This is a genomic window from Candidatus Polarisedimenticolia bacterium (genome assembly GCA_036001465.1).
In the GTDB taxonomy this organism is placed as follows: domain Bacteria; phylum Acidobacteriota; class Polarisedimenticolia; order Gp22-AA2; family Gp22-AA2; genus Gp22-AA3.
Window position 1 is genome coordinate 1 of the sequence record DASYUH010000022.1, and the last position, 115,343, is coordinate 115,343.

101 protein-coding genes and 5 tRNA genes (1 of these 106 running past the window's edge) are annotated in these 115,343 nt (G+C 68.8%); 62 read left to right on the forward strand and 44 right to left on the reverse strand.

What is annotated here, in order from left to right; translation table 11 throughout:
• Positions 1-213, forward strand: a 213-nt coding sequence (locus tag VGV60_04640) for a hypothetical protein (GenBank protein HEV8700545.1), incomplete at its 5' end; no start/stop codon positions are given.
• Positions 214-233: 20 nt separating this feature from the next.
• Here VGV60_04640 and VGV60_04645 read toward each other — a convergent pair.
• The 7 genes from VGV60_04645 to VGV60_04675 all read right to left on the reverse strand — a co-directional run bounded on the left by VGV60_04645 (position 234) and on the right by VGV60_04675 (position 2,617).
• Positions 234-1,367, reverse strand: coding sequence for a hypothetical protein (locus tag VGV60_04645; GenBank protein HEV8700546.1), 1,134 nt, complete (start codon positions 1,365-1,367; stop codon positions 234-236).
• Between the two features lie 89 nt (positions 1,368-1,456).
• A tRNA-Lys gene (locus VGV60_04650) sits at positions 1,457-1,529 on the reverse strand.
• Between the two features lie 19 nt (positions 1,530-1,548).
• Positions 1,549-1,624, reverse strand: a tRNA-His gene (locus VGV60_04655).
• A 47-nt stretch (positions 1,625-1,671) separates the two neighbouring features.
• Positions 1,672-1,747 (reverse strand) — tRNA-Arg (locus VGV60_04660).
• Between the two features lie 101 nt (positions 1,748-1,848).
• Entirely contained in the window at positions 1,849-2,331 is a 483-nt protein-coding gene (locus VGV60_04665) for a hypothetical protein (protein HEV8700547.1), read from the reverse strand.
• A gap of 80 nt (positions 2,332-2,411) precedes the next feature.
• Positions 2,412-2,488, reverse strand: a tRNA-Arg gene (locus VGV60_04670).
• A gap of 52 nt (positions 2,489-2,540) precedes the next feature.
• Positions 2,541-2,617, reverse strand: a tRNA-Pro gene (locus VGV60_04675).
• A gap of 130 nt (positions 2,618-2,747) precedes the next feature.
• Between VGV60_04675 and VGV60_04680 the strand changes: the two genes are divergently transcribed.
• On the forward strand, positions 2,748-6,356 hold the full coding sequence (locus tag VGV60_04680) for a carboxypeptidase regulatory-like domain-containing protein (protein HEV8700548.1): 3,609 nt from the start codon (positions 2,748-2,750) through the stop codon (positions 6,354-6,356).
• Positions 6,357-6,409: 53 nt separating this feature from the next.
• Positions 6,410-7,492 (forward strand): redox-regulated ATPase YchF, encoded by a 1,083-nt coding sequence (ychF, locus tag VGV60_04685; protein ID HEV8700549.1) that lies wholly within the window; start codon positions 6,410-6,412, stop codon positions 7,490-7,492.
• 18 nt (positions 7,493-7,510) lie between these two features.
• On the opposite strand, the gene selA is transcribed toward ychF, so the two are convergent.
• Positions 7,511-8,992 (reverse strand): L-seryl-tRNA(Sec) selenium transferase, encoded by a 1,482-nt coding sequence (gene selA, locus VGV60_04690; GenBank protein ID HEV8700550.1) that lies wholly within the window; start codon positions 8,990-8,992, stop codon positions 7,511-7,513.
• Positions 8,993-9,183: 191 nt separating this feature from the next.
• Here selA and VGV60_04695 point away from each other — a divergent pair, with 191 nt between their 5' ends.
• Together VGV60_04695 and VGV60_04700 are read left to right on the forward strand one after the other, a co-directional pair.
• On the forward strand, positions 9,184-9,816 hold the full coding sequence (locus VGV60_04695; GenBank protein HEV8700551.1) for an MXAN_5187 C-terminal domain-containing protein: 633 nt from the start codon (positions 9,184-9,186) through the stop codon (positions 9,814-9,816).
• An 8-nt stretch (positions 9,817-9,824) separates the two neighbouring features.
• A complete protein-coding gene (locus VGV60_04700; protein ID HEV8700552.1) occupies positions 9,825-10,526 on the forward strand; it encodes a tetratricopeptide repeat protein in 702 nt (233 codons plus the stop codon).
• A 20-nt stretch (positions 10,527-10,546) separates the two neighbouring features.
• On the opposite strand, the gene VGV60_04705 is transcribed toward VGV60_04700, so the two are convergent.
• Positions 10,547-12,688, reverse strand: coding sequence for a bifunctional aldolase/short-chain dehydrogenase (locus VGV60_04705; GenBank protein HEV8700553.1), 2,142 nt, complete (start codon positions 12,686-12,688; stop codon positions 10,547-10,549).
• 63 nt (positions 12,689-12,751) lie between these two features.
• On the opposite strand from VGV60_04705, the gene VGV60_04710 reads away from it, so the two are divergent.
• The 3 genes from VGV60_04710 (at position 12,752) to purH (ending at position 15,738) form a co-directional block, all read left to right on the forward strand.
• On the forward strand, positions 12,752-13,102 hold the full coding sequence (locus VGV60_04710; GenBank protein HEV8700554.1) for a hypothetical protein: 351 nt from the start codon (positions 12,752-12,754) through the stop codon (positions 13,100-13,102).
• 78 nt (positions 13,103-13,180) lie between these two features.
• Positions 13,181-14,146 (forward strand): hypothetical protein, encoded by a 966-nt coding sequence (locus tag VGV60_04715; GenBank protein HEV8700555.1) that lies wholly within the window; start codon positions 13,181-13,183, stop codon positions 14,144-14,146.
• Entirely contained in the window at positions 14,143-15,738 is a 1,596-nt protein-coding gene (gene purH / locus VGV60_04720) for a bifunctional phosphoribosylaminoimidazolecarboxamide formyltransferase/IMP cyclohydrolase (GenBank protein HEV8700556.1), read from the forward strand. Before VGV60_04715 ends, purH begins: the two co-directional genes overlap by 4 nt.
• 10 nt (positions 15,739-15,748) lie before the next feature.
• Here the strand turns inward: purH and VGV60_04725 are convergent, their stop codons facing one another.
• Both VGV60_04725 and VGV60_04730 read right to left on the reverse strand, forming a co-directional pair.
• On the reverse strand, positions 15,749-18,265 hold the full coding sequence (locus VGV60_04725; GenBank protein HEV8700557.1) for a hypothetical protein: 2,517 nt from the start codon (positions 18,263-18,265) through the stop codon (positions 15,749-15,751).
• Between the two features lie 90 nt (positions 18,266-18,355).
• On the reverse strand, positions 18,356-19,021 hold the full coding sequence (locus VGV60_04730; protein HEV8700558.1) for a tetratricopeptide repeat protein: 666 nt from the start codon (positions 19,019-19,021) through the stop codon (positions 18,356-18,358).
• A 111-nt stretch (positions 19,022-19,132) separates the two neighbouring features.
• On the opposite strand from VGV60_04730, the gene VGV60_04735 reads away from it, so the two are divergent.
• From VGV60_04735 to VGV60_04755, 5 genes are all read left to right on the forward strand, one after another.
• Positions 19,133-20,050 carry an ABC transporter permease gene (locus tag VGV60_04735; GenBank protein HEV8700559.1) on the forward strand — a complete coding sequence of 306 codons (918 nt, stop codon included), beginning with the start codon at positions 19,133-19,135 and terminating at the stop codon, positions 20,048-20,050.
• 14 nt (positions 20,051-20,064) lie between these two features.
• The gene (locus VGV60_04740; protein HEV8700560.1) at positions 20,065-21,690 is read left to right on the forward strand and encodes an ABC transporter substrate-binding protein; all 1,626 of its coding nucleotides are present in this window, start codon (positions 20,065-20,067) and stop codon (positions 21,688-21,690) included.
• Positions 21,691-21,701: 11 nt separating this feature from the next.
• The gene (locus tag VGV60_04745; GenBank protein ID HEV8700561.1) at positions 21,702-22,649 is read left to right on the forward strand and encodes an ABC transporter permease; all 948 of its coding nucleotides are present in this window, start codon (positions 21,702-21,704) and stop codon (positions 22,647-22,649) included.
• Between the two features lie 57 nt (positions 22,650-22,706).
• Positions 22,707-23,774, forward strand: a complete 1,068-nt coding sequence (gene rlmN / locus VGV60_04750) for a 23S rRNA (adenine(2503)-C(2))-methyltransferase RlmN (GenBank protein ID HEV8700562.1) — start codon at positions 22,707-22,709, stop codon at positions 23,772-23,774.
• A gap of 137 nt (positions 23,775-23,911) precedes the next feature.
• Positions 23,912-24,670, forward strand: coding sequence for an SDR family oxidoreductase (locus VGV60_04755; GenBank protein HEV8700563.1), 759 nt, complete (start codon positions 23,912-23,914; stop codon positions 24,668-24,670).
• Between the two features lie 24 nt (positions 24,671-24,694).
• Here the strand turns inward: VGV60_04755 and thiE are convergent, their stop codons facing one another.
• On the reverse strand, positions 24,695-25,333 hold the full coding sequence (thiE, locus tag VGV60_04760; protein ID HEV8700564.1) for a thiamine phosphate synthase: 639 nt from the start codon (positions 25,331-25,333) through the stop codon (positions 24,695-24,697).
• Positions 25,323-25,595, reverse strand: a complete 273-nt coding sequence (locus tag VGV60_04765) for a hypothetical protein (protein ID HEV8700565.1) — start codon at positions 25,593-25,595, stop codon at positions 25,323-25,325. Before VGV60_04765 ends, thiE begins: the two co-directional genes overlap by 11 nt.
• A 111-nt stretch (positions 25,596-25,706) precedes the next feature.
• Between VGV60_04765 and VGV60_04770 the strand changes: the two genes are divergently transcribed.
• The 3 genes from VGV60_04770 to VGV60_04780 are packed head-to-tail and all read left to right on the forward strand — an operon-like array spanning position 25,707 to position 28,099.
• A complete protein-coding gene (locus tag VGV60_04770) occupies positions 25,707-26,555 on the forward strand; it encodes a menaquinone biosynthesis protein (protein HEV8700566.1) in 849 nt (282 codons plus the stop codon).
• Positions 26,552-27,700 carry a cyclic dehypoxanthinyl futalosine synthase gene (gene mqnC, locus VGV60_04775; GenBank protein HEV8700567.1) on the forward strand — a complete coding sequence of 383 codons (1,149 nt, stop codon included), beginning with the start codon at positions 26,552-26,554 and terminating at the stop codon, positions 27,698-27,700. The genes VGV60_04770 and mqnC overlap by 4 nt, the downstream gene beginning before the upstream one ends.
• A 15-nt stretch (positions 27,701-27,715) precedes the next feature.
• On the forward strand, positions 27,716-28,099 hold the full coding sequence (locus tag VGV60_04780; protein HEV8700568.1) for a hypothetical protein: 384 nt from the start codon (positions 27,716-27,718) through the stop codon (positions 28,097-28,099).
• Here VGV60_04780 and amrS read toward each other — a convergent pair.
• Positions 28,096-29,196: an AmmeMemoRadiSam system radical SAM enzyme gene (gene amrS / locus VGV60_04785; protein ID HEV8700569.1), complete on the reverse strand. Its 1,101-nt coding sequence runs from the start codon at positions 29,194-29,196 to the stop codon at positions 28,096-28,098. The genes VGV60_04780 and amrS overlap by 4 nt on opposite strands.
• Positions 29,197-29,373: 177 nt before the next feature.
• Here amrS and VGV60_04790 point away from each other — a divergent pair, with 177 nt between their 5' ends.
• The gene (locus VGV60_04790) at positions 29,374-30,063 is read left to right on the forward strand and encodes an SRPBCC family protein (protein HEV8700570.1); all 690 of its coding nucleotides are present in this window, start codon (positions 29,374-29,376) and stop codon (positions 30,061-30,063) included.
• On the opposite strand, the gene VGV60_04795 is transcribed toward VGV60_04790, so the two are convergent.
• Complete coding sequence (locus VGV60_04795; GenBank protein HEV8700571.1) at positions 30,060-31,985, reverse strand: DUF885 domain-containing protein; 1,926 nt, start codon at positions 31,983-31,985, stop codon at positions 30,060-30,062. The two genes, VGV60_04790 and VGV60_04795, sit on opposite strands and share 4 nt — an antisense overlap.
• A 69-nt stretch (positions 31,986-32,054) precedes the next feature.
• Between VGV60_04795 and VGV60_04800 the strand changes: the two genes are divergently transcribed.
• Positions 32,055-32,924, forward strand: coding sequence for a redoxin family protein (locus VGV60_04800; GenBank protein ID HEV8700572.1), 870 nt, complete (start codon positions 32,055-32,057; stop codon positions 32,922-32,924).
• Positions 32,925-32,930: 6 nt separating this feature from the next.
• On the opposite strand, the gene VGV60_04805 is transcribed toward VGV60_04800, so the two are convergent.
• The gene (locus VGV60_04805) at positions 32,931-34,241 is read right to left on the reverse strand and encodes a cation:proton antiporter (GenBank protein ID HEV8700573.1); all 1,311 of its coding nucleotides are present in this window, start codon (positions 34,239-34,241) and stop codon (positions 32,931-32,933) included.
• Between the two features lie 93 nt (positions 34,242-34,334).
• On the opposite strand from VGV60_04805, the gene VGV60_04810 reads away from it, so the two are divergent.
• The 3 genes from VGV60_04810 (at position 34,335) to VGV60_04820 (ending at position 37,744) form a co-directional block, all read left to right on the forward strand.
• The gene (locus VGV60_04810; protein HEV8700574.1) at positions 34,335-35,462 is read left to right on the forward strand and encodes a DUF3187 family protein; all 1,128 of its coding nucleotides are present in this window, start codon (positions 34,335-34,337) and stop codon (positions 35,460-35,462) included.
• Between the two features lie 194 nt (positions 35,463-35,656).
• Positions 35,657-36,253: a helix-turn-helix transcriptional regulator gene (locus tag VGV60_04815; protein ID HEV8700575.1), complete on the forward strand. Its 597-nt coding sequence runs from the start codon at positions 35,657-35,659 to the stop codon at positions 36,251-36,253.
• A 195-nt stretch (positions 36,254-36,448) separates the two neighbouring features.
• The gene (locus tag VGV60_04820) at positions 36,449-37,744 is read left to right on the forward strand and encodes a replication-associated recombination protein A (GenBank protein HEV8700576.1); all 1,296 of its coding nucleotides are present in this window, start codon (positions 36,449-36,451) and stop codon (positions 37,742-37,744) included.
• On the opposite strand, the gene VGV60_04825 is transcribed toward VGV60_04820, so the two are convergent.
• The 3 genes from VGV60_04825 to VGV60_04835 form a co-directional block, all read right to left on the reverse strand.
• Positions 37,728-37,934, reverse strand: a complete 207-nt coding sequence (locus VGV60_04825; protein HEV8700577.1) for a hypothetical protein — start codon at positions 37,932-37,934, stop codon at positions 37,728-37,730. The genes VGV60_04820 and VGV60_04825 overlap by 17 nt on opposite strands.
• 244 nt (positions 37,935-38,178) lie before the next feature.
• The gene (locus VGV60_04830; protein HEV8700578.1) at positions 38,179-39,048 is read right to left on the reverse strand and encodes a metallophosphoesterase; all 870 of its coding nucleotides are present in this window, start codon (positions 39,046-39,048) and stop codon (positions 38,179-38,181) included.
• 224 nt (positions 39,049-39,272) lie between these two features.
• Positions 39,273-39,611, reverse strand: coding sequence for a hypothetical protein (locus tag VGV60_04835; GenBank protein ID HEV8700579.1), 339 nt, complete (start codon positions 39,609-39,611; stop codon positions 39,273-39,275).
• 51 nt (positions 39,612-39,662) lie between these two features.
• Between VGV60_04835 and rho the strand changes: the two genes are divergently transcribed.
• Positions 39,663-40,883, forward strand: a complete 1,221-nt coding sequence (gene rho, locus VGV60_04840) for a transcription termination factor Rho (GenBank protein ID HEV8700580.1) — start codon at positions 39,663-39,665, stop codon at positions 40,881-40,883.
• A gap of 229 nt (positions 40,884-41,112) precedes the next feature.
• Positions 41,113-41,313 (forward strand): cold-shock protein, encoded by a 201-nt coding sequence (locus VGV60_04845; protein HEV8700581.1) that lies wholly within the window; start codon positions 41,113-41,115, stop codon positions 41,311-41,313.
• 100 nt (positions 41,314-41,413) lie between these two features.
• Here the strand turns inward: VGV60_04845 and VGV60_04850 are convergent, their stop codons facing one another.
• The 4 genes from VGV60_04850 to VGV60_04865 all read right to left on the reverse strand — a co-directional run bounded on the left by VGV60_04850 (position 41,414) and on the right by VGV60_04865 (position 45,713).
• Positions 41,414-41,770, reverse strand: a complete 357-nt coding sequence (locus VGV60_04850; GenBank protein ID HEV8700582.1) for a PilZ domain-containing protein — start codon at positions 41,768-41,770, stop codon at positions 41,414-41,416.
• A 108-nt stretch (positions 41,771-41,878) separates the two neighbouring features.
• A complete protein-coding gene (locus tag VGV60_04855; protein HEV8700583.1) occupies positions 41,879-43,696 on the reverse strand; it encodes an APC family permease in 1,818 nt (605 codons plus the stop codon).
• A gap of 1 nt (position 43,697) precedes the next feature.
• Positions 43,698-44,492, reverse strand: coding sequence for an undecaprenyl-diphosphate phosphatase (locus VGV60_04860; protein HEV8700584.1), 795 nt, complete (start codon positions 44,490-44,492; stop codon positions 43,698-43,700).
• A 291-nt stretch (positions 44,493-44,783) separates the two neighbouring features.
• On the reverse strand, positions 44,784-45,713 hold the full coding sequence (locus VGV60_04865; GenBank protein ID HEV8700585.1) for a PAS domain-containing protein: 930 nt from the start codon (positions 45,711-45,713) through the stop codon (positions 44,784-44,786).
• Positions 45,714-45,889: 176 nt separating this feature from the next.
• Here VGV60_04865 and VGV60_04870 point away from each other — a divergent pair, with 176 nt between their 5' ends.
• Positions 45,890-48,121, forward strand: a complete 2,232-nt coding sequence (locus VGV60_04870) for a DPP IV N-terminal domain-containing protein (protein HEV8700586.1) — start codon at positions 45,890-45,892, stop codon at positions 48,119-48,121.
• 69 nt (positions 48,122-48,190) lie between these two features.
• Here the strand turns inward: VGV60_04870 and VGV60_04875 are convergent, their stop codons facing one another.
• The 5 genes from VGV60_04875 to VGV60_04895 all read right to left on the reverse strand — a co-directional run bounded on the left by VGV60_04875 (position 48,191) and on the right by VGV60_04895 (position 54,042).
• Positions 48,191-48,394: a cold shock domain-containing protein gene (locus tag VGV60_04875; protein HEV8700587.1), complete on the reverse strand. Its 204-nt coding sequence runs from the start codon at positions 48,392-48,394 to the stop codon at positions 48,191-48,193.
• A gap of 149 nt (positions 48,395-48,543) precedes the next feature.
• Complete coding sequence (locus VGV60_04880; GenBank protein ID HEV8700588.1) at positions 48,544-49,905, reverse strand: APC family permease; 1,362 nt, start codon at positions 49,903-49,905, stop codon at positions 48,544-48,546.
• A gap of 117 nt (positions 49,906-50,022) precedes the next feature.
• Positions 50,023-51,012 (reverse strand): FAD binding domain-containing protein, encoded by a 990-nt coding sequence (locus VGV60_04885; GenBank protein HEV8700589.1) that lies wholly within the window; start codon positions 51,010-51,012, stop codon positions 50,023-50,025.
• Positions 51,009-53,468, reverse strand: coding sequence for a molybdopterin cofactor-binding domain-containing protein (locus tag VGV60_04890; GenBank protein ID HEV8700590.1), 2,460 nt, complete (start codon positions 53,466-53,468; stop codon positions 51,009-51,011). Before VGV60_04890 ends, VGV60_04885 begins: the two co-directional genes overlap by 4 nt.
• Positions 53,452-54,042, reverse strand: coding sequence for a (2Fe-2S)-binding protein (locus VGV60_04895; GenBank protein ID HEV8700591.1), 591 nt, complete (start codon positions 54,040-54,042; stop codon positions 53,452-53,454). The genes VGV60_04890 and VGV60_04895 overlap by 17 nt, the downstream gene beginning before the upstream one ends.
• Positions 54,043-54,117: 75 nt before the next feature.
• Between VGV60_04895 and VGV60_04900 the strand changes: the two genes are divergently transcribed.
• The 3 genes from VGV60_04900 (at position 54,118) to VGV60_04910 (ending at position 60,308) form a co-directional block, all read left to right on the forward strand.
• Positions 54,118-54,708: a cob(I)yrinic acid a,c-diamide adenosyltransferase gene (locus tag VGV60_04900; GenBank protein HEV8700592.1), complete on the forward strand. Its 591-nt coding sequence runs from the start codon at positions 54,118-54,120 to the stop codon at positions 54,706-54,708.
• 168 nt (positions 54,709-54,876) lie between these two features.
• Entirely contained in the window at positions 54,877-57,090 is a 2,214-nt protein-coding gene (locus tag VGV60_04905; protein ID HEV8700593.1) for an ATPase, T2SS/T4P/T4SS family, read from the forward strand.
• A 14-nt stretch (positions 57,091-57,104) separates the two neighbouring features.
• A complete protein-coding gene (locus tag VGV60_04910; protein ID HEV8700594.1) occupies positions 57,105-60,308 on the forward strand; it encodes a response regulator in 3,204 nt (1,067 codons plus the stop codon).
• Between the two features lie 25 nt (positions 60,309-60,333).
• Here the strand turns inward: VGV60_04910 and mutM are convergent, their stop codons facing one another.
• From mutM to VGV60_04925, 3 genes are read right to left on the reverse strand one after another with little or no spacing between them, the layout of a single operon-like run.
• Positions 60,334-61,155, reverse strand: a complete 822-nt coding sequence (gene mutM / locus VGV60_04915; protein ID HEV8700595.1) for a bifunctional DNA-formamidopyrimidine glycosylase/DNA-(apurinic or apyrimidinic site) lyase — start codon at positions 61,153-61,155, stop codon at positions 60,334-60,336.
• Positions 61,156-61,187: 32 nt separating this feature from the next.
• A complete protein-coding gene (locus VGV60_04920) occupies positions 61,188-63,494 on the reverse strand; it encodes an aconitate hydratase (protein ID HEV8700596.1) in 2,307 nt (768 codons plus the stop codon).
• A gap of 25 nt (positions 63,495-63,519) precedes the next feature.
• Positions 63,520-66,057 carry a DNA polymerase II gene (locus tag VGV60_04925; GenBank protein ID HEV8700597.1) on the reverse strand — a complete coding sequence of 846 codons (2,538 nt, stop codon included), beginning with the start codon at positions 66,055-66,057 and terminating at the stop codon, positions 63,520-63,522.
• A gap of 71 nt (positions 66,058-66,128) precedes the next feature.
• Here VGV60_04925 and VGV60_04930 point away from each other — a divergent pair, with 71 nt between their 5' ends.
• Positions 66,129-66,428, forward strand: coding sequence for a hypothetical protein (locus VGV60_04930; protein ID HEV8700598.1), 300 nt, complete (start codon positions 66,129-66,131; stop codon positions 66,426-66,428).
• A 48-nt stretch (positions 66,429-66,476) separates the two neighbouring features.
• Positions 66,477-67,307, forward strand: coding sequence for a hydrogen peroxide-dependent heme synthase (hemQ, locus tag VGV60_04935; protein HEV8700599.1), 831 nt, complete (start codon positions 66,477-66,479; stop codon positions 67,305-67,307).
• 87 nt (positions 67,308-67,394) lie between these two features.
• On the opposite strand, the gene VGV60_04940 is transcribed toward hemQ, so the two are convergent.
• Positions 67,395-68,024 carry an MBL fold metallo-hydrolase gene (locus VGV60_04940; GenBank protein ID HEV8700600.1) on the reverse strand — a complete coding sequence of 210 codons (630 nt, stop codon included), beginning with the start codon at positions 68,022-68,024 and terminating at the stop codon, positions 67,395-67,397.
• Positions 68,025-68,133: 109 nt separating this feature from the next.
• Between VGV60_04940 and VGV60_04945 the strand changes: the two genes are divergently transcribed.
• The 3 genes from VGV60_04945 to VGV60_04955 are packed head-to-tail and all read left to right on the forward strand — an operon-like array spanning position 68,134 to position 71,619.
• A complete protein-coding gene (locus VGV60_04945) occupies positions 68,134-69,000 on the forward strand; it encodes a carboxypeptidase regulatory-like domain-containing protein (GenBank protein ID HEV8700601.1) in 867 nt (288 codons plus the stop codon).
• A 22-nt stretch (positions 69,001-69,022) separates the two neighbouring features.
• On the forward strand, positions 69,023-70,786 hold the full coding sequence (locus VGV60_04950) for a radical SAM protein (GenBank protein HEV8700602.1): 1,764 nt from the start codon (positions 69,023-69,025) through the stop codon (positions 70,784-70,786).
• A gap of 53 nt (positions 70,787-70,839) precedes the next feature.
• Positions 70,840-71,619: a urate hydroxylase PuuD gene (locus tag VGV60_04955; GenBank protein HEV8700603.1), complete on the forward strand. Its 780-nt coding sequence runs from the start codon at positions 70,840-70,842 to the stop codon at positions 71,617-71,619.
• 66 nt (positions 71,620-71,685) lie between these two features.
• On the opposite strand, the gene VGV60_04960 is transcribed toward VGV60_04955, so the two are convergent.
• A complete protein-coding gene (locus VGV60_04960) occupies positions 71,686-73,167 on the reverse strand; it encodes an aminobutyraldehyde dehydrogenase (protein HEV8700604.1) in 1,482 nt (493 codons plus the stop codon).
• 149 nt (positions 73,168-73,316) lie between these two features.
• Here VGV60_04960 and VGV60_04965 point away from each other — a divergent pair, with 149 nt between their 5' ends.
• Complete coding sequence (locus VGV60_04965) at positions 73,317-75,380, forward strand: ATP-binding protein (protein HEV8700605.1); 2,064 nt, start codon at positions 73,317-73,319, stop codon at positions 75,378-75,380.
• Here VGV60_04965 and VGV60_04970 read toward each other — a convergent pair.
• Both VGV60_04970 and VGV60_04975 read right to left on the reverse strand, forming a co-directional pair.
• Positions 75,377-76,573, reverse strand: a complete 1,197-nt coding sequence (locus tag VGV60_04970) for an aminomethyltransferase family protein (GenBank protein HEV8700606.1) — start codon at positions 76,571-76,573, stop codon at positions 75,377-75,379. The genes VGV60_04965 and VGV60_04970 overlap by 4 nt on opposite strands.
• A gap of 142 nt (positions 76,574-76,715) precedes the next feature.
• Positions 76,716-77,495, reverse strand: a complete 780-nt coding sequence (locus tag VGV60_04975; protein HEV8700607.1) for a hypothetical protein — start codon at positions 77,493-77,495, stop codon at positions 76,716-76,718.
• Positions 77,496-77,800: 305 nt separating this feature from the next.
• Between VGV60_04975 and VGV60_04980 the strand changes: the two genes are divergently transcribed.
• From VGV60_04980 to VGV60_05075, 20 genes are all read left to right on the forward strand, one after another.
• Positions 77,801-79,396, forward strand: coding sequence for an NAD(P)/FAD-dependent oxidoreductase (locus VGV60_04980; GenBank protein ID HEV8700608.1), 1,596 nt, complete (start codon positions 77,801-77,803; stop codon positions 79,394-79,396).
• Positions 79,397-79,399: 3 nt separating this feature from the next.
• On the forward strand, positions 79,400-81,001 hold the full coding sequence (locus VGV60_04985; GenBank protein ID HEV8700609.1) for an NAD(P)/FAD-dependent oxidoreductase: 1,602 nt from the start codon (positions 79,400-79,402) through the stop codon (positions 80,999-81,001).
• A 327-nt stretch (positions 81,002-81,328) separates the two neighbouring features.
• Complete coding sequence (locus tag VGV60_04990) at positions 81,329-81,994, forward strand: carboxypeptidase-like regulatory domain-containing protein (GenBank protein ID HEV8700610.1); 666 nt, start codon at positions 81,329-81,331, stop codon at positions 81,992-81,994.
• A gap of 193 nt (positions 81,995-82,187) precedes the next feature.
• Positions 82,188-82,556 (forward strand): hypothetical protein, encoded by a 369-nt coding sequence (locus tag VGV60_04995; GenBank protein ID HEV8700611.1) that lies wholly within the window; start codon positions 82,188-82,190, stop codon positions 82,554-82,556.
• 693 nt (positions 82,557-83,249) lie between these two features.
• Positions 83,250-83,588 (forward strand): hypothetical protein, encoded by a 339-nt coding sequence (locus VGV60_05000; protein HEV8700612.1) that lies wholly within the window; start codon positions 83,250-83,252, stop codon positions 83,586-83,588.
• 116 nt (positions 83,589-83,704) lie between these two features.
• Positions 83,705-84,988, forward strand: coding sequence for a tetratricopeptide repeat protein (locus VGV60_05005; GenBank protein HEV8700613.1), 1,284 nt, complete (start codon positions 83,705-83,707; stop codon positions 84,986-84,988).
• A 160-nt stretch (positions 84,989-85,148) separates the two neighbouring features.
• On the forward strand, positions 85,149-85,775 hold the full coding sequence (locus tag VGV60_05010) for a DUF1287 domain-containing protein (GenBank protein HEV8700614.1): 627 nt from the start codon (positions 85,149-85,151) through the stop codon (positions 85,773-85,775).
• A gap of 197 nt (positions 85,776-85,972) precedes the next feature.
• Positions 85,973-86,470 carry a hypothetical protein gene (locus VGV60_05015; GenBank protein ID HEV8700615.1) on the forward strand — a complete coding sequence of 166 codons (498 nt, stop codon included), beginning with the start codon at positions 85,973-85,975 and terminating at the stop codon, positions 86,468-86,470.
• 104 nt (positions 86,471-86,574) lie between these two features.
• Positions 86,575-87,159 carry an isoprenylcysteine carboxylmethyltransferase family protein gene (locus tag VGV60_05020; protein ID HEV8700616.1) on the forward strand — a complete coding sequence of 195 codons (585 nt, stop codon included), beginning with the start codon at positions 86,575-86,577 and terminating at the stop codon, positions 87,157-87,159.
• Between the two features lie 95 nt (positions 87,160-87,254).
• Positions 87,255-87,953 (forward strand): tetratricopeptide repeat protein, encoded by a 699-nt coding sequence (locus tag VGV60_05025; GenBank protein HEV8700617.1) that lies wholly within the window; start codon positions 87,255-87,257, stop codon positions 87,951-87,953.
• Positions 87,947-89,053, forward strand: a complete 1,107-nt coding sequence (locus tag VGV60_05030) for an MbnH family di-heme enzyme (protein ID HEV8700618.1) — start codon at positions 87,947-87,949, stop codon at positions 89,051-89,053. Before VGV60_05025 ends, VGV60_05030 begins: the two co-directional genes overlap by 7 nt.
• A 125-nt stretch (positions 89,054-89,178) precedes the next feature.
• Positions 89,179-90,117 (forward strand): amidohydrolase family protein, encoded by a 939-nt coding sequence (locus VGV60_05035; protein HEV8700619.1) that lies wholly within the window; start codon positions 89,179-89,181, stop codon positions 90,115-90,117.
• A 148-nt stretch (positions 90,118-90,265) separates the two neighbouring features.
• Positions 90,266-90,757 carry a phage tail protein gene (locus VGV60_05040; GenBank protein HEV8700620.1) on the forward strand — a complete coding sequence of 164 codons (492 nt, stop codon included), beginning with the start codon at positions 90,266-90,268 and terminating at the stop codon, positions 90,755-90,757.
• Between the two features lie 182 nt (positions 90,758-90,939).
• Positions 90,940-91,215: a MoaD/ThiS family protein gene (locus VGV60_05045; protein HEV8700621.1), complete on the forward strand. Its 276-nt coding sequence runs from the start codon at positions 90,940-90,942 to the stop codon at positions 91,213-91,215.
• A gap of 2 nt (positions 91,216-91,217) precedes the next feature.
• Complete coding sequence (locus VGV60_05050; protein HEV8700622.1) at positions 91,218-92,330, forward strand: exo-alpha-sialidase; 1,113 nt, start codon at positions 91,218-91,220, stop codon at positions 92,328-92,330.
• A 263-nt stretch (positions 92,331-92,593) separates the two neighbouring features.
• Complete coding sequence (locus tag VGV60_05055) at positions 92,594-93,304, forward strand: DUF169 domain-containing protein (GenBank protein HEV8700623.1); 711 nt, start codon at positions 92,594-92,596, stop codon at positions 93,302-93,304.
• Positions 93,305-93,641: 337 nt separating this feature from the next.
• Positions 93,642-94,475: a hypothetical protein gene (locus VGV60_05060; GenBank protein HEV8700624.1), complete on the forward strand. Its 834-nt coding sequence runs from the start codon at positions 93,642-93,644 to the stop codon at positions 94,473-94,475.
• Between the two features lie 55 nt (positions 94,476-94,530).
• A complete protein-coding gene (locus VGV60_05065; protein HEV8700625.1) occupies positions 94,531-95,868 on the forward strand; it encodes an aminotransferase class III-fold pyridoxal phosphate-dependent enzyme in 1,338 nt (445 codons plus the stop codon).
• A gap of 26 nt (positions 95,869-95,894) precedes the next feature.
• On the forward strand, positions 95,895-96,857 hold the full coding sequence (locus VGV60_05070; GenBank protein ID HEV8700626.1) for an energy transducer TonB: 963 nt from the start codon (positions 95,895-95,897) through the stop codon (positions 96,855-96,857).
• A gap of 17 nt (positions 96,858-96,874) precedes the next feature.
• Entirely contained in the window at positions 96,875-97,498 is a 624-nt protein-coding gene (locus VGV60_05075) for a hypothetical protein (protein ID HEV8700627.1), read from the forward strand.
• Here the strand turns inward: VGV60_05075 and VGV60_05080 are convergent.
• On the reverse strand, positions 97,438-99,858 hold the full coding sequence (locus VGV60_05080) for an ABC transporter permease (protein ID HEV8700628.1): 2,421 nt from the start codon (positions 99,856-99,858) through the stop codon (positions 97,438-97,440). The two genes, VGV60_05075 and VGV60_05080, sit on opposite strands and share 61 nt — an antisense overlap.
• 200 nt (positions 99,859-100,058) lie before the next feature.
• On the opposite strand from VGV60_05080, the gene VGV60_05085 reads away from it, so the two are divergent.
• The 3 genes from VGV60_05085 to VGV60_05095 are packed head-to-tail and all read left to right on the forward strand — an operon-like array spanning position 100,059 to position 101,841.
• A complete protein-coding gene (locus VGV60_05085) occupies positions 100,059-100,607 on the forward strand; it encodes a YiiX family permuted papain-like enzyme (protein HEV8700629.1) in 549 nt (182 codons plus the stop codon).
• Complete coding sequence (locus tag VGV60_05090; GenBank protein ID HEV8700630.1) at positions 100,604-101,035, forward strand: MoaF N-terminal domain-containing protein; 432 nt, start codon at positions 100,604-100,606, stop codon at positions 101,033-101,035. Before VGV60_05085 ends, VGV60_05090 begins: the two co-directional genes overlap by 4 nt.
• Positions 101,032-101,841 (forward strand): polyphosphate kinase 2 family protein, encoded by an 810-nt coding sequence (locus tag VGV60_05095; protein HEV8700631.1) that lies wholly within the window; start codon positions 101,032-101,034, stop codon positions 101,839-101,841. The genes VGV60_05090 and VGV60_05095 overlap by 4 nt, the downstream gene beginning before the upstream one ends.
• A gap of 6 nt (positions 101,842-101,847) precedes the next feature.
• On the opposite strand, the gene VGV60_05100 is transcribed toward VGV60_05095, so the two are convergent.
• Entirely contained in the window at positions 101,848-102,216 is a 369-nt protein-coding gene (locus tag VGV60_05100) for a hypothetical protein (GenBank protein HEV8700632.1), read from the reverse strand.
• A 76-nt stretch (positions 102,217-102,292) separates the two neighbouring features.
• The gene (locus VGV60_05105) at positions 102,293-102,646 is read right to left on the reverse strand and encodes a BON domain-containing protein (GenBank protein HEV8700633.1); all 354 of its coding nucleotides are present in this window, start codon (positions 102,644-102,646) and stop codon (positions 102,293-102,295) included.
• Between the two features lie 274 nt (positions 102,647-102,920).
• On the opposite strand from VGV60_05105, the gene VGV60_05110 reads away from it, so the two are divergent.
• Genes VGV60_05110 through VGV60_05125 form a run of 4 tightly spaced genes read left to right on the forward strand, consistent with a single transcriptional unit; the run spans position 102,921 to position 106,827 of the window.
• The gene (locus tag VGV60_05110; protein ID HEV8700634.1) at positions 102,921-103,739 is read left to right on the forward strand and encodes a TPM domain-containing protein; all 819 of its coding nucleotides are present in this window, start codon (positions 102,921-102,923) and stop codon (positions 103,737-103,739) included.
• Positions 103,740-103,771: 32 nt separating this feature from the next.
• The gene (locus tag VGV60_05115) at positions 103,772-104,512 is read left to right on the forward strand and encodes a hypothetical protein (protein HEV8700635.1); all 741 of its coding nucleotides are present in this window, start codon (positions 103,772-103,774) and stop codon (positions 104,510-104,512) included.
• Positions 104,509-105,084 (forward strand): LemA family protein, encoded by a 576-nt coding sequence (locus tag VGV60_05120; GenBank protein HEV8700636.1) that lies wholly within the window; start codon positions 104,509-104,511, stop codon positions 105,082-105,084. The genes VGV60_05115 and VGV60_05120 overlap by 4 nt, the downstream gene beginning before the upstream one ends.
• Positions 105,085-105,117: 33 nt before the next feature.
• Positions 105,118-106,827: an FAD-dependent oxidoreductase gene (locus tag VGV60_05125; protein ID HEV8700637.1), complete on the forward strand. Its 1,710-nt coding sequence runs from the start codon at positions 105,118-105,120 to the stop codon at positions 106,825-106,827.
• Positions 106,828-106,830: 3 nt separating this feature from the next.
• On the opposite strand, the gene VGV60_05130 is transcribed toward VGV60_05125, so the two are convergent.
• The 5 genes from VGV60_05130 to VGV60_05150 form a co-directional block, all read right to left on the reverse strand.
• Positions 106,831-108,441: a glycosyltransferase family 39 protein gene (locus tag VGV60_05130; protein HEV8700638.1), complete on the reverse strand. Its 1,611-nt coding sequence runs from the start codon at positions 108,439-108,441 to the stop codon at positions 106,831-106,833.
• Positions 108,442-108,520: 79 nt separating this feature from the next.
• Positions 108,521-109,441: a class I SAM-dependent methyltransferase gene (locus tag VGV60_05135; protein ID HEV8700639.1), complete on the reverse strand. Its 921-nt coding sequence runs from the start codon at positions 109,439-109,441 to the stop codon at positions 108,521-108,523.
• Positions 109,438-110,547 carry a zinc-binding dehydrogenase gene (locus VGV60_05140; protein ID HEV8700640.1) on the reverse strand — a complete coding sequence of 370 codons (1,110 nt, stop codon included), beginning with the start codon at positions 110,545-110,547 and terminating at the stop codon, positions 109,438-109,440. Before VGV60_05140 ends, VGV60_05135 begins: the two co-directional genes overlap by 4 nt.
• Complete coding sequence (locus VGV60_05145) at positions 110,544-111,149, reverse strand: hypothetical protein (GenBank protein HEV8700641.1); 606 nt, start codon at positions 111,147-111,149, stop codon at positions 110,544-110,546. The genes VGV60_05140 and VGV60_05145 overlap by 4 nt, the downstream gene beginning before the upstream one ends.
• A gap of 49 nt (positions 111,150-111,198) precedes the next feature.
• On the reverse strand, positions 111,199-112,548 hold the full coding sequence (locus VGV60_05150; protein HEV8700642.1) for a M48 family metallopeptidase: 1,350 nt from the start codon (positions 112,546-112,548) through the stop codon (positions 111,199-111,201).
• A gap of 116 nt (positions 112,549-112,664) precedes the next feature.
• Here VGV60_05150 and VGV60_05155 point away from each other — a divergent pair, with 116 nt between their 5' ends.
• The gene (locus VGV60_05155; protein HEV8700643.1) at positions 112,665-114,071 is read left to right on the forward strand and encodes an MBL fold metallo-hydrolase; all 1,407 of its coding nucleotides are present in this window, start codon (positions 112,665-112,667) and stop codon (positions 114,069-114,071) included.
• Between the two features lies 1 nt (position 114,072).
• Positions 114,073-114,987: a DNA-formamidopyrimidine glycosylase family protein gene (locus VGV60_05160; protein ID HEV8700644.1), complete on the forward strand. Its 915-nt coding sequence runs from the start codon at positions 114,073-114,075 to the stop codon at positions 114,985-114,987.
• Between the two features lie 14 nt (positions 114,988-115,001).
• Here VGV60_05160 and VGV60_05165 read toward each other — a convergent pair whose 3' ends face one another.
• Positions 115,002-115,343, reverse strand: the 3' portion of a protein-coding gene (locus VGV60_05165; GenBank protein HEV8700645.1) for a long-chain fatty acid--CoA ligase. Its footprint extends 1,473 nt past the window's final position; only the last 342 of its 1,815 coding nucleotides appear in the window; the start codon falls outside the window, past its right edge — the gene reads right to left on this strand; its stop codon occupies positions 115,002-115,004.

The window sequence follows — 115,343 nt, forward strand, 5'->3', positions numbered from 1 at the left end:
GCGCACGACAATCGCATCTGCGCGTGCCACTTCCACCACGACCTGGGAGAGCACGGCTTGCTGGCGTCCTGCCGCGGCAAGGCGCCCCTCGGCATCCTGTGGAGGCTCGGGAAGAAGGACCTCGGGGTCTGGTACCGCAACGAGCGGAGGGTTGTCGCGCCAACAAGTGGATCAGCGGACGGATCGCACTCGCGCGCAATGCGATCCGAATGAACCCCGGCGAGAAGTCCCGGCTAGCGCCGCTCCGCGGGACCGTACGTTTCGATTCTCCCGTCCACGCGCACCGTCTCGATGAAGAGGTTCTTGCTGCTGCGGTGCTTGGGGATGAAGAACTCGTAGGTGTGCGACGCGCCGGTGATGCACTCTTCGCACGGCACCGGCACGACGGTCATCCGGGTGCGCGCCCCCAGATCGTCGATGCTCACGACGTTGAACCCCTCGATGTCGGTCTCCCCGACGGTCGTCCAGCGGATGACCGCCGATCCCCGTCCGATCGAGCCGGTGTGATCGACCACGATGTCCGTCACGCGCTGCCGGCACGCGTCGATCGGCACGCCGCAGGCGGGAGCGTACGCGACGCTTTGCGGAATGGATCGCGAGCGCCAGACCAGTGTCGCGTCGCCCGAGCCGGGATCCACCCTGAAGACGTGCATCTGTTCCACTTCGAAATTGCGCAGGACGATGAGGTACAGCGTCCCGTCCGGCGAGAAGAAGAGATCCTGCGGCCCGTCGGTCTCGGGGAGGGTGAGCCTCGAGACGAAGGTGAACGTGCCGGTGTAGGGGTCGAGCAGCCCGAGATCGATCGGAACGAGTTCGACGTTGGAGTGCGCCACGGCGAAGAGCCGGCCGTCGGGGGCGTAGGCCGAGGCCGAGACGAGATTGATCTGCCGCCCGTCCTGATCGCGGAATCCACCCATGCCGTGCACCTGGCCGGTCTCCGGATCGAGCTCGTACGGGGCATTCCCCAGGCCGAAGAGGCGACCCTCGGGCGTGAACACCAGGTCGTACAAGATGATGTTGGCCGAGCTGGGATCGCGCAGCTCCGTGCCGCGACCGGTGCAGGTGTCCACCGTCATCAACGAGGAGATGGCGTTGTCCCACACGAAGACCTGCCCGTCGGACGGCCGGGTCGCGATGGCGATCGGGTTGATGTTGCCGACGGGACCCACGATCGTGACGGTGCGACCGTCGAGATCGACGACGCTCAGGCTGTCGGAGCCCGAATCGACCCCATAGAGGACCCGGCACGCATCTCCCGATTGGGCCCGGGCAGGCCGCGGCAGCGAGCCGAGGGCGGCGGCCACGATCAGCGCGGGGACGACGGCGCGCACGAGTGGGCGGATGCGGACCAGCGAATCGTTCGGCATCGACGACCTCCCTGGGTGGCGGAATTCCTGCCGGGAACGTACGCGGAGGAGGCCCGGGACGCAACGTCAATCGTCGAGGGGCGGCGCGGTGAGCCGTGGAGGATTCGAACCTCCGACCCGCTGATTAAGAGTCAGCTGCTCTACCAGCTGAGCTAACGGCCCACGTCCCTGCGCAACACTTTGGGGTGAGTGATGGGACTCGAACCCACGACAACCGGGGCCACAACCCGGGGCTCTACCACCTGAGCTACACTCACCGCATGTCGTCTCGGACCGCGCGTCCCGGGAAAATCATGAGGACGGGTGGCGCGCCTGAGGGGATTCGAACCCCTGACCCACGGCTTAGAAGGCCGTTGCTCTGTCCCCTGAGCTACAGGCGCGTCTCTCCGTGGCCGGCCGCGCCCGTCGATCGCCACCCGGGAGCCGGTCATATTACCATAGCGCCCCGCGGACCGATCGAGGAGCCTGTCGCAGGGGCATCCTAGGGCACGAGGAACGGGAAACTTCTCACCCGCCCGACGGAATCGGTCGCGACCAGCGCGTGCGGGCCGCTCGAGAGTCCCTCGGCGGGGAGGACCACCTCGACCCGGCCGTCCCCCGCCCCGGTCCACGAGCCCTGCCAGATCTCCTTGCCTCCGGGCCCCAGGATCTTGAGCCGATACGGAGGACTGGCCGTCCGATCCCCCCCTCCGGGGGAAAAATCCAGACGGTACGCCCCGCCCGGTCCCGGGAGCGCCGTCAGGTGCGCCGGGTTCGGCCCGGCCATCAGTCCCTCGGCGCCGCGCTGCAGGACCACGATGGGCCCCGAGGCGTCCAGAGCGAGCGGCGCGGGCCGCGCCGGCGGGACCGTCCTCCTGCCGACGAGCCACGCGACCGGCACGAGCGCCGCGAGAATCAACGCCACGACCTGGAGCCCCAACCCTTGCGGGCGATCCGGCGGCCGCGCGTCCTCTGGAGCCTGCATCCGTGCACCCGGGCCCGTCATGCGGGGACAAGCGAAAGCCCCGCCGCCCCTCGGAGGACGGCGGGGCCCCGCGTCATGGATGGCGCGCCTGAGAGGATTCGAACCTCCGACTCCCAGCTCCGGAGGCTGGTGCTCTGATCCGCTGAGCTACAGGCGCGTGATTCGCGATCCCGGCCGGGGCGAAGGCGCCCTGGCGCCGGCCACGGCGTTGGTCGGGGCGAGTGGATTCGAACCACCGACCCTCTGCTCCCAAAGCAGATGCGCTACCAGGCTGCGCTACGCCCCGAGGGACGGCATTCTATAACAACCGGCGGCGGAATGGGATTCGCCGGGCCTGAAACGGGCGCTGGAATGTCTGGCACGCGCCCCGTTTTGGTGGTATGAAATCACCAGGAGTCAACCCTTTGAAGAGGATCATGCCCCTGCGCCGCCTTCCTGTCGCGGCATTCGTGTGCGCCCTCGCGGGCCTGGCTGCTCCAGTGGCGTTCGGCCAGACGAGCGGGGGTGTGCGGGGGACCGTCATCGACGACAACGGGCACCCCCTCCCGGGGGCCGTGGTCACCCTCAAGAACGAGCACCAGGCGTCGCCGGGCCGCGGCGCCGTGACCGGCTCCGCTGGGGAGTTCCAGATCGCGTCCCTGCCGCCGGCCGGGGACTATGCGCTGAGCGTGCGTCTTGCCGGCTTCGCCACCGTCACGCTCCACGACATCGAGGTGCCGCCCGGGCGATTCGTCAGCCTGCAAGTCGTCCTGCAGCCCGAGTCACGCCTGAGGGAGCGGGTCGAGGTGCGGGCCAAGCCGCACGTCGTCGACCTGGACGACACGACGATCGAATCGCGCTTCAGCTCGGAGTTCATCGAGGCCCTGCCGATCCTGGGGCGGGACTACCAGGACATCCTGTCCCTGGCCCCGGGAGTCAGCGACGTGGACGGCGACGGCAATCCCAACATCCACGGGGCGCGGGACACCGACGTCGTCACCCTGGTCGACGGCGTGTCGACCACCGACCCGCTCACCGGGAAGATCGGGGCGCAGCTCAACATCGAGTCGATCCAGGAGATCGAGATCAAGACCTCGGGCGCGACCGCCGAGTTCGGCCGGGCGCAGGGGGGTTTCGTCAACATCATCACCAAGTCGGGCGGGAACGAATTCAAGGGGACCTTCAAGTTCTTCTGGCGCGGATCGCTCCTCGACGGGGACGGAGCGGGATCGGACAGCCCGCGGCTGCACGCCGGAGTCGGCGAGGTCGGGATCCGGGACCTGCATTTCAACGACTACCTGCCGTTCCTGTCCTTCGAAGGGCCGATCGTCCGCGACCGGGCCTGGTTCTTCATGGCGCACGAGTATGTGCACCTGGATGAGCCGGTGAACGCGCTCAACACCGCCTTCGTCGCCGGGACCCGCGAGTTCCGGGAGTTCGCCAAGCTCACCTGGCAGGTGGCCGCGAACCAGCGGTTGTCGTTGTCGCTCAACTACGACCCTCAGGAATATTTGAACCGGGGGCTGAACAGCTTCTCCCGGGTCGAGAGCGGCTTCACCGACAAGGTCGGCGGCCCCATCCTGACCCTGAAGGCCGTGTCGATCCTGAATCCCTACGTGTCGCTGGAGACCTCGGTGTCGCATTTCGACGAGAGACCGGCGCGCACCCCGACGCTCGATCCCGACACGAACCACAACGGCATCATGGCGATCGACTTCGACCGCGACGGGGAGCTCCAGGCCCGGGAGCGCGATCCGGGGGAGGACTTCGATCTCGACGGCGCGTTCGACGTGCTTGAATTCACCGACGATCTCGACGGGGACGGCCGGATCGTACGACATGGGTGCGAGGGGGCGATGCGCGAGGACAAGGACTGCGACGGTCGCCTGGACGTGGTCCCGGAGGACGTGAACCGCAACGGAATCCTGGACTCCGGCGAGGACAGGGACTACGACGGGAATCTCGACGCCGGCGACGAAGACCGGAACAGGGACGGTAACCTGAACGACACTCCGTTCCCCGCGACGCTCTACCCTTATGGCCGCCTCGCGCCGGTGGCGCCGGACCGCGACTACAGCCTCAACCAGAAGACCGGCATCGTGAGCGGCCCGTTCTACCAGGACCTCTTCGACCGGCGCCGGCGCTTCACCTTCCGCCAGGACCTCTCCGCCTACCTGCCCGACGCGCGCGGCAGCCACGACGTGAAGGTCGGCCTGATCGCGGAGCGGGAAATGTTCGACCGTCGCGTCTCGTCGCGCGCCCTGCGCGCCCCCTACATGGTCGGCAAGAAGGGCTGCCCGCCCGTTCAGCAGGGGAACTTCGAGAAGCCCTGCGTGAGCACCGTGCGCGTTCTGATGGCCGCCGACAGCCCGGTCGACAACGGCGCGCTCGGCGTCACGGCGGGGATGTACGCCCAGGACAACTACAAGCCGGTCCCCAACCTGAGTCTCGGGCTGGGGCTCCGGTTCGAGCGCGAATCGGCCGACACATTCGGCTTCTCCTACTTCGATCCGGCCCCGGAGCGTCTGCTCTTCAACCGCCTCAGGTCGATCGCCGGCCGGACGCCTGGAAGCTCCGGCCTCCAGGTCGAGGCGGACGAGATCCAGAGGTACGGAATGCTCGCGGATCCTCTCTACAACGGGATCGGAGGGCTCTCGACGATGCTCCTCCCCCTGCGGCGCTCGGTGGAGAGGGTGGCCCTGGGCCGGCTGACCCGGCCCCACACCTCGGTCGCCTTCACCTCGGCGGAGCTCCTCGGCCTCCTGCCCGAGATCTTCAGCGGCCAGGAGGTGGATCCGAGAAAGGCCCTGGAGTACGGCTTCCTGCCCCAGCAGCGCCAGAGTTTCCAGCTGACGAACCACAACCTCGCCCCGCGGCTCTCCGTCTCCTGGGACCCTCCGGCGGACGGGCGCACCAAGGTGTTCGCCTCCTGGGGGCGCTACTTCGACAAGCTCTTCCTGGGGACGATCGTCGGCGAGGAGGGGCCCGACTTCCTGACCCGCTATTACCTGTATGACGCGTCCGGCCTCAACGGATCGATCCCGGACGCGAACCTGGGCAACGTGATCTCGAAGTCCCCTCCGTCGATCACCCAGGTGGACCGCTCGCTGCAGACCCCCTTCAGCGACGAGCTGACCCTCGGGTTCGAGCGGGAGGTCGCCCCGGAGGTGGCCCTGTCCGTCACCTTCGTCGATCGGCGCTTCCGCAATCAGCTGCAGGACGTCGACGTGAATCATTCCCTGAGGCCCGACCCGGTGACCGGCGGGCCTGCCGACCGGCTCGGCCTCCCGCAATTCGCGCCGGGAACGTCCGGTCAGGACAACGCCCTGCCGCTCCCGGATGGCTTCCCCGATCTGTACGTCCACAACATCTTTTTCAATCAAGTCCTGCGGGTGGGGAATTACAACGAGGCGCGCTACCGCGCCATCGCGGTCGAGCTGCGCAGGCGTCTGGCCCGCCGCTGGGAGATGCAGGGGTCCTACACCTATTCGCGGGCGGTGGGGTCGGCCGAGGACTTCCAGTCGCGCCTCGGGAACGACCCGTCCACCGTCGAGACGGAGTTCGGATACCTGGACTACGATCAGCGCCACGTCGTCAAGCTGAACGCCGCGATCCTGCTTCCACGCGACTGGCAGATCGGCGCCTCCGCGAGCTGGGCTTCCGGGCTCCCCTACTCCATCATCTCGCGCTTCTTCGCGCTCGACGACGCCAACTACCTCCAGTTCCGCACGCGCTACGGCTTCACCACCAAGGTCGACGGCAACTGGAGGTTCGTGCCGGTGCGCCGCAACAGCCTGCGCAACCATGCGGTCCGCGACCTCAACTTCAGGGTCCGCAAGACCCTGCCCGTCGGCCGGAACGCCGGGGCCCTCTTCCTCGAGGTCTTCAACGTCCTGAACACCGACGACCTGCGCATCTTCAATTACCTTCCCACCGAGGCCGACTCCTTCAATCCGAACGACCCGACCCCCCTGACGCGCCTGCAGCTGGACGGCGTGCGCCGTTTCGGGCGCAGGATCCAGATGGGGTTTCAGTTCGAGTTCTAAGGCTCCTGGAGCCGTCTCCTGATAGAATCCCGCCCCTCCGAGGGAGACCCTCAGTGAAGATCGGCATGCTTGGCTTCGCCAAGGTCGGAAAGACCACCCTGTTCAACATCCTGACCGGGGCGCACGTCACCGTCGACCGGTTCGCGTCCGGCAAGGTCGAGCCGAACGTCGGCGTCGCCAGGGTTCCCGAGCCGCGGCTCGACCGCCTGTCGGCCATGTTCAAGCCGAAGAAGACCACCTACGCGCACGTCGACTTCCTCGACATCCAGGGGCTTTCGAAGGGCGAGGCCGAGGCGGTCGACCTGAAGGAGATGCGCAACGTGGACGCCATCGCCCACGTGGTGCGCGCCTTCCGGGACGATGCCATCCCGCACAGCGAGGGCGCGATCGATCCGCGGCGCGACGTCGCCACGATGGAGACCGAGCTGATCCTGGCCGACCTCGACGTGGCGCAGCGCCGCCTGGAACGCCTGGAGCTGAACATCAAGAAGGCGAAGAACAAGGACGACGAGCTGGAGCTGCCGGTCGTCAAGCGCTGCCTCGAGGGGCTGGAGCGCGAGAAGCCTATCCGCGAGCTCGACCTGTCCGAGGACGATCTCAAGAAAATCCGCGGGTTCGCCTTCCTGACCGCCAAGCCGATCCTGATCGTCGTCAACCTGGACGAAGCGGACGTGCCCAAGATGGCCGGCTACGTCGAGGCCTTCGGGCTGGGGGACCTCGCCGCCCGTCCCCGCATGGCGCTGTGCGCCATCTCCGCCAGGCTGGAGGAGGAGATCGCCTCGCTCGAGGCCGCCGACGCGCGGGCCTTCCTGGACGATCTCGGCCTCCAGGAGCCGGCCCGGGACCGGCTGATCTGGGCGGCGTTCGGCCTGCTCGGGCTCGTCCAGTTCTTCACCGTCGGCGAGGACGAGTGCCGCGCCTGGCCGGTGCGGCGCGGCGCCGCCGCCCCGCGCGCCGCCGGCACCATCCATTCCGACTTCGAGAAGGGGTTCATCCGCGCCGAGGTCGTGGCGTACGACGACCTCATCGCCACCGGCAGCATCGCGGCGGCGCGCGAGAAGGCGAAGCTGCGATCCGAGGGAAAGAGCTACGTCGTCCAGGACGGTGACGTCATCAACTTCCGCTTCAACGTCTGAGGGAGGGAGTCGCGCGCCTCAGGCGCCCCGGGCAAGCCCGATCACGGCCTCCGCCAGGACGTCCTCCTGTTCCTCGAGCACGGTGCGCAGGTCCAGGAGGACCCGGCCCCCCTCGATCCGCGCGATCACGGGGGTCGAGTGCGCTCGCAGGCGCTCCTCGACGGCGCGGGCCGACAGGCCGCGGGCGACGACCGAAACCAGGGTCGTCGGCAGCCCCTCTTCGGGCGCCGAGCCACCGCCCGGAACGGACATCCCCGGCACCACTTCGAGCGCCAGCGCCTCGCCGGCGCGCGCCGCGATCGTCTCCGCCAGCCGGCGCGCCCGCGTCCCCACCTCCTCGTACGTGGCGGTCACCATCCGCGCGACCGGCAGGTTCGTGGGGGCCGTGCCGCGGGCGTATTCCAGGAGGACCGCCTCGAGCGCCGCGTAGGTCGTCTTGTCCAGCCGCAGGGCCCGGCTGAGGGAGTTCTCCTTCATCCTCTTCACCAGACCGGGCCGGCCGACGAGGAGGCCCGCCTGCGGGCCGCCGAGCAGCTTGTCGCCGCTGAAACAGACGACGTCCGCGCCGTCCGCGAGGGCGTCGAAGACCGACGGCTCGTTCCGGATGCCGTGACGCGCCAGGTCGAGCAGGTTGCCGCTTCCCTGGTCCATGACCACCGGGATCCCGCGGCGCCGGCCGAGGGCCGCGACCTCCTTCAGCCCCGCCTGGGCGGTGAAGCCGACGATCCGGTAGTTGCTCGGGTGAACCTTGAGGATCAGTCCCGTCCGCGGACCCAGCGCCTTTTCGTAGTCCAGAAGGCGGGTCTTGTTGGTCGTGCCGACCTCCTTCATGATGGCGCCGCTCTTGCGCATCACGTCGGGGATGCGGAACGACCCGCCGATTTCCACCAGCTCGCCGCGCGACACGACGACCTCCTTCCCCTCCGCGAGCGTGTTGAGGGCCAGGAGGACCGCCGCCGCGTTGTTGTTGACGACGTGGAACCCCCGCCCCGGGAAGAGCAGGGAGGCGACGCGGTCGAGGTGCGACGAGCGCGAGCCGCGCGAGCCCCGCGCCAGGTCGTACTCGAGCGTGGTGTAGGCGCGGGCCACCTCGACCATGCGGCGGGCGGCCGCCTCGGGCAGGATCGCCCGGCCCAGGTTGGTGTGCAGGACGACGCCCGTGGCGTTGATCACCGGGCGCATGCTCGAGGTCGTCCGCGCCCGCGCCTCGCGCTCGACCCAGCCCGGGAGAGCGTCCACCTCGGCCGCGAGCCCCGCGCCGTCGAGCTTCCGGCCCACGGTCCGGCGGCGCAGGTCCAGAAGGCGTTCCCGCACGAGGGAGGCGATCAAGGCCCGGCCGTGACGGGCCGCCGCCTCTTTCAGGTCCTCGCGCTCCATGACCGCATGGACCTGGGGGATGGACCGCGGCGCCGCCCGGACGGCCGTGCGTGCGCCTCCCCGGGAGCGCCCCCGGCCGGGCCCGGGAGCGGGCCTGCCGGACAAGGACCTGGACGACGGCATCGGGATGACTCGCCTCCGCGGCCCGGCGAGCACATTGTTGCAATCGCCCGGGGAGCGGCATTTCACCACACGTCTTCGCGGGCTGTCAAAGTTCCGCCTTTTGAATTCGCGGCCCGCGCGACCCTATATTCAGTCGGGTCCGAAGCGTCCGGGCATCGCGCCCGGGCCCCCACAGACGAGGGCGCCCGACCTTGACCGTCGACGAGGAAATCCGCCGGCTCGACCTCGAAATCACCAAGCTGAAGATCCAGTTCGACCTCTATTTCACCGGATCGGTCCCGCGGCCGCCCACCAGCCAGCGCGACGCCCTGGAGAAGCAGGTCAAGCAGATGCAGTTCAACATCAAGTCGGTCGGCGAGAGGTTCCTCTACAACTCGGTGCTGAACAAGTTCAACGCCTATTCCGAGCTGTGGCTGAAGGGCCTGAGGACCAAGGAGGAGGGGGCGCACCTGCACCCGCTGGCCCGGCGCGCCGCGCATCACTCCGGCGCCTCCGGGGGGCTCACGGGAGGATCGAACGGCGGCGCGGCGCCGCGGCCGGCCCCCGGCCGGCGGGGCGCCGCGAAGGGGCCCGGCAAGCCCCCCGAGTCCTGGCGCATCCCGACCTCCGGGAAGGACGAGAAGACCCTGCGGAATCTCTACGAGACCTTCATCGCCGCCAAGGACCAGGTCGGGGACCGGAAGAAGCCCTCGTTCGACTCCTTCGCGCGCGAGATCGCCCGTCACACCGCCACCATCAAGGGCCGGGTCGATTGTGAGCAGATCGACTTTAAGATATACTCCAACGACAACAAGGTCAGCATCAAGGCCAAGCCCTTGAAGTAGGAGGTCGCATGACGGCACGCCCGGCGGCTCGAAACTCCGTTTTGACGGTCGCCCTGGCGGTCCTCGGCGCCCTGTTCCTCCTCTCCGGATCGACCGCCGCGCTGGCGCAGCCGCCCGAGGCCGAGACGGCCCCGGCCCAGGACGAGCCGGCCCGTGCTCCGGCGCCGGCCCCCGTCGCGGGGCTCACGCCGATCGACCAGGCGGTCCCCCTCGACTACAAGTCGATCGTCGAGAGGCTCTCCGTCACGCCGAACAACCCGGCCCTCCTCAACGAGCTGGGAAATGTCCTGGTGCAGCACGGACGCCTGCAGCAGGCGGTCGTGCAGTACGAGAAGGCGCTGAAGATTCAGCCGGACCTGTCGATCGCCTGGAACAACCTCGGCGTCGCCCGGACGGCCCAGGGAAAGTTTGCGGACGGGGAGAACGCCTACCGCAGGGCCATCAAGCTGAATCCGGCCTACGCCCTGGCCTACTACAACCTGGGAGCGAACCTCGACCAGAGGAAAAACTTCGACCAGGCGCTCGTCTACTACCAGAGGGCCATCGAGATCGACCCGGGCCTGCTCGACGTGCGCAACAATCCGCAGATCGCCACCAACCGCCACATCCCGGAGATCCTGATCCAGTCCTACCTCGACAAGGGGGGCTCGGTCGTCCTGGCGGTCCAGTCGATGTACCCGCCCAAGCCGAAGAAGAAGCCGAAGCCCTAGGAGCCTGTCAGGACGGACTCCTAGCGGGGAAACGCCTCCCGCACGCCGCCGTCGACCGGCAGGATGCAACCGGTCGTCTTGCCGGAGCGATCGGATGCCAGCCACAGCGCCGCCTGCGCCACGTCCTCCGCCAGGACGCGGACCTTGAGCAGGTTCCGCCTGCGGTAGAAGTCCTCCAGCTGGTCCGCCGGCACGCCGTGGGCCCGGGCCCGCTCCTCGCGCACCGCGTCCGACCACAGGCGCGAATCCTGGAAGACGGCGTCGGGGTTGACGATGTTGACGCGGATGCCGTGCTCCCCCGCCTCGATCGCCAGGACGCGGGCGAGCTGCGTCTCGGCCGCCTTGGCGGCGCTGTACGCGCCGAAGTCCTTGCCGGGCGCCAGGACGTTCTTGGACGCGACGAACACGAGCCCGCCGCCGATCCCCTGGTCCTTCAGAACTCGCAGGGCGGCCCGGGCGACGAGAAAGTGGCCCGTGGCGTTCACGTCCAGGGACCGCTGCCAGTCCTTCAGGTCCATCCGGTCGATCGGGGCGGAGTGCGCCATGCCGGCGTTGGACACGACGACGTCCACGCCGCCGTAGGCCAGAACCGTGTCCCGAAACGCCGTCTCGACGCTCGACTCCTCCGCGACGTCCATGCGGAGCCCGATGGCGCGATCGATCCCCTGCGCCTCGCAGATCTCGCGCGCCACGGCGGCCGCCCTCTCCCCGTCGAGGTCGGTGACCGCGACGTGGCACCCCTCCGCCGCGAACAGGCGGGCGATGGCGCGGCCGATGCCGTGGGCCGCGCCGGTCACCAGGGCCACACGACGCGCCAGCTCCTTCTCCGGCGGCGCCAGGCTCAGCTTGTACAGCTCCATCGGCCAGTACTCGACGTCGAAGGTGTCCTTGATGTCGAGCGAACGGTACTCGCCGATCCCCTGCGCGGCCCTCATGACGCCGACGGTGTGGTGGTAGATGTCGGCGACGATCCGCGTGTGCTTCGCGTCCTTCCAGGCCGTCAGCATGCCGACGCCGGGGATCAGGACGACGCGCGGCAGCGGGTCGAGCCGGGGCTCCTTGCCCGTGGCGTGTTGGCGCACGTACTCCTCGTACCAGGCGGCGTACTGCCGCAGCCCGTCGGAAAGCGCCGCCTTGAGCCCCTCGCTGCCGCCGGGCGTCTCGAGATCGGCCGGGGGCTCGACGAACAGCGGCCGCGGTTTCGTGTACAGGAGGTGGTCCGGCGTGGCCGGCCCGACCTGGCAGAGATCGCGGGCGCTCCGGGACGACACGAACTCCAGGACGTCCTCGCCGTCGTCGAAGCGCAGGATCACGCGCCCGCCGTGTCCCGGGGAGGCCCCCGCGGGCGGCGCCGCGGTCCCGCCCTTTCCCGACCCCGCATCCGGCGGACGGCCGCTCAGGAGCCCCCGCAGGAACGGCGCGATGCGGGCCACGACGGCCCGGCGCGCCTCGCGCGGCAGGGGCGTCCGCGCCGCCGGCCCGAAGACCGCCTTCCCCGCGCCGCGCTGCCGGGCGTGCTCCTCGGCGCGCGTGTTCATCTCGATGGTGGCGTCGTACGACTCCTTCGCGGTCTTCCCCCAGGTGATGAGCCCGTGCTTCTCCAGCATGACGCAGCGGGCCTTCGGGTGCGTCCGGACCGCCTCGGCGACCTCGCGCGACAGCGCGAAGCCGGGGCGCCGGTACGGCACCCACACGGCGTCCTGGCCGAACACCGCATCCACCTGCCGCCGGCCGTCCGCGGTGTTCGTCAGGGCCAGGATGGCGTCGGCGTGCGTGTGGTCGATGTGCGGGTGCGCCACGAACCCGTGCAGGAGCGTCTCGATCGACGGTCGCGGCGACTGCGGTTCCATGAGGGCGTGGACGAGGTAGGCCACCATCTCCTCGTCGGACATGGCCCCGCGCTTCTCGAGGGGCTCGAGATCGTCGAGCCGGATCCCTGGAAAGTGCTTCGGCTCGATGCTCTTGAGGTCGGACCCGCTCCCCTTGATCCGCATGACGCGGACGCGGCGGCCGCGGAAGTCGGTCTCCTCGTGCTTGATGGAGGTGTTCCCCCCTCCCCAGACGACCAGGTTCGGGTCCCGGCCGATCAGGCGGGAGCGGTAGACGAGCAGGTCGAGGCCGGACAGGCCGCCGGCTTCCTCATCGCGCCACAGATTCTGCATGGGCGGCGATTATACCCGCTCTTTCCGTGGCCCCCGGCGGAGGGTCAGCGTATATTCGGGGCGATGCCCCTCACCCCCGATCGCAAAAAGGTGATCCGCCTCGCGGGTCTTGCCGTGTCGGTCGCGGGCCTCGCCCTGACGCTTCGCGCCTTCATGGGCTTCGTGCGCGCGATGGCCGGCAACACGATCGAGGGCGGACCCGCGCTCATGCGTTTTCCGGAGTACTACCGGCAGGTGGGCGCCTACTACTCGCGCGGATTCATCACCGGCTTCTTCGCCTGCTACTTTCTCATGATGGTCGCCATCATCATCGGCACGTGGGTGGACGAGATCCGGCGCACCCGCCGCGCGGCCCGCTCCGCCGAAGCGCCCGCCATCCCGCGCCTCGCCGCGGAGTCCGCGATTCAGAAGTAGCCCCCCCGGGAGCCTGCGCCCGTCCGCCCGGTCCCGACCGGCGTTGTCACAGCCGGCCCCCGCTGCTAGAATCCGCGCATGTCGCGTCGCGCGCGGGCCACGGCCCTCCTGATCCTGGCGCACTGCCCCGTGGCCCTGGCGCAGTCGTGGACCGACGCCACGCGATCCCGCATGATCCAGGACGCGCTCAAGATCTCGCCGCCGGCGCTGCGCGAGATCCTCCTGCGCTACGAGAAGGACCTGGTGCGCGGCATGCTCGACCCGTCGCGCCGCGAAGGGGAGGAGGTCCACTTCCAGCACGCCGACGGCCGGAGCGGCCTGGCGGCGGCCGGGACGGACCGCAAGGTGGAGGAGATCCGGGGACTCCTGAAGCAGCGCGCCTCGTTCGCGCGCGTCACCTACGAGATGGGGATCCTCGCGCACCTGGTGAGCGACGCGGAATTCCCGCTGAACGCCTCCGACGCCGACCCGCGCGAGCCCCTGTACCGGGACGCCTACCGGCGCTACGTCGAGCGCATGCTCGACCGCATCCCGTTCGTCGTCGATCGCGACGAGCCCGCGGCCCTGCGCAAGGGCGACGTCCGCGGGTTCGTCCAGGGGATCGCCCGTCGCGCCGGAAAGAACTACGCGCTGATCGGGCGGGCGTTCAAGGACGACGGCTCGCCGGTGTCGCCATCCGCCCTGGACGAGCGTTCGGTGCCGTTCGGCATCACCTCCCTGTCGTATTCCCACGCCACCAGCGACGTCGCCTGGATCTGGAAGCACGTCTGGACGTCGATCCACGGCGACATGAAGGGGACGCCGTTCCTCGACGGGCCCCCGCCGGAGAAGGTGCGCGTCCCGCCGCGCCCGCCCAAGACCCGCCGCAAGGCGGCATCCGGGTCCGGCGCGCCGAAGGCCGGCCCGACGCCGCCCGCGACCGTCGCCGCTCCGTCTGCAAAGTCGTCCCCGTCGCCAGGCCCGGCGCCGTCGCCGGGCCCGACGCCCGCGCGTCCCGCGCCCAGACCCTCGCCGTCGCCGGCCCCGTCCGGGGGTGGGCGGTGAGCCGACCCGGGGGCCGGAAACGCGCGCTCATCAGCGTGTACGACAAGACGGGCGTCGTGGACCTGGCGCGCGAGCTGGCGGAGCTCGGCCACACCCTCCTGTCCTCGGGAGGAACGGCGGCCGCCCTGAAGAAGGCCGGCGTGGCCGTGGTCGAGATCGCCCACTACACCGGGCAGCCCGAGATCCTCGAGGGGCGCGTCAAGACGCTCCATCCGAAAGTGCACGGAGGGATCCTCGCCGATCTGACGAAGGAGTCGCACCGGAACGACCTGGCGCGCTCGGGAATCGAGCCGATCGGGCTCGTGATCGTGAACCTCTATCCATTCCGGGACGTCGCGGCGCGCCCCGGGTCGCGGCTGGACGAGGTGATCGAGATGATCGACGTCGGCGGCCCGGCCATGGTGCGCGCCGCCGCCAAGAACCACCGCCACGTCGGCGTCGTCGTCGATCCATCCGACTACCCGGAGCTGCTGCGCGAGCTGCGGGCGGACGGCGCGCTGAGCGACGCGACCCGCCTTCGGCTCGCGGTCAAGGCGTTCGCCCACACCGCCTCCTACGATGCGGCGATCCAGGCGGAGCTCGCCGGCCGGCTGGCCGCAGGATCGGACCGGCCCTCCGGCGCGCCCCCCTCGGCGGGATCGCGGCCGGGCTTCCCGGAGCGGCTCGTGCTCGAGGGGCGCCTTCTTCAGGAGCTGCGCTACGGCGAGAATCCCCACCAGCGCGGGGCGCTCTACGCCGGCACCGAGGTCGCCCCCGGCTCCGTGGCCGCCGCCCGGCAGCTCCAGGGCAAGGAGCTGTCGTTCAACAACATCATCGACCTGGACTCCGCCTGGCGGGCCGTCAACGAGTTCGACGCTCCGGCGGCGGTGATCGTCAAGCACAACAATCCGTGCGGCGCGGCGGTCGGCGCGACTCTCAAGGAGGCGTTCATCAAGGCGCGGCAGTGCGACCCGACCTCGGCGTTCGGAGGGATCACGGCATTCAATCGCCCCCTCGACGGGTCCGCCGCCACGGAGGCGGCCGCCACCTTCTTGGAGTGCCTGATCGCGCCCGGATTCGAGGCCGCGGCGCTCGACGCCCTCGCCGAGAAGAAGGGACTGCGGGTGATGGAGGCCGGCTCCGGCGACCGGTTCAGCGGGCTGGACGTGCGCCGCGTGACGGGAGGCTATCTGGTGCAGGACTGGGACGACGCCGCGACCGACATGACCGCGGCGCGGGTCGTCACGAAACGCGCACCGACCGCCTCCGAGCTGCAGGCGCTGGATTTCGCCTGGCGGGTGGCGCGGCACGTCAAGTCCAACGCCATCGTCCTGGCGCGCGCCGACCGCACCATCGGGATCGGCGCCGGGCAGATGAGCCGCGTCGACTCGGTCCGCCTGGCCGTGATGAAATCGCTCCAGACCCCCCGGGGCGCCGTGCTGGCGAGCGACGCGTTCTTCCCGTTCCGGGACGGCCTCGACGAGGCCGCCCGGGCCGGCATCACGGCGGTGGCGCAGCCGGGCGGCTCGGTGAAAGACAGCGAGGTGATCGCCGCCGCGGACGAGAACGGCCTGGCGATGGTCCTGACCGGCACGCGTCACTTCCGGCACTGAACGCCGTGGCTTACTTTTGTCCGAGGTCGCGAAGGACGAGGGCGTCGGCGAAGGCGTAGTAGACGCGGTCCTTGGCGCGGGTGGTGTACTTCTCCGCCACTTCCTGAAGCTTCAGGGCCTGGGCGTCGTCCGGATCGACGGTGAGACATTCGGACAGCTTCTGCAGGGCGTCCCGTGAATTGCCCGCCTTCATCAGGGTGGCCGCCCAGTTGTACCAGGCGTTCCTGATGTAGAGGTCGATGTCGCCCAGTCCCTTGTCGCGCGGCAGGCGGTAGAGCTTGCGCAGGGCGTTCTCGTAGTCTTTCTCGGCCATCAGGCTCTTCACCGAATCGAACTCGTCCTGCAGCTTCTGCTCGTCGTCGATCTTCGTCTGGGCCTGGTCGACGAGCTCCTTCACCTCGATGTTGGCCGGGTCGAGCGCCAGGACGGCGTTCAGCTTTGCCCGCGCCTCGCGCCATTTTCCCTCGGCGATCAGGCGGCGCCCATCGGCCGTGAACGAGGCGATCTTCCGGCGCGCCTCTTCCGGTGACAGCGCCGGGACCGTGGGCGGCTTGATCGGCTCGTTGGAGCGGGACCCCGGGGCCGCGGCGGGTCCCGATGCCGACGCGGGCGTTCCGCCCGGATTCACCACGGCGGCGCCCGGTCCGGTGCCGGCCGCGCCCGGTTGGGACGGCCCGCCGACGCCGGCCCCGTCGTTCCCCTGCGGCAGCGCCGGCTGCTGGCGGCTCGATCCGCCGATCGGCGTCGGGATCGGCCCCTGCGCGGCGTCGAGGGTGCCGGTCGGCGAACCGGCCGGCGGGGCCACCGGCTGTCCGGGCTGTCCGGCCCCTCCGAGAACGCGCGGCTGGATGTAGAACACCCAGGCCGCCGCCCCGCCACCGGCGAGCAGGAGGAGCAGCAGAAGAATCTTGACGAAGGACGACCCCCCCCGCTTCGCCTGGCCCGCCACCGGTCTCGGCCTGTCGACCGGGCGCAGCCTCGTCTGGGTCACCGGAGCCTCCGCCACGACCGGCGCGGTCCCCCCCGCATGGTGCCGGCTTTTCTTCGGCTCCTCCGCAGGCTTCGCCGGCTTCATGGACTCCTTGGCAGGGGCCAGGGGAACGGACGGGGGGCTGATGTCCGTCTTCCCGCCTTCCGGTTCCCCCATGCCAGGCATCGAGCCGTTGTCGAGCAGCGACATCAGGTCGACGTCGCCGGCATCGGCCGTGGAGCCCACCGCTTTCGCGCCCGTCCCCCGCAGGATGCCGCGCTCCTTCTCCTTCAAGTTGAGCTGCGCGAGCTCGGCTTCCCAGGCCGACGTCTCGTCCTGCGCCGAGGGCTCCGCCACCGGGACCGTCGAGGGGGCGCCTGCCGCGGCCGGTTTCGTGGTCGGGGCGGGCTTGGCCGCCGCGGCCGGCGCGGGCGTCTGCGGCTTCCTGGCCGGGCCGGTCACGACGGGCGGAGGGGCCACGCGGCCTGCGGCCGGAGCGGGGGTCGGCGTCGCGGCCGGTTCCTCGGCCGGGACCGGCCCTCTCGGGACGACGCGCGAGGAGGCCGGTCTCACCGTCTTCGCCTCGACCACGGTGTCTTCCAGGGTGTTGGCCGGCCCCGGCAGAGGCATGTCCGGCGCTGCGGTCGGCGCCTCGCCTCCGGCCAGCTCGAATGGGGACTCCTCGGGAGGACTCTGGTGCGCCGGGTCGGAGAAGGCGGCTTCGAGCGAGGCGCGGGCGGCGACCTCTTCCTGGACGATCGCCTGGTCGCCGAACTCGAACGAGTCCGGACCACCATCCGTGTCGGGGACCTCCTTCTCGGGTACTTCCGGGGCTTCCCGCGGAGCGGGAGCGGGAGCCGGCGCGGGGGCGGGCGGCGAAGTCGGCTTCGGGCCCGCCTTCATCACATCCGACATCGACAGCTTGACCGTCATGCCGCCGAGCTGGCTGGCGGCGGCCTTGAGGCTCTTCTGGATCTGGTCGCGGATCTCCTTGAGGAGCACCTTCCCGCCGGGGTGGGAGGCATCCAGCGTGAAGACCTTCTTGCACTCCGTCTCGGCCTCGGCGAAGCGCTCCTGCGCCAGGAGCTCGCGGGCCAGAGTCAGGTGCTCGTCGATGAACGGCGCGGACTCGAAGGCGTGCTGCGCCTGCTCCAGGAGGGCCAGGAGCTCGGGCGAGGCGGGATCCAGAGGCAGGAGCCCCTGGGCCCCTTCGATCGCCTCGGCGTGCCGGCGCTCGGCCAGGAGCTGCTTGACGCGCGCGATCCCCAGCTCGAGCCGCGCCTCGACTTCTTCCGCCGGCACGTCTCCCGCTTCGTCCCCGGCGCCGTCGGCGGGAGCGGGCGCCTCCTCGGGGACCCCGGCGGGCGTGGACTCGAAATCCCCGATCAGGAGGGTCGCCATGCGGATCCCCTCCTTGGCCTTCTGGCTCTGTGGATCGACCGACAGCGCCTCCGTCCAGGCCTCGATCGCCCCCTTGTACTCCCCGTTGTTGTAGAGGGAGGAAGCCCGGGTCAGGAGATCCTGCAGTTTTTCGTCGTCGATCACGACTCCGCCCATGCGGGACAGACGGGCCCCGCAACGGCACAATTTATGCCCTGCGGGCGGGAAGTCAAACGCTTGGAGGCCCTGCAGATACCGACGGAAGGTTCAGGTGCCGCTGCGGCCGGTCGCGCCCGCCTTTTTCAAGGCGTCCTTGAGGACCGGCAGGTCCTTGAACCCCGGATTGAGCTCTTCGACCTTGGCGAACGCCTCCGTGGCGGTCCGGACGTCGTTCTTGCCCGACAGGGAGACGATGCCCAGGTTCAGCCAGGTTTGCCAGTGCTTCGGCCCGTACTGCAGCGAGGTCCGGAACTGCGCGATCGCCTCGTCCGCCCTGCCCATCTCGTACAGGCAGATGCCCATGTCGGTCCGGGCGTCGACGTCTTCCGGCGTGATCGCGAGCGCCCTCGTGTAGAACTCGACCGCCTGGTCGAACTTTCGGGAGTCGTGGTACATGTTGGCCAGACGCAGGAGGGCCCTCACGTCCTTCGGGTCCTTCTCGATCGCCGCCTTGAGGGCGGTGATCTCCTCGAAGACGCGGGCCATCATCTGCTCGCCGCCACCGCCGCCGGCCGTGCCCGCGCCGGAGTCGCCCCCCGCGCCAGCGCCGGCCGCGGGCGGCACGCTCTGGCCCATCCCCATGTTGCCCGCCGCCGGGACGGGGGCCGCCTGCTGCACCACCCGCGGTTCGTGCACGGCGTAGGCGATGATGTAGCCGATCAGGAAGCCGAACAGGATGCCCGAGACGAGAAACTGCAGCTGGTCCTTGTTCATGAGATGGCGCACCCTAACACAGGGCCCCGGTCCAATCAAGGTGCCGGGACGCGGCCTTCGCGCGCCGCGCTCTGGGAGTGGGCCCGGCGTCCCTGTGCTATAGTCCCGGCCGTGACGCCCGTGACGTCGCCCGCGCTGCGCCCGCCCACCCTGTCGCGCTCGCGGCTCTCCATCTCGATCGGCGCCGCGCTCGTGGGCGTCTTCCTCGTCTGCGCCCTCTTCGCCCCGCTCCTGACCGCTTGGTTCGGGCACGACCCCTACGAGCAGGTAGCTCCCCGCACGATCACGCCGCCGACGCCGCCCAGCCGCGACAGCCTTCTGGGGACCGACGGGCTGGGGCGGGACGTGCTGAGCCGGCTGATCCACGGCGCCCGCATCTCCCTAGAGGTCGGGATCGTGGCCGAGATCATCGCCCTCGTCCTGGGCACGGCGCTGGGCGCCGTCGCCGGCTTCGCCGGGGGGCGGATGGACGCGTTCCTGATGCGCTGCGCCGACCTGGTGTTCGCGTTTCCGGGACCGCTCCTGGCCCTGGCGATCATCGCCGCCGTGCCGGAGCCCGAGAGCGCGCCCATCCTGAGGCATCTGCCCCATCCGTCCGTCGGAATCGTCTTCCTGGTCCTCGGCTGCCTCGGCTGGGCCCCCATCGCCCGCCTGGTGCGCGGCGAGTTCCTGCGCCTGCGCGAGCTGGAGTTCGCCCAGGCGGCGCAGGCGATGGGCGCCAGCGCCCCCCGCCTGGTGCTGCGCCACCTGCTGCCGGGGACGCTCCGCCCGCTCATCGTCGTCGGCACGCTCGGCATCGGAGGGAACATCCTGATGGAGGCCTGGCTGTCGTTTCTCGGCGTCGGCGCGCGGCCGCCTCTGCCGTCGTGGGGATCAATGGTGACCGAGGGACAGGCCTATTTCCTCGCCAAGCCGTGGGTGTGCATCGCCCCGGGCCTGGCCATCGTCCTGCTCGTTCTCGGCTTCAATCTTCTGGGAGACGGAATTGCCGATCGGCTCGGCCCCAAACGGGGCGGGGCGGTCCTGTAAAGGGAGATCCGCGCATGAAGAGTGGGCACCTTCCCGTCCTGGCGATCCTCGCGACGGCCGTCCTTCCGGGCCTCGCCTGCGGGCGCTCGCAGCCGCCGGCAGCGCCCGCCGAGCAGGTCTACCGGTTCCGCCTGCACGAGGATCCCCCCACGCTCGACCCGGCCCTGGCCAACGACCAGTTCTCGGAGGCGATCATCCTGAACGTCCATCGCGGCCTCGTCGAGCTCGATCCCGAAACGCTCGAGATCAGGCCGGCCGTGGCCGAGTCCTGGACGATCTCCCCGGACGGCCGCACCTACACCTTCCACCTGCGGGCGGGGGCGACGTTCCACAACGGACGCACGGCCACCGCGGCCGACGTCGTGTACTCCTTCGAGCGCATCCTCAGGAAGGAGACCAATTCTCCGCGGCGCTTCCTCCTCGAGCCGATCGAAGGGGCCAGGGAGTTCACCGCGGGGACGAGCGCTTCCATCGCCGGGGTTTCGACGCCCGACGATCGCACGGTCGAGGTGCGGCTGTCGAAGCCGTTCTCGCCGTTCCTGTCCCAACTGACCATGACCAACATCGCCATCGTGCCGAAGGAAGCCTACGACGATCCGCAGAAGGCCTACCTGCGCGCCCCCGTCGGCTGCGGCCCCTTCCGATTCTCGCGCTGGGAGCAGGGGAACTTCATCGAGCTTCTGGCCTTCGATCGCTATTATGGCGGCAGGCCGGCGATCGATCGCGTCGTGGTCCGGATGATCGAGAACTGGACCAGCGCTCTTCAGGAATACCTCGCCGGCGGCCTGGACAGCCTGGACGAAGTCCCGGACGACAGCGACACCGCCATGATCGCGAAGGTCGGCCCCGAGATCCGCCGTTACCCGTTCATCGGGACCGGGTACATCGGCTTCAACATGGCGGTGGCCCCGTTCAGGGGAAACATTCCCCTGCGCCAGGCTTTCAACTACGCCGTGGACAAGCACTATCTGTGGGAAGTCCTGATGCCTGGGAACCTGCCGGCCAACGGGATCATCCCTCCCGGCATTCCGGGGCACGATCCCGACCTTCCGGGGTATCCGCACGACGAGGCGAAGGCCCGCAGCCTCCTGGCGCGGGCCGGCTATCCGGCGGGCAAGGGGCTGCCGCCGATCGCGCTCTGGGTGAACACCGGCGAGGACAACCGCCGGATCGCCGAGCAGGTGCAGAGCGATCTGAAGAAGATCGGCGTCGACCTCACCGTCCGCGAGGTGGACTGGGCGGCGTACATCGCCGGCGTCTCCGGCACGGCGGGCAAGCCGGGCCAGGCGCAGATGTTCCGCTTCGGGTGGTACCTCGACTACCCCGACGCCGACGCCATCCTGCGGCCGCTTCTGCACTCGTCCAACTGGGGCCCCGCCGGAAATTTCGGCCGATACAAGAACGCCCAGGTCGACGCGATCATCGACCAGGCCCTCGACACCGCCGACCCGCACAAGCGGGCCGACCTGTACCGACGGGCGGAGCGCATCGCCGTGATGGAGGATCCGCCCTGGATCTTCCTCAGCTACTACCAGTCGAAGACGCTGTACAAGCCGTACGTGAAGGGGGTCGTCCTGTCTCCTCTGGGTGAGTTCCGCCTGCCGCTCGACCGGCTGAGGATCGAGAGGGGCGCGACCTGACGAGCTACATCCTGAGGCGCATTCTCGGGCTGGTGCCGGTCCTGCTCGCGGCCGCGGCGATCGTCTGGGTCTTCGTCTTCCTCCTGCCCGGCGATCCCGCCCGGCTGATCGCCGGCGGCGCCAGCGCCGATCCCGACGTCCTGCAGTCGATCCGCGAGGAATGGGGGCTCGATCGGCCCGCCCCGGCGCAGTTTCTGCACTACTTCGGGATGATCCTGCGCGGCGATCTCGGGACCTCCTACGTGCAGAAGCGCCCGGTGTCGGCGATCATCGCCGACCATTTCCCGGCGACCTTCATCCTCGCCGTCGCGGCGGTTTTGCTGTCGGCCGGCGGGGGGCTCGTCCTGGGTTCGCTTGCCGCGCTCAATCGCGGGCGTCTGGTCGATTCCGTCGTGCTCTTCCTGGCGCTTCTGGGCACCTCCCTGCCGGTCTTCTGGCTCGGCCTCATCCTGATGCTGGTGTTCGCCTCCGGCCTGGGGTGGCTGCCGGTCCTGGGGTACGGGATGAACGGGATGATCCTGCCGTTCACTTCGATCCGCCTGCCGGAGTGGGACCACCTGGTCCTGCCCGCCCTGACCCTGTCGCTCGTGTCGATGGGGGGGATCGCCCGCGTCGCACGCGCCAGCCTGATCGACACCGGCACCGCCGATTTCCTGCAGACCGCCCGGGCCAAGGGGGCCTCCGGGGCGCGCGTCTTCGCGCGCCACACCCTGAAGAACGCGCTCCTCCCGGTGATCACGGTCGTCGGCCTCGATTTCGCCGGGCTGCTCGGGGGGGCGGTCGCGACCGAGTACGTCTTCGCCTGGCCGGGACTCGGGAAGACGATCGTGCGCGCCATCGGCCTGCGGGACCTGCCGGTCGTGGAGGGGGGCGTCCTGTTCCTGACGGCGATCTTCGTCCTGGCCAGCCTCGCGGTCGATCTGGCGTACGTCTATCTCGACCCGCGCATCCACTACTAGGGGCCTGAGGGCCCCGCGAGCCTTTGCGCTAGAATCCTCTTCTCCAGAGGAGGATCGATGCACGGGCACGTGGCCCGACCCCAGGACCCGGCGCGCCGGCCGAACCTGTTCGGCATGGATCGGGAGCAGATTGCCGCCGCCCTTCTGCCCCTGACGGGCAAGGCCTTTCACGCCTCCCAGATCTTCCACTGGATGTACGGCCGCCTGCAGACCGAGGTGCAGGGGATGACCGACCTGCCGGCGACGCTCCGTTCCGATCTGTCGGGGCGCTTCCAGGTGACCTGGCCGGCGATCCGGGACGTGCGCCTCTCCGCCGACGGATCGAAGAAGTACGTCTGCGTCCTCGAAGACGGCGGCGAGGTCGAGACGGTCTACATCCTGTACGGCAGCCGCGTCACCCTCTGCCTGTCGTCGCAGATCGGCTGCCCGCTCGCCTGCCGCTTCTGCCTGACCGGGACGATGGGGCTCGTGCGCAATCTCACTCCGGGGGAGATCGTCGGCCAGATCGCCGTGATGGCCCGGGAGAACGGCCTGGCTCCGGGCGGCTATCGGATCGTCTTCATGGGGATGGGGGAGCCGCTCCTCAACTACGACGCGGTGATGCGCGCCTTCCGGATCATGATCGATCCGAAGGGGTTCGGCCTCCCTCCGCGCCGGGTCACGCTGTCGACCGCCGGCGTCGTCCCCGGTATCGACCGGCTGGCGCGGGAGACGCCGCGTCCGCGCCTGGCGATCTCCCTCGGAGCGACCACGGACCAGAGGCGCGACGACCTGATGCCGATCAACCGCAAGTACGACCTGGAGGCGCTCCTCGCCGCCTGCCGGCGCGTCCCCCTCGTGCCGCGCGAGAAGGTGACCTTCGAGTACTGCCTGATCGCGGGCCAGAACGACCGCGAGGAGGACGCCGCCCGCATCGCCCGGCTGGTGCGGGGCCTGCGCTCCAAGGTCAATGTGATCCCGTACAACGAGGCCGGCGTGCCCGGATTCAAGACGCCGCAGGTCGCGAGCGCCGGCCGCTTCCGCGACGCCCTCGTGGCCCGCGGGGTGACGGCCACCATCCGCTGGAGCAAGGGGCGCGACGTCGGGGCCGCCTGCGGCCAGCTGGTCACCGCCACCGCGCGCTGAGGGAAGCGATGCCCGGTCCGAAGAACCGCCGTCCCATGCGAGCCCGTCGCGGTCCACGCCCCCACACCCAACGCCGTCGGCCGCAACGCCGTCCCTCGCCACGCCGTCGGCCTCGGCACCGTCGGCCGGGTGTCGGCATCGATCTCGCCGGCCGCGCGGCCATCGTGACCGGCGGCTCGCGCGGCATCGGCCGTGCCTGCGTCCTGGCCCTGGCCAAGGCCGGCGCCGACGTGGTCTTCTCATACCGCTCCCGGGCCGCGGCCGCCCGCGATCTCGAGCGGCGCGTGCGCGCCTCCGGCGGGCGGGCCGTCGCCGTTCACGCGGACGTCTCGCGCCCCAGGGACTGTGACCGGCTGGTCCGCTCGGCTCTTCTCCGCTTCGGCCGCGCCGACATCCTGGTGAACAACGCCGGCATCTGGGAGCCGCCCGAGGGGGTCGAGGTCGCGACGCTGAGCGATGCGCAGTGGGAGAAGACCCTGCGCATCAACCTGGACGGCTCCTTCTACTGCACGCGCGCCGCCGTCCCCGCGATGCGGGAGCGCCGCTGGGGCCGCATCGTCAACATCGCCTCGACCGCCGGGCAGCGCGGCGAGGCGCTTCATTCCGACTACGCCGCCTCGAAGGGGGCCATCATCTCGTTCACCAAGTCGCTGTCGACCGAGCTCGGGCCGCACGGCATCCTGGTCAACGCCGTCGCCCCCTGGTGGGTCGACACCGACATGAGCCATGAGACCCTCGAGCGCGAGGGCACCGCCTCGGGCGAAGCCTCTCCCCTCGGCCGCGTCGCCACCCCCGAGGAGATCGCCGGCCCGGTCCTCTTCCTGTGCTCCGACCTCGCGTCGTTCATCACCGGTGAGATTCTCAACGTCAACGGCGGGACGATCCTCTGCGGGTGAAGGCGGGTCCTGTCGTGGTGGCCGCTACCCCGGACCCGCGAGCGCGGCGCGCAGCGCCCGGACCGCCTCGGCCGGGTCGGCGGCGGAGGCGATGAACGAGATAGCCGCAACGCCGGCGATCGGCAGGCCGCGCAGCTCGGCGGCCGTGCCGGGATGGATGCCGCCGATCGCCCAGACGGGGATCTTCGCGGCCTCGGCGATCTTGCGCAGCATCTCCGGCCCCTGCGGCGGGCCGAAGGCCTCCTTGGAAGGGGTGGCGAAGACCGGGCCGAAGAACAGGTAGTCGGCACCCTCCTTGCCAGCCTGCCTGGCCTCGGCGAGAGAGTGGACCGATCGCCCGACCAGGAACTTCTTACCGACATGCCGGCGCGCGGGACCGATCGGCAGGCCCTGGGACGGAAGGTGGACGCCGGCGGCCTTCGCGGCGAGCGCCACGTCGAGACGGTCGTTCACCACGACGGCGCAGCGCGCACCCCGGGGCTTCGCCGCGTCGACGATCGCCCGGACCAGCTGCAGGAGGGGGCCCCCGGTCATGTCCCGCTCGCGCACCTGGATCAGGTCGCAGCCGCCGGCGATGGCGGCCGTCACGACCTCGAGCAGCGGGCGATCGCCGGTCGCCTGCCGGCTCGTGACGAAGCAGACGCCGGGGTGATCAAGTCTCATCGCGGGCGGCGGCGCCATCCGGCGATGGGCCCTTGATGGCGCGGCAGAAGGCCAGGAAGTCGATCCCTCCCATCCCGATCTGGATCAGCCCGATCGACGAGACGCAGCCGCGCACGAAGCCGCTCAGCAGGATCGGCCGCAGCGGGGGTATCTGGGCGAAGTAGGAGTGCACCCACATGAGCGACCAGGGGACGAGCACCAGGAACACACCGGTCTCGATGATATAAAGAAGATAGAGGAAGTGCAGGATCGGCCGTTTCATCGCCACCGGGGGCCCCCGAAACCTGCACAGGGTAGCAGATTCGGCCGCATTGATTGACTGGCCTCGACCTTTTGATAGAATGGCCGCCCTTGCCGAGGTGACCTCGACCCCATGGATCATGTGCGCATCGCGTCGGTCCCGTTCGTCAATGCCCAGCCCCTGACCTGGGGCTTCCTGCGCGGCCCCTACCAGGGGCTCTTCAAGGTGTCGCCCGCCGCTCCGTCCCGGATCGCGGACCTGCTGCGCTCGGGGAAGGCGGACGTCGGGCTGATTCCATCCATCGAGTACCTGGGGCTGCCGGGTGTCGAGTTCCTGCCGCAGATCTGCATCGCCAGCAAGAGGCGGGTGCGCTCGGTGTTCCTCGCGTCGAGCGCGCCTCTGGAGGACATCCGAAGCGTGGCGCTCGATTCCAACTCCAGGACCTCGGCGGTCCTCCTCAAGATCATCCTGGCGCACCGGGGGCTCCACGACGTGGCCTACGCCCAGAAGGCGGCGTCGCTCCCGGAGATGCTGCGCGAGCACGATGCGGCGCTCCTGATCGGCGATGCGGCCCTGGCGGCCGACACGGAAGGACTCCACATCTACGATCTGGCGGCGGAGTGGTTCGTCATCACCGGGCTGCCGTTCGTCTTCGCCCTATGGGCCGTGAGGCCCGGCGTCGTCCTGCCCGACGGAGTGCGGCCGTTCATCGAGTCGCGCCGCATCGGCATGGCGTCGATCCCGGAGGTGGCCATCCTGGCGGGTGAGCGCCTGAAGCTGCCGCCCGAGACGATCGAGTCCTACCTCAGGACCAACATCCATTTCTACCTCGGGTCGGAGGAGCAGCGCGGGCTCGATCTCTTCTTCCGGCAGGCCCAGGACCTCGGGCTGGCGCCCGGTCGCCGGACGATCCGTTTCCGGGACCCGCACGACTGGGAGCGGGTGCCGGCCCTTCCGGCGCCGGCGAGGAGGCACACGTGAGCGGGGCCGATCGGCTTCCGTCCGGGGACGGAGCCCGTCAGGAAATGCGCGTCCCCCGCGTCTCGAATTCCGCCACGGATGCGATCCTGGAGCGCGCCGCCGCGGGCGGGCGGATCGATCCGCAGGAGGCGCTGCTGCTCCTGCGCCAGGCGCCCCTCATCGACCTGGGGCTGGCGGCCGACCGGACGCGCCACCGCCTGCACCCCGAGCCGATCGTCACCTACATCGTCGACCGCAACATCAACTACACGAACGTCTGCGTGGTGCGCTGCTCGTTCTGCGCCTTCTATCGCGACCCGGGGCATCCGGAGGGGTACCTGCACTCGAGGGAGTCGCTGCACGCCAAGATCGAGGAGACCCTGGCCCTGGGCGGCACCGGCGTCCTGATGCAGGGGGGGCACCACCCCGACCTGCCCCTCGAGTGGTACGAGGACCTCCTGCGCTCGTTCAAGGAGAAGTTCCCTCGCCTGCACGTGCACGCCTTCTCGCCCCCCGAGATCCAGCACATCGTGCACGTGTCGAAGCGGCCCCTCGAGGTGGTCCTGCGCCGCCTCAAGGCGGCCGGTCTCGACAGCATTCCCGGCGGAGGGGGGGAGATCCTGGTGGACGAGGTGCGCCTCCAGATCTCGCCGCTCAAGACGATGTCCGGCGACTGGCTCGGGGTGATGGAAGCGGCGCACGCCCTCGGCCTGCCGTCGACCGCCACCATGATGTTCGGCCACGTGGAGACCTATGCCGACCGCGTCGCCCACATGGACAAGATCCGCTCCCTGCAGGACCGGAGCCTCTCGAAAGGGGGCGCGGCCTTCACCGCGTTCATCGCCTGGACCTACAAGACGGAGAACACCGCGCTGGGGGGCCGGGAGGTCACCAGCGCCGAATACCTGCGCACCCAGGCGGTCGCGCGCCTGTTCATGGACAACATCCCGAACATCCAGTCGTCCTGGGTCACGCAGGGAAAGGAGATCGGCCAGGTGGCCCTGAAGTTCGGGGCCAACGACATGGGCAGCACGATGATCGAGGAGAACGTCGTGCGCGCCGCCGGGGCGTACGGCTGCACCAACCGCACGGAGATCGAGCGCCTCATCCACGAGGCCGGTTACGTCCCCCGCCAGAGGGACACGCTGTACCGGCTGGTGTCCTGACCAGGCGCACCTCTCATGAGCCTCCTCGTCATCATCAAGGCGATGCTGATCGCGGCGGTGCTCCTCACGTTCCTGGCGGCCGCCGGGACGATCGCCTATCGCATCACGGAGAAAGCCCTCGAGGTCCTGATTCTGGGCTGGGTGATACGGCGGATCCCGCTTGCCGACATCGAGGAGGTCCATCGGCGCGGCGCCCTGATCCACGAGAACTGGTCGTCCCTGAAGTTCTGGAACAGCGTCACCGTCAGGCGGCGCAGCGGCTGGTTCCGGAATTTCGTCATCAGCCCCGACGATCCGGACCGGTTCGTCGTCAGGCTTCAGGGGGCGATGTCCCACACCGGAGGCGGCCTGAACGGCGCCCGGAGCGAGACCCAGCCCGATTCTCGGACAGGCTCCTAGCGCCCCGGCCCCGCGGTCTGGCCGTGGAATGCGCCTCCCCGCCACAGCCCCGGGATCGCCAGGCCGCAGGCGGGGCAGGTCCCGTCGCGCGAGATTCTGTACTCCAGGATCCTGTATCCGAGGCGCCCCACCAGGATCGCGTCGCACCCGGGGCAGCGCGTGTTCTCGAAGTCCCCCACCGCGCCCGGAATGTTTCCCGCGTAGACGAACCGCAGCCCTTCCTCCCGCCCGATCGAGGCCGCGCGCAGGAGGGTCGAGGCCGGCGTGTCGTCCGGGTCGGTCATCCTGTAGTCCTTGTGGAAGGCGGTCACGTGCCACGGGATGTCCGGCGACACGCCCGCCAGAAAGCGCGCCATGTCCGTGATCTCCTCGTTCGAATCGTTGAAGCCGGGGATCAAAAGCGTGACGATCTCCAACCAGAAGCCCTTGGCCTTCAGGAGCACGATGGTGTCGAGGACGTTGCGGAGCGTGCCGCCGAGCCCGCGGTAGCTGCGGTCGCGGAACGACTTGAGATCGACCTTGTAGAGCCGGACGTACGGCCGGATGTACTCCAGGACCTGCTCCGTGCCGTTGCCGTTGCTGATGTACGCGCAGACCAGCCCCGCCTCGACCGCCTCCCGGAAAATCGCCACGGCCCACTCCGAGGTGATCAGGGGCTCGTTGTAGGTCGACGCCAGGATCGGCGCCCCGCTCCGGCCCGCGAGCGCCACGAGATCCGCGGGGCTCACCCGCTCGGGAGCGGACACCGCCTTCGGGTCCCGGATCGCCTGCGACGTGATCCAGTTCTGGCAGTAGGCGCAGTGGAAGTCACAGCCGAGCATGCCGAAGGAGAGGGCGAGCGCCCCCGGCAGGGCGTGGAAGAACGGCTTCTTCTCGACCGGATCGCACTGCAGGGCCCCCACGTACCCCCAGGGGACCTTCAGGGTCCCTCCCTCGTTGAAGCGGACCTTGCAGATTCCCGGCCGCCCCGCAGGGATGAGGCAGCGGTGACCACAGGCGTGGCAGCGGACCGCGGCGTCCTGCAGGCGCTCGTAGATCTCGCCCGCGCGCGTCAGTTCCGAGAGAGTCCGCGCCAGGGGTCCCGCTGCCTGTGCCATGACATGAGGAGTATAGCGCCGCCCACGTTCCGGGACGTACCGCCGGCATCCTGTGGTATCCTCGGCCTCGCATCGTCTCGCCGCGCTTGCTGGAAGTATCCCGAACGTCCCGGTCGCCCGCTTGCTGCGGGATTCCGCGTCTCGAGCGGGCTCACGGGCGTGCTGAGGAGCGCTGGGTTGCATCCTGGAATCCTGGCGGCCGGCGGGACGGCCGCCCTGCTTCTGCTCCTGCTCGGAGTCCTTGCAGCCGGAACGGCCGGCGTGCTGTTCGCCCGCCGTCTCGAGCTGACCCGGAGCGTCATGGTGCACGCCCCCGCGGGGCGTGCCTGGGAATTCGTCCGCCACCTGCCTGCCCTGCACGAGCGCCACGGCAAGGCGCGCGAGCTGTGTCCCATCACCGCATGGTCGCTGCGGCACGGCGACGGCGCGCACGCCGGATCGGTGTGGCGTGCCCACGGCGACTGGGACGGCTCCCCCTACTGGGCCGACCTCGAGGTCGTACGAGTCGATCCGGGCCGGCAGCTGGCCTTCGCCCTGCGCCGCGACTCCCTGGGGACGCACCGCGGGCTCAAGACGCACCTCGGCACCCTGCTCCTCGAGACGGCCGGAAGCGACGCGACCAAGCTCACGTGGTGCCTGCGGGCCGAGCTGCGCGGGCCGCGCCTGATCCTGGCCCGGATGAGGTCCCGATCCCGGCTTCAGGCCCGACTCTTCGATCAGGGGCTGCGCTCGCTCAAGGTGGAGATCGACAACTCCGCTCGTGAGGGGACGGAGACCGATCGCAGCGCGGATGAGGCGTCCACGGTGGCGCCCGCCCCCCCGCCTCCACCGGCGCGGATCCCGCGCGGCCCCGAAACGAGCGCTTAGCGGGATTCGGCCAGCAGGCTCTCCCGGAAGTACCCGGCAGGAATCGTTCCGGCCGAGAGGAAGCGCTCGTGGAAGGCGCGCGGGGAGAAGCGATCTCCCTGGAGGGCACGGACCCGATCGCGCAGCTCGAGGATGTCCCGCTTGCCGAGGTGGTAGGTGATGGCCTGGGTAGGCCATTTCGAGTAGCGGTAGATGGCGCGACGCGCGCCGTTGCAGGCGGCGAGGCGGACCGGGTCGGTCGGGTTGCCGGTGCAGGCATCCGGCAGGAATTCCACGTGCTCCAGGTAGTACGCCACCGCGTCGTCGAAGCTCATGCGGCCGGTGTGGAGGCCCGTGTCCAGGCGGACCCGGGCGTCCCGCAGCACCTGCCATTTCAACTGGTACAGCCGCTCCTCCGGCGTGTAGAAGCCGCCGGGCGCCCCCGGCTGCGGCTCCGCCATGAGCTGCTCGGCATAGAGGGCCCAGCCCTCGGCCGACATGCTGTCCTCCCACATCGAGGATGAGTCCTCCACCGCTCCGGGGGTGAGCCACCGGACCGCGGCGATCGAGGCCCCCTTCTGCCGCATGAACTGGTATTGCCAGTCGTGCCCCGGGAATCCCTCGTGGGCGCACAGATCGGCCACCGCGTGGATGTTGTTCTCCTTCAGCACGCCGAGCGCGCCGTGCGAGGCGGTCAGGTAGAAGCGGCCGATCCCCTGCGGCTTGAACGCGGGGGCCGGGTAGTAGGCCGCCTCGAGAGTGCTTTCGAGCATCGCGGGGGTCTCGACGATCTCGAGGCGGTAGTCCTGGGGAAGCGCGAACATCCTGTGCCGCCGGGCGTACTCCACCAGCTCCAGCGCCTTGCGCCGGTAGGTGGCGAACATCTCCTCGTCGCTCTTGGGGTACTCCCGCGCCAGGTCGTCCATCACCCGCCGGACCGACAGGATCGATGCCCGGGGGCCGCTCCAGTCGAGGCGCAGGCTCCGGCGGCGCGCCACCTCGCGGGCCACCTCCAGCAGCTGGTTCCGGCTCTCCTCGACCTGGCTTCCGCCGTACGCGAACAGGGACGCGGCGGTCTCCTTCGGGTCGAGACGCAGGTTGTTGTGCAGGCGCCACTCGTACTCGGCCTCGCCGGCTGCGTACCGGTCCCCGTCCTTGAACGGCCGGTACGCCTCCTCGAGAAAGGTCCCCAGGTCCCGGAAGGCGGCGGCCGCCTCCCGGCCCGCTTCGTTCAAATCCTTCAGCACCGGATCCCGGTGGATCTGTCCTTGCAGGTGGCCGGCCGCCAGGCCGGGCAGGCTCTCGCCGAAGTAGGTGGCGTGGCCGCCGGTCGCGTCCAGGCCGTCGTACTGGACAACCCGGTAATCGGGGATGACGCCCGCCTCGATCCCTTCGCGCAGGCTCTCCCGCACTCCGCGCAGGTACGCCGGGACGGCGCGCACGCGCCGGATGACCCGCTCCCATTCCTGCGCCGTCCCGAGGCCACCCCCCGGGAGCGGGGTCATCTGCTGGATCTGCCAGTCGACGCCGCGGAACGGCGCCACGGTGTATGTGTCGATGCTTTTCAGATCGTGGCGCGCGTCCTCCATCATGTGCTTCAGGAAACGCACCTGAGCCCGCACCACATCCCGGTCGATCGCGTCCGCCGCCGACAGCGACCCGGGGTCGACCCGGTCGAGGTCGGCGAGGATCGATTCGTAGAACGCCTTCCGATCGGCGCGCCCTGACCTGGAGACGTCCGGCAGGCCGGCGTTGATGTCGGAGAGCTCCGGGCTGTAGGCGTCGGCGCCGAGGTAGGTGGCGGTGACCGGATCCCGCTTCAGGTAGCCGACGAAGTATTTCTCGCGGACCTGCGGCCAGGGCAACCGGGCGTCCTTTCCGGAGCAGGCGAGGGACGGAAGACACGACACGGCCAGGAGGGCCGGCAGCGCAAGACTTTTCACATGCATCCCGACGTCCCCGGCGCCACGAGCCTCTCCCGGCGGGGGCGCATGATAGCATGAGGAACGACCATGAACTCGCACCGCCTGGGAAAGGTGCCGGCCGCCATCCTGCCGGCCGCGGCCCTGGCGCTGGCGCTCGCCGGACGCCCGGAGGCCCCGGCCGCTCCGCCCGTTCCGTCCGCCGGGGCGCCGCATCCCTCGGCTCCGATCGTCCGCGCCGCGGGGATGACGCTCGAGTCGCGCCTGGGACGCATCGTGGTGACCGGCGTCGCCGGCGGATCCCCGGCGGACCGGGCCGGCGTTCTTCCCCTGGACGTGCTTCTGGTGGTGAACGGCCGGAGCCTGGTCGATCTCGATCCCCTCTCCCCCGCCGAGGTGCTGCGCCTCCTGCGGGATGACAAGGCGAACGGGACGCGCCTCGTGGTCGGACGGGGCGCCGGAACCCTCACGGTCGATCTCCCGCAGGATCGGGCAGAGACCTGGACGGCCCCCGCGGCGCCGGAGGAGCTGCGCCCCGGCGTGCTGGCCCCGCTGTTCACGGCGACCGATCTCAAGGGGAACCCGTTCGCCCTCGAGGGCCTCAGGAAACGTCCGGTGCTTCTCGATTTCTGGGCCAGCACCTGCCCCCCGTGCCTGAAAAACGTCATTCCGCTCCGACGCATCGCCGAAGAGTATGCGGGTCGCCTGGCGATCGTGGGCGTGAGCCTGGACGAGGAACGGCCGGCCTTCGAGGCGTTCGCCTACAACCAGCACCTGCCCGGGTTCCAGATCTTCGACGGCGGCGGCTGGCACGGACCGATCGCCCGGCTGTACGGCGTGGCCGGGACCGGGATTCCCCGCTACATCCTGCTGGACGCCGACGGCCGCATCGTCGCGATCGAAGCCCTGCAGGACCTCGAGGACGACATCGCCCGCCTGGCGGGGGGCCGCGCACCCTAGAGGGCCTCAGCCCTCTTCATCCCCGCGTTCCTGAAGGCCGGCCACCGATTCGTAGACCGGCTTCCCCCGCTCTTCGGCCACGCGCGGGAAGACGCGGCGCAGCCAGAGCGGCGTGATCATCGTGGTGATCAGGACCATCAGGATCATGACCGAGAAGACGTCGCGCCCGATGATGCCGTTCGCCAGGCCGTACCCCGCGACGATCAGTCCCACCTCGCCGCGCGAGATCATCCCGACGCCGACCCGGAGAGACTCGCGGTAGCTGAAGCCCGAGATCCACGCCAGCGCCCCGCAGCCGATCACCTTGCCGAGGACAGCCACCACGAGGATGAAGGCGGTCATCCCGGCCAGCTGGGTGATCTGCCTGACGTCCGCGCGCAGTCCGATGTTGATGAAGAAGACCGGCACGAAAAACGAGTAGGTCAGGGGGTGGATGCCGCGATCGATTCTCTCCTTGAACGGGGTCTGCGCGAACAGCACCCCGGCCATGTAGGAGCCGGTGATGGCCGCGACCCCTCCCACGTACTCCGCCGCCCAGGCATACAGGAACGCCACCACGACGACGAAGGCGATCACCGGTTCGCTGACGCCCAACCGGGCGACCGCCCGCGTGATCCGCTCGAGGAACCGGCGCCCCAGCACCCAGCCGAGGACGAAGAACAGCGTGATCTTCAGGCAGACCCAGGCGATCGCCATGCCGAGCCCGGCGGCGGCTCCCGCGGCCTCCGCGCCCTGCGCCGCCGTTCCCCGGCCGACGAACGCCACGACGAGCGACAGGACGATGATCCCCATGACATCGTCGATGACGGCGGCGCCGAGGATCGTGCTGCCCTCCTTGGATCGCAGGCTCCGGAGCTCGATCAGCGTCTGTGCCGAGATGCTGACGCTCGTCGCCGTGAGGACGGCCCCCATGAAGAACCCTTCGCCCCAACCGTAGCCGAACAGGTGCGCCGCCGCGGCGCCGCCGGCGAGCGGCAGGACCACGCCGCCGATGGCGGCCCAGAAGGCGACCTTCCCGACGCGCCGCATCTCCTCCAGGTTGGTCTCCATGCCGGCCACGAACATGAGCAGGATGACGCCGATCTCCGCCAGCACCTGCACTACCGAGGACAGATCGGCATGGTGCATCCCGCCGTCCGAGGCGGCGCGGAACACCCCCCAATCCAGCACGTTCAGTAGGCTGGGCCCGAGGAGCAGCCCGGCCAGGATCTCGCCGAACACCGCCGGCTGCCCGAAGCGCGTGCTGAGATGCCCCGCGGCCTTCGAGATCAGCGTGACCAGGGCCAGGAAGAGCAGGATCTGCAGAATGAAATTCATCGAGGCGTCCATTCCCGTCCGGGATCGCCGCCGGTCGAGGGGGGTCGGCGGGGCTGGGATTGTAGCCGCCAACTCATGCTAGGCTCAAGCTGGATGATCCGCGCCCCGCTCATCGTGTGGATTCTTCTCGTTCCGTGGAGCGCTTTCGCCTCCGCCCCCGACGATCCCCTTCCCATCCGGAGCCAGCTGCCGTTCAAGCTCCTGTTTCTCGAGCCGGCGCCGGCCGCCGCCGGCATCGAGCCCGATCGCGAGGCGCGCTTCGCGCTGCACCTCACGTACGAGAACACTCTGGTGGCAAGCGACGCGCTGGTGAACGAGTTCGACCGGAATGGGGACGCTTATGACGGCCGCGTGACCTTTCCGACCCTGGCCTCGATCGCAGCCGGTCAGCCGTCCGGCACCGCGTACGTCCTGGACGGGGAAACCCTGAGGACCGTGCTCGATGCACGCCTGGGCATCGCCCGGCGTCTCGAGGTCGGAGTCGAAGTGCCGTTCCTGTCCCAGGGGCGCGGCTTTATGGACGGGCCGATTGACTCGTTCCACGACCACCTGCACCTGCCGGATGGCGGCCGGACCGGCTTCGCCCGGGGCGAATTCCGCGCCGGGTACATCGGCGACGGACAGACGGTCTATCTCGATGATCCGCCGGGCGGTTTCCGCCTGGGGGACATCGTGGTGTCGGTGGCCGGCGCCATCGTACGGCCGCGCGGACGGATGCCGGCGGTCAGCGCCGCTCTGTCCGCCAAGCTGCCGACAGGGGCATTCAGGAATCTGGCCGGCAGCGGCTCGACGGACTACGGCCTGGCGTTGCGGCTCTCCCGGAAATGGCCACGCTCGACGCTCCACCTCGGCTCGGCCTGGAACCATGTTGGGGAGTGGAAACTGGCACCCGGGCTGCCGCTCCACGCCTCGAGGAGTCTGTACGCTTCCTACGCCTTCGCCGCCAACCCCCGCGTCCACCTCATCGCCCAGGCCATCCGGACGAGCGGCCCGTTCCCCTTCCGCTCCGGGAACGACCTCGGAAAGGTGGCAATGGAGGTCAGCGCCGGCATCCGGTACCACCTTCCAGGCGGGGTCGACCTGGAATGGGCCGTGATCGAGAACTTGGAGCCCTACTACAACACTCCGGACGTCGGAATGTTCCTGGGCGTGCGCTGCAGGACCGCCTCCGCCGGGCCCGCCGGTGGCTCCCCGCCGGCTGTTTCCCGGCCAAGTCCCTGAAAAATCGTCAGTTGGCGGGGCTTCGGGGCGGGTCATCCCCCCGCCGGAAGGCTATTCCGATCGCTTATCTATTTCATTGCCTCCACCCCGACGTCGCCGTATAATTCCCGTGCAATCACAGACAGGTCGCGGGTTTCCGGGGAATACACCCGACGGGTGCTCCGGAAAAATAATCTGACTCGGGGGAGTCTAACGTGGAACCACTCGACAAGGTCGTCATCGGCGAACGGATCAAGTCCCTGCGCAAGAGCAGGGGGCTGCGGCAGTGGCAGATGGCCGAGTTGCTGGGGGCCACCCAGCCGGCCGTGCACAAGTACGAGAACGGCATCCTCCCCGAGGTGAAGCGGCTCCTCGAGCTGGCCCGCATCGGCCACACCTCCATCGAATGGATCCTGACGGGGCGGCACTGGGAGAACGGCTCCGGAGAGATGGAGCGACTGAAGCCGGAGGTCTACGAGCTGGCCTACCAGTTCCAATCGTTCAGGCCGGAAGAGCGGAAGATTCTGGCGGACGCCCTGGAGGTCATCAACGGGGCGGTGGCCGCGGTGCGCGAGGCGACCAAGAAGGAGCCGCGCGAGGTGGGCGAAACCGAGGTTGGCCGCGCCTTGAAGTCGTTCGAGAAACACGGCCGGGAAGCGCTGGTCGCGGCCCTGTCGGTCTACGACGCCGTGGTCACGACCCTCGCCGACAGCAAGGTCAGGGATCTGCATCGCTTCGGTCAGGCCGGCAGCCTCGAGGTGCCGGTCGAGAGGTCCGTGCGCATGCCCTCCCTCCAGAAGAACGCCGGCTGAACGACGGCCGCGGCAGTTCGCGTAGAGAACCCTGAAGCGCGGCCGGCTGACTGCGCCCAGCGCCGCTTGATTGACAGGCTCTGCCCGCCGGTCTAACCTCCCGCGATGGACCTTTTCGGATCGGATTCCGACGCCCCGTCTCCCGGACCCGCATTCCCCGGGCCGCGGGCCGACGCGGCTCCGCTCGCCGAGCGCATGCGTCCGGAGAGCCTCGACGAGATCGTCGGCCAGGAGGAGCGGATCGGCCCGGGGCGCCCCCTGCGCGAGGCCATCGAGAGGGACCGGGTCCACTCGATGATCCTCTGGGGCCCGCCGGGCTCCGGCAAGACCACTCTGGCGCGGATCATCGCCCGCCTCACACGGTCGCAGTTCGTCCAGTTCAGCGCCGTCCTGTCCGGCATCAAGGAGATCAAAGAGGTGATGCGCGCCGCCGAGCAATACCGGCGCGCGACGGGCCGCAGGACCATCCTGTTCGTGGACGAGATCCACCGTTTCAACCGCGCCCAGCAGGATGCGTTCCTGCCCTACGTCGAATCGGGCGCCATCGTCCTGATCGGCGCCACCACCGAGAACCCGTCGTTCGAGGTGAATGCGGCCCTCCTCTCACGTTGCGCCGTCTACACGCTGAGGGGGCTCGACGAGGCCGAGATCGCCGGCCTGCTCAGGCGCGCCATGCAGTCGGAGCGGGGGATCGCCGCCCGCGGCGTCACCGCCGGCGACGACGATCTCCTCTACCTGGCGTCCCTGTCCGGCGGGGACGCCCGCCGCGCCCTCAACATCCTCGAGCTCCTCGCCATGACGGCGCCCGCGGCGGCGGACGGCACCCGGCCGATCGACCGCGAGGCGATCGCGCGCGCCGCGCAGCGCGCCCCGCTCCTGTACGACAAGGCGGGCGAGGAGCACTTCAATTTGATCTCGGCGCTGCACAAGTCGCTGCGCAACAGCGACGCGGACGCGGCGCTCTACTGGCTTCTCCGCATGCTGGAATCGGGAGAGGATCCTCTGTACGTCGCGCGCCGCATGGTGCGCTTCGCGTCGGAGGACATCGGCAACGCCGATCCCCAGGCGCTCCCGGTGTCGCTGGCGGCCAAGGACGCGTTCGACTTCCTCGGGATGCCCGAGGGCGCCCTCGCCCTGGCCCAGGCCGCCGTCTACCTCGCGCTGGCGCCGAAGAGCAACGCGGTGTACGCGGCGTGCAACCGCGTGCAGGAGGATCTGAAGGCGGGGCCGGCCGACCCGGTTCCTCTCGCCGTCCGCAACGCGCCGACCGTTCTCATGAAGGGCCTGGGCTACGGCAGGGACTACAAGTACGCCCACGATTTCGAGGAGGGGACCGCCGACCTGCAGTGCCTGCCGGACCGCCTGCGCGGACGCCGGTATTACGAGCCGAAACCGGTCGGTTTCGAGAAGCACCTCGGGGAGCGGATGAAGGAGATCGAGGAGGCGAAGCGGCGCCTGCGGGAGCGCCGGGACGTCAGGCGGTCGCCTTGACGGAGGCGGCCGGCTTCAGCAGAAGCCAGGTCACGTCCTTGTCGTCGGGAGAGACGTCGCACATCGGCAGGACTTTCCCCGCCTCGAACTCCTTGAGGACTTCGCGCCCCGCGAAATGGCAGTTCTCGCAGCGGTAGGTGCCGGACACCCTGCAAATCTCACCGGTCTTCCACGTGCGCGACGAATTCACCCTGTCCTCCGGGATCGTGCGGGACGAATGGAGGGGCGACGCCGTCACCCCTCGCCGAGAAGAGCGGAGAAAGGATCCTACTTCCTCCCCTTCTTCCCACCTTTCTTCTTGGCAGCCTTCTTTTTCTTCGGAATGGCGACTCACCCCCTTCCGTGCGTCGCGACCGCGTCGGCCCCTGCCGGCAAGAAATTTTTCGTGGTGTCTATAACATCGTTGCCGACGGGTGTCAACAACTCTAGGACCTCTAGGACCTGCCGATGATGCTCTTCGGGGAGCCGCGCCCCGGCGGACGCCCCGATCGCAAGGTGATGACATCGATGGCGGGACGGCAGAACAGGCGCACCGGCAAGAAGGACCATCCCAGGCCGCGGCTCACGTGCAGGCGCACCCCGGGGTCCACGTCGAACCAGCCCTCCAGGTGGGCGGTCGTTCCCTGGGGCGCCCAGAGCGCGCCGATCACGGGGAGCCTCACCTGGCCTCCGTGCGTGTGGCCCGCGAGCACCAGGTCGATGTCCCAGTTCCCGAGGCTGGCGGCGATCTCCGGGCTGTGGGCGACGAGGATGCAGGCGTCCCGTCTCGCCACGTGCGCCATCGCGAGCTTGAGACTGTCGTGACCGGTGATCGGATCGTCCAGGCCGGCGATGACGATGCGTCCGCCGGGATAGCGGATCTTCCGGCTGCCGTTGCTCAGGAGCGTGAACCCGGCCCGGCGGACCGCCTCGGGTCCCCACGTCCTGGGAACCCCGGCCCGGTAGTCGTCATGGCCCCACACAAGGAATTTTCCGCTGCGGGCACGCAGGGCCGCCAGGAACGATTCCAGATCGGCCGGCCGGACGCCCGAGCGGACCAGATCCCCCGAAATGACGATGACGTCGGGTTGCGCGGTGTTCACGATCGCGATGGCACGGCGCTCACGCCGGCCGATCGACGCGATGTGGATGTCGCTCAGATGAACGAGGGTCAGATCCGGAGCGTCGGGGCTGAGCATCGGCATGTACTCGACCGACCGCAGCACTTCGATCCAGTCCAGCTCGATCAGGGCGGCGTAGAGGCCGATCGCCACGACGACCACTCCTGCCAGGAGGACCAGCCGGCCCCCTCTTCCTCGAGGCACGACGCGCATGGCCTCGAATATAGGGACGGTCCACCCCCCGAGCCACCCGGGAGCCTGTCCGGATGTTCGGACCGGCTCCCCGACCTTGACCCGGATGGACGTTCGGGCTAGTATTCCCCGGTCACCCCATGGGGTTTGTCCTGCCCCTCCTTTAGGAACGGCCTTAGCCCTTGACTGATAAGCGGCATCACGATCACGGCCGGCCTGCCCATGGCCGGCCCGAATCATCGCACCGCCATGACCCGGACTCGGGGCAGCCTCCCGCCAATCCGGGCGGGACGGTCGGCCCGCACCCTGGGGGCCAGGCGGCGCCGGCGCCGCGCCCGGATTCCCATGCGCAGCCGCATCGCCAGCACGGCCACGGGCATGATGGTCAGGCGGGGGGCGGCCAGAACCGCCAGCGGCGCCATCACAGAAACTGGCGGCACAGGCGCGCCCAGCAGCGGCGCGGGGGTCACCATCCCGACTCCGGCTCCGGGCACGCGTCGGGGCAGGGCCAGGGGACCTTCCGGACGGGCGAGGCGGCCCCGGCCGCGGCGCACGGACATTCGCAGGGATCGCACGGCCACCCCCAGCATGGACACTCCGAAACGGCTCGGGCGGCCGAGCCGGCCGTGGAAGCGGGCGGCGTCCTCGAGGTGACGGGGGAGGCGGGCGGATACCTGCGCCAGCCGCGGCGCAACTACCGGCCGTCCCCGGAGGACACGTTCGTCCCGCGCGAGATGCTGCTGCGCCTCGCCCCGGCCAACCAGCGCCTCAACGGCGGCGGCATCGAGGGGTGCGAGATCGAAGGCATGGCGGCCCACTCCGCGCGCGGCGCGCGGCCGCGTGAGGCGCGGCATGGAGGCCACCCGCGCCACGGCGGGCACGGGTCGCACGGCGGCGGACGTCCGGCCGGAGGCGGCGGCGCCGCCGGCCTCAGCCTGGTCGAGATCCGCTCGATCAACGGGGTCAAGCCGGAGGAGTTCGCCCGGCGCAGGCCGTTTACCGAGCTCACCTCGATCGACCCGTTCGAACGGATCAAGCTCGAGACCGAGCCGGCCGAGCTGTCGATGCGGGTCATTGATCTCTTGACGCCGATCGGCAAGGGTCAGCGCTGCCTGATCGTGGCGCCGCCGCGCGCCGGCAAGACCACCCTTCTGCAGAAGATCGCCGCCTCCATCTCGAAGAACCACCCCGAGATCAACCTGATCGTGCTGCTCGTCGACGAGCGGCCCGAGGAGGTGACCGACATGAAGCGCAACGTCCGCGGCGAGGTGATCGCCTCGTCGTCCGACGACATGGCGCGGCAGCACGTGTCGGTGTCGCGCATCGTCCTGGAGCGGGCGAGGCGCCTGGTCGAGGTCGGACGCGACGTCGTCATCCTGCTCGATTCCCTGACCCGCCTGGCCCGCGCGCACAATGCCGCCACCCCGGGGACGGGCCGCACGCTGAGCGGCGGCCTGGACGCGCGCACGATGGAGCAGCCGCGCCGCCTGTTCGGCGCCGCCCGCAAGGCGGAGGAAGGCGGCAGCCTGACGGTCATCGCCACCGCCCTGGTCGACACCGGCAGCCGGATGGACGACGTCATCTTCCAGGAGTTCAAGGGGACGGGGAACATGGAGCTGGTGCTGGACCGCGACCTGTTCGAGCAGCGCATCTACCCCGCCCTCGACATCCCCAGGTCGGGGACCCGCAAGGAGGAGAAGCTCTTCACGAAGGAGGAGCTGCCGCGCATCCACAAGCTGCGCCGGGTGCTCTTCGAGATGAAGCCGCGTGACGCCATGATGAAGCTCCTCGACAAGCTCGCCAAGCACCCCAGCAACAGCGATTTCCTGAAGTCTCTCGATCTCTGAAGTCCCCGGCCCACGGGCCTCCCGGGCGAATTACCGCTTGACATCCGGGCCGGTATCCTTTACTCTTCCTCCTTGTAGGAAGTGAGGTTTCTGGTTGGACTTAGGAAAGAGCCCCAGGGACGCACGACTCCCCTCGGGGCTTTTTTAGTGTTCGGCAGGACCGAAGCTTCCACCCCGGAACGTGGTGTTCCGGTGCACTGGCCTCTGAAAAGAGGTGGAGGGAAGGCTCGTGGCAAATGGTCGTGTCAAGTGGTTCAACAACAGCAAGGGGTACGGCTTCATCGAGATCGAGGGTGGCAAGGACGTCTTCGTCCATTTTTCCGCCATCGAGGGTAGCGGCTACCGCTCGCTCGAGGAAGGACAGGCTGTGGAGTTCGAGGTGACCCAGGGAACGAAGGGTCCGCAGGCCTCGAACGTCAAGCCGGCCTGACCGGACTCGCGGGTGGTCCGCGTCGCCCTGGGCGACCAGGACCACTGACCAGCAGGGCCCCGGAGGTGCAAGCCTCCGGGGCTTTTGCATTTTGGGGACCTCAGAGGCTGTTGAGGTAGCTTTGCAGGCGCCTCTTGTCCTCGGCCTCGACGTGGGTGAACCGGATCGCGATCTCGTAGCGGCGGCTCTCGATGGCGCCGGGCTTCTCCGTGGTCCTCAGGACGGCCGCCTCGATGTCCATCGTGGCCGGCCCGCGCAGGTCGCCGCCGATGAGGGTCACGGTGAGCTTGATCGGAAGATCCGCGTCGAGCGGCCGGTTGGATGCGCAGCGGGCGCCGCCGGTGGCGATGTCCAGCGTCATCAGCTTGAGATCCGGGGGTATCCGCTCGCCCGGCAGGACGCGGACCTCCAGGAGCGCCATGAAGCGGTGGTTCTTCCTTTTCTCGGCGTCGCTCATGGCTCCTCGGGCAGGCGCCCGGCACCCGTGCTCCGGCCAACCTCGCGATAATACCACCAGCGCGCTCCACGCGGGCCTGTCCGCGTGCCCGCTCGGGCTCCCGGGCTCCTAGCGCGAAAAATGGAACGGGATGCTCGTGACCACCACCCCCGGGCGGAACAGGAGCGCCCCCTTCACTAGGAAGGCCGACTGGTTGTGGAACAGCCCCTCCCACCAATGGGCGGTGACGAACTCCGGGAGGACGACGGTGACCATCTCGTTGCGCCGGCGTCCGTGCATGAGGTCGTCGATGTGGTCGACGAGCGGCTGGACGATCGATCGGTAGGGCGACTCGAGGACCTTGAGCGGCACGCCGCCCCCCCAGGTCTTCCACTGCTGGCGGATCTGCTCGGTCTTCTCTGCGTCGATGGCGACGTGCACCGCCTCGACCTCGTGGGCAATCGATTTCGCGTACCGGATGGCGTACACGGTGGCGCGATTGACGGCGGAGATCGGCACGATGGCGGTGTGGCGCAGCGGCCGTTCCGGATCGATTTCGCGGAGCGACAGCTGCTGGCGGACGTAGAAGTAGTGCCGGTGGGTCCTGAGGAAGAAGAAGACGAACAGCGGGATCAGGAGGATCACGATCCAGGCGCCGTGGGTGAACTTGGTCACCGAGATCACCAGAAGAGCGGCCCCGGTGGCCATCGCCCCGGCCGCGTTGATCGCGGCGTGCAGGCGGTAGCGCGGCCCCTTTTCCCGCAGGTGCCGGGCGACCATGCCCGACTGGGACAGCGTGAATGCCAGGAACACGCCGACCGCGTAGAGCGGGATCAGGGCGTGCGTGTCGCCGCCGAACAGGATGATCAGGAGCCCGGCCGATCCCGCCAGGATCAGGATGCCGTTGGAGTAGACCAGGCGGTCCCCCAGATTGGCGAGCTGGCGGGGCAGGAAGCGGTCCCGGGCGAGGATCGACGACAGGCGCGGGAAGTCGGCGAACGACGTGTTCGCGGCGACCAGCAGGACCATCGCGGTCGCCGTCTGCAGCAGGTAGTACATGGGCCCGGTTCCGAAGACCACCCGCCCGAGCTGGGACACCACCGTCTGGCCGGCCCCGGGTACCACGAGGTACGCGTGGGCCAGGAAGGACGTCGCGAGGAAAAACGACCCCAGGATGACCGCCATGATCATCATGGTGGTCGCGGCGTTCCGCGATTCGGGCTTGCGGAAGGCCTGGACGCCGTTGCTCACCGCCTCGATGCCGGTGAGCGCGGCGCACCCGGCCGAGAAGGCGCGCATCAGCAGGAACAACGTCAGCGCGTTCGAGGTCTGGGGCAGGACGGCCGCGGGTGCCTCGACCGGCGGGTATCCTAGAAACGCGCGGACGAGGCCGGTGACCACCATCGCAGTCATTGCGAAGATGAACATGTAGGTCGGCAGCGCGAAGATCCGTCCCGACTGGCGCAGGCCGCGCAGGTTGCCGACGACCAGGATGAACAGGAAGAGGAGACCCACGGCGACTCTGTGGTGCAGCAGCCCGGGGAGGGCCGAGGTCACGGCCGCCACGCCGGCGACGGTCGAGACGGCGACCGTCAGGACGTAGTCGAGCAGGAGCGCCGCCGCCGCGATCAGCCCCCACAGCGTCCCCAGGTTCTCGCGCGCCACGCTGTACGAGCCGCCCCCCATCGGGTAGGCGTGGATGGTCTGCCGGTAGGAAACGATCACGATGACCAGCAGGAGGACGATCAGTCCCGAGATCGGGATGGAGTAGTTCAGGGCCGCGAGGCCGGCCAGGCTCAGGACGAGCAGGATCTCCTCGGTCGCGTAAGCGACCGACGACAAAACGTCGGAGGAGAAGACGGCGAGCGCGATCGGGATGCTCAGGCGCTCCTCATGGAACCGCTCGGTCTCGAGTGGCGTCCCGAGAAGCCAGCGCTTCCAGCTCATCTCACTTGACCAGGAGATAGACCGCCGGGGCGATGGCGATCCGATACCACGCGAAGGGCTTCAGCGTGAAGCGCCCGAGAAGGGCGATGAACGACCGCATGGCCACGTAGGCCGAGGCGAACGCGACCGCGAACCCGATCGCGAAGGGGACGAGGTCCTGGCCCCCCAGGTGGGACCAGCTCTTCATCAGATCGTAGAGCGTCGCCGCCGCCATCACCGGCACGGCCGCCAGGAACGAGTAATGGGCCGCCGTCCTTCTCTCCAACCCGCAGAGGAGCCCGGCCACGATCGTCGCGCCGGAGCGCGACACGCCGGGCCACATCGACAGGCACTGGACGAGCCCGATGAGGAGCGCGAGCCTGAATCCGATGCCGTCGACGCTCGATACCGAAGCCTCGGGACGGAACCGCTCCACCAGGAGGATGGCGATCCCACCGCCGAAGAGCGCCCAGGCCACGGTGACCGGCCCGAACAGATGAGCGCGGATCCAGTCGTGCAGCAGGGCCCCCGCCAGAAGCGCCGGAAGCGTCGTGGTCAGGAGCAGCGCGCACCCCCTCGGCCCCGAGAACCCACCCTGCCCGCGGAGGCTCAGGAGGGCCAGGAACCTCTCCCGCTCCAGGACGACGACCGCCAGGATGGCCCCGAGCTGGATGAAGATCTCGAAGGTCTCGGCCGTCTCCCCCGTGAAGCCGAGCAGGTGGCCCGCGACGATCAGGTGCCCCGTCGAGGAGACCGGCAGGAATTCGGTCAGGCCCTCGACAATCCCGAGCAGGACCGCGATTCCGATGAAGCCCATGGCGGCGGAGACTACCCCAGCCCGTTGGACGTTGCAAGCGGCGGGGCGGATGGAGCCACCCCCTCGTCTCGGGTGGCGGGGGGCAGCGCCTCGCGGCTCATGCTCGCTCGCGAAGGACGCCGCGAGTCCCACTCTCGCGCATGGCGCGGCTCGAAATCGCCGCGAAACGCTGCCCCCCCGCCACCTGAGCCAGGGCATGCCTCCACCCGCCCTGCCTCCTGCCTCCATCGCGTTCGAGGATGGCCCGCCCTGGCCCGCAACTCGGCGCTGGTAGTGTTTCAGAAGTTCGGTTCAGTGATAGGTCTTCTTGAGTCCGGTGATCTCGACCAGGACGCCGTGCCAGCCGACGGGATTCCCGGAGGGGTCGCGCACGAGGACCGTTTCGTCGCGGAACCAGCGCACCTCCCCCTGCCGGTCGAGGAGGCGGTATTCGGAGGTGGCGATGCCTTTCTTGCGGATCGCCTCCTCACCGAGCTGGATGAGCTGGCCCGCGTCGTCGGGATGGAGGATCTTCATGAAGAAATCCCGGTCGCGCGTCCACTCCTCCTCGGAATAGCCCAGCATGGACGCGGCCTGGGGGCTGATGTATCGCGTGCGATAGGGGGGATCGACGTCGCACAGATAGATGATGGCCGGAATGTGCTCGATCAGGCTGCGCAGTCGGGCCTCGGTCTCGGCGAGCTGCGCCATCAGGCGCGAGTTCTCGAGCGCCACCGAGGACAGGTTGGCGAAGTGCCGCGCCAGGTCGAGCTCGCGCGACGTCCATGAGTGCGGGCGCCGGGTGATCAGGATCAGGAGGCCGAAGCTCTCCCTGCCGCTCATGAGGGGCAGGTAGGCGACCCCCCGGATCGCCATGATGTCGCGGGCGCGGGGGTTGACCCGGGCGTCATCGTCGGCGTTCCGGATGGCGACCGGACGGCACGACTTCAGGGCCTGCTGCGCCCCGCCCGCCTGGGAGAGCTGGAACTTCAGGCGCGGGGCATCGTGCGGGTGGCGTCCGGAGCTGATGACCCCGTAGAGCTCCTTCTCGTTCCGGTCGACGAGGGCGATGTGGGCCCCCGCGACCCCGATCAGGCTCGCGGCGGTGTTGACGATCTTCTTGAGGGTGGTCCGCTCGTCGCCAAGACGCGCCACGTCCGCCGTGAGCCGGCACAGACGTGTCAACTGCTCGTTGTGACGGCGCAGTCCATCCTGATGCTTCCGATTTGCCTGCTGCGGCATCCGGAAGGCTCCCTCCCCTTTCTGCCTCCACCTATTTAGGATGGTATGTTCACGGTGTCAACACCCAATCTTCGCCGAAATGAGCCTCAGTTGACTCCGCTCCGCCATTCGGCCTATACGGGTGGCCCCCCGGCGCGTCGACGGACCCCCGGACGAGCCGGATCATGAGGTGACATGTGGGACCGAACCCGTTGATTCTCGCCACCATCGCGCTGGCCCTCGCCGCCGGCTCCGCCCCCGGAGACCTGAGGAGACGATCCCGTGAGGTCGATCCCCACGACCCGCTGACCCTCGAACGCGTCGCCAGATACCCGCCGCCGGGAATTCGCATCCCGGGGACTTTCCGGTTCGGCCACGATGGGCGCTACCTCTATTTCCTGGGACTCGAGGGGACCGGGGCGGCCCGGGTGCTCTTCAGGGAGGACGTGGCGAGCGGCATCCGCGAGGTCATCGCCCGGCCGCCGCAGGCCAGCTCCCTGTCCGAATCCGGACTCACCCCCGAGGAGATCCTCCGCCGCGAGCGACTCAGGATCCAGGACAAGGGGATCACCCTCTATCGCCTGGCGGCGAAGGCCGACGTGGCCGTGTTCGACTGGCTCGGCGACGTGTACCTCGTCCAACCGGGGCGGGAGCCGCTCCGCCTGACGGAGACCGAGGCGTCCGAAATCGACCCCCAGCTTTCCCCGGACGGCACGCGCCTGGCGTACGCCCGCGACGGAGATCTGCGCGTCCTCGACCTGGCCACACGCCGGGAGATCTCTCTGACGGAGGGGGCGCGCGACGGCCTGTTTCACGGAGTCGCCGAGTACATCGCCCAGGAGGAGATGGACCGATCGTCCGGGTTCTGGTGGTCGTCCGATGGACTCCTGATCGCCTACACCGAAGTGGACGAGACCGGTATTTCCGTCTACCCGATCGTGCACCAGGGCAAGGACGCGCCGGAAGTCGAATCGTCGCGCTACCCCTTCGCAGGAGGTCCGAACGCCCGGGTCAGGCTCGGCATCGTCCCCGCGTCGGGAGGCAAGACCGTCTGGGTCCGCCTGCCGGACGGCGGGGGGGATGTCTACCTTGCGCGCGTGCGCTGGGACGAGGACGGAACGCTGCTGGTCCAGGTCCAGAGCCGCGACCAGAAGAGCCTGAAGCTGTGGCGCGTCGATGCCCCAACCGGACGCGCCGCGCTTCTCCTGGAGGACCGCTCCGACACCTGGGTCGAGCTCCACAATGACCTGCGCCCCTTGAGCGACGGGCGGTTTCTCTGGTCGGCGGAGTCGGCCGGATTCAGGCGCCTCGAGCTGCGGGCACGGGACGGGGCGCTCGTCCGCCGCCTGACCTCGGGAGACTGGCCGGTGGATGCCCTGGACGGAGTGGACGAGAAGGACGGGGTCGTCTACTTCTCCGGCGCCAAGGACGGCCCGCTGGAGCGGCCCATCTTCAAGACAAGGCTCGAGGGCGGGCCCGTCGAACGGGTGACGCCCGAGACGGGATGGCACCAGGCCACCTTCTCGCTCGACGGCCGGCATTTCGTCGACGTGCACGACAGCGCCGCCATGCCCCCGCGCGTCCTGCTCAAGGACGGTTCCGGCCGGCAGGTGCGCGTGCTCGATGAAAACGCCGATCCCGAGCCCAGGGCGCTCGGCCTCGCGCCACCGGAGCTCGTCACGCTCCAAGTCGAAGGCGGCACCGTCCTGCACGGCGCGATCTACAGGCCGCGGACCCTCGAGAAGGGCCGGAAGTACCCGGCCATCGTGCGCGTCTACGGCGGGCCGACGGCACAGACGGTCAAGGATTCCTGGGAGCTGACGCAGGACCTGCGCGCCCAGTATCTCGCCCGGCACGGATTCATCGTCTTCCGGCTCGACAATCGCGGCACACCACGCCGCGGCCAGGCGTTCGAGACCGCCCTCGATCGCCGGCTCGGGTCGGTCGAGGTGGAGGATCAGATCGCCGGGGCGCGCTGGCTCGCCCGCCTGCCTTACGTGGACGGGGAGCGGATCGGCATCTACGGGTGGTCGTACGGCGGGTACATGGCGGCGCGCTGCCTCCTGAAGGCGCCGGACCTCTTCAAGGCCGCGGTCGCCGGTGCGCCGGTGGCCGACTGGGACGGCTACGATACGCACTACACCGAGCGCTACATGGGGAAGCCCCAGGAGAACTCCGCCGGCTACCGCGACAGCTCGCTCCTGCCCCTCGCTCCCCTGCTGAAGGGGAAGCTCCTGATCGTCCATGGGATGGCGGACGAGAACGTGCATTTCCGCCACACCGCGCGCCTCATCAACGCCCTCAACTCGGCCCAGAAGCGGTACGACCTGCTCATCTTCCCGGACGAGCGGCACCTGCCGCGCGGGGAGAAGGACCGGACGTACCTGGAAACGCGCCTCGTCGAGTTCTTCGATCGCACCCTCAGGTAGGCCGGACATGAAAAGGGCCGCCCCTTGCGGAGCGGCCCTTCCTTAAGGACAGCAGCTGGAGCGTCGAGGTCAGATCTTCCGGACGTTCGCGGCGGCCGGGCCCTTCTGTCCCTGCTCGATCTCGAACTCCACGGCGTCCCCCTCAGCGAGGGAGCGGAACCCCTGCGCCTGGATCGCAGTGTGGTGGACGAAGACATCCTTGCCGCCGTCGTCCGGTGTGATGAAACCGTAACCCTTGCTGTCGTTGAACCACTTCACCTTACCCTTGGGCATCTGACTCGACCTCCAAAATAGTGGGACCGCCGATCGCCGCTACCGCGAAAGCGGTTGTTCACAGACCACTGCATACCGGTTGTCCCATGAATCCGTGCATTGTCCCCAATCCAGCCGCTCCTGTCTAGACCCTTTAGAAGAAAATGCCCCTACGGCATATTCGGTCCCCGCCCCGTCATCCTGAACAGGACGTAGGTGAGGGGTCCCGAGGCGAAGACCAGGAGGTCGACCAACGCCTGCCGTTTGTCGAATACGCCGGCGGGCCAGATGCTCTCGACGATGACCATGCCGGACAGGATCAGGCTCGGCACCGTCATCAGCGCCAGGCCGGCCGTGCCGAGAGGGATCCGGAACGGCGCCTCTTCCGGAAGCGCGTCCGGGGGGGACTCCGCCCGCGGGGCGTGCGATCGCAGGCGCAGGAGGGCCGCGAAGATCAGGAGGTACGCCAGGACCTGCACGAGGGAGAACATCCCCGCCAGGTAGGAGAACCGGACCAGGACCAGGAGGCTGAGGGCGACCCCGCCCACGACCAGCGACACGGTCGGCGTCTCGAACCGCGGGTGCCGGCGCGCGAAGACGCGCGGGAAGAGCCCGTCCTCCGCCAGGACCATCGGCAGTCTCGACTGTCCGAGAGTCGTGACCATCAGGAGGCACATGCTGCTGACCAGCCCCCCCGCCGCCATCGCCGCGCCGAGCGCCGGTCCGCCGAGCGCGTGCGCCGCGACCGAGAAATACGATTCCCCCCACTCGCTCCAGTGCCCGTGGCCCGCCAGGGCCGCGAACGTCGGGATGATGTAGCTGCCGGCCGCCATCGGCACGGCGATCGCCAGGGCGATCGGAAAGGCGCGGGACGGCCGCTCGACTTCGCCGGCGTTCGTCGTGAGCTTCTCGAATCCGGAGTACAGCCAGATGGCGATTCCGAGCCCCGCCGCGAACGCCGAGAGGGGCCCCCTCTCCGGGTTCACGAACGGCACCAGCGGGTTGTGGTCGAAGTGCGCCAGGCCCAGCAGGGTGATGCCGAGGAAGGGAAAGAAAATCAAGACCGTCAGGACGACGCTGGTGGTGCCGACCAGCCGGATGCCCCACCAGTTCAGGAGGACCGTTACCCACACCACCGCCGCCGCCACCACCCAGTGCCAGAAAGACGGCAGGTCCGGGTACCAGTACTTCAGGTAGTTGGCGAACAGGACCGCGAAGGTCCCGTTGGTCGCGATGTTCGCCAGCCAGACGAGCCACCCCGCCATGTACCCCGTGAAATCGCCGAACGCCATCCGGGCCCAGCGGTAATACCCCCCTTCCACCGGATAACGCGCCGACAGCTCCGCGCAGGCCAGGGCGATCGGCACGGCCCACACGAACGGCAGGACCACCAGCGTCAGAAGGGCGATGCCCGGCCCCGACCCCGAGATCATCTCCTCCAGGCCGTACGCCCCGCTGCAAATCACGGAGTACGTCATGAAGACGAGATGGAAGGTGGTCGCCTTCCTCGGGTGCGCTGCGCCGTTCGTCATGGCGCGCGACTCTAGGCGAACCCCCGACGTCCGGTCAAGCGGCGCGCGAAGGGCTGACTTTTCGAATCGGGATGGAGGGGGAATACTTTTTTGCGGTCCCCAGGGCGTGAGAAGGCCTCAGTTGCCCTGTCGGAGGGCCGAGAGCGCCTGGCGTACGAAGTGGAGGGTCATCTCCTTGCGCCAGCGGAGCCCGAAGTCGGTGTTGTCCACCGGCTTGGCGAGGGGATAGGCGAGCCGGGCGGCCTCCTCGATCGACTCGTCGGTGAGCGGCCGGCCGGTGAGGGCGGCCTGGGAGCCGGCCGCCTCGACGGGGGACATCGAGACGGCGCCGAGCCAGAGGCGGGCGTCGGCGACCACTCCCTTCTCGAGACGGACGCAGGCGGCCACGCCGAGGACCGGGAAGTCGAACGCCTCGCGGCGGCGGAGCTTCCGGTAGACCGAGCGGAGGCGCGCGGCGCCCGGGGGCAGGGTGATCCCGGTGAGAATCTCGTCGGCACGCTTGGTCATGTAGCGGATGCCGTCGCGATGGTAGAACTCCCGGGCCTCGAGGGTCCGCTCCCCTTTCCTGGACGCCAGGTGAAAGCGCGCGCCGTAGGCGCACAGGACAGGGGCGGTGTCGCTCGAGTTCACGGCGAGGCAGATGTCGCTCCCGGGGGCCACCCAGCAGATCGTGCCGTCACACTTCATGCAGAAGTTGATCGCGCGGCGCCACTCGTAGTTCTGGTTGTAGTAGTTGCAGCGAGTGTCGAGACAGACGTTGCCGCCGATCGTCCCCATGTTCCGCAGGATCGGGGTGGAGATCGAATGGATGGCCTCCCACAGTCCCGGATAGTCCCGGCGGAGGAGGGGGCTCTCCTCCAGATCGGTCAGGGTCGTGCCCGGGCCGATCCAGACGCCGCGCTCCGGCGTCCCCCGGATCCCGCGCAGCCGGTCGATCTTCCTGAGGCCGATCACGACCCGGGGGCTCTGGTGGCGTCGCTTCATGTTGGGATAGAGGTCGGTGCCCCCGGCGACGACCATGGCCAGGGGCCCCTCTCCGTGCAGGATCGCCGCCGCCTCCGCCACGCCGCCGGGAGCGTAATACCGGAACTTCGGGAGCCGCATCATCGCCGCGTCCCCTGGTTCGCCGGGGCCGTCTCCACCGGCCGCCCGGCGCCCCCCTCCCACGGCGTCGCCACCCGAATCGGCTCGGGCCAGCGGAGGGCCGGCACGCCTCTCGGTCCGATGCGTTTCGCGGGGGAGTCGAGCGCCCTGAGGATCTTCTCCGGCGTGACCGGCACCTCGTCGATCCGCACGCCGACGGCGTCGTGCACGGCGTTCACCACCGCCGGGGCGATCGGCAGGAGCGGCCCCTGGCCGACCTCCTTGGCGCCGAACGGCCCGTTCGGATCGGGGTCCTCGATGATGTAGGAGACGACGTCCGGCATTTCCATGGTCGTCGGGCTCTTGTACTCGAGGAGCGACGGGTTCTTGTGCACGCCGTTCCGGTTGCCCCTGAAGACGTGCTCCTCCATGAGCGCCTCGCCGAGGCCCATGTAGACGCTCCCCTCGATCTGGCCGACCACCAGGACGGGATTGATGCACCGCCCGACGTCGTGGGCCAGGTGGACGCGCTCGACCGTGATCCAGCCGGTGCGCGGATCGACGTCCAGCTCCACGACGGCGGCGCTGTACGAGTAGGCGGGGGACGGGCCGACGCCCGCCCCCTTGTAGCGCGCGGCCGAGGGGGGCGGCGTGTACGAGCCGACCGTGCCCAGGGTGCCGAACCTCGCCTCGGCCAGGACCACCGCCTCCGCGAAGGCGAGGCCGCGCCCCGGGTCCGAGACATCGAACACGCGCCTTCCGCCGAAGCCGACCTGCTCGGCCGGCACGCCGAGCTTCTCGGCCGCGGCCTTCGCCAGCAGCTCCCGGGCGCGCTCCGCCGCCTGGATGGCGGCGTTCCCCATCATCAGGGTGACGCGGCTGCTGTAGGAGCCGAGGTCGACCGGCGTCAGGTCGGTGTCGCCGAAGACGACGCGGATGTCGTAGGGGTCTATGCCGAGCACCTCGGCCACGACCTGCGCCAGGACCGTGTCCGACCCCTGCCCGATGTCGATCTCGCCGCAGAACGCGGTGACCCCGCCGCCGCGATCGAGCTTGAGCTGCACGCCCGTGTGCGGCATGCTGTTCCAGTAGATCGGCAGCCCCGCGCCGCAGATGTATGACGAGCAGGCGAGCCCCACCCCCTTGCCGTGCGGCAGGCGGCCGAACTTCCCCTTCCAGCCGGAGCCGTCGACGACGGCCTCGATGCACTTCCCGAGCCCCATCGAGCCGACGCGCATGAAGTTGGCCGTGAGCGAGTCCGGGGGGACCAGGTGCCTGAGCCGCAGGTCGGCGGGATCGATCTGGAGCCTCTCGGCGATCTTGTCCATCTGGACTTCGAGGGCGAAGCGCGGCTGCGGGGTGCCGTGCCCCCGCTTCGGACCGCACGGCGGCTTGTTGGTGAAGACGCGCGCGCCCCTGAACGCGTAGCTGTCGATCGCGTAGGTCACCGTCTGCAGCGCCCCGGTGTAATACGTGCTGGCGACTCCGTACGACCCGTAGCCGCCCCCGTCGAGCACGCTCGTGAAGTCCATCGCCTTGATCCGGCCGTTGCGTGACACGCCGGTCCTGATCCGCATCAGGACCGGGTGGCGCCCGCGGTGGCAGTAGAAGACCTCTTCGCGTGTCAGCGTGATCTTCACCGGCCGGCCGGTCATGAGGGCGAGCCGGGCGACGACGATCTCGTGGTTGAACGGATCGCTCTTCCCGCCGAAGCCGCCGCCGTTGGGGCAGGCGATCACCCGGACGTGCGCCGGAGACATCTGGAGCACCTTCGCCAGGGCCCGGTGGACATAGTGCGGGGTCTGCGTGCTCGACCAGACCGTCAGCTTGCCGTCCGGGTCGACCGCCGCGACGGCCGCATGCTGCTCCATCGGCAGGTGCGTGCTTCCTTCGTAGAACAGGACGTCCTCGAAGATCTCGTCCGCCTCGCGGAAGCCGCGGTCGACGTCGCCGAATTCGAGGGCCACCTTCTTGTGGATGTTCCCCTCGTCGCCATAATCGTGGATGCGCGGCGACGGCGTGGCGATCGCCTGCTCGATCGACATCACCGGCTTCAGGGGCTCGTACTCGACGGCGATGGCGTTCATGGCGTCGAACGCCGCGTCTTCGTCGACGGCCGCCACGGCGGCCACCGGATCGCCCACGAAGCGCACGAGGTCGGGACAGAGGGCGTGCTCGTCCTGGCTCACCGGCAGGATGCCGAACGGGATCGGCAGCTCGGCGCCCGTCAGGATGGCGACGACCCCCGGCATCGTCCGGGCCTTGTCGGTGTCGACGCGCACGATCCGCGCGTGCGGCACGGGGGCGCGGAGCAGCTTGCAGAACAGCATGCGCGGCAGGACGATGTCGTCCGCGAATTTCGTGACGCCCGCGCACTTCGACAGCCCGTCCACCTTGCGGACCGGCGTCCCGACGACGCGCAGGTCGCGGCTCCCCTGCCGGGTTGCCGCGCCGTTCGGGCCTTTAGACGCGCCGGCCATAGAGGGTCTCCTCCGACGGATGCGCCTGGGGATCCCGCAGGCGGCGGGCGGCCAGCTCGACCGCCTCGAAGATCTTGATGTAGCCCGTGCAGCGGCACAGGTTGCCCGACAGCGCCTCCCTGATCTCCTGGCGCGTCGGCTCCGGCCTCTCGTCGAGAAGCGCCGAGGCGGCGCAGAGAATGCCGGGCGTGCAGTAGCCGCACTGCGCGGCGCCCAGCTCGGCGAAGGCGGTCTGAAGCGGATGCGGCCGGGGCCCGTCGGCGAGCCCCTCCACCGTGACGATCGGCCGATCCTCGCATTCCAGCGCCAGGACGAGACAGGAGAGCTGCGGCCTTCCGTCGACGAGAACGGTGCAGGTGCCGCACTCCCCCAGCTCGCAGCCGTGCTTCGTCCCGGTCAGACCGAGATCCTCGCGCACGACCTCCAGGAGCGTCTTGTGCGGCGCGCAGGCGACCTCAAGGATCTCGCCGTTGACGCGCAGGCGCAGGTGCGCCTTGTCTCTGGAGGCGGCCGATCCGGCCCCCGGCGCGCGGGCCGGGGCCTTGCGGGGGGTCCGCCGACGGTGAGGTTTCACAGTGCGGGCCATCGGGTGATCAGAACATCCGCCCCGGGCCGTGTCAAGTGTCCAGTCGATGCTAGGATCGCCGCCATGGTGCTGCTGTCGAGGATTTACACGAAGACCGGCGACAAAGGGACGACCGCGCTCGGTGACGGGCGGCGCGTCGCCAAGGACCACCGTCGCGTCGAGGCGTTCGGAACGGTGGACGAGCTGAACGCGGCGCTCGGCCTGGCGATTGCGGCGGGACTCGACCTCGAAGGGGCCGATCTGCTGAAGCGCATCCAGAACGATCTGTTCGACGTCGGCGCCGACCTGTGCGTGCCCGAGAAGCGGGGAAACGGCGGGAAGACGGCCCGGCGGGCGCTGCGGATCACGGCGGCGCACGTGAGGCCCCTCGAGGAGGCCATCGATCGCTTCAACGGCGGTCTCCGGCCTTTGAGGAGCTTCGTCCTCCCCGGAGGGAGCCCGGCCTCCGCCTGGCTGCACCTGGCGCGCACCGTCTGTCGACGCGCCGAGAGGCGGGTCGTGGCCCTGGAGCGCCAGGATCGTGTGAATCCCCGAGTGATCATCTATCTGAACCGGCTGTCCGACCTCCTGTTCGTGATGGCGCGCCGCGCCAACGACGGCGGCCGGGCCGACGTCCTGTGGGTTCCTGGCGGAGACACGGACACGAAAACGTAATCGCTCACGGCCCTCCCCACGCCGCGCCCGCGGCGTTCCCGCCCCTCCGTTGGACGTTCCGATCCGCAGGCCTATATTGACGATGGCTGACTCGGACAGGCTCGTCTTCGACCGCCGCGTGGCGACACGGATTCTTGGTTCGGAGATTCTCACGACAGGAGCGGATCGATGAAGCGGCCGCTGATCCAGGAGATTCTCAGGCAGTCCGGGCTCGCCGACGAGGCCGGCCTGGCCAGGGCCCTCGAAATCCAGGCGCGCGATGGCGGATCGATCGGCCGGATCCTGTCCGAACTGGGCCTGGCGTCCGAAATCGACGTCGCCCGGGCGGTCGCGAAGGGGCTCGGCCTCGAGTTCGTCGACCTGGCCGAGACGGGGCCGCCCGCCGAGTCGGACCTCTGCCTGCCCGCCGCGTTCTGCCGCCAGCGGAAGGTGCTCCCTCTCGGGGCCCAGGGCCGATCCCTGGGGCTGGCCATGGCCGATCCCCTGGATCACTCCACGATCCAGGACGTGGAGTTCCGGACGAGCAAGTGGATCGTCGCGGCGGTGGCCGCCGAAACCGCCATCATGAAGATGGTGAAGGACCTCTTCCCGGAAGTGCCCGATTCCCGCACGCAGTACGACCTGATGCCCAATGTCGCCCCGGAGGGCGAGCTCGAATCGTCGCACGAAGAGGACTACGAGGTCCTCGATCCGGCCGAGCTGGCGAAGGACGTGCGCCTGCCGCCGATCGTCCGCCTGGTGAACCTGATCCTGACCGACGCGGCCAAGTCGGGAGCGAGCGACATCCACATCGAGCCGCAGGAGGACTCCCTCCTGGTGCGGCAACGGGTGGACGGGATGCTGAGGGACGTGCTGAAGATCCCGAAGCACCTGCAGCTGTCGGTCGTCTCGCGGCTGAAGATCATCTCGGGAATGGACATCGCCGAGCGGCGCAAGCCGCAGGACGGACGCAGCCGGCTGCGCGTCCAGCAGAGGAAGATCGACCTGCGCGTCTCGTCGCTGCCGACCAACTTCGGCGAGAAGGTCGTCATCCGTCTCCTGGACAGCGCCAATGCCCGGATCGAAATGAGCCAGCTGGCGTTCTCGGCGGATCATCTGCGACGGTTCCAGGAGCTGCTGTCGCGTCCCCAGGGGATGATCCTGGTCACGGGCCCCACGGGCAGCGGCAAGACCTCGACGCTCTATGCCTCCCTCAACTGGGTCAAGTCCCCGGTCAAGAACATCATCACGGTCGAGGATCCGATCGAGTACCAGCTCGCGGGGATCAACCAGGTGCAGATCAACACGAAGGCCGGTGTGACCTTCGCCGCCGGCCTGCGCTCCATTCTGCGCCAGGACCCGAACATCGTCCTGGTGGGAGAGATCCGCGACCAGGAGACCGCCGGCATCGCGCTGGAGGCGGCCCAGACAGGGCATCTCATCCTGAGCACCCTGCACACCAACGACGCCCCTTCGTCGATCTCGCGCCTCATCGACCTCGGTATCGAGCCGTTCATGGTCGCCTCCTCCGTCTGCGGCATCCTGGCCCAGCGGCTGACCCGGAGGGTCTGCCAGGATTGCGCGCGCGACGCCGCGCCTGCGGCGGACACCCTGGAGAAAATCGGCCGGGCGGCGACGCCGCCCGGAACGCCCCGCTGGCGGGCCGGCGCAGGCTGCGACGCGTGCGCCCAATCGGGCTACCGCGGACGCGTGGCGATCCACGAGCTGCTCCTGGTCACGGACGAGATCCGCGATCTGATCGGCCGCCGGGCGCCCGAGCACCAGCTTCGCGAGGCGGGGCGACGGGCCGGCATGCGATCGCTCATGGAGGACGGCATCGACAAGGCGGCCCAGGGCCTGACGACCCTCGAGGAAGTGCTGCGCGTGGCCCCTCCGGACGAGGCGAAACCCGGGGCGGGCGTCTGGCACGCCCCCCAGGAGGCACCGTCCCGTCCCGCGCCGGCGGCCGCCTCGCAGTCGTCCGCCACCGGGTCCATGGCCGCCGGCGCCACGTGCCGCGTGCTGGTCGTGGAGGACAGCCCGACGGTGGTCACGGTCATCAAGTACTTCCTGGAAAACGAGGGCTTCGAGGTCCTGGTCGCCGAGGACGGCGTCGCCGGTCTCAAGCTGGCTCAAAGCGCGACGCCTGAGGTCGTGGTGAGCGACCTGAACATGCCGGGCATGGACGGGATCGCCCTCACGAAGGCGTTGCGCGAGGATCCCCGGACGCGCGGTGCGGCCATCATCATTCTGACTTCCGAGACCAGCGTCGAGTCCGAGTCGAAGGGCCTCGAGATCGGCGCCGATGACTACCTCGCCAAGCCGGTCGAGCCGAAGCGCCTGGCCGCCCGCATCAAGGCCCTGCTCGGCCGCGCCCGGGCGCGGCGCGCCGCGGGCGGCTGATGTCACCCCACACCATGGAGCTCCGCCTCGACGGACCGGCTGCCCTCCGCGCCGACGCCCACTTTCGCGAGCACCACGGCAGGATCATCCGGAGGACCGATCGCCTGTTCGCCGGTCTTCTGGCGGCCGAGTGGGCTGGAGGGATCGCCGTCGCGCTCCTGATTTCACCCCTCGCGTGGGCGGGAACCTCGAGCACGTTGCACATCCACCTCTGGGCTGCCCTCCTGCTCGGCGGCGCCATCTCCGCCTTCCCGATCACCCTGGCCCTGATGCGACCCGGGACCCACCTCACCCGGCACGCCATCGCGATCGGCCAGATGCTCTTTGCCGGTCTCCTGATCCATCTCACCGGCGGCCGGATCGAGACGCACTTCATCGTCTTCGGCTCCCTGGCCTTCCTGGCCTTCTACCGCGACTGGCGCGTGCTCATCACCGCGACGGTGGTGGTCGCCCTGGATCATCTGCTGCGCGGCCTGCTGTGGCCCGAGTCGGTGTACGGCGTCCTGTCGGCCAGCATCTGGCGCACGATCGAGCACGCCTGGTGGGTCGTCTTCGAGGACCTATTCCTGATCGCGGCCTGCCTGCAGGGGATCCAGGAGATGCGGGGCATCGCCGGGCGCCGCGCGCAGCTCGAGAGCGTGAACGACCTCGTGGAGACACAGGTCCAGGCCAGGACCGCCGACCTCAGGAAGAGCGAAGACCGTTTCCGCAAATTGAGCGAATCGTCACCGATCGGGATCTTCCAGACCGATGCGGCCGGACGGTGCGTCTATACCAACCCACGCTGGCAGCACCTGACGGGACTGAGCCTGGAGGAGAGCCTCGGGGACGGCTGGAGCCGGGGGATCCATCCGGAAGACCGCGCCAGCGTGTTCGAGGAGTGGGGCGCCTGCGCGCGCGAGGGGCGCGCATTCGACCGCGAGATTCGGTACCAGACTCCGGAGGGGATCGTCCGCGTCGCGCACGTCCGATCGGGGGTGGTCCACGACCTCTCGGGCGCGATCACCGAGCACATCGGCAGCGTCCTGGACGTCACGGAGCGCAAGCAGATCGAAGGGGAAACGCGCAAGGCGCGTGATGCGGCCGAGGCCGCGACCCGTGCGAAGTCGGAGTTCCTGGCCAACATGAGCCACGAGATCCGAACGCCGATGAACGGCGTGATCGGCATGACCGGGCTCCTGATGGACACCGAGCTGACGGCCGACCAGCGCGAGTACGTCCGGATGCTCCGTGGATCGGGCGAGGCTCTCCTGACCCTGGTCAACGACATCCTCGACTTCTCCAAGATCGAGGCGGGCAAGCTCGAGATCGAGATGATCGATTTCGACCTGCACACCGTGGTGCAGGAGGCCGTGAATCTCCTCGCCGAAAAGGCTCACCACAAGAAGCTGGAGCTCGCCTTCCTGGTCCACCCCGAGGTGCCCGGTGCGGTGCGCGGGGATCCGGGCCGCCTGCGCCAGATCCTGATCAACCTGGTCGGCAACGCGATCAAGTTCACGCAGAGCGGCGAGGTGGTCCTGCGCGCCAGGCTGGCCGCGGAGGGGGGGGAGAGCCGGACCATCCGCTTCGAAGTCTCCGACACCGGCATCGGCATCGACGCGGAGTCGCGCGATCGCCTGTTCCAGCCGTTCATGCAGGCCGAGGGATCGACCACGCGCAAGTTCGGAGGGACCGGCCTCGGCCTGGCAATCTCCCGCCAGCTCACCGAGCTGATGGGCGGCCGGATCGGCGTCGAGAGCGAGCCGGACAAGGGGAGCACGTTCTGGTTCACGGTGCGGCTCGAGAATCGTGCCGGAGCCGTCGGGGCCCCGCCACCGCCGCGCGAGAGCTTGCGCGGTCTCCGGCTGCTCGTCGTGGACGACAACACCACGAACCGCCGGATCTTGATGGAGCAGGCCCGCTCGTGGGGAATGATTCCCGAGGAGGCGCCCGGAGGCCGTGAGGCGCTGGGGATCCTCGCCGCCGCCGCGAACAGGGGACAGCGTCACGACCTGGCGATCGTCGACATGCAGATGCCCGAGATGGACGGCCTGCAGCTCGCCCGCGCGATCAAGACCGACCGCCGACTTGCGGACCTGCGGCTGATCATGCTGACCAGCATCGGCATCCGGGGCCATGCCGCCGAAGCGCACCGGGCCGGCTACGCCGGATACCTCACCAAGCCGTCGGGGCAGTCGCAGCTCTACGACTGCATCGCCACGGTCATGACGGGCGATACGGCGGGCATCCCGGCCGGCGGGGCCGAGGCCGCGGCGGGCGGCACGGTGGCTGTCGCAACAGGCGGCCAGGCGGTCCAGCGCCCGCTGGTCACACGCCACAGCCTCAAGGAGGCCAAGGCGCAGGGCCAGAGACGCGTCCTGGTAGCGGACGACAACGAGACGAACCAGATGGTCGCGGTCCAGATTCTGCGCCGGCTCGGCTACCACGCCGAGGTCGCCGCGAACGGCGCTGAGGCGCTGGAAGCGTTTCGCACGATGCCCTTCGACCTGATCCTGATGGATTGCCAGATGCCTCAGATGGACGGCTTCGAAGCGACCCGGGCCATCCGGGAGGCGGAGAGGATCACGGGGCGGCACATGCCGATCGTTGCGGCCACGGCGAACGCCATGCGCGGCGACCGCGAGAAGTGCCTGGCCACCGGCATGGACGACTATCTCCCCAAGCCCGTGAAGATGGAGGACCTGAAGACCACGCTGGAGCGCTGGATCCCGCCGCGGCCGGCGGCCAACACCGGTTCCCAGTCCGCGCGCCCGGCGCGCTCCCCCTCGGACGGGAAGGCTCCCGCCGATCGGAAGCCCGCTTCCCCATCCAGGTCGGGCTCCGGGAAGAAAAAGAAAGGCCGGCCCGGCAACCCCCTCGATCCGGAAGTGTTCGGCCAGTTGCGGCAGGCCGACGGGGGGCATGGCGGATTTCTCGCCATGCTCATCGACAAGTTTTTCGAGGAGGCCCCCGCGCGCCTGGCGACGTTGAGCGACGCAGCCCTTCGAGGGGACAGGGAAGCGCTGGTCAAGGCGGCCCACAGCCTCAAGGGCAGCTCCGGTACCCTCGGTGCACGCGAGCTGTCCGAAATGTGCGCCGGCCTTGAGGAATGCGGGAAGGCCGGCAGGTTGAACGAGGCCGGGCTCCGCCTTTCGGCGATTCAGAAGGAGTACGACCGGGTCCGCAAGGCCCTGGACGCCGAGCGCCCGAGCGGCGCGGCCGGGCGCCGGTCGGCCTGAGCCAGGCTCGGCGTCCCGGCAGGACTCAGCGCTGGCAGCCCGGGCAGTAGAAGGTGCTGCGCCCGGCCTGGACGATGCGGCGGATCGGACCGCCGCACCGCCCGCACGGCTTCCCCTTCCGGTCGTAGACGCGCAGCGAGATCGCGAAGTAGCCCGCGTCCCCGTCCGCGTTCAGAAAATCCCGCAGCGTCGTCCCTCCGGCGGAGATCGCCTCGTTCAGGACCTCCCGCAGGCTGGCGACCAGCCGCCCCCAGCCCGGAAGTCCGATCCGCCCGATCGCCCGTCTCGGGCCGATCCCGGCCCGGTGGAGCGCCTCGCAGGCATAGATGTTCCCCACGCCCGCGATGGCGCGGGTGTCCATGAGGAAGTTCTTCACCGGCTTGGCCCGGCCCCTCCCGGCGCGGAACAGGAGTTCCGCATTCACGCCGTCCTCGAGCGGCTCCGGGCCGAGGCCCTTCAGCCGCGGGTGGCCGGAGAGCCGGTCGCTGCGCACGACCTCCAGGAGCCCGAAGCGGCGGGTGTCGGCGTAGCGCAGCTCGCGGCCGTCGTCGAGCGCGAGAACCACGTGCTCGTGCGGCCGGCGCGGCCGGCCGGCGTCACAGACCCAGATCTGCCCCGTCATGCCCAGGTGGACCAGCAGGGTCAGGCCGGCGTCGGTGTCGAGCAGAAGGTACTTGCTGCGCCTGCGGATCGCCTCGACCCGGGCGCCGCGCAGCCTCAGGAGCCCACGTCTCTTGATCGGCTCGCGCAGCCGATCGTCGCGCACGACAATCCCCTGGACGCGACGGCCGATGAGAAGCGGGCCGAGCCCGCGGCGGATCGTCTCGATTTCGGGGAGCTCAGGCATTCGACACCCGGAGCGTGGCGGAACGCGCCCGATCAGGCCGGCGGCGGCGCCACGATGCCGGAGGCGTTCCCTTCCTGCCGGCGCAGGAGGTTCAGGGCGGAGCCGGCGCGGAACCAGGCGATCTGCTCGTTGTTCAGGCTGTGCCTGAGCGCGACGGTGTCGATCGACCCGTCGTCGTGCCGCAGGATGGCGTCGACCGGAACCCCCGGAGCCAGATCGCTCAGGTTGGACAGGGTGATCCGGTCGGTCTCGCGCACGCGGTCGTAGGCGGCGGGATCCGCGAACACCAGCGGCAGCACCCCCTGCTTCTTCAGATTGCTCTCGTGGATGCGGGCGAAGGACCGGGCGATGATCGCGGCGCAGCCCAGGTAGCGCGGCGACATCGCGGCGTGCTCGCGGCTCGAGCCCTCGCCGTAGTTCTCGTCCCCCACCACGACCCACTTCCGGCCCGCCGCCTTGTAGGCGCGCGCCACCTTCGGGACGTCGGCGCCGCGCTCGCCGGTCATCAGGTTCATTGTCTTGCCGCGCTCGCCGGTGAAGGCGTTGACGGCGCCGGTGAACATGTTGTCGCTGATCTTGTCGAGGTGGCCGCGGAAGCGCAGCCAGAAGCCGGCGGGGGAGATGTGATCGGTCGTCGTCTTCCCCTTCGTCTTGAAAAGCAACGGCATGTCCACGAAGTCGGCGTCGGCCGTCGGACCGAACGCCTGAAGGATCTGGAGCCGCTCGCTGTTCGAGTCGACCCGCAGCTCCACCGAGCCCGGATCGTCGGCGGGGGGCACGAACCCCTGGCGCGACAGGACGAAGCCGCGCTCCGGGATCTCGGGGGCCTTCGCCGGCGGCTTGAGGGTCCACGGCCCCCCGGGCCCCGGCAGCTCGTCGCGCAGCGGATTGAACGACAGCCGCCCGGCCAGGCCGTAGGCCATGACGATCTCCGGGCTCCCCATGAACGCCAGGGTCTCCGGGTTGGCGTCGTTGCGCCCCGGAAAATTGCGGTTGAACGACGTGACGATGGTGTTGCGCTGCCCCTTCTTGATCTCCTCGCGGCGCCACTGCCCGATGCACGGGCCGCAGGCGTTCGCCAGGACCGTGGCCCCCACCGCCTCCAGGGCCGCCATCTGGTCGTCCCTCTTGATCGTCTCGAAGATCTGGTTGCTCCCCGGCGTCACCAGGAGCGGGACCGCCATCCGGGCCCCGTGATGCCTCGCCTGCAGCGCCACGTCGGCCGCGCGCGTGATGTCCTCGTACGACGAGTTGGTGCACGAGCCGACCAGCGCCACCGAGATGTCGTCCGGGTAGCCGTGCTCCCCCACGGCCGACGCCATCTCGGAGACCGGGCGCGCCAGGTCGGGCGTATGCGGCCCGACCAGGTGCGGCTCCAGTCTCGACAGGTCGATCTCGATGACCCTCTCGAAGTACGCCTTCGGCTCCGCCTCGACCTCGGCATCGGGCCCCACGAGGTGGGGGCGGGCCCGCGCCAGATCGGCCAGGGGGGCCCGGCCGGTGGCGCGCAGGTAGGCGTCCATGCGGTCGTCGAAGGGGAAGATCGAGGTCGTGGCCCCGAGCTCCGCCCCCATGTTGGTGATCGTCCCCTTGCCGGTGCAGGAGATGGTGCGCGCCCCCGGGCCGAAATACTCGACGATCCGGTTCGTCCCCCCGGTGACGGTCAGGATGCCGAGCACCTTCAGGATGACGTCCTTGGGCGCGGTCCAGCCCGACATCTCGCCGAGAAGGCGCACTCCGATGACGGTCGGGTACAGCACCTCCCAGGCGAACCCGGCCATGACGTCCACGGCATCGGCCCCGCCGACGCCGATCGCCGCCATCGCCAGGCCGCCGGCGTTGGGAGTGTGCGAGTCGGTGCCGATCATGAGGCCGCCCGGGAAGGCGTAGTTCTCCAGCACCACCTGGTGGATGATCCCCGCTCCGGGCTCCCAGAACCCGATGCCGTGCTTGGCGCTCGCCGCGCGCAGGAACTCGTAGACCTCCCCGTTCTCCTTCAGGGCGTCGGTCATGTCGGCGGCGGAGCCGGCGCGCGCCTGGATCAGGTGGTCGCAGTGGACGGTGGTCGGCACCGCCACGCGCGGGCGGCCGGCCTGCAGGAACTGCAAAAGCGCCATCTGCGCCGTGGCGTCCTGCATCGCCACCCGGTCCGGCCGGAGCATCAGGTAGCTCTTGCCCGGCTCCAGCTCCTGCGTGTCCGGCTCGTCGAGGTGGCCCAGGACGATCTTCTCGGCCAGGGTCATCGGCCGGTTCAGGCGGCGCTTCACCGCGGCCAGGCGCCGCTCCATCTGGTCGTAGACCGACTGGACGTACTCGGGGGTGCTGTCGATGAGGTGCATCGGCGACTTCTCCGGAGACATTATATTAGAAGAGCCGCATCTGCCGGGCCTCCCCCAGCGCCTCGTCGAACGACAGCCCGAGGTGGGGGAAGACCTGCTCGGCGATCGGGCGCAGCTGCTTCTCGACATAGTGGCCGTAGTCGATCGGCGCGTTCCGGGCGGAGGCGGGCTGCGGCCCCGAGGCGGTCATGACGTACTCGACGAGCCCGTCCACCTTCCCCTCGACCAGCCGGGCCGCCTTGACGTGGGGCGGCGTGGTCGAGGTGTACTCGTCGAGCCCCTTGCGGAGCGCCTTGCGGTACACCAGGTGCTCGTCGTGGCGTCCCTCCTTGAGGTCGCGCGCGAAGTCGCGCGTGTAGGCGAGCACCTCGTCCCGCCCGACGCCGTGGAACAACCTCTCGAACAGTCCGCGCTGGAAGATCTTGCTCACCTCGGTCCAGTCCCGCCGCACGACCTCCATGCCGACGAAGACCGTCCTCCCCTCACCGCCGGGCGCCTCCGCGGCCAGCAGTCCGGCGTAGCGCTTGCGGGCGCCCCCCACGCCGTGACGCACCGAGGGCAGGAAGAACTTCAGGAACAGCGACTCGAACTCCAGCTCGAGCTGGCTCTCGAGCCGGTGCGCCTTCCGGATCTCCTCGCGCAGCTCGGCGTTGATCCGGTCGCGCAGCGCCGCCCCCAGCCGGAGCGCCGCCTCGCCGGCCTCGGGTCCCCGAAGCCCCGAATCGACGAACAGGGAATCCGTGTCGCCGTACAGGACGCGGTGCCCCAGCCCCTCCATCCGGTCGCGCGCCCAGTGCAGGACCCACTGCCCGAAATGCGTGATGGCGTTGGCCACCGGCAGGGAATAGAAGCGGCAGGCCGGCGTGGCGAGGACGCCGTAGAACGAGTTCATCAGGATCTTGACCGCGTGCGCGCCGATCGCGTCCCCCCGCCGCTTCGCCTCCTCGCGTTGCGGAAACAGGCGTTCCAGGAGCCCGGGCAGGATCCCCGGCTCGCGCCGGAAGAGGGCGCCGTTCGGGGCGCGGATCAGGTCGTCGCCGTCCTCGGGCCGCGGGGCCGTCACATGCCCCAGCGGGTCCAGGTTGAAGGTGCGGATGAGGCTCGGGTACAGGCTCTTGAAGTCGAACGCCAGGACGTTCTCGTAGAGACCCGGGATCGGGTCCAGCACCGCCCCGCCCATGACCACCCCGCCGGTGACCGGCCCGCCCGTGGCCGCCTCCTCCGGAACGCCGGCTCCCGGCGCCGCCGCGCCGGAGGCCGCCGCCTCCGCGTCCCCCCCGACCGTCGGCGCCACGAAGCCGCGGCGGCGGAGCTCGTGCAGATAGAGGAAGTCGAACGAGGCGATGCTGGCGCCGACCCGGTCGAGCGGCATGCCGGTCAGGAGGCTCCGCCTCACCGCCAGCTCGACCAGCCGGGTCTTGTCCAGGATCGCCAGGACCAGCCGGGCGTCCGCCAGGTTGTAGTCCACGAACAGCGGCAGGTTCTCGTGAAAGGTGCGGTCGATCGCCTGCGCCTTCCCGCGCCCCGTCGCCGCCGGGCCCGAGGGGCCGAGGTCGATCTTTCCCTCTCCGAGCACGGCGCGGGCCGCCGTGTCGAGACGATAGTCCTCGAGCTTCATGAAGGAGCCGCGCATCAGCTCGATGCCGTCCAGAACGACGCGGCCGGCGATGTCGGCCCGCGATCGCCCCCAGAAGGCGCGCTCGCGGATCACCCGCACGGCCCCCGGCGCGCGCCCGACCTCGAACGGCACGCCCAGGGCCCGGGAGCGCGCCACCAGGACCTCCAGGTCGAAGTCGATGACGTTCCACCCGGTCAGGATGTCGAAGTCGAACCGGCGCATCCGATCGAAGAGCATCTTCAGAAGTCCTTGCTCGTCGCCGCAGGCGACGATTCCCTCCCCTGGACCGCGGCCGCCGAAGGCGCGGGCCACGCCGTCCTGCGGCAGGGCCAGCAGGACCTCCTCGAGCCCGGTTCCGGCCAGGGCGGCGGAGTAGATGGTCTCGGCGCGCGGGTCGGTCTCCAGATCGATCGACAGGATCTTCAGGAGACCGGGCCCCGGGCTGAAATCCGAGGGACCGACGTCGGGGTCGTCGAAGACGACGTCCACCGCCGGCGGCGCGTGACCCGCCGCGCCGGCCGGCGCCGCCGGGCCCGCGGCGTCCCCCCGCGCCGCCACCGGGCGCCCCTCCCCGGCGATCGCCACCCCTCCCTTGATGCCGCGGTCGATCAGGAAGCGCATGGCGAACCGGACGTCCGCCTCGAAGACCGGCACGCCCGCCCGCTGCAGCCCCTCGCGCAGGGGGGGCGTCTGCTCGGGAGCGTCGACCTCGACCTTCACCACGGGCTCGCCGTGCATCGTCCTGAGACCGGCCGGCGTCTGGCGCGCCGCGCCGCGCTCCCCGGCCGTCTTCGCGTCCGACTCCCTGACGAAGAAGTGCGGCACCGGCCGGCGGTCGCGGACCAGAAACGCCCGCCCGTCCTCGAGGCGGCCGAACAGGTGGACGACCGGACGCCCCCCCTCCATCCGGTACGTCGGGTGCAGGATGAAACCCTGGTGGCTCATCGTCCGACTCCTCGCGCCCGCCTTGACGCCCCTGCGACGGCTATGCTCTCCTTGCGCCGGAGAGGTCGTGCATGGCGTCCGTGCAGCTCGTCCTGACCGACGATTGGGAATTGCGCGGCAATGGCTCCGGAAACATGCGCCGCATCCAGTTCGACAGCATGCGCGCCCTTCTGGACATCTACGAGCGACATGGCCTGAAGGCGTCGTTCAATGCCGAGGTGATGCAGCAACTGTATCATCTGAAGTTCGGGGCAGACAATCCCACGCTCCTCGGGCTCGCCCGGGAGTGGGAAGCGTGCGTCGGGGAGGCCGTGGCGTGCGGCCACGACGTCCAGCTGCATGTCCACCCCCTCGCGCATCCTGGGTTGTGACGCCCCCTCGGAACGGCTAGACTAGCCACCTGATTTCGGAAGGTGCCGATGCACAACCCCCAGGTCCCTGAAACGCTCGACGGCTGGTCCGTCCTGCACCAGATGTTCCGGGTGCGCTGGGAGACCGTCAAGCCGCTCCCCGCGAAGCGCCGCCGGGAGCTGGCCGACGAGGCGGCCTCCCTCCTGGCGCCGCTCGAATCCCGGAAGGACGGCCCCAGCGCCCTGGTGAACCTCCTCGGGCACAAGGGGGACCTGATGCTCGTGCATTTCCGCAAGACCTTCGACGAGCTGAGCCGCATCGGGCTTCAAGTCTCGATGCTGGGCCTGAGCGATCACCTGGAGCCCACGACCTCCTACGTCTCGATCGTCGAGCTGGGCCTCTACGAGATGACCGGCAAGATCCATCAAGACTTGAAGCTGCGCGGCCTGAAGACGGGATCCGAAGAGTTCGAGCGCGCCTTCGACGAGGAGATGCAGAAGCAGCGCGAGCGCATGATCGGCCGCCTGTACACGGAGATCCCGCGCCGGCGGCACGTCTGTTTCTATCCCATGAACAAGCGGCGGGGCGAGACCAAGAACTGGTACACGGTCCCGTTCGAGAAGCGCGCCGCGATGATGCGCGAGCACGGCTTCATCGGGCGGGCCTACTCGGGGCAGGTGACCCAGGTCATCTCCGGCTCGATCGGCTTCGACGACTGGGAGTGGGGGGTCGACCTGTTCGCCGACGATCCCCTGGTCTTCAAGAAGCTGATCTACGAGATGCGCTTCGACGAGGCGAGCGCCGACTACGCCGAGTTCGGGCCGTTCTACGTCGGGCTGCAGTTCGCGGCCAGGCGCCTGCCGGACTTCCTCGAGGGCGAGACTCCCTCCCTGGAGTGACCCACCCCGATCCCGCCGGCGCCACGATCGTCAGGCGCGGCCCCCGGCCGGCGCGTTCTCCGACAGGCGCGGCCCTCGGCCCGCGCTCTACGTCTTTCGCGCGGCGGCGTCGGCCTCGACGATCCCGGCCAGGACGTGCCGGGCGCCGCGCAGGATCGGGTCGCCGTGTCCGAAGCACACGATGTCGAAGTCCAGCCCGAGAAGCCGACGCGCCGTGGCGCGGGCGCGGGCCGGGTCGCTCAGGTACTTGTCGGGGAGGAACTCCACTCCCCTGGGCGTCATGTGCCACAAGTCGGTGCACAGCAGGAGCCCAGGCTTCGCCTCGACGTGAAAGGCGTAATGCGCCCCTTTCGGCCCGGGTGCTTGGATCGGCTTCAGGCCGCCGGGCAGGAAGTCGCCTTCCTTGTAGCTGGCGTCCGGCTTCTCCTCCAGACCCGAGGCCCCCTCCGGCGCGTGGACCGTCGCCCCGTGCCGCCGACGGAGGCTCCACGACGACCTCTGGTGGCCCGGGGCACCCAGGACGATCGCTTCGATGCGGCCCAGGCCCTGGAGCAGCGAGGGCTCGAGCGGCAGCGGGTCGATCAACACGACCCGGCCGCCCCGCGCGACCGCGTAGGCGTCGCTCTGAGACTTGATCCGCTCGTCGTCGATCCGGTAGTGGAAGAGCCCGGGAACGACTTCGGTGATCGCGACGGCGACGGTCTTCGGCTCGGACATGACGGGGCCTCCTGGGGAAACCGGGTTGCGGGACCATCGTAGCGCGTCCCGCCGGGATACGCGCCTCCGGGTGCCGGGCCTGTTGACAGTGTCCCATCAGTTGACTAGTGTGAACGACTTGTTCTACGTGCAGAAGATGGAGAATGCGTCAGCGACGGCGTCGCGTCCCGTCGCGCGCGGGCTTGCGCCCGGGCGACCGACCGGCGGGCGCGGGCGCCGCGTCGTCCAGGCGGTCGCCATCCTGGCATGCGCCGCGGCCTTCGCGGGCTGTGCCCGCGACTCCGGGCCTCCCCCGCCGCCGCCGGGGGCCGTTCCGGCCGGCACGTCGCTGGGCGGCGCCGTGATACGCGGGAGCGTCCGGTTCGAGGGGAAGGCCCCCCCGCGCAAGGCGATCTCCATGACGGGCGAGGCGGCCTGCCACAAGCCCAATACCCTGACGCTGACCGAGGACGTCATCGTCGCGCCGGGCGGGGGTCTCAGGAACGTCTACGTGCACGTCGTCTCGGGGCTGGGCGACCGCGTCTTCGCGGCGCCGGCGTCCCCCGCGGTCATGGACCAGGCGGGCTGCATGTTCGTGCCGCACGTGCTCGCCGTCCAGAGCGGGCAGGCGATCACCTTCCAGAGCAGCGACCCGGTGCTGCACAACGTGCGGGCCGTCGCGAAGAAGAACCGCGCGTTCAACGTCTCGATGCCGGGCAAGGGAAAGTCCGTGAACAAATGGTTCTCCGAGCCGGAGGTGGTGGCGATCCGCTGCGACGTCCACGCCTGGATGAGCGGCTTCATCGCGGTCGAGGGGCATCCGTTCCACCAGGTCACCGGGCCCGACGGCTCGTTCTCCCTCGAGGGGCTTCCCGCGGGCGAGTATGTCGTCGAGGCCTGGCACGAGAAGCTCGGAGCCCAGCGGCAGACGGTGAAGACGGCCGACGGTCAGCCCGGCACGATCGAGTTCATCTTTCCCGCCCGGACGGGCGGCTAGGACCTGCCTGATGGAGGGCGCCATGCCCCGTTCCGATTCCCCGCGCCGGCTGACCGTCGTCTTGATCAAGCCGTCGCGGTACGACGACGACGGGTACGTCGTCCGCCACTGGCGCGGGGTCCTGCCGAGCAACACCCTGGCGGCGCTGCACTCCCTGACCGAGAAGGTCGCGTCCGCCGGGGCGCTCGGCGCCGGCACGGAGGTGCGCATCGCCGCGTATGACGAGACGGTGCACCAGGTCGACGCGACGGCCGTCGCGAGGCGGCACCGTCCGCGAGGACCCGACGATCTGACATTGATCGCCCTCGTGGCGGTCCAGACCAACCAGTGGCCGCGGGCCGCCGATCTGGCGATCGCGTTCCGGCGGCGCGGCCTGCCGGTCCTGATCGGCGGCTTCCACGTCAGCGGCATCCTGGAGCTGTTCGCCGATCCGACCCCCGAGCTGCGGGAGATGCTCGACGCCGGCGTGACCCTGGTGCACGGCGAGATCGAAGCGGAGTGGGGGGCCATCCTGAGGGACGCGCTCGAGGAGCGGCTGCGGCCGCGCTACGACATCCACGAGCGTCCCGGCCTCCAGGACGCGCCCCTGCCCCGCATCCCGTCGCGCTACATGCGGCGCTTCGCCTACCCGCACATGGCCACGGTCGACGTGGGGCGGGGCTGCCCCTTCAACTGCTCGTTCTGCTCGATCATCAACGTGCAGGGGAAGACGATGCGGCACCGCGACCCCGCGGCCATCGAGCGGGCGGTGCGCGACAACTGGAAGAGCGGCATCGACTACTACTTCTTCACCGACGACAACTTCTCGCGCAATCCGTGCTGGGAGGGGATCTTCGACGGCCTCATCCGCCTGCGCGAGGAGGAGGGGATCCGCATCGATTTCATGATGCAGGTGGACGCCCTGGCGTGGAAGATCCCGCGGTTCATCGACAAGGCGGCGCGCGCCGGCAGCAGCCAGGTGTTCCTCGGCATGGAGTCGATCCGCGCCGCGAACCTGAAGGCGGCCGGCAAGACGCAGAACAAGGCCGCGGAATACCGCGACATGATCGCGACCTGGCACCGGGCCGGCATCGCCTGTCACGTCGGCTACATCCTCGGCTTCCCCGAGGACACCCCGGAGAGCATCGCGCAGGACGTCCGCGACCTCGGCGAGGCCCTCGAGGTCGACCAGGCGTCGTTCTTCATGCTGACTCCGATCCCGGGCTCGGCCGACCACCTGGAGCTGGTGCGCCGCAAGGTGCCGCTCGACGCCGACCCGGGCAACTACGACTCGTTCCACCCGGTGATGCGGCACCCGCGCATGACGGGGGCGGAGTGGCTCGAGGCCTACCGCCGCGCCTGGCGGGATTTCTACTCGCCGGCGGCGATGCGCCGGACGCTCCTGCGGGCGAACCACCGGACCTACTGGGGGCTGTTCAAGAACTTCCTCTGGTACAGGGCGGCGATGATCGAGGACGCCCATCCGATGATCACCGGGTTCCTGCGCCTCAAGGACCGCACGCAGCGCCGCCGGGGCTTCGCCGTCGAAGGGCGGCTCGCCCACCTGCGGCGCCGGGCGCCGGAGGTCTGGTCCCAGCTCCGGGCCTACGGCCACCTGTTCGTCGAGATGCAGGACGTGTGGCTGCAGACGCGCCACGTCGCGCCGCCGTCCCTCCTGTCCCGCCTGAAGCTGCCGCGGCTGCCGGCCCGGACGCAGCGCGAGGTCGAGCCCGCGCCGCCGCCGATCGCGGCCCTGGCCTGCACCGCCGCCTTCGGCCTGGCGCTCGTGGGCGGCCGGACGAAGTAGGGTAGTATTCCGCGTCCCGCCCGTTGACGGGCGGCAGAAGAAGGAGGTCCCGGATGGATCCGAACTTGACCGCGTGGTTTGAGATGATCTTCCGCTGGATCCACGTTGTGGCCGGCATCACGTGGATCGGCCACCTGTACTTCTTCAACTTCGTCAACGCCCAGGTGGCGAAGACCTACGACGCCGACTCCAAGAAGAAGGTCGTCCCCGAGCTGATGCCGCGCGCCCTGTACTGGTTCCGCTGGGGCGCCGCCTGGACCTGGGTCTCGGGGTTCCTGCTGGCCGGCCTCGTCTACTACATGGTCCCGAACCTCCTGCCGCCGGAGTCGACCATGAGCGCGGGGGCGGGGAGCGGCCTGTCGCTCCTCCTGATCGTCGTCGTCTTCTTCGTCTACGACGCGCTCTGGAAGGCGATGGCCGGCAAGGAGCAGGCGGGGGTGATCGTCTCGTTCCTGCTCGTCGCCGCGGCCGCCTGGGGCATGTCGTGCGTCTTCGCCCCCCGGGCCGTCTTCATCCACGTGGGGGCGCTCTTCGGCACCATCATGGCGATGAACGTCTGGATGCGGATCTGGCCGGCGCAGAAGAAGATCATCGCGGCCATCAAGGCCGGCACGGCCCCCGACGCCGCGACCGTCGCGCTGGCCGGCCTGCGCTCGAAGCACAACACCTACATGTCGGTGCCGCTCGTCCTGACGATGGTGAGCAACCACTACCCGACCGTCTACGGGGCCCCGAACAGCTGGGTCATCCTGGTGATCCTCGTGGCGGTCGGCTGGGCCCTGACGAAGTGGCTCTACGGCAAGTCGGCGAGCCCGGCCCCCTCGAGATTCTAAGGGCCCGGGCGCGCCAATCCGGCTGACGCGTGGCGACGCCGCTGCCGCGTACCGAGGCGGCCAGGCCTACGCCTGGTCTCCGTAGACCGTGAAGTGCCAGCCCTTGCGCGCTTCGCCCGACAGGTCCGCCATCACGTGCTTGACGTTGGTGTATTCCTCGAACGCGTAGCGCGACAGGTCCGCGCCGAAGCCCGATTTCTTGACGCCGCCATGCGGCATCTCCGAGGCGAGCGGCAGGTGGTCGTTGATCCAGACCTCACCGAATTCCAGTTCGCGGGAGACGCGCAGCGCGCGCGTGACATCCGAGGTCCAGATGGACGAGGCCAGGCCGTACTCGACCCCGTTCGCCTTCTGGACGATTTCCTCCTCGGTGTCGAATGACATGACGACGACCGCGGGGCCGAAGATCTCCTTCTGCACCACCTCGTCCTCGTGCTTCGCCTTGGCCAGCACGGTCGGCTGGTAGAAGAAGCCGGGGCCGTCGAGCGGCTTGCCTCCCGTCAGGACCTCGACGCCGGCCTTGCGGGCCCGATCCACGAACCCCGCCACGCGCTCGCGCTGCTCCTTCGAGATCAGCGGCCCGATGTCGGTCGTGGGCTTCAGCGGGTCCCCCACCCGGATCTTCTTGACGTGCCCGACGAAGTCGTCGACGAACTGCTTGTACTTCGATTTCTGGACGTAGATCCGCGTCGCCGCCGTGCAGTCCTGCCCCGTGTTGACGAAGCCGGCGACCACCGCCCCCTGCACCGCCGCGTCGAGGTTCGCGTCCTCGAACACGATGAACGGGGCCTTCCCGCCCAGCTCGAGGTGCAGGCGCTTCACGGAAGAGGCCGCCTGCTCCATGATCTTCTTGCCGGTCGCCGTGTCGCCGGTCAGGGAGATCATGTTGACGTCGTCGTGCCGGCACAGGGCGCCGCCGATTTCGGCCCCCGGACCGGTGACCACGTTGAACACCCCCTCCGGAATGCCGACCGCCAGGGCCGCCTTGGCGATCTCGATGGCGGTGAACGGCGTGTTCGACGCCGGCTTCAGGACGACGGTGTTCCCCGCCGCCAGGGCCGGCCCGATCTTCCAGGCGGCCATCAGGTACGGGTAGTTCCAGGGGGCGATCGATCCGATGACGCCGACCGGCTCGCGGCGGATGATGCTGGTGTAGCCGGCCGCGTACTCGCCGGCCGAGGTCCCTTCCAGGACGCGCGCCTGGGCCCCCATGAAGCGGATGTTGTCGTTGGCGAACGGCAGGTCGGAGTTGAGCGACAGCTTCAGCGGCTTGCCGGTCTGGCTGGTCTCCATCTCCCCCAGGCGCTGGACGTCCTTGTCGAGCGCGTCCGCCAGCTTCAGCAGCAGGCCGCTGCGCTCCGCGGGGGTGAGGCGCGACCATTTCCTGTAGGCCTGGCGCGCCGCCTTGACCGCCTTTTCGACGTCCTCGGCCGTCCCCTTCGGCACGCTGCCGGCAGGCTTTTCGCTGGCCGGGTTGATCACGTCCGTCCGCTGCCGCGAAACGGACTCCACTTCCTTGCCGTCGATGATCATCTTGAGATCGGTCATGGCGCGGGCCTCCTTCATTTCACTATGAGAACCGTTGGCGATGGGGATAACTTTACCAGAATCCGGGCCCGATTACCGAATGGTAACCGGCTTGCCGCATCATGTTGGGGGAAATATATTTCCGCCGAGCGTTGACCGGAGGCTTGCGCGTGGCGCGTTGGTCCAGGGCCCTGTTCGCCGGCTTGGCCGCGGCGGTTCTCTGCCTGTGCGGAGTAGCCTGGCTCGCCTCCGCGGAGGACGCGGCCCGGCGCGAGGACCTGGAGCACGAGACCCGTCTGGTCGCCCACCAGTTCTCCACCCGCCTGCGGGGCGCGCTCGAGAAGTGCACGATCGCCCTGGGGCAGATGGCCAGCTTCCTCGAGAACAGCGAGACCGTGACCGACGCCGAGTTCCAGAGCTACAGCTCGGCCACGCTCCGCCAGGTGCCGCTCCTTCTGCGGATCAGCCGCCTGGACGCGGCGCTCAAGGTCCGCGCCGTCGCCCCGCCGGAGCACAACGCGGGGCTCGTCGGCGTGGACAGCCGGACCTTCCCGCCGGCACACGAAGCGGCCCAGCGGGCCAGGGAGTCGAAGGTGCCCGTCTTCTCGTCTCCCATGAAGCTCTTCGACGGTCCGCGCGGCTTCCTGCTCGCGGTGCCGGTCTTCAGGAACGGACGTTTCGAAGGCGAGGTCGTGGGGACCATCAGGAGCTCCAGCTTCATCTCGGCCCTGATCCTCCCCGCCGTCCTCGAGCGCTACGAGGAGATCGTCCTCGGCTCGGGCGTCCACCTGCTGCCCGGGCCCCTGCCCGAGATCCCGCCCCCCTCCGAGAGGCCCACGGTCATCTCCGCCTTCAGCCTGGGGGGGGCCGCGTGGGAGGTGCGCCTCACGCCACGCCTGGACATCGTGAGCGACCGTCTCGGATCCGGCCGCGCGGCGTTCTGGACCATGGGAGCGCTCCTGGCCCTCCTCGCCGGAGGGGCGGTCGGGACGCTCAACTATTTCGCTTCGGGGATGGTCCACCGCGTCCGGACCCAGGACGAGGCGCTGCGCCAGGCCAACCAGCGGCTCGACGGGGCCATGCAGCAGCTCATCCAGGCCGAGAAGCTGACCGCGCTCGGCGAGCTGGTCGCCGGCGTGGCCCACGAGATCAACAACCCTCTTGCCAGCATCATGGGGTACCTGCAGCTCCTCATGGCGCGCGAGCTGCCCTCCGAGGTGAAGCGGCGGATCGAGACCGTCTATTCCGAGGCGGAACGGATGGCCAAGATCGTCAAGAACCTCCTGACGTTCGGCCGCAAGCACCCGCCCGAGAAGAGATACCTCGGCCTGAACGGGATCGTCGAGAAGACCATCGAGCTCAAGGCCTACCCGTTCAAGGTGAACCAGATCCAGGTCGAGGCCGACCTGCAGCCCGGCCTGCCCATGACCATGCTCGATTTCCACCAGATCCAGCAGGTCCTCATCAACCTGCTCAACAACGCCGAGCACGCGATGGCCGAGCAGGGGCGTGGCGGGACGATTCGGTTCACGACGCGCGCGGTCGGCGGCCGCATCGAGCTGCGCCTGACCGACTCCGGGCCCGGAATCCCGATCGAGGCCATGCCGCACATCTTCGAGCCGTTCTTCACGACCAAGAAGGACGGCAAGGGGACCGGGCTGGGGCTGTCGATCTGCTACGGCATCGTCCAGGGGCACGGCGGCGGGATTCGCGTCGAGAGCGAGCCCGGCAAGGGGACGACCTTCGTCCTCGACTTCCCCATCGTCGCGGCCCCGGCCGCCGAGACCGTGGCGTCCGAGATGCGCGGTGCGGGCCAGGCCACGCTGCGCATCCTGATCGTCGACGACGAGCCGGCGGTCTCCGGGTTCCTGCTCGAGCTCCTGACGGCGCGCGGGCACCGGGTGGACACCGCCGCGGACGTGCCGGAGGCGCTGCAAAAGATCGCGCGCGCCGAGCTCGACCTGATCATCTCGGACATGCGACTGCCCCGGGGATCGGGGCGCGACGTCCACCGGGCGGCGGCGCTCAAGGAGCCGGCCCTGGCGTCCCGCATGATCTTCACATCGGGGGACGCGCAGGACGAGGACATCCTCCGCTTCGTGCGCGAAACGGGAGGCCAGATGGTGCCGAAGCCCTGCACCGTCGCGGAGATCGAGCGGGCAATCGGCCGGGCAATGGGCGCCGGGCCGGCTCCCGGGGGCGCCGCCACGCACAGGCCGGCAGCGTCCCGCTAGACCGGTGTCTTGGTCTTCCTCGGCGGGCTGAAGAACGGCAGGTCCACGACCTTCACGCCCGCCTTGTGACGGGTCGCCTCGACGGTCAGCTCCATCTCCAGCCGCGTGCCGGCCGCGGCGTGTTCCGATCCGACGCTCGCCAGGGCGACCATCTTCTTGAGAAGCGGCGACCAGGTCGAGGAGGTCACCTTTCCGACCTGGGACCCGTTGCTGAACAGGGGGACCGCCGTGCGCGAGGCGGTGCTCGGCACCTGGGGCGTCAGCCCGGCAGACTCGAACCGCTTCTCCACCTCGGTCCAATCGACCTCGAGCCCGACGAGCCGGCGCTTCGGGCCGCGCCGATTTTCGTCGGCCAGCGCCGCGCGGCCGATGAAGTGCGGCTTGTCCAGGTGCACCAGCCGCCCCAGGCCGATCTCGTAGGGTGAGTATTTCTGCTCCGGGATGAGCGCCTTCTTGCTGCTGTTGTAGTCGACCTCGATCAGGATGAGCCCCGCCTCGATTCGGGAGACGTCCAGCGCCAGCATCCCCGCGGCGTGGATGTCGAACGGCCGTCCGTGTTCCATCAGCGCGTCCCATACCTTGACCGCCTCGCTCCACGGCATCCAGATCTCGTAGCCCAGGTCCCCCGTGTAGCCGGTGCGCGAGATGTCCACAGAAACGCCGGCGATCGTGCCGCGGGTCACCCGGAAGTACTTGAGGTTCGCGACGTCCGCCTGCGCCACCCTCTTGAGGAGCGCGCCGGACGTCGGGCCCTGCAGCGCCAGGGCCGCCGTCTTCTCCGAGATGTCCTCGATCGTCACGTCCATTCCGAGCGCATTGATCTTCAGCCACCGCAGGCTCGGATCGGCCGCCGTCATGCGGAAGGTGGTCTCCTCGAGGCGCGACACGGTGCCATCGTCGATGACCTTCCCCTGCTCGTCGCACCACGGCGTGTAGATGACCTGCCCGGGCGTCATCTTGGCCACGTCGCGCGTGATCACCCGGTTCAGCAGCTTCGCAGAATCGCGCCCCGAGATCAGGTACTTGAACAGCGGCGAGATGTCGATGAGGGCGCAGGCGTTGCGGATGGCGTTGTACTCGTGCTCGTGGTGCATCTCATACACGCTGACCGCGTAGTAGCCCGACCATTCGCGATAGTTGAGGCTCTCGCAGAGCCGGAAGGTCCTGTCATGAACTGCCGTTCCGATGGGCACGCCGCTACCTCCGTGTTCCGCCGTCCGACCTGCCGCGGGAGGGGCGCATCATAGCGCAGGGGCGGCGCCCGCTGCAACGGCCGTTGCGCGCTGGGAAACGCGAACACGGGGGGGCGGCCGGCGCCCGCCGCGGCGCCGGACCTCAGTCACACGGGACGATCCCCTTGGTGCAGCAGCACATGCCGCAGACGGATTCGACCGCGTCGATGCAACCCTGGTCCCAGTATTCGCCGCAGCAGATTGGATCGACCGCGCAAATGCTGGCGACGCAGGTGGCGTCGAATTCGGGCTCGCACGCAGGATCGAGCGGCCCCCCGACGCGGCAGAGGTTGTGGGCGCACGTCCCCTGGAGCCCTCCCTGACACAACGGGGGATCGACGTGGATCCTGTAGAGGAACGTCCCGCCCTGGACGCGCTGGTTGAAGTTGAGGCCGGAATCCTGGAACACGACGCGCGCCTCGAAGACCGCGCTCGGCGGCGCATCTCCCAGAGGGCAATCGATCTGCATCTTCCCGGGGATGGCGTCGGGCTGGCCATCGGGGATCAGATCGATGCGGAGTCCGACTTGTCCTCCGAAGCCGTAGGAGACAAAGGACAGGAATTCGACCGCGAGCCATCTCCCTCGACGCACCTCGTTGCCCGTGGCGTCTTTGTGCACGAAGGTCCCGCCGCCATGGGCCACCTTCGGCCAGATCGTGAAGGCTCCATCGCCCCGGATCTCCAGCCGGTCGCCATTGTCGGCGGCCATGATGACCGGATCGAAGTTCGGGAAGAGCGAGAGCAGGCCGACGAAGAACTCGTACGTCTCACCCAGAAAAGGATTGCCGCCTCCCGGGCTGGGGGGAGGCTTTCTCTGAGCCAGCGCGACGCTCGACACCAGCAACGCTGACAGCAGCACGACCAACGGGAGGAGTTTGCGCATGGTGCACCTCCTGGTTCGTGGCGGAAGTCTTGGTTGGATTCTATATACCGCGATCCTCTCCCTCCTGCAATACCAGTGGATACCCGCGGATGCACGCCGGTGGATCCCCTTCCCGGCCTGAGAGGACGGGAGGCTCGCGAAGGGCGACGGGGGGTCCGGGACAGGCTCCCGGGCGGGGTGTTGCGGCCCGTGAAATGGGGCCGGCGCCCGTGTTTTTCACTCTTGCGCCAAGAGCGCGCGGCTCGTAGAATGAGCGCCTCATTTCACATGACGCGGCTCCGGTTCACGGGCTGAGAAGGGGTGCGATGGCGACCAAGTACGACGCGATCATCGTCGGGGGCGGGCACAACGGGCTGGTGAACGCCGCCTACCTGGCGCGCGCCGGCAAGAAGGTCCTGGTCCTCGAGCGCCGCCACGTCCTGGGCGGCGCCGCGGTGACCGAGGAGATCTTCCCCGGATTCAAGTTCTCGGTCTGCTCCTACGTCGTCTCGCTGCTGCGCCCGGAGATCATCCGCGAGCTCGACCTGCCGCGCCACGGCCTGGAGATCCTGCCGCTCGACGGCACGATGACGCCGATGCCGAGCGGCGACTACCTGTGGCGCGTCAACGACCACGCCAAGACGATGCGCGAGATCAGGCGCCACTCGCGCGCCGACGCCGACGCCTACGAAGAGTTCGGCAAGGCGATGGTGGCGATGTGCCGCTTCGTCAAGCCGATCCTGAGCATGACGCCGCCCGACCCGACGACGCTCAACCCGCGCGACCTGATGAAGCTTCTGTTCCTCGGCCGCCGCTTCCAGGGGCTGTCCAGCGAGGACAAGTACAACCAGATCCAGCTCATGACGATGAGCGCCATCGATTTCCTGGACCAGTGGTTCGAGACCGACGTCCTCAAGGCGACGATGTCGGCCTCGGGGATCATCGGCACGTTCCTCGGGGTGCGCTCGCCCGGCACCGCCTACGTCCTTCTGCACCACTACATGGGGGAGATCGACGGGGCGTTCCGCTCCTGGGGCTTCGCGCGGGGCGGCACCGGGGCCATCTCGAACGCCATCGCCATGGCGGCGCGCGAGGCGGGGGTGGAGATCCGCACGAAGGCCCCCATCGAGAAGATCCTGGTCAAGCACGGCAAGGCGATGGGGGTCGTCCTGCAGAACGGCGACGAGATCCTGGCCGACGTCGTGTCCTCGAGCGTCGATCCGAACCGCACGTTCCTGAAGATGATCGACGCCAAGGATCTGCCGTCCGATTTCATCGACGAGGTGAAGCGCTACAAGTTCCGCGGCTCGAGCGGCAAGGTCAACCTGGCGCTCGACGGCCTGCCCGATTTCACCTGCATCCCGGGTCCCGGGGCCCATCTCAGAGGGGCCATCTCGATCTCGCCGAGCGTCGAGTACATGGAGCGGGCGTATGACGAAGCGAAGTACGGCGCCTATTCCAGCCGCCCGTACATCGACATGGTCATCCCGTCCCTGACCGATCCGTCGGTGGCGCCGCCGGGAAAGCACATCCTCTCCTGCTTCGTGCAGTACGCCCCGTTCAAGCTGAAGGAGGGGCCCGAGGCGTGGGAGGGAAAGCGCGAGCAGTTCGGCGACACGGTCGTCGACACCATCGCGCAGTACGCCCCGAACATCAAGAAGATCATCGTCGGCCGCCAGGTCGTGACGCCCCTGGACCTCGACCGCGAGTTCGGCCTGACCGAGGGGAACATCTTCCAGGGGGAGCTGTCGCTCGAGCAGCTCTTCTTCCTGCGCCCCATCCCCGGCTGGGCGAAGTACCGGACGCCGATCAAGAACCTCTACATGTGCGGCTCGGCGACCCACCCGGGCGGCGGCATCATGGGGGCGAACGGGCGGATCGCCGCCATGGAAATCCTGAAGGACTGGGGAGGGACGCCCTAGCCCATGGCCGCGAAGCGCGACGTCGTCATCATCGGTGGCGGGCACAACGGGCTGGTGACCGCCTTCTATCTCGCCCGCGCGGGCAAGAAGCCGCTCGTCCTCGAGAGGCGCCCGGTCGTCGGCGGCGCCGCCATCACCGACGAGTTCCATCCGGGATTCAAGGTGCCGACGCTGGCCCACACGCTCGGGCCGCTGCGCCCCGACGTGGCGCGCGACATGGCCCTCGAGCGCCACGGACTGCAGATCATCCGTCCCGAGGTGCGCGTCTTCGCCCCCCATCCCGACGGCCGCGCTCTCTTCCTGTACGACGACGCCGAGCGCTCGGCGAAGTCGATCGCGACCTTTTCGGCGAAGGATGCCGCGAAGTACGCCGAGTTCCAGGGGACGCTCGGCCGCATCGGCAAGGTGATGGCCAAGGTGCTCGAGATGCCCCCGCCTTCGCTCGACCATCCCTCGAAGGGGGACCTCTGGAGCCTGCTCAAGGTCGGCAAGGGCCTGCGGGGTCTCGGAAAAAAGGAGATGTACCACGTCCTGCGCTGGGGCCCGATGGCGGTCGCCGACCTGGTGGCCGAGTTCTTCGAGACCGAGCTCCTGCGCGCCGTCGTCGCCGCGCGCGGCGTCTTCGGCGCCTTCCTCGGCCCCTGGTCGGCCGGGACATCCGTCATGCTCCTGATGCGCGCCGCCGGCGACGGCAACCCCGCCGGCCCGACGCTCTTCCCGAAGGGGGGCATGGGGGCCGTCACCCAGGCGATGGCCGCCGCCGCCAAGCAGGCCGGCGCCGAGATCAAGACCGGCGCCGAGGTCCGCCAGATCACCGTCAGGGACGGCCGCGCCACGGGCGTCGTCCTCGCCTCCGGCGAGACGATCGACGCCGGCGCCGTCATCTCCAACGCCGACCCGCGCCGCACGCTCCTCGGCCTCGTCGACCCGGTCCACCTCGGCCCCGAGTTCGTCGTCCGGCTGCGCAACTACCGCTGCTACGGCACCGTCGCCAAGGTGAACCTCGCGCTGTCCGGCCTGCCGGAGTTCACCTCGCTGAAGCGCCCGCCCGCGGGCAGTCCCGCCGGCAACACCGCCCTCTCCGGCCGGATCCACATCGGCCCGGAAATCGACTACCTCGAGCGCGCCTTCGACGACTCCAAGTACGGCGACTTCTCGAAGAACCCGTACCTCGACGTCGCCATCCCGTCGATTGCCGACCCGACCCTCGCCCCGGCCGGCAAGCACGTCATGTCGATCTACATGCAGTTCGCCCCCTTCAAGCTGAAGACCGGCGACTGGGACTCGCGCGCCGAAGCCCTCGGCGACACGGTCGTGAACACCCTCTCCCAGTACGCACCCAACTTGAAGAGCCTCATCCTCCAGGGCCAGGTGATCACGCCCAAGGGTCTCGAGTCGAACTACTCCCTCACCAGCGGCCACATCTTCCACGGCGAGCTGGCGCTGGATCAGATCTTCACCATGCGTCCGCTGCTCGACTGGGCCCGCTACCGGACGCCCATCCAGTCCCTCTATCTCTGTGGGTCCGGCACGCACCCGGGAACCGGGCTCACCGGTGGCTCGGGCGCGAATGCGGCGCGCGAGATCCTCAAGGAATTAAGGTAAGGGTCTCGCCCCCGCCTGCGGGTGCCATCGACCCGCTGGCGACCGCCTGAACAACGCCGCGGTTCATACCCCGCCCTTTCTGGGCCGAGGACGCTTGTCCCCCTCGCCCACCGGGGCGTATATTCAACGGCAAGGGGCATTCACGAGACTCACGTGAGCAACCCATCACCTGGATTGGTCGTCGTCCGGCTGGCAGTTTCGCGACCTTTATTGGATCATGCCGACCGGCGCTCGCTGCATAGCACAATAGGAGCAGCCGTCCCGCTATGTTTATCGGGTTATACAGAACGATCCAATTGGCGTTGGGCCGACATGGGGTAGGAAACGGTGCCTGATCAGAAGCAAGATGCGCTCGACCGCTTCCTCGAGATGCTACGCCGAGGTGATCCTACGTGCTGGGTCTCTGGTGTGATCACCGTCAGGAACATAGGCAAGCCGGTTGCCGGGGTTGATGTGCGTGCCGAACCGGTGCCAGAAGAAGGCGCACTCGAGTGGGTAGTAGTATCAGATGGCCGTGGAAGGTACCGTCTGCCGATAGAGATTCCCGGGGTTCGAAGGGTCCGTTTCGACGGATACGGCACCAGCCTTAAGTGCGACGTCTTGATTGCGCGCGGCGAAACCCTAACTCACGACCTCGAGTTGGCACCGCTCCCGTCCGACCCTCCATATGATTGGCTTGAGGGTGAGTTCGTTGGAGAATTCACACGGGGCTTCGAGATGGAGTGTTTCGTGCCCGATTCGCAGCAGACGCTCGATTCAGCAGGCAAGACACGTGTCATTTCCAGCGCGTGGGTGGAATTTTCCACGCCCGAGTTGGATAAAGACTTCACCTGGGGGCGCTACCGCGTCCGATGGGTTGGAACGATCGCAGGCCCGGGGCGGTTCGGTCATCTCTTAGGCAGCGTTTATCTCATGACGGTCGACCAGGTCGCCAGCCAGGTGCCGCTCGGGCTGGGTTACCCCTCGAGGTTCGGCGGCCCAACAACCGGCTGAAGCTGGCGGCGCGCGGGAGGCCCGTGGCGGAGTGAGTGGCTGAGCACGCGCGCCGCAGCTTAGCCGGGGCGTTAGGCGCCACGAGGATCGAATGTCATTAAGCCTCCGAACACCGCTCGGTCTCGTTGTGGCAGCTATCGCCGTCCTGGCCGCAAGCTGTTCCTCGAGCTACAAGCCCGGCCTGGGTGAGCTGATGAACTTCACGCAGATCCGGCACGCCAAGTTGTGGTTCGCCGGCCAGAATCGAAACTGGCAGCTTGCTCTGTACGAACTGGACGAACTGCAAGAAGGGTTTGACGATGTGGTACGGTTCCACGCGTCGCACAAAGACTCGCCGATCCCCTTGTCGCTCTTGGTGCCGAAGATCATGGGCCAGCCCATGAGTGATTTGCGCGATACCATCACGGCGCACGACGAGCAGGCGTTCGGCGTCGCCTACGACGCGCTTACGGCTGGCTGCAATTCGTGTCACCAGGCAGCCAACTTTGGTTTCAATGTGGTGAAGCGACCCTCAGGCGCCTCATGGTTCAGCAATCAAGCATTCACGGGTGGCCACGAGTGATGAAGTCTCGGCCATGCGGCGTGGCGCCTAACAACCGGCTTGGCCGGAGCGTTAGATTGACTGAGGTCACGTCGACGGAGTTCGACAAGTGAGGCCACTCATGATCTACCGTTTGCGTACGAATGTAGTCGGCGGCATTCTTTCAGCGCTGCTTATACTGTCTAGTTCTCCGTTGGCCGACATCGTCGGTCCCGCAGAACCGCCTCCAGACTTTCCGCCACTTGTCCTGTCGGCTCAGATCCCGATATATCCAGCAGTCCTCCTGAAGGCACGTTTCGATGGTGAAGTGCGCGTTCGCATCACGACTGATGGCGACCAGGCGGAGGCAGTTACACTTGAGAGTGGGCCGCAGATTTTCCTGCAAACAGTAAAAGATAACATCCGAACGTGGCGGTTCGAGCCGCATAGACCAACCACTTTCGTGGCAGTTTTTCGGTACAGGCTGTTGCCAGACTCGCTGTGTTACGACGAAGCTCCGACCATAGTGCTCCATCTCCCAACCGAAGTGGAAGTCACTTCCAGAGGGCGTGCAATCTGTGAAGACCTGAGTATGTCACGCAAATGAGGCGAGCCGAAATGGACGGCAATCTAACTACCCGCTGCACCTGACGGCGCGTGCGGGGGCGTTGGGAGTTCCAGTTGGCGCGCCGCGGCTGGGCGGGAGCGTTAGCTGCACTAGAGAGGAAGTGCACCATGAAGCATTCACTCATCGCCATCGCGGCACTGGCGGGCCTGGCTTACGGGTGCCAATCCGGCATGAACGACTCGGTGCTGCTCAAAACACCGACGATCGAATCGAGGACCATCACGACAGCTGAGCTGCCTTCGGAATTGCTGGACGGGGGAATCGCTGTGACCCGGGCGTGGCAACCGCTCGACGATCGGTGTTTGGACCCTCTCGGTCCAACTTTCACCCTTGAGTTGGCGGCTGCCGACCCAGCTGTTCAAGACCAAGGATTTGAGCTTGGGGTTGGCTGGCTGTTGTGTGCCATGACGTTGACGGAATACACAGTATCTCCGGGCGGCAGCTGACATCAGTTGCAGGCGACGGCGCGCGGGTTGGGAGGTGTTGGGCCGGCACGTTGGGCGTTCGCCTCCCGAGCCTGAACCGGAGCGTGAGGCGCCACTGACACTACGGGGGCAGAGTCATGAAACGATCGACCTGCAGAAGCCACGGCAATGTCAGAAAGATCACAGTGAACCCCCGGGGCGTGCTGCTCGCCATTGTGGTTGCCATCAGTCCTGGTTTGGACGCCTGGGCGGGGCTCGACGAGGGTATGGCGGCCTATCAACGTGGCGACTACCAAACCGCCCTGCGCGAATTGCAGCCGCTCGCTGAGCGCGGCGTGTTTGAGGCACAGTTTGTCTTGGGGGTCATGTACGGTGACGGCCAAGGCGTCGCGAAGAACTCTTCAGAAAGTCTCAAATGGCTCCGGCGGGCCGCTGACCAAGGCTACGCCGATGCTCAGGTTGCCTTGGGCAGCAGATACTCCCTCGGATGGGAGGGGGTCCCAGAGGACGATGCGGAAGCGGTGAAATGGTACCGGCGTGCCGCTGAGCAAGGCAACTCAGTTGCTCAGCACAACCTTGGCAGCATGTACTCTGTCGGCCGTGGCGTTGCCCAGGATTACGTTCTTGCGTACATGTGGTGGAGCCTGTACGCGAACAGTCTGCCAGCAGGTGAGGTGCGGGATCGAGCGGTGAGCAAGGGGGACCGCATTCTGCCCCGAATGACCAAGGATCAGATCGCCAAAGCCAAGGACCTGGCAAGGAAGTTCGTGCCGCGGCAAGAGCGCGCTGCTTTCCCACTTCCTGGCGCGACGCCTTCAATCTCCGCGGCCGCGGCGAACAAGATCGTACCTCCCGGGGGGACCATCGACGGCAAGACGATAGCTGAGTTCGCGGCCGAATGGTGGAAATGGTCGCAGTCGGTACCTGAGGACCAGGATCCCGTCGATGATGAGACCGGCCGCCACTGCGCTGTCGGGCAACGGGGACCGATCTGGTTCCTCGCCGGCGGATATGATTCTTCAAAAAAGCAAAGAGCGTGCGAGGTCCCGTCCGGCAAGTACATCTTCTTCCCGGTGATCAACAAACTGGCCTGGCCTCGCGATCGGGACCGGCACTTCTCGTGCGACGACGCGAAACGGAAGGCCGCCATCGCCGATGAGCGGACGGTGGAACTGTTCGTCGTGATCGATGGCTCGGCCCTGGACGATGTGAAGCGCTTCCGCGCTAGCAGTGACAAGTGTTTCAACATGCAGGAGTGGATTGCACCCGGACGAGGCACCCACGACGCGTACCCCTCCGCAACGGACGGGTACTGGATCATGCTGGAGCCGATGTCCGAGGGGCAGCATTCGATCGCGTTTGGCGGGCGGCGAAGTGGAGAGACGATTCAGGATATCCGGTACCAGCTCACGATCAAGTAACGTTGAGAGGGCCGCGCTCCCGGTGTTTGTTGCGTCTTGTCGCGCAGAGGCTGCGCACGTGCGCCACAGCTTGGCCGGGCGTTGGACCGGAGCGTTAGACGGAGCTGTAGGCATCGACTCACTGCAGGCGCTCACCCTTGCACTCCGGAAGGCGCGTGACATGCGCCCGCCGCACCATCGCCGGAGCGTCGGACGCTTTCCTGGGACCATGATGACTTTCATCGTGCTGCTGATGCTTGCGGCTTCGCGACCCGCCACAGCCGAGCTGCAACCTTCAAGAATCGCCCGGATTCTGAGCGGGGCCTACCAACAAATCGGCGCGACGCTTTACTACGATGGGAGCTACCGTTCCATCTCCTTTCCCGGAGGCGATGTGCCGATCGAGCGAGGTGTCTGCACGGACGTCATTGTTCGAGCCTATCGCCAGGCAGGCATCGACCTTCAGCTTCTCGTCCATCAAGACATGTCACGTGCCTTCGGGTCCTATCCACGCCTGTGGGGTCTCTCCCAGCCGGATCCGAACATCGACCACCGTCGCGTTCCCAACCTCGCCACGTTTTTCAGGCGGAACGGTCAGACAGTCTCAGTATCCTACCGGCCTCAGGACTATCGCGCCGGCGATCTCGTCACATGGCGCCTTGCTTCAGGCGTCCCCCACATTGGGATCATCTCGGACCGCTTGCAGGACGGGAACCCCCTCGTTGTGCACAACATCGGAGCCGGCGTCCAGGTCGAGGACGTGCTGTTTTCCTACGAAATCACGGGGCACTATCGCTATGATCCGTGATGCGTATGACAACCGGCTGAAGCTGGTGGCGCATGGGAGCTTGGGGGCGGAAGCGCCGCGGCGCACGCGCGAAAATCTGACGCAGGCCCGTCAGGTATTCCAGGGCCTGGCTACTCGGTACCGAGGCGAGTACGACGGGTGGGAAGCTCCAGTTGAACCGTGACTGCGGAGCCGTGCAACCGGCAAGACAACTCCTTGTGACGACCCTCAGCCTGTGCGTGTCGCTGGGTGCATGCCAGCATGCGATCGCTGTAGACCTCGCTGATTTCAAGAGCGACGGCTGCAGCATGTTTCCCGATGGCAATTACTCCAGCTGTTGCTACCTTCACGATGTCGCCTATTGGCCCGGCGGCACCGCGGAAGCGCGGGAGCTTGCGGACAAATCGCTTCGAGCTTGCATCCTGGGGATCACGCACAACGAAGTCTTGGCCGAAACGATGTACAAGGGAGTGCGTGTGGGAGGAGGCCCGGAGTTTCCCACTCATTACCGATGGGGTTATGGGTGGCCCTTTCCCTATCGCAAGAGATACGCCCCGCTGACATCCGAGGAGCAGGAGCAGGTCGCCGAGAAGACGCGGACCCTTTGCAAGACCATCCGCCTGAATCCTTCCACGGGAGGGGTTGTGGTGTTGATGGGCGGCGACGACCGGGAGATCAGTGTCAATCAAGCGAGACAAATCTGCCACAATCTATGAGCGGCATGACGTCGCGCGAAACGGCCGTGGACCCCGATGGAAACCCGATCCTCGCCGATCAGCATGTGTGAGCCTGGCCTGCTCCAGCGTCGTGAGAGTAACCGATGAGACCTCTGCCGTTCGTATGGCCCTACGCCGGTGTCTTCTGGATCGCATTCGTCTGGGCTTTCTGGCCAGAATTCGGCATCCTCCGCCGTGCCCAGCGGTCGGGGAGCTCCACCGACTCCAGATCGCTTCAGGTCATCCTGGTCGGCATGCAGGTTGCCTATTTAGGTGCATTTCCATTGGCCTGGGTGCCGGAGTTTCGACTCGCCTCGGCGCACCAGGTCGCGGTCTTCTGGTTCGGCATGGCGTTGCTGGCTTCCGGCAGCCTGCTTCGGCGCCATTGCTGGCGCATGCTTGGAGCATCCTTCACCGGCGACGTGCGCGTCCGGCCCGATCAGGAGGTCGTCACGCGCGGCGCCTATGCGATACTCCGCCACCCGTCGTACACCGGTGGCATCCTGATCAACACGGGGATCGGTGTCGCCCTCGGGAGCTGGGCCTCGGCGCTGCTGCTGGCCGTCACGTCCTTCGCGGTGTATGGCTACCGCATCGCGGTCGAGGAGCGCGCGTTGCTGGCGGCCATCGGTGAGCCGTATCGGAAGTTCATGAGCACGCGGAAGCGTCTCATCCCGTTCGTCTACTAGCGCACGCGGCCGTCCGGCCACGCAGATCTTTGACTTCCCCGCCGACCGGGGGTAAGAATGTGGGGCGTTGCTTCGCTCCTGAATGGAGGTTTGCCGTGCGGAGGATCGTGGGACTTGCGGTGCTGGTCGGCGTCTCCCTCGTGTTCATGCCCCGGGATCTTCGGGCTTCGGGCGGGTCACATGCGCCGCGATCGGGCGGCTCCTCATCCATGCCGTCGGCCCCCAAGAAGACACCGGAGCAACAGGCGGTGGATCACTACAACGCCGGCCTCAAGATTCGGGACAAGGCCCTGGCCCTCCTGAAGCAGGCGTCCGAGGCCAGCGAGGAGAAGGACCGAACGAAGCTGGAAACGAAGGCGCGGCAGGAGTTCGGGAAGGCCATCGCCCAGTTCCGGACGGCGACCGAGAAGGACCCCAAGTTCTACCCGGCCCATAGCGACCTGGGATTCGCCCTGCGAAAGACGGGGGATTACTCCGGCGCGCTGCAGGCCTATGACCGGGCCCTCGCCATCTCGCCGGCCTACGCGCCCGCCATCGAATACCGGGGGGAGGCGTACCTGAACCTCGACCGGATGGAGGACGCCAAGAACGCCTACATGGCGCTCTTCCCGAGCGATCGCGGCCAGGCCGACGTGCTCCTCAAGGCGATGAAGGGATGGGTCGAGAAGCGCCGGGCCGAGCCGGGCTCAATGACCCCCGACGCGGTCCAGGAGTTTTCCGCCTGGGTGGCGCAGCGGGAAGAGCTCGCCGGGCAGACGCCCAGCGTGTCGGAGCTGCATCAGCGGAAGTGGTAGCCCAGGCGGTCCCTCCCCCGCCTCCGGCCTACGAGTGGCGTCTTCCGCCGGGGTTCCCCGCCCCCAGGGTCCCCGCCGACAACCCGATGACCCCGGCCAAGGTCGAGCTGGGGCGGCGCCTCTTTCATGACCGCGTCCTGTCCGGGAACGGCACCTATGCCTGCGCCTCCTGCCACCGCCGGGAGCTGGCGTTCACCGACGGCCGGGCCCGCGCGGTCGGCTCCACCGGCGAGCTGCATCCCCGAAGCGCGATGAGCCTGGCCAACGTCGCCTACAGCGCGACGCTGACCTGGGCCGATTCGCGCCTCACCCGGCTCGAGGACCAGGCCCGCATCCCCATGCTCAACGAGCACCCGGTGGAGCTCGGCCTCTCCGGGCGCGAAGACGAGGTCCTTCGCCGCCTTCGTGCGGATCCCGGTTATCCCGGGATGTTTTCCGCGGCCTTCCCCGATGACCCCGACCCGGTAAGCCTGTCGAGCGTCACCCGGGCCATCGCATCCTTCGAGAGGACGCTGATCTCGGGCGATTCCCCCTACGACCGGCTCGTCTACCGGGACGACACCGGCGCCCTCTCCGAGTCCGCGAAGCGCGGCATGCGACTCTTCTTCTCGGAACGCCTGAACTGCTCGCGCTGCCATGGGGGGTTCACCTTCTCGGGGCCTGTCGTCTTCGAAGGCGGCCAACCGATTCCTCCCACGTTCCACAACAACGGACTGTACAACCTGGGGGGCGACGGCGGCTATCCCGGCGACAACCCGGGTCTCTTCGCGATCACCGGCCGCAAGGAAGACATGGGCCGCTTCCGGGCCCCCACCCTGCGCAACATCGGGCTGACCGCCCCCTACATGCACGACGGCAGCATCGCGACTCTCACCGAGGTCATCGAGCATTACGCCCGGGGTGGTCGGCTCGTCCCGGACGGGCCCCTCGCGGGCGACGGCCGCGACAGCCCGCGCAAGAGCGAGCTCGTGCGTGGCTTCGACCTCGACGCCCGCGGCAAGGCGGACCTGGTCGAGTTCCTCAAGAGCCTCACCGACAGGGCGTTCGTCGGCGATCCCCGGTTCGCGGCTCCCCCGCCGTCGCGCTCGCTCCCGGATTGAGCCTTGCTCCATCCGACGTGCTTTCGATATATTGGGAACAATCAATTGCCGGGCTTCCTGGAACACGAGCGACCCTGCCGGCTGGTTCAATTCTGGATGATGCGGAGGAGGACCGGATGAAGCGCATGCCGTTGGCTATCCTCCTGTTGGGAGTTTCTGCAGCGGCCGGCGGGGCGAGCGACACACGGCCACCGATCATCGACGTTCACCTTCATGCCTACGGCGCGCGCGAGTGGTCCCATTCGGGCCCGAACCCGGTAACGGGGAGGCCCGCGCCCGCCACGGCCGAGGCACACATGCGCGCGACGCTGGCCGCCATGGAGCGATACAACATCGTGCTGGGCATCGTCAGCGGTCCGCTCGACGCCGTCGGGCGATGGAAGGCGGCTGCCGGCCCGGGGAAGATCCTCGGGTCCCCGGAGTTCGGCCAGCCCGACATGGACTTCTGGGGCTACCCGCTGCCTGCGATGGATGCGCTCCGGACGCTCTTCACGGGTGGCCAGCTGGGCGCCATGGCGGAGGTCACGGCACAGTATGCCGGCCTGTCACCGAGCGACCCGGCGCTGGATCCGTATTTCAGGCTCGCGGAGGAACTTGATATCCCGGTGGGAATCCATACGGGCACGAGTTTCCCCGGGACCCCCTATGAGTGCTGCCCCAAGTTTCGGGTCGCGCTCGGGAATCCGCTCCTTCTGGAAGACCTGCTGGTCAGGCACCCGAAGCTCCGCATCTACATCATGCATGGCGGTGAACCTTGGAGGAGGGAGACGATCGCCCTCTTGCAGATGTACCCGCAAGTCTACATGGACGTGGCGGTCATCAACTGGATCGGTGGCCCGAAGAGCATTCCGGAGTTCCACGCCTTCCTCAAGGAGATGCTCGCCCAGGGTTTCGGGAAGCGTTTGATGTTCGGAACCGACCAGATGCGCTGGCCCGAGGCAATCGGCGCGGCCATCGACGCCGTCGAGTCGGCCAGCTTCCTGTCCCGAGAGCAGAAGCGGGACGTCATGTACAACAACGCCGCACGGTTCCTGCGATTGGGCGGCGGTTCACCCGGCCCGTAGCGGGAGTTGCGCGTTCCGGGTGATTGGCTCTTGCATCCCGGAAAAGCCGGCGTACCTTGAGTCCGCAGGGCTTGGGGCCCAACACGTTCGTCCGACTGAATCGAACCGATAGACAAGGGGGATGGTCATGCGATTGGAGAGGGTTGGAATGGCATGCGCGATGCTTGTGATGCTGGCGGTGAATGCCTCGGCGATATCCCTTCCGGACCGTGTGGATGCCGCCACGAGACAGGACGCGATCACCGCGGCCCGGTTCGGCATCAGCATCGACGGAGTCCAAATTGCCTCATTTTCGGAGCTGCAGGGAATCGCGTCTTCGATCGAGCTGGTGACCTCGGATGACGGGCCGCTGCTCGAGCGCGGCACCAAGTCGTTCGCCGTCGTTCTGCGCCGACCCCTGAATCGAGACCTCTCGATGGCAGCGTGGCACGAGCTGGTCATCCTCGGAGATGTGGCGGCCGCTCGAAAGAGCTGCTCGTTGATCATGTACGACGCCGACAACAAGCCGGTCGCCCGGTACTACCTCGAGAATGCCTGGCCCTCGAAGCTCGAGATCGGGACCTTCAAAGCGGGCTCGACGGAGGAACTGATGGAAACGGTGACGATGACCTGCGAGTTCATTCAGCGCGTCTCGGTCTAGCCACGCCGTTTCTCGAGGTCGCTCGTGATCACGCGGACTCCCGTCACCCTCGAGGGCCACGGCATCCGGCTGGAGCCTCTTGCCCCTGCGCATCGGGACGGGAACGCGCCGGGCTGAGACAGACGACGCGACCCGACCCGGGTTTCCGTCCGCCCCCAACGGTGTTAGGATCCCCTCTCTTTATGAGCATCACCGTCTACGTGCCGCCGCCGTTGCGCGTCTACTGCGGACGCGTCTCGGAGATATCCCTGTCGGCCCCCACCGTTCGCGCCGCCCTCGAGGAGCTCGAGCGGAGCCATCCGTCGCTGTACATCAACATCTGCGACGAGACCGGCAAGGTGCGCCGGCACGTCAATCTGTTCGTGAACACGTCTCACGTGCGCGACCGGGATGGGCTCGATACCGCGCTGGCACCCGGAGACGTCCTCACCATTCTTCCCGCAGTCTCAGGAGGCTGACCATGCCGGAACGAGTCATTCTCAGCATCGGGACCAAGAAGGGTGTCTTCGTGGCCCAGGCGTCGAACACCCGGCGCAGCTTCGCGCTGCGCGGGCCCTTCGGACAGGGCGTGGCGGTCTACGCGACCTTGATCGACGCCCGCGGAAAGCCGACTCTCTACGCCTCGAGCTGCAACGCCTTCTTCGGCATGAAGGTCCTGCGCTCGACGGATCTCGGGAAATCGTTCAAGGAGACGAAGTCGGCCCCCGCCTTCCCGAAGGACGACGGCCGGGCGCTCATCAACATCTGGTCCCTCGAAGCGGGCGACGGCAAGAACGACCTGTGGTGCGGCGTCGAGCCGGCTTCGCTCTTCCGCAGCGGCGACGGCGGAGACTCCTGGGAGATGGTCCCGGGCATCAGCAACCACGAGCATGCGCGGAAGTGGCAGCCCGGGAACGGCGGGCTCTGCATGCACACCATCCTGCGCGACGGGAACCGGGTCCACCTCGGCATCTCCACCGGCGGGCACTACCTGAGCGAAGACGGCGGCCGGACGTTCAAGGCGTCCAACCAGGGCATCGGCGCCGGCTTCACGCCGGATCCCTATCCTGAATTCGGCCAGTGCGTCCACAAGATCGTCGGCCACCCGGACGCTCCCGGACGGCTCTATATTCAGAACCACGGGGGCTGGGCCGAATGGGACGGGCCCGGCGGGCGCCGCCCGGGCATCGGCGTCCTGCGCAGCGACGACCACGGCCGCACCTGGCGGTCGATCGCCAAGGGGCTCCCCTCCGATTTCGGCTTCCCCATGGTCGTGCATCCGCATGACGCCGACACGGCCTACGTCGCGCCGCTCGTGCCGATGACGCGCACCTGCCCGGATGGCGCCCCGGCGATCTGGCGCACCGAGGATGGCGGCGGCTCGTGGAAGCGCCTCGCGCGCGGCCTGCCGAAGAAGGACAGCTACTTCACCATTCTGCGCGACGCGATGGACGTCGACTATCTCAAGTCCCCGGCTCTCTACCTTGGGACCACGACGGGGCAGCTCTGGATCGGGCGGGACGGCGGCGAGAAGTGGGACTGCCTGTTCGACTCGCTCCCGCCCATCAACTGCGTGAAAGTCGCCGTGGTCTGATGGACGTCTTCGTGCTCTCCCGACGGCCTCGTGCGCACGTTCGAGAACAAGAAGGCCGCCGCGAGCCTGCACGTGTACACGGAGTGACGCGGTCCCTTCAGGGCAGCCGCGGCCCGGCGGGCCCTGGCTACAGGCCCTGGCTCTCCGCTTGCGAGGCGCTCCCTCTCGCGGTATATTCCCCGCCAACGGAGGCGCTCGGACAGGGCAAAGGACCTGTCACGAGATCATCGAAACCAAGTCGTCGCTCCTGAAGGGGAACTGCGATGACGGATTTTCGCAAAATGGATCGGCAGTTCTCCGAAATCCTCGGCCTGCAGCGCCGACCGGTGGCGGTTGCGTTCCGCAAGACCGCCCCCGCAGGCGTGGAGAAGTTCACCGGGACGGAGCCTTCGGGATGCAGCTTCTGGCGGATCGCCGCAGAGGGACGGACCTTCTACACCGTCCCGAGCGACCATTACAACTGTCCGATCGGCAGCTACACCCACAATCTCCCGCTCCCGCAGGACCGCGCCCAGGAGCTCGACCAGGTCCTCTCCTTCATGGTCGAGCTCGGCTACATCAAGATGAAGGAGGTTCCCTGGATCCCCCAGCTTTCCGAGCCGCCCGGTGTCGTGATCTACGCGCCCCTCGGGGACACACCGCTCGACCCGGACGTGGTGATCTTCTCGGGCCGGCCCGGCCGCGTGATGCTCCTTCAGGAAGCGGCCTTGCGTGCCGGTGTCGGGGCGCCGGCCCCGCTGTTCGGCCGTCCCACGTGCATGGCGCTCCCCGCCGCCCTCACCTCCGGTGTCGTCGCCAGCGCCGGGTGCACCGGAAACCGCATCTACACCGATGTGGGCGAGGACGAGATGTACGTCGCCGTTCCGGGAGGACATCTCGGCAGAATCGCCGACGAGGCGCAGACCATCGCCACGGCCAACGCCAGGCTGTCCGAATACCATCGCGAGCGCCGGCAGGCGCTGGCTACGGAGTAGGAGCAGGCCGGTCGCGCCTGCCCCCCCTGAAGGATCGCATGCGGAAAGCCGGGCTGCGCTTCGTGGGTACGGCAGCATTCATCGTGGCGATGGCGGCATGCGGCAGCCCGTCCCAATCGGGTGATCTCCCAGAGATCACGTCGGAGTCCGAGGAGGGGGGGTTCCGCGACCTCGTGTTCCGGGCTCAGGGCCGCGTGCAGCACCCCGATGGCTCCCAGTCCATAAGAGTGTATGGACGCCACGAGGGCCGGAGCGTTTGGCGCGGATAAACGCCGCATCGACCCACCGGCGGCGGAGTCTGCCTCCCGGACCGACCTGGCTTAGGATTCGGTACGAGATGCGGCGGAAGTGGCGAGTCGGCCTGCTCAGCGTGCTGTCCCTTGCGTCCCTGATTCGCGGCCTGTCCGGGATGCAGCTGGGTGGTCCGGTCCCTCCAGGAGGAGCCGAGTTCGACCACCTGATCCCCCATGTCAGGGAAGCCTGCGCGGTGGTTCGCGAAAAGCCGGGCATCTGGCCCTATCGGGCCTTCCCCTACGGACCGCTCGGTCTCGAGATCAGGAAGGCGAAGTCCCCCGCCGAGGCGGATCAGACCCGCGGGTTCTACCTGGGCGCCGTCGCCGGGGCGTGCGGCGTCCCGGCTGACGAGGTGACGGCGTACTTTTTCTGCGGGCCGGCATGTCCCGGCAATCGCCGCGATCATCTCGTCCGGCAGCTCCCTGCCGTGAAGGCGCTCAAGAAGGAATTCGAGGCCTTGCCGAAGGCGCGCCTCGTCGCCATCTGGGCGCCCGGAGACGAGTTCCGGATCAACGATGTCTTCTATATGGACGGCCACGCTCGCGAGGCGATCCCGAGCCCCGTCATGGGCTTCGTGCCGTCGGGAGACTGGAAGGCATGGCCCAGCCTCGTGGCCTACGCCCGTAACATAGGAATACCCGAGTCGAAGCTCCGTGACCTCACCCGGCAGATGCGGGACATCGGCCTGTCGGCTCTCATCCGCGACCCGTCCGGTCTGCGGCTGGTCGGGGTCGGCATCGGCGACAACGAGTCGGGGCTGCTCTTCCCACGCCCCGCCGCGGTGCGACCGCGTGTCGGCGCGCAATGGCCAGACGGCCGGAAATACACCATCGTCGAGGAGGTATCAGCGGGCGTGTTCTACTACGAGACGACCTAGCGGACGCGAGAGGCTCGCGCTCCGAAGTGTAGAATGGTGTCTCGAGGCCTCGATCATGCCCGCGCCCGGAGTCGATCCCGCGAAAGTCGCCAGGGTCCGCGACCAGGAGCTGAAAAAGCTCGTCGACGCGCGTCCGCGCACGATGGCCCTGATCGAGCGCGCCCGGGCGTGCATGCCGAACGGCGTCCCCATGGTCTGGATGGCGACGGACAACGAGGTCCCGGTCTACGTCGATCGCGGCGAAGGGGCCGCCTTCACCGACGTCGACGGGCACCGCTACCTCGACGTCAACGTGGCCGACATGTCGATGTTCTGCGGGTACGCCCATCCCGCGATCGTCGACGCGGTCGCGCTGCGCGCCCGGGCGGGGACGCAGTTCCTTCTGCCGAGCCCGGAGGCGGTCGAGGTCGCGGAGGAGCTGGCCGGCCGCTACCCGGTCCCCTTCTGGCAGTTCACCCTGTCCGCGAGCCAGGCGAACGTCGAGGCGATCCGGGTGGCGCGCGCCGCGACCGGACGTGAGGTCGCGCTCCTGTTCGACGGCCACTACCACGGGCATTTCGACGAGGGGCTGATCGACCTGCAGGATGGCCGGCTCGTGCCGGCCCAGCGGGGGCTGGTCAAGGCGACCTCCGGCAAGGTCCGGATCGCCCAGTTCAACGACACCGACGGCCTGCGGCGGGCGCTCGAGCCGCGGGACGTCGCCATCGTCCTCACGGAGCCGGCGCTCACCAACAACGTCCATCTCCTGATGCCCCGGCCGGGCTGGCACGAGGCGCTGCGCGCCCTGACGCGCGAGACCGGAACGGTCCTCGCCATCGACGAGACCCACACGCACGTCGTCGGGCCCGGCGGCGCGACCGGCTGGTTCCACCTCGAGCCCGATATCGTCACGATCGGCAAGTCGATCGCCGGGGGAGTGCCTCTCGGCGCCTACGGCCTGATCGAGCCCCTCGCCGCCGAGATCGACATCAAGCGCAAGGGGTTCGCCGCCACCGGCGGCACGCTGTTCGGCAACCCGCTCTCGATGGCCGCCTCGCGCGCCGCGCTGAAGCAGGTGCTCACCCCGGCCGCTTACGAGCACACCGCCTCGCTCGGGGCCCGCCTCGCCGAGGGGATCGACACCGCCATCCGGGACGCCCGCCTCCCGTGGACCGCGCAGCGCTTCGGCCCCCGTTCAGGCCACTGGTACGGGCCGGAGCCGCAGACCGGCCAGCAGGCCCTGGCGCTCCGCGACACTTTGCTCACGGGCACCCAAAGGATCTGGATGGCGAACCGCGGCGTCTGGGAGGCGCTTCCGGGCGCGGGCCCGACGATGGCGGTGCCGTCCGGCACGGCCGACGTGGACCGCTATCTCGACGCGTACGGCTCGTTCCTGCGCGCGGTGGCGGGTTGAGCCGGCCGTTGGCCGAGGGAGGGACAATGCGGGGACGATTCCTGCCATGGATCGCCGGGGCGGCACTGAGCGCTCTCCTCGTACCGGGTCGCCTGAGCGCTGAACCCCCCGCGGATGCGGCGGATCCGCTCGAGGGGATCGACACCGAGTACCAGAAGGCGGCCAGGCTGACCACGTACTTCCCCTGGTCCGACCGCTGGCCCCCTCCCGCCATCGATATCTGTCCAATCGCGACCCGCCATGACTCCGGGACGAAACGACTTCTGCTGCGAGTCGCCATGCGCGATGTCTCCGATTGGAACATGGGAATCCTCGAGATGGCCATCGATGGCAGCCCGACCACCCTCGACCTGAGCGAGGCCGGCAAGCCGAGGCTCGACCTCGGAGGATGTCACTCGACCGCCGAGGTGGACCTCCCCGGGCACGAGGAGGTGCTGCGGCGCATCGCATCTGCGTCCGACGTGGAGGCCGGCTACGGCGAAGGGAGGCGAAGGAAAGTCTATCGCTTCGCGCCGGAGGACTTCGATCGCTTCCGCCGGGTGCTGGCCCTCTACAGCCTGGAAACACTGCCTCCGGCGAGGCTCGACATCGATCAGGCTCCCGGGCCCGCCGGGCCGGGTAGCTCGGCCAAGGACATCTCCCCTCCTGAGATCATTCCGGAGTCCCGGGTACCCATCAAATTTCCGCCCAAGGTCATGGCGAAGAAACCGAAGGGAGCGCTGATCGTTCGGGCACGCGTATTTCGCGACGGCTCGGTCGGGAAAATCCGCGTGGTGAGGCCCGCCGGGGGAGCCTGCGGTCTCGAGGAGGAAGCGCTCGCGGCGATCAGTCAGTGGAAGTACCTGCCAGGCAAGGAAAAGGGACAGCCCGTCGACGTCGATCTCACGATCGCGATCGATTTTTTCGGGCCATCGACGCAACCTGAGGACAATTTCATGCGGGGCATCGAAAGCCGGGGGAGCCGCCCGCGCAAGCCGCCGCACCCGTGAGTCTCATGCCGGATCGCATGCTTCTCATCTCCACCCTTTCGATCGCCGTTGCCGCCGCGCCCCGTGCCGGCGCCGAGGAGCCGCGTCACCCCGCGATATACGTGGACAAGGGGGCGTGCCCCGGCGAAGGCTGCACGTATGGAACCTGGAAGGTCCTGAAGGATACGGAGCTCCATGCCCTGCCGGGCAAGGCCTCGAAAGTCGTCGCGAAATGCCGGCCCGGCTCCGAGGTTCTGGCCTCGACGGGAGAGGTCCACACCGTGGCGGGGGAATTCACGGTCAAGAAGAAATACGGCGCGTTCGTTCCGGGCGACACCCTCTGGGTCTACACCTACCTGGGCGAAGGGACGTTCAAGGTCTGGTTCGGCGGGCGGTTCACGGAGCAGGACCTCGGGTTCAGTCCCTGGGGCGGCTCGGGCGGATCGCGGTGTGAGGTCGAGCGATTCTGCTGGGGGGAGCTGAAACGAACGCTGGAGATGGAGTGGTGGATTCAGATTCAGAACAGCGACGGCGTCACGGGGTGGACCCGTGAGGCCGGGAGCTTCGATCCCGAAGAAAAGTGCGCGGGCATCGCGCCGGCTCACTCGTGGCGGAGGGCCGCGAGAGGATCGACGCGCGTCGCCCGCAGGGCGGGCAGGTAGGCGGCCACGAGGCCTGTGCCGAGCATCAGCAGGGCGACCGCGACGAACGTGGTCGCATCGGAGGCGCCGACCCGGTACAGATGGGCTGAGAGGAGCTGCGTCAGCGCCAGGGCGGCGACCGTGCCGATCGCCACACCCGCGAGGGCAAGCCCAGCCCCCTCCCGCAACACGATGGCCAGTACGTTCCGGGGCCGCGCGCCCAGGGCCATTCGGACGCCGAACTCACGCGTTCGCAGCGCCACGTCGTACGAGATCACGCCGTACACGCCGACCATCGCCAGGCACAGCGCGAGCCCTCCGAATACCGCAAGCAGGGCCGACAGCAGTCGAGGCTGGGAGACGGATTCTCCGAGAACCTCCTTCATCGCGGCGACGCGGAGGATCGGATGCTCCGGATCGATGGCCCGGATTTCCGCGCGCACGGCGGGCGCCAGAGCGAGCGGGTCGCCGCGCGCGCGAAGGATCAGCGTGAAGCCGCGGCGGGGGCTCTGCTCCTGGGGCAGGTAGATCGCGCGCTCCCCTTCCGCGTCCAGCCGCGTCTGGCGCACGTCCCCGCAGACGCCGACCACCGAAAACTGTTGATCGCCTGAGCGCAGGATGCGGCCGACCGCGCCTTGCGCCGGCCAGAACCGGCGGGCGAACGATTGGCTGACGATCGCCACGCCGGGGGTGCTCTCCCGATCGTCCGCCATGAAGTCGCGTCCCTGAAGAAGGGGGATGCGCATCGCGCTGAAATATCCGGGACTGATCTGGTGCACCGGCACGACCGGCTCGGTTCCTACCGGGACGGCCGGATGATCGTCCACCGTCACGGCCCACTGCTCGGCGGCCCCCAGGAGAGGGAGGTTCCGGGTCGATCCGGCGGCCTCGACGCCGGGGATCTGCCGGACGCGGTCGAGGATCGCGCGGTAATACGCCAGGAACTGGGGCCTCCCCGGGTAGCGGGTCGTGGACGCGTTCATGGACACCGCCAGGACGCCGCCCGCATCGAATCCGGGATCGACTCGCCGCAGCCTGGCGAAGCTCTTGACCATGAGGATGGCGCTCACGACCAGCACGAGGGCAAGCGCCGTCTCCGCCACTACGAGCACCGCCCGCAGCCGCCGGCTGCCAGGGCCGGCCGTCGCGTTCCGGGAATCCTCGCGCAGCATGAGCTGCGGCGCGGTGCGCAACAAACCGATCGCCGGGACGGCGCCGAACACCAGCGCCGCCGGGAGGGACACGAGGAACGTGAATCCCAGGACCCGCCCGTCCACGACGACGTCGTTCTGCGCCGGCAGGACATGGCGCGCCAGGCCGAGGAGCACCTCGATGCTCCAAGCCCCGGCCAGAAGCCCCAGAGCCCCCCCAGCACCCGCCAGCACCGCGCTCTCGGCGAGCATCTGCCGCACGATCCGGGCCCTTCCGGCCCCCAGCGCGAGACGGACCGCGATCTCGTGCCGTCGGGCCACGGCCCGCTCGAACAGCAGATTGCCCACGTTGGCGCAGGCGATCAGGAGAACGAAGACCACCGCTCCGAGCAGGATCAGGATGGCGGAGCGGACCGATTCGCCGACCAGGGCGTCGCGCAGCGGCACGAGGGTCACGCGCACGCGGCCCGCGTTGGTGTTGGGGTACTCCGCCGCGAGGCGCGCTGCAATGGTCCCCATCTCGGCATGGGCCGATTCGAGCGTCACGCCGCGATCGAGCCGCGCGATGACCCGCTGAAACCGGTTGTCGCGGCGGCGGGGAGCGCGCGCGGCGTCGATGAGCGACTCGGGAGCCCAGACATCGATTGTCGCATCGGGGAACCTGAACGACGCGGGCATGACGCCCGCGACGGTGAACGACTGCCCGTCCAGCGTCACGGTGCGGCCCGCGATCGACGCGTCGCCGCCGAAGTCCCGCAGCCACAGCCTATGGCTGAGGACGGCCACGCGATTCCGGCCGGACTCGTTCTCGTCCAGCCGGAACGCGCGGCCCAGCGCCGGCGGGACACCGAGTGTGCCGAAGAACGCCGGGTGCACGTACGCGGTCGGCAGCTGCTCCGGCTCGGCCCCTCCGGTCAGGGTCAGGCCGCGCGAGATGGTGTTGACCAGGGCGATGTCCTGGAAGACGTGGCTCGACTCCCGCCAGTCCTCGAAGTCGACCTCCGACACGGGCCCGCGCGGGTCCCCTTCGGTCGTCGCGAGGTGGACCTCGACCAGCCGCTCGGGCTCGGGGAAGGGAAGCGGCCGCAGGAGGACCGCGTCGACCACGCTGAAGACCGCCGCATTGGCGCCGATCCCCAGCGCCAGCACCACGATCACCACGGCCGTGAACCCCGGACGCCGCGCCAGCGTGCGCGCGGCATAGCGAAGATCCTGAACGAAACCGCTCATGTGCTGTGTCATTCCTTCAATCGCGGGATCGACCGTCCCAGGCGCTGAACATGTTAGATTGTTTCCTTCGAGGCGTCACCATCATGGTGCGGAGTATTCACCCCAAGTACCCTGAGCGTCGCCGCCGGGCAGACCTGTGTCCGGGCGCCGGCGCGCTTGTCGTCGCAATCGCGCTACTGGCGCCCTTCTGCGGACGCAAGGTGGAGGGGCGGGTCCGCGACGGCGACATCATCTTTCAAACGTCCCAGTCCGCGCAGAGCAAGGCCATCCAGCTGGCGACGCACTCCCCGTACAGCCACATGGGGCTGGTCCTTTTCAGGGACGGCCGGCCGTTCGTCTTCGAGGCCGTGAGCCCAAGCGTCCGGTTCACGCCGCTGCGGGAGTGGATCGCCCGCGGCGAAGGGGCCCGGTTCGTCGTCAAGCGCCTGCGCGATGCCTCTGTCCTCGCGGACCCGAAGGCCCCCGCGGCGCTTCTGAAGGCGGCCACGGGGCTCACCGGCAGACCCTACGATCCCTACTTCGAGTGGACCGACGATCGCGTCTACTGCTCCGAGCTGGTGTGGAAGGCCTATGAGCGCGGGCTGGGAGTCCGGCTCGGGCTTCTGCTGCCGCTCGTCTCGTTCGATTTCACCAGTCCCGTGGTCAAGGCGATGCTCGCCGAGCGATATGGCGACAAGGTGCCGCTCGACGAGCGCGTGATCTCCCCTGCTTCAATCTTCAACTCCCCCCTGCTTCAGGACGTGCCGTGATCCGAGCCGCGGGCGGGCTTCCGATCCGGGGCAGGCGCTTGATCCTGATCGCCGCGCTCTGTGGGGCGGCGGCGGGCGCCGGATTCGCGGGCCAGGCGGCGGCACCGGCGGGACCTGCCCATATGGAGAAGACCGGCCAGTCGTTCCTGTTCGATTATGGCGAGATGGTCATCCGCGTCCACTATCTCTCCGACAGCCGCCTGACCTGGGAGCAGGTCAAGGGGCCGCAGGCCGGCTTGAAGGCCGAGGAGGAGTATGGCTTCGCGGCGATCCGCCCCGGCGTCAGCTTCTTCTGGTGGCAGGAGCAGGACGGCTCGGTGGTGTCCCAGGTCGTGGACTTCGAGAAGGGTCGCGTCCACACAGCCTGGAGCTCTCCGGAGAAAAAGCTCTCCGCGTTCCAGGGGACCGTGAGGCCGGCCCCGCGGTGAACCTGCGCAAGAGGTTCCGCCTCGAGCCCGGGACCAGGGTCCGCCTGTCCCGCATCGACCCCGACGACACGGACGGCTTCAAGGACAAGCAGGCCGCCGAGAAGGCCCTCTCGAAGAACATCTCCCGCCTGCGGAAGCTCCAGTACCTTCTCTACGCGGAGAACCGGCGCGCGCTTCTCATCGTCCTGCAGGCCATGGACGCGGGCGGCAAGGACGGGACGATTCGCCACGTGATGGGCGGCCTCAATCCCCAGGGATGCGTCGTCACGTCGTTCAAGGCGCCGACCGAGGAGGAGCGCGAGCACGAGTTTCTGTGGCGCATTCACAAGCAGGTGCCGGCCCGGGGAGACATCGGGATCTTCAATCGGTCGCACTACGAGGATGTCCTGGTCGCCCGCGTCCGCAAGCTGGTCCCCAGGTCGGTCTGGGAGACGCGCTACGACCAGATCAACGCCTTCGAGAAGTCGCTGGCAGGGAACGACGTCGTCATCCTCAAGTTCATGCTGCACATCAGCAAGGAGGAGCAGCGGCGCCGTCTGGAGGAGAGGATCGAGAATCCCCGCAAGCGCTGGAAGATCGCCCCTTCGGATTTCGAGGATCGGAAGCTCTGGGACGAGTATCAGAAGGCCTACGAGGCGGCCCTCAGTCGATGCAACCAGGCGTGGGCCCCGTGGTTCGTGATCCCGGCGAACCGGAAGTGGTTCCGCAATCTCGCCGTGTCGGAGATCATCGTGGACACGCTGCAATCTCTCGACATGAAGCTCCCCCGCCCGACCGTCGACGTTTCGACGCTCCGGCTGGACTGACTCGTCTCAGCACACGTGGTCCTGGTCCATCGCTTCGGCGGCCTTCCGGTGGACCGTGATCTCCTCCTCGGTGGCCTGCAGGATGAGGTGCGGCAATTGCGCGTACCAGACGCCCGACTTCGGGCAGGCGAAGAAGAGATAGCTGCACCCGGGGGCGGGCGTCCTGAAGGCCACCTCGTAGAGGTTCTCCTCGATCTGATCGGCCCAGCCCTGCTTCTGCTTCCTGCCCAGCGGGCCGAACAGCAGGAACCGGAGCGGCCCGAGATCGGGCGCCGGGCGCTCCTTTTCGATGTCGAACAGGCTGAAACGCAGCAGGATCTGTTCCTCGACGAGCTGTTTCCTCTCGCTCTTCACGGGGACGATGTCGAGATTCATGGTGTCTCCTTCTGCCGGCGGACACACGCTCCGCCGCCTGAATGGACGCGCACTTCTCTGCGGCCTGGGTGGGGGTTTAGCCGCGGACCTCGAGGAGGTTCACGACGTCCTGGACGCCTTCGGTCCCGCCGGCAATTCGGCCTGCGAGCTGGCGCTCGGCTTCGGAGCCGACCTTTCCGGAGAGAATCACGACTCGATGATCCGTGTGGACCGAGATATCGGATCCCCGGACGCCTCGCCCGAAGGCCAGGCTCAGCTTCACCGAGGCGGTGAGCGTGGCGTCGCCGATGGAATCTCCGAGGCTCTTCTTCTCCGGCGCCGCGTCACCGCCATGGTTCGCGCCCGACTGGTACGGCGCGTTCGAACAGCCCCCTGAAAGAATGGCGATGGTCGCGAGATACGTGAAAGCTATTGCCAGATGACGACTCATCGTGTCCTCCTTTCCGCCCTGTTCCACATCGCCGGCACCGTCCTTTTCGCCGGGCCCGGCACGACCGTCACCCTGAGCAAGAGCGATGCCACACCGTGCCACGGCGCCGGTGAGAGCGGCCTAAGTTCTGTGGAGTCAGTGAGGTGTGATCGTGCGCGAATCGAGGCGCGCGCGTCCCGCTCACAGAGCAACATGTCCTCCCGGGGAATCGTTTCGCGTGCCACGCGTCACCCGGGCGCACCCGCCGATGCCCGGTTGACGCTATGATGCGGGAATGCTCCGAAGTCGCATGTGGCATCGGCGATTCAACGCGGGGGGGCGTGCCGCCCTCGCGGGGCTGGTGCTTCTGGCAGCGTCCGCGGATGCCTGGGCGCGGCTTGCCCTCCCACCCCACGGCGATCGGTCGGTGCACGATCTCGCGGGCGTGCTCGATCCCGCGAGCGTGACCAGGATGGAGCGCCGACACGCCGAGCTCTTCCAGAAGACCCGCGTGGTGATCGTCGTCATCACCGTGGCGCGCCTGGAGGACGAGACGCTGTCCGATTTCGCGGTGCGGGTCGGCAGCGAGTGGGGGGCCGGGAAGAAGGGGGAGGACCGTGGCCTCGTCGTCGCCGTGACGACGGAGGAGCCGCACATCTTCGTCGCGACCGGTTACGGCGTCGAGGGGTTTCTCCCCGACGGCCGGGTCGGGTCGATCCTGGACCGCTACGCCGTCTCGCCGCTGCGCACGCGCAATTTCTCGCTCGCTCTGGAGGAAACGAGCGCGGCCCTCGTGGCCGCCTGCGCCGCCGAGTACGGCGTGACGATCGGGGGCATTCGCCCGTCCGCGCGACCGGATCGCATCCGCGGCTTTCCCTGGCCCGGTCTGCTGTTTCTCCTCGTCATCGGTTTGATCTTCGTGGGGCGCAGTCTCCTCGGGATTCCCCTGGGCCTTGGCCGCCGCCGCCGCGGGATGTGGTACGGTGGCGGCTTTGGCGGCGGAGGGTTCGGCGGCCTGGGCGGATTCGGCGGCGGGGGTTTCGGTGGCGGAGGGGGGGGCGGCTTCGGCGGGTTCGGGGGCGGGGGATTCGGCGGTGGGGGGGCGGGGCGCTAGAGATCCTGGGACTCCATGAGCAGGACGCGATCATGAACGGCGCGCGCATCGAGGACGACCCGATCCTGAAGGACTTGGTCCGCAATCTCTCGGAAGCGGCGGGGCCGCGTCTGAAGAGCGTCGTCCTGTACGGCTCGGCGGCGCGCGGGGACTTCATCCACAAGGCGAGCGACCTGAATCTGATCGTCGTCGTCGATCCGCTCGACCCGGCCACGCTCGAAGCCCTGGCTCCGGGGGTGAGGTGCTTCATGCGCCGGGGGAATCCGGTGCCGCGCCTGTTCTCGCCGGACCTCATCGCAGCCTCGGCCGACTCCTTCCCGATCGAGTTCCTCGAGATCCGCTCGACCCGGCTCGTCTTGCTCGGCGACGACCCGTTCGCCGGTGTCACCATCCGCCGGGACTGCCTGCGCCTGCAATGCGAGCGCGAGATCAAGGAAAAGCTGATGCGCCTGCGCGAAGGGTATCTGCTCTGCCACGACAGCACCCGCGGGCTCTGGCGTCTGCTCGCGGGATCGTATCCGGCGTTCGCCGCGCTGTTCCGCGGCGGCCTGCATCTCATGGGGCGCGAGGTCCCGGCCTCGAGCGCCGACGTGGTGGCCGCATTCTGCGAGGCCGCCGGGCTCGACCGCGCGCCGTTCGAGGAGGTGGCCCGCCAGCGGCGCGGCGAGAACGCGGCGGCGGACCCGAAGGCTGTCTTTGCGCGCTATCATCACCAGCTGATGCGGGCGGCCCACCATGTGGACCGCCTCGACACGGGAGGCGGCACACCATGAACAAGGGGCTCGCCGGATGTCTGATCGTCGGCGGCATCATTCTTCTGGTCCTGGCGGCAGGCGGGATGCTCGCCGCCGGTCTCTACAATCGCCTGGTGGCGCAGGACGAGCAGGTCACCGGCGCCTGGGCCCAGGTGCAGAACGTGCTGCAGCGCCGCGCCGACCTGATCCCGAACCTGGTCGAGACGGTGAAGGGGTACGCGTCGCACGAGAAGGAGATCTTCGAAAGCCTCGCGGAGGCGCGCGGCCGGCTGGCCGGCGCGGCCTCTCCCAGGGAGGCGGCGGCCGCCAACGCCGGCCTGACCTCCGCGCTCGGAAGGCTCCTGGCGATCGCCGAGAACTACCCGAACCTGAAAGCGAACGAGAACTTCGTCCGGTTGCAGGACGAGCTGGCCGGCACCGAGAACCGCATCGCCACGGAGCGCATGCGCTACAACGACGCGGTGCGCCTGTTCAACACGTCGATCAAGCGTTATCCCGCGGTCTTTTTCGCACGGATGTTCGGCTTCCACGAGCGGGAGTACTTCGAGGCCGCCCCGGATGCGCAGAAGGCCCCGGAGGTGAAGTTTTAGGGCCGCACCGGGTTGCGGCGTGAGGGTTCAGGCATGAGCCGGAAAACCGGACCGGGCGCCACCGCTCTCACGCGGCGCCTGTTCGTGGGCGGCGGCCTGAAGGCCACTCTGGCGGCGGGGCTGGTGTCGCGCTTTTCCCTCGCGGGGCTCCTGGCCGGCTCGGGGACCGCGGGCGCCCCGGCGGCCCGACGCTTCGACGGAGAGCTGATCGAGGAGTCATACGGCATCGCCCACCGTCTGCGCGACGGCACGCTCGAGATTCCCGGCTCTCTGGCCCCCGAGGGTCCGCTGCACGACGCCATCGTCCTGGGGGGCGGCGTCTCCGGGCTCATGGCGGCCTGGGAGCTGCAGCGCGGCGGCCTCTCCGACGTCGTGCTGTACGAGAAGGAAGGCTACATCGGGGGCAATGCGCGCAAGGAGCACGCCAACGGCACCGACTACACCTGCGCCACCTGGTCCGTCGTGCGGCCGAAGGACGCGTTCATGACGCGCCTCTTCCAGGACCTCGGAGTGATCAAGCGGATCGCCGGTGACGGGACGCCGAAGATCGATCCGGCGCTCGTCGGCAAAGGGCCGGAATCGAACGTTCTCATCGACGGCACGTGGTACTCCGGGGGGGTCATCGGCGAGGACCCCGCCGCTTCGTACGCGCGCCTGCCCCTCTCTCCCAGGGACCGGCAGGACCTGGTCGAGTTCTACACGGAGATGAAGACCTGGGCGGAGAGGCGGGGGCGGGACGGACGCCCGGCCTTCGCGATGCCGGTGGAGGACGGCAGCCGCGACCCCGAGATCCTCGAGCTCGACGGGATCACGATGCTGGAGTATGCGCGGCGCAAGGGCTGGGGTCCCCGCACTCTCGCCGAGGTCGAGGACTGGAGCAGCAGCGACATCGGCGGATCGGCTGGGGAGGTCTCGGCGTACGGCTTCCTGTCGTTCAACAGCCTGGGCCAGGGGGGGGAGGACATCACCCTTCCGGGTGGCAATGCGTGGCTGGCGGCGCGGCTGGCCGCGCGGGCCGGCCTGGATCAGATCCACACGGGCGCCATGGCGGTGCGCGTCGAGAACCACGGGCAGGAGGCGCGGGTCACCCTCATCGATCCGCTCACGGAGCGCTTCACCGTGCGTCGCGCCCGCTGCGTCGTGATCGCCTGCCCGAAGCACATCACGGGACGGATGGTGCCGGAGCTGGCCGCCGCGGGCCGGAAGGAGTATCTCGAATACCGCTATGGTGCGCTGCTGATGGGCGCGGCGTCCGTCCGGAGGACGCCGAGGCTGAAGGGGGCGCCGATCGCCTGGTTCAACTCCGCCCGCGGGCGGTTGATGCAGGGATTCCTGGTCGCCGACTACAACTCCGATCGCTGGCGCAAGGGGGATCCCGATCGACCCAACGTCCTCTGCCTGTGGGCCCCGCTGGCGGACCGGGCGACGCGCGCCGACCTGGTGACCGAGCCGTGGTCCCACTGGGCCGACCTCCTGGCCGACGACCTCGAGGCGGCCGTCCCCGGCATCTCCTCCGACGTCACGCGAATGGACGTGTACGCCTGGGGCCACCACATGGTGATCCCGTTTCCCGGCTTTCTCACCGGCGACCTGCGCCGGAACCTGACGCGTCCGCTCGACCGGATCACCTTCGCCCATTCCGATCGCAACGGCATGCCGAGCTTCGAGCTGGCGACGCGCGCCGGCTACGACGCCGCCCGCGAGGCGGTCCAGCTCGTCCGCGGCTCGCCTCGCGAGTCCTGATCCTCACACGCGCTTGAAGAGGTAGACGACGAACGGCGATTGCGGCTTGTAGTCGATCGCCTCCCTGCCCCACGCGTAGGTCGTCTGCTCGTCCGAAACGATGTCCGCGACGCCGGCGATCTCGTAATGCCCGACGATCCATTCCCGCGACCAGTCGAGGATCGAGGTGTCGGAATCGGGACGGGCCAGCCAGGACTGCGGCACGTTGACGAACACGAGGTACTTCGGCGCCGCGGCCTCGAGCTGCCTGATCGCCTCCTGCTGCATCCGGCGCGCGTGCGGCTGGCTCTCCATCAGCCCGTACATGTAGATGTGGCCGGTCGCCGATCGTCGGTGCGCGTAGAAGAAGATCTCCGGCTCCGATCCGAGCACGGCGATGCGGTCTTCCGGGGTCGTGTCGGCCGCGATGCGCTTGGCGATCTCGACGGCCTCCGGAAACGGGTTCGGCCCGTACGTCCGTCTCGACGCCTCCTGCGGAGTCATCGAGAAAAGGAACTCCCGCTCCAGGACGATTGGATAGGCGAGAAAGGCGAGAAAAACCAGGGGGGGAAGGACCTCCGGGAGACGGCCTGCGGAGGCCCCCTGATCCGCAGGCATCCACGTCCGCAGCCCCCGTCCCGCAGCCGCCACGGCGATCGCGGCCAGGAGTGCTATCGCCGGCAGAAGAAGGACGAAATAGTGCGGGCGAAAATAGAAGCCGGGGCAGATCGCCGCGAACGAGGCGAGCGCGAGGCCCGCGGTGAAGGGGAAGCGGGCCCGCGCCACGCCGTCCCGGATCGGCGCGGCCAGGCCGGCGGCGGCGAGCGCCCAGAGGGGAAGGGTGGGGCTCGCCACCGCCCGGATCGTTTCCGCGAAGATGGACACTCCGGCCGAAAGCGGGACCTCGGACACGTACGCCCGCGCATAGTCGAAGGTCCAGAACCAGAACTCCCGGAACACCCCCGCCGACCAGAGGAGCGCGCAGGTCAGAAGAAACGGCAGCGCCGCCGCGCCGAGCAGCACGGCGCAGCGCGCCGCGATCCGCCGCCGCGGAAGGCCCCGGCGCGCCAGCTCCCAGGCGAGCCACACCGGTCCGAACGCCACGAAGAAGATCCCGTGCTGCTTCATCATGAAGGCCAGGCCCAGAAGACTCCCGGCCGCCGCGAGCGTCCCCCATCTCGGCGCGTCCTCAAGGTCCGGGCCGGCGCGCCCACCCACCCCGGTGGCCCGCAGCAACAGGAGGGCCCCGCCCAGGGCGAACAGCACGACAAAGTGCGTGGCGTGAGCGAACACGCCGTACACCCCCTGGCTCAGGGACAGGATCGCGAACGCCGCGGAGGCGAGTGCCCCCGTCCGCGCGTCGAACAGCCGCCTCCCGAGACAGAACAGGACCGCGGCCGTCGCCAGGTTGGCCAGGAGGAGCCCGAGACGGATGCCGCGCGGCGTCTGCCCGAAGACCCCCATGATCAGGGCGTAGGCCGCGTAGGTCCCGGGCAGCTTCATGTTGTAGGCCAGTCGGTAGGGCGGGACCCCCTCGAGGATCAGCTGCCCGGCATAGGCGAACTCCCCTTCGTCGCGCTCGAGGGGCACGTCGAGGAGGCGGATCCGAACGGCGGCGGCCAGCAGGACGGCCACGATGACGAGGGCCCGCCGGATCAGGACGCCCCCGCCGTCCCCGGCTTCCCGCCCCGTCTCGTGGTTCTGCGGAATGTCCCTACCCGACCCTTCTCATCCAGAAGCTGCTGGACGCGTATCCTTCCTCCGCCGACAGCCCCTCCGGCAGAGGGAATACGCTCCGCAGAACCTCGGGATGCCTGAGCTGCATGAGGCACCCGCTCCACAGCACTTCGAAGCAGGGGTTCCATGTCAGGAACGCCTGCAGGAGGTACTGCTCGGTCCAGAATCTCCGGCCCTCGACGACCCAGCGCCGCGGATAGTGGCGGGGCAGGAAGATGTCATGGATGTGGACGACGACCCCCTTCGCGAGCCGCGGCAGCACGTCCAGGTACAGGAACAGGACGTCGTTCTCCATCCGGACCACATGGCTGGAGTCGATGAACAGGATGTCCCCCGCCTGAAGCCCGGTGAACAGGTCCCGTCCCAGGTCCTGCACCTTCTCGGGGATGAGGCGCGTGAGGCCGGGGAACCCACGGCGCAACACCTCGCCGGGGTGGGGCTCGACCGCGAGGAGCCGGCCGGGTTTCCCCTCCGCCTGGTTCATCAGCACCGCCCTGGCCGACACGTAGGTCGAGTTGCCGGAGCCGATCTCGATCAGGGTCCGGGGGGAGAAATGGCGGACCATGCAGTGCAAGACGGCCGCCGAGATCAGGCCGAAGGCCCCATTCCGGACGAAATACTCGTGCGGTACGCCGGTGGGGTCGAGCGGGAAGCTGCACTCGTGCCTCAGGGGGGACACGACGCGCCGCAGCCATTCGAGCTGCGCCGCCGGGCGCAGGTCGACGCCGGGCATGTCGGATTCCTTGTCCCACAGGCCGGCGCGGCGATCGAGCTCCCGCGTGTCGGGCACGGGGCTGTAAAAATGATTGGGGGTGACGTGGACCCCGATCCTCTGGAACAGGTCGAAGGCCCTTTTCGAGAAGAGGATTCTGTCGAGCGACCGCCGGATGAAGCTCATGCGCCGTCGAGGACGCCGGGATCGATGAGCGCCTTGACGACGCTTCTCGAAGCCACGTCGTCCAGGGCCCGGCCGGCCTGCGCCAGCCCGTATCGCGCAATCGGGATCCTTCCCCAGGGGCGGGATCGCTCGGGGTCGGCGATGAGCCGCACCGCCCGGTTAAAATGAGAGAAGTCGGATCCCCACAGGCCGCGCACGTCGAGGTGCCGGCGGTTGAGGTCGGCGTGCGGATTGAACGCCGTCTCGCCGTGATCGGTGTATTGCCCGGCGATCACGACGCGGCCGCCGTCGCGCGTCGCGCGCATGGCCTGGACGACCGCCCCGGGGGATCCGGTCGCCTCGATGGTCACGTCGGCGCCCCGGCCCGAGGTGCGCTCGAGCACCCACTCGATGCGCCCCCGCTCGTCGTGCGTTTCGATGTCGCAGGTCGCGGCGGCTCCGGCGGCCCCGGCCGCTTCCAGGCGCGCCGCCGGCGCGCCCTGGCACAGGACGGCGGCCGCGCCGCGCAGCCGCGCCACGGCGACGGCGGACAGCCCGACCGGGCCGCTGCCGAGGACCAGCACCGTGTCCCCGATCGCCACCTCCCCGCGCTCGACCGCGTGGATCGCCGTCGGCAGAGAGCAGCCCCCCGCCATCAGCCTCTCCGGGTCCGCTCCGTCGAGGCGGAGGAGGCGCGTGCCGGGCTTCAGGACCATGGCCTCGGCCCACCCGCCGGTCAGGCCGTCGGCGAGGCCGTAGGTGATCCCGTAGACCCTGCGTTTCGGGCAGCGGGTCGTGGCCTTCGCCACCAGGCAGTACCAGCAGGCATGGCAGGTCCGGTGCACGTCGAGGAACGTGGCCCGATCCCCCTCCCGGAACGGTCGGTCGTCGATGTCCCCGATCGTCCCCCGGATTTTCTCCAGGACGCCGACGCTGACGTGCCCCGGAATGATCGGGTACGGCACCCCCGTGAGACGCCCCTCGCGCAGGGCCACGTCGGTGCCGCAGACCTCGCTCAGATGCACCCTCAGAAGCGCCGATCCCGGCTCGAGGTCGGGCTCGTCCGCCTCGCGCAGCTCCACGGGCCTGCCCGGCCCCGGCATCACGGCGATCCGCACCCGGCTCACGCGCGGAGCTTCCGAGTCCGCGTCGTGTGCGGCCGCGTCGACTGCGACCGCGCCGCCTGCCGGAGATGCCGGCCCGGGCTCTGCACACTGCAGATGGCGGTGAGGAGCCTCTCGAGGGCCGGCTCGAGATCGCGGAGCGATGCGCGCATCGTGTGCGCCATCGCCCACATCCGCGCCACGACGTTTCCGAGCTGCTCCCACTCCCCCGGCCGGGCCGGCCATTCCGCCAGGCCTTCGATGAAGGCCGACAGGACCCGGCAGCGGTAGTCGAGAACGTTCAGGCTGCCGTGCAGCCAGGCATCCTCCTTCGGCGGCTCGAGCCCGAGCCTGCGCAGCCGGTCCTCGAGGCGGTAGGCGAGGCCGACCCACTTCTTGTCGGACGACCGCTTCGGCTCGGGCGACGGCCCCGGCTTGCTCGACCGCTTCGGCCCGCGCGCCCGCGCGGCCTCTCCCCGTGCCGCCCACTCCCGCGCCTGCGCCTCCTGTCCCCTCCCCAGGACGAGGACGGTGTCGGCCGCCATCAGCGCGAGCCCCATCGCCTGCCTGAAGCGCAGATCGTCCCGGCCCCGTGCCGACAGGCTTCGGTTCGTTCGCGGCTTCATGCGATGGGCCTCAACGCGCACCCGGGAACCGGATGGCGCCGACATTCTATCAATTTGCTGCGGGGTTCTCGGCCTTGTAGCGCATCGCCATGTCGATGCGGCTGCGGCCGCTCGGGTGATCGAAGAAGAGGATCTCTTCCAGAGGCCCGGGAGCCAGCTTGCGGTACTCCCCTAGCTTCAGCGCCACCTCCGCGGCGCCGTCCGGCTGGCGCGAGGCGTTCAGGCCGAACAGGTCCGCCTCGGCCTCGAGGGTGCGGGTGAACGAGTTGATCACCGGGCTGATGGCGAACAGGTAGGTGAGAAACAGGAGCAGCACCAGGGGCATGCCCGCCAGGTCGCCTATGCCGCCCACCTTCCATCGGGCCCCGAAGCGGCGCAGCATGCCGTCGAACGAGACTTTCAGGAAGACGGCTCCCAGGATGATGACCAGGGCGTTGAAGACGGCGCCCTCGTAGTTGTGGTGCAGGACGTAATGGCCCATCTCGTGTCCCATCACCGCCTGGATCTCGGGCAGGGTGCAGCGCTTGAGCAGGTTGTCGTTGAGCGAGATGCGCTCGGTCCCCATGAAACCGGAGACGTTGGCGCTGATGCGGGTGGTCTGCCGCGATGCGTCGAAGACGAAGACGTCGTTCACCGCGATGCCGTTGGCGCGGGCGAGGCTCAGGATGGGCCCCTTGATGGCCGGGTCCTCGAGCTTGGTGAAGGTGTTGAACAGCGGAAGGATGAAGACCGGGGCCACCAGCTGGACGAACATCGCGAAGGCCACGGCCACGAGGGATCCCCAGACCCACCAGGCGCGCACCCTCCGCAGCACCGCGTACAGGACCGGGAAGATGAGGGCCCCGAGCACGACGTTCACGAGCAGGACCTTGCCGAAATCTCCCAGCCAGGGTCCGAACGTCTGGTTGGACAGGCCGTAGGCGTGCTCGCGGACGAACCCCTCGTAGACGGACAGCGGGAACTGCAGGACGGTCCAGGTCACGAGAAACTGCGTCCAGTAGAGCCCCGCCTGCATCCAGCGGACGCGGCCGAGGCTCTCCGCCCGGTCCCGCATCCAGGAGGACGCCCCGGTCGCGAGGAGGATCCAGAAAACCGCGGCGGCATACAGAAAGTCCCACAGGGCGATCCAGTAGCCCCCCTCGAAGTAGGCGTCGGAGCGCTCCCGCTTCTCCGGCGGCACGCTGGCCAGCCAGGCTTCGGTCGCGGCCTTCGGATCAACGGCGGACGCGGCCAGGGTGTCGTGGCCATCCCCTGACGTGGCGGCCACTGGTTGCCCGGTCGCGGGCTCGGCAGCCGCCGCCTGCACGCCCGGGGCCGGCACGACCGCTGCGCCGAGAAGCACCGACGCCAGGACGGCCCCGGGAAACAAGCCTCGCGAACGGAATCTGGGACGACGCACGATCACCTCCTTCCCACGGCGCTGCATCATACGTCGCCGCCTGTGCCTTCGTTCCCTCTTCTCGGGTATTCTTCCCGGGAGTGTGTCCGGGTATTCGGCGTGAGGGACGAGACGCGATGACGCTGCAGCTGGGCTTTCACGGCGCGGCCGGCACGGTGACCGGCTCCCGGCATCTTCTGACTTCGGAGGAGACGAGCGTCCTGGTCGATGCCGGGATGTTCCAGGGACTGAAGGAGCTGCGCGAGCTCAACTGGACGAGGCCCTCGTTCCGGCCCGACCGCGTCGACCACGCCGTCCTGACGCACGCGCACATCGATCACTCCGGATACCTGCCGCGCCTGGTGCGCGACGGATTCCGCGGCACGGTGCACTGCACGCGCGGCACGGGGGAGCTCGCCCGCCTTCTCCTCCTGGACGCGGCTCATCTTCAGGAAGAAGACGCCGAGTACGCCAATCGGAAGGGCTTCACCCGGCACGCCCCTGCCCTGCCGCTGTTCACCGCCCGGGACGCCGAGGCGGCCCTCGGGCGCCTGGTCTTCGCCGGCTACGGCTCCTGGATCGACCTGGGGAAAGGCGTCCGCGCCCGCCTCCACAACGCCGGGCACATCCTGGGATCCGCCATGGTGGAAATGACCGTCGAGCGGAGCGGCCGGACGCGGACGGTGCTCTTCAGCGGCGACGTCGGCGGCTACGACATGCCGCTCCACCCCGACCCGGCGCCGCCGCCCCCCTGCGACGTCCTGGTCATGGAATCGACTTACGGCGACCGGCAGCACAGCCGTGAGCCGCTCCAGGAGCAGCTGCGGTCGGCGCTCCTCCCGACCCTCGAACGGCATGGCACCGTCCTCATCCCGGCGTTCGCGGTCGGAAGGGCCCAGCAGGCCATCCTCCTTCTCGGCGACATGATGAAGGCGGGCACCCTGCCGCACGTGCCGATCGACCTCGACAGCCCGATGGCGGTCGACGCGACGCGCATCTACGCGACGCACCTGCGCGATCGGAGCCTCGACCAGGGCGTTCTGGCGGGCGGGACGAGCCGTCTCAATCCCGAGGGACTGCGCTTCCACCGCACGGTGGAGGAGTCGAAGGGGCTCAACGACCTCCCCGGCCCGCGCATCATCATCTCGGCCAGCGGCATGCTCACCGGCGGCCGCGTGCTCCACCATCTGGCGCGGCTGCTGCCGGACGACGGGAACCTGGTGCTTCTGGTCGGCTACCAGGCGGCCGGCACGCGCGGGCGCGCCCTCCTCGACGGCGCCCCGGAGGTGAAGCTGCACGGCGCCCAGGTGCGGTCCCGCGCCCGCATCCTGGCGCTGCACGGGCTGTCGGGCCACGGCGACAGCGACGAGCTGCTCCGCTTCCTGCGATCGGGCGGGGCGAAGCCGCGCGCCGTCTTCGTGACGCACGGCGAGCCGCCGGCGGCCGCCGCGCTGGCGCGGCGCATCGAGAAGGAGCTCGGGTGCCGCACGTTCGAGCCGCGCCTCGGTTCGGTCTTCGACCTCGACGCCATCCTCGGCGACTGACATGCCCGAGCTGCCCGATGTCGTGGTCTACGTCGAGGCCCTGCGCGAGCGGACCCTCGGTCGCCGGCTTCTGGCGGTGCGGCTCAGGAGCCCGTTCCTCCTGCGCAGCGTCGATCCGCCTCTGCGGCGTGCCGAGGGGCGCACCGTCGTCGGGCTGCGCCGCATCGGCAAGCGGATCGCCGTGGAGCTCGACGGGGGCCTGTTCCTCGTCCTCCACCTGATGATCGCGGGGCGGCTGCACTGGAAAGCGGCCGGCGCGAAGATCCCCGGCCGGATCGGCCTGGCGGCCTTCGATTTCGACGCCGGGACGCTGCTTCTCACCGAGGCCGGCCCGAAGAAGCGCGCTTCGCTCCACGTCGTTCAGGGCGAGGGCCCGTTGCGGTCCTTCGGGCGCGGCGGACTCGAGATCCTGGACGCGGATCTCCAGGCCTTCCGCGCGGGACTTGGCGCCGAGAGCCACACGCTCAAGCGGGCGCTCACCGATCCGCGGCTGTTCAGCGGCATCGGAAACGCCTACTCGGACGAGATCCTCCATCGGGCCCGCCTGTCGCCGATGCGGCTCACGCGGCGCATGAAGGACGACGAGACGGCGCGGCTGTTCGACGCCTGCCGCGGCGTCCTTTCCGAGTGGACCGATCGGCTCCGGCGCGAGCGCGGCCCGGGGTTCCCCGGAAAGGTGACCGCGTTCCGCGACGGGATGGCGGTCCATGGGCGGTTCGGCAAGCCGTGCCCGCAATGCCGCACCCCCATCCAGCGCATCGTCTACGCCGACAACGAGTGCAACTACTGCCCGCGCTGCCAGACGGAGGGGAGGATCCTGGCCGACCGCGCCCTGTCCCGGCTGCTCCGGGACGACTGGCCCAGGACCATCGAGGAGCTCGAGGCGGGGCCGGGGGAAGACGGCTCCCCACCCTAGTGGCGCCAAGGTCGCTATTCCGCGTACATCGACTCGATCAGGTCGGCGAATTTCTGTTCGATGACGCGCCGCTTGACCTTGAGGGTCGGGGTCAGCTCCCCCGCATCCTGCGTCAGGTCCTTCGGCAACAGGCGGAATTTCTTGACCGTCTCGTAGGACGGCAGCCCCGCCATCTTCGCCTCGACGCGGCGGCGGAACAGGTCGATCACCTGGGGATGCCGGATGAGGTCCTCGACTCGCGTCAGGGGGATCTGCTTGCGCAGCGCATAGGATTCCAGGAGTTCCGGGTTGGGGACGATGAGCGCCGAGATGAAACGGCGCCGATCGCCGATCAGCACGGCCTGGGTGATGAAGGG

Excerpts from the sequence above, each read along its gene's own strand:
- VGV60_04645 (HEV8700546.1), bottom strand. The coding sequence starts at position 1,367 with ATGCCGAACGATTCGCTGGTCCGCATCCGCCCACTCGTGCGCGCCGTC.
- VGV60_04665 (HEV8700547.1), bottom strand. The coding sequence starts at position 2,331 with ATGCAGGCTCCAGAGGACGCGCGGCCGCCGGATCGCCCGCAAGGGTTG.
- VGV60_04680 (HEV8700548.1), top strand. The coding sequence starts at position 2,748 with ATGCCCCTGCGCCGCCTTCCTGTCGCGGCATTCGTGTGCGCCCTCGCG.
- selA (HEV8700550.1), bottom strand. The coding sequence starts at position 8,992 with ATGCCGTCGTCCAGGTCCTTGTCCGGCAGGCCCGCTCCCGGGCCCGGC.
- VGV60_04700 (HEV8700552.1), top strand. The coding sequence starts at position 9,825 with ATGACGGCACGCCCGGCGGCTCGAAACTCCGTTTTGACGGTCGCCCTG.
- VGV60_04705 (HEV8700553.1), bottom strand. The coding sequence starts at position 12,688 with ATGCAGAATCTGTGGCGCGATGAGGAAGCCGGCGGCCTGTCCGGCCTC.
- VGV60_04710 (HEV8700554.1), top strand. The coding sequence starts at position 12,752 with ATGCCCCTCACCCCCGATCGCAAAAAGGTGATCCGCCTCGCGGGTCTT.
- VGV60_04715 (HEV8700555.1), top strand. The coding sequence starts at position 13,181 with ATGTCGCGTCGCGCGCGGGCCACGGCCCTCCTGATCCTGGCGCACTGC.
- VGV60_04725 (HEV8700557.1), bottom strand. The coding sequence starts at position 18,265 with ATGGGCGGAGTCGTGATCGACGACGAAAAACTGCAGGATCTCCTGACC.
- VGV60_04730 (HEV8700558.1), bottom strand. The coding sequence starts at position 19,021 with ATGAACAAGGACCAGCTGCAGTTTCTCGTCTCGGGCATCCTGTTCGGC.
- VGV60_04740 (HEV8700560.1), top strand. The coding sequence starts at position 20,065 with ATGAAGAGTGGGCACCTTCCCGTCCTGGCGATCCTCGCGACGGCCGTC.
- rlmN (HEV8700562.1), top strand. The coding sequence starts at position 22,707 with ATGCACGGGCACGTGGCCCGACCCCAGGACCCGGCGCGCCGGCCGAAC.
- thiE (HEV8700564.1), bottom strand. The coding sequence starts at position 25,333 with ATGAGACTTGATCACCCCGGCGTCTGCTTCGTCACGAGCCGGCAGGCG.
- VGV60_04765 (HEV8700565.1), bottom strand. The coding sequence starts at position 25,595 with ATGAAACGGCCGATCCTGCACTTCCTCTATCTTCTTTATATCATCGAG.
- VGV60_04770 (HEV8700566.1), top strand. The coding sequence starts at position 25,707 with ATGGATCATGTGCGCATCGCGTCGGTCCCGTTCGTCAATGCCCAGCCC.
- VGV60_04780 (HEV8700568.1), top strand. The coding sequence starts at position 27,716 with ATGAGCCTCCTCGTCATCATCAAGGCGATGCTGATCGCGGCGGTGCTC.
- amrS (HEV8700569.1), bottom strand. The coding sequence starts at position 29,196 with ATGGCACAGGCAGCGGGACCCCTGGCGCGGACTCTCTCGGAACTGACG.
- VGV60_04800 (HEV8700572.1), top strand. The coding sequence starts at position 32,055 with ATGAACTCGCACCGCCTGGGAAAGGTGCCGGCCGCCATCCTGCCGGCC.
- VGV60_04805 (HEV8700573.1), bottom strand. The coding sequence starts at position 34,241 with ATGAATTTCATTCTGCAGATCCTGCTCTTCCTGGCCCTGGTCACGCTG.
- VGV60_04810 (HEV8700574.1), top strand. The coding sequence starts at position 34,335 with ATGATCCGCGCCCCGCTCATCGTGTGGATTCTTCTCGTTCCGTGGAGC.
- VGV60_04820 (HEV8700576.1), top strand. The coding sequence starts at position 36,449 with ATGCGTCCGGAGAGCCTCGACGAGATCGTCGGCCAGGAGGAGCGGATC.
- VGV60_04850 (HEV8700582.1), bottom strand. The coding sequence starts at position 41,770 with ATGAGCGACGCCGAGAAAAGGAAGAACCACCGCTTCATGGCGCTCCTG.
- VGV60_04855 (HEV8700583.1), bottom strand. The coding sequence starts at position 43,696 with ATGAGCTGGAAGCGCTGGCTTCTCGGGACGCCACTCGAGACCGAGCGG.
- VGV60_04860 (HEV8700584.1), bottom strand. The coding sequence starts at position 44,492 with ATGGGCTTCATCGGAATCGCGGTCCTGCTCGGGATTGTCGAGGGCCTG.
- VGV60_04865 (HEV8700585.1), bottom strand. The coding sequence starts at position 45,713 with ATGCCGCAGCAGGCAAATCGGAAGCATCAGGATGGACTGCGCCGTCAC.
- VGV60_04875 (HEV8700587.1), bottom strand. The coding sequence starts at position 48,394 with ATGCCCAAGGGTAAGGTGAAGTGGTTCAACGACAGCAAGGGTTACGGT.
- VGV60_04880 (HEV8700588.1), bottom strand. The coding sequence starts at position 49,905 with ATGACGAACGGCGCAGCGCACCCGAGGAAGGCGACCACCTTCCATCTC.
- VGV60_04885 (HEV8700589.1), bottom strand. The coding sequence starts at position 51,012 with ATGATGCGGCTCCCGAAGTTCCGGTATTACGCTCCCGGCGGCGTGGCG.
- VGV60_04890 (HEV8700590.1), bottom strand. The coding sequence starts at position 53,468 with ATGGCCGGCGCGTCTAAAGGCCCGAACGGCGCGGCAACCCGGCAGGGG.
- VGV60_04900 (HEV8700592.1), top strand. The coding sequence starts at position 54,118 with ATGGTGCTGCTGTCGAGGATTTACACGAAGACCGGCGACAAAGGGACG.
- VGV60_04905 (HEV8700593.1), top strand. The coding sequence starts at position 54,877 with ATGAAGCGGCCGCTGATCCAGGAGATTCTCAGGCAGTCCGGGCTCGCC.
- VGV60_04910 (HEV8700594.1), top strand. The coding sequence starts at position 57,105 with ATGGAGCTCCGCCTCGACGGACCGGCTGCCCTCCGCGCCGACGCCCAC.
- mutM (HEV8700595.1), bottom strand. The coding sequence starts at position 61,155 with ATGCCTGAGCTCCCCGAAATCGAGACGATCCGCCGCGGGCTCGGCCCG.
- VGV60_04920 (HEV8700596.1), bottom strand. The coding sequence starts at position 63,494 with ATGCACCTCATCGACAGCACCCCCGAGTACGTCCAGTCGGTCTACGAC.
- VGV60_04925 (HEV8700597.1), bottom strand. The coding sequence starts at position 66,057 with ATGAGCCACCAGGGTTTCATCCTGCACCCGACGTACCGGATGGAGGGG.
- VGV60_04930 (HEV8700598.1), top strand. The coding sequence starts at position 66,129 with ATGGCGTCCGTGCAGCTCGTCCTGACCGACGATTGGGAATTGCGCGGC.
- hemQ (HEV8700599.1), top strand. The coding sequence starts at position 66,477 with ATGCACAACCCCCAGGTCCCTGAAACGCTCGACGGCTGGTCCGTCCTG.
- VGV60_04940 (HEV8700600.1), bottom strand. The coding sequence starts at position 68,024 with ATGTCCGAGCCGAAGACCGTCGCCGTCGCGATCACCGAAGTCGTTCCC.
- VGV60_04950 (HEV8700602.1), top strand. The coding sequence starts at position 69,023 with ATGCCCCGTTCCGATTCCCCGCGCCGGCTGACCGTCGTCTTGATCAAG.
- VGV60_04955 (HEV8700603.1), top strand. The coding sequence starts at position 70,840 with ATGGATCCGAACTTGACCGCGTGGTTTGAGATGATCTTCCGCTGGATC.
- VGV60_04960 (HEV8700604.1), bottom strand. The coding sequence starts at position 73,167 with ATGACCGATCTCAAGATGATCATCGACGGCAAGGAAGTGGAGTCCGTT.
- VGV60_04975 (HEV8700607.1), bottom strand. The coding sequence starts at position 77,495 with ATGCGCAAACTCCTCCCGTTGGTCGTGCTGCTGTCAGCGTTGCTGGTG.
- VGV60_04980 (HEV8700608.1), top strand. The coding sequence starts at position 77,801 with ATGGCGACCAAGTACGACGCGATCATCGTCGGGGGCGGGCACAACGGG.
- VGV60_04985 (HEV8700609.1), top strand. The coding sequence starts at position 79,400 with ATGGCCGCGAAGCGCGACGTCGTCATCATCGGTGGCGGGCACAACGGG.
- VGV60_04995 (HEV8700611.1), top strand. The coding sequence starts at position 82,188 with ATGAACTTCACGCAGATCCGGCACGCCAAGTTGTGGTTCGCCGGCCAG.
- VGV60_05000 (HEV8700612.1), top strand. The coding sequence starts at position 83,250 with ATGAAGCATTCACTCATCGCCATCGCGGCACTGGCGGGCCTGGCTTAC.
- VGV60_05005 (HEV8700613.1), top strand. The coding sequence starts at position 83,705 with ATGAAACGATCGACCTGCAGAAGCCACGGCAATGTCAGAAAGATCACA.
- VGV60_05010 (HEV8700614.1), top strand. The coding sequence starts at position 85,149 with ATGCGCCCGCCGCACCATCGCCGGAGCGTCGGACGCTTTCCTGGGACC.
- VGV60_05020 (HEV8700616.1), top strand. The coding sequence starts at position 86,575 with ATGAGACCTCTGCCGTTCGTATGGCCCTACGCCGGTGTCTTCTGGATC.
- VGV60_05035 (HEV8700619.1), top strand. The coding sequence starts at position 89,179 with ATGCCGTTGGCTATCCTCCTGTTGGGAGTTTCTGCAGCGGCCGGCGGG.
- VGV60_05040 (HEV8700620.1), top strand. The coding sequence starts at position 90,266 with ATGGCATGCGCGATGCTTGTGATGCTGGCGGTGAATGCCTCGGCGATA.
- VGV60_05045 (HEV8700621.1), top strand. The coding sequence starts at position 90,940 with ATGAGCATCACCGTCTACGTGCCGCCGCCGTTGCGCGTCTACTGCGGA.
- VGV60_05050 (HEV8700622.1), top strand. The coding sequence starts at position 91,218 with ATGCCGGAACGAGTCATTCTCAGCATCGGGACCAAGAAGGGTGTCTTC.
- VGV60_05055 (HEV8700623.1), top strand. The coding sequence starts at position 92,594 with ATGACGGATTTTCGCAAAATGGATCGGCAGTTCTCCGAAATCCTCGGC.
- VGV60_05060 (HEV8700624.1), top strand. The coding sequence starts at position 93,642 with ATGCGGCGGAAGTGGCGAGTCGGCCTGCTCAGCGTGCTGTCCCTTGCG.
- VGV60_05065 (HEV8700625.1), top strand. The coding sequence starts at position 94,531 with ATGCCCGCGCCCGGAGTCGATCCCGCGAAAGTCGCCAGGGTCCGCGAC.
- VGV60_05070 (HEV8700626.1), top strand. The coding sequence starts at position 95,895 with ATGCGGGGACGATTCCTGCCATGGATCGCCGGGGCGGCACTGAGCGCT.
- VGV60_05075 (HEV8700627.1), top strand. The coding sequence starts at position 96,875 with ATGCTTCTCATCTCCACCCTTTCGATCGCCGTTGCCGCCGCGCCCCGT.
- VGV60_05080 (HEV8700628.1), bottom strand. The coding sequence starts at position 99,858 with ATGAGCGGTTTCGTTCAGGATCTTCGCTATGCCGCGCGCACGCTGGCG.
- VGV60_05100 (HEV8700632.1), bottom strand. The coding sequence starts at position 102,216 with ATGAATCTCGACATCGTCCCCGTGAAGAGCGAGAGGAAACAGCTCGTC.
- VGV60_05105 (HEV8700633.1), bottom strand. The coding sequence starts at position 102,646 with ATGAGTCGTCATCTGGCAATAGCTTTCACGTATCTCGCGACCATCGCC.
- VGV60_05110 (HEV8700634.1), top strand. The coding sequence starts at position 102,921 with ATGCTCCGAAGTCGCATGTGGCATCGGCGATTCAACGCGGGGGGGCGT.
- VGV60_05115 (HEV8700635.1), top strand. The coding sequence starts at position 103,772 with ATGAACGGCGCGCGCATCGAGGACGACCCGATCCTGAAGGACTTGGTC.
- VGV60_05120 (HEV8700636.1), top strand. The coding sequence starts at position 104,509 with ATGAACAAGGGGCTCGCCGGATGTCTGATCGTCGGCGGCATCATTCTT.
- VGV60_05125 (HEV8700637.1), top strand. The coding sequence starts at position 105,118 with ATGAGCCGGAAAACCGGACCGGGCGCCACCGCTCTCACGCGGCGCCTG.
- VGV60_05135 (HEV8700639.1), bottom strand. The coding sequence starts at position 109,441 with ATGAGCTTCATCCGGCGGTCGCTCGACAGAATCCTCTTCTCGAAAAGG.
- VGV60_05145 (HEV8700641.1), bottom strand. The coding sequence starts at position 111,149 with ATGAAGCCGCGAACGAACCGAAGCCTGTCGGCACGGGGCCGGGACGAT.
- VGV60_05155 (HEV8700643.1), top strand. The coding sequence starts at position 112,665 with ATGACGCTGCAGCTGGGCTTTCACGGCGCGGCCGGCACGGTGACCGGC.
- VGV60_05160 (HEV8700644.1), top strand. The coding sequence starts at position 114,073 with ATGCCCGAGCTGCCCGATGTCGTGGTCTACGTCGAGGCCCTGCGCGAG.